This window comes from Obesumbacterium proteus, from assembly GCF_001586165.1.
Lineage (GTDB): Bacteria > Pseudomonadota > Gammaproteobacteria > Enterobacterales > Enterobacteriaceae > Hafnia > Hafnia protea.
The window spans coordinates 1,668,756-1,784,098 of the sequence record NZ_CP014608.1; the positions used below are offsets into that span (position 1 = coordinate 1,668,756).

A 115,343-nucleotide genomic window follows, 5' to 3' on the forward strand; every position below is an offset into this window, starting at 1 on the left:
TCACCAATTCTAGCGTTCGGGAATCCGTGACGCGCGTATGCTTGTGGTAGACAGGTTCATAGTGGTGTTCATTCAGATTGCTGTCGATCTGTGGGCGCGCACCATAAACGACAACCAGTCGGATGCCGAGGCTGTGCAGTAACCCAATATCATTGACGATATTGGCAAAGTTTTCATGCTCAATGGCCTCTCCGCCAAGCATCACGACGAATGTCTTGCCACGGTGAGTATTGATGTAGGGTACCGAGTGACGAAAACCCTGAACCAGTTCGGTGCTGCGCTCCTTCATGAAACCCTCTGAATTTTTATTCGCTAAAACTGTATTTTTATTCTTTATTGCGAATAAAGGCAAGTGTGAATTTTATGTAAATTCAAGTCATATCTGCTGTGGATAGGGATATCTGCAAAACTCCTTTAAGCATTTTCTAATGACAGCCCCGCCGCGATTCGATAAAGTTTTGCCCTAAAATTTGTGCTGGAGCGCTATTCTCCGCTGTGTTTGGCTTTTTATTTTGGGATTGCATGACAAATTCGAACCATAATCTGACCCGTCGTCGTTTGTTGCAGGGTGCCGCTGCTACTTGGTTTTTAAGTGTAAGCCGAGTGGGTTTTGCTGCGTCTTCACAGGTGATTGCCGTAAGGGTATGGCCGGCGTCGACCTATACTCGCGTGACGCTGGAATCGAAGGTGCCCCTGAAATATAAGCAGTTTGCGCTAACCAACCCGAATCGCATCGTCGTTGATATTGAGGGCGTTCATCTCAACAGCGTGCTTAAAGGGATCAGCAGTCAGGTTCAGTCGGGCGATCCGTATTTAAAAACCGCGCGCGTTGGGCAATTTGATAAAAATACCGTGCGGTTGGTGTTAGAACTTAAACAGGAAATCAGCCCGAAGCTGTTTACCTTGGCGCCGTTTGCCGAATTTAAAAACCGCTTGGTCGTCGATCTGTATCCGGCACAAGGCACTAGCGCGGCGGAAAACGATCCGCTGCTGGCTTTGCTGGAAGATTACAATAAAGGTGATTTAGGTAAGAGTCTGCCGCCGGAAGGGCCACAAAAAGGCAAAGCCGGGCGTGATAGACCGATTGTGATCATGCTCGATCCCGGGCACGGCGGTGAAGATCCCGGCGCAATTGGTAAAAATAAGACGCGTGAAAAAGACATTGTGCTGCAAATAGCCCGCCGCCTAAGCGCATTGATTAAAAAACAGCCCAATATGCGTGTGTATATGACGCGCAATGAAGATGTCTTCATCCCACTGAAAGTCAGGGTGGCAAAGGCGCGTAAACAGCGTGCTGACCTGTTCATTTCGATTCATGCCGATGCCTTTACCAGCCGCTCGGTGCGAGGCTCTTCGGTATTTGCACTATCGACCAAAGGCGCAACCAGCGCAGCAGCACGGTTTTTAGCCCAAACTCAGAACGAATCCGATGAAATCGGCGGGGTTAGCCGCAGCGGCGATCAATATCTCGACCACACCATTTTTGATCTCATGCAGACCGCGACGGTAAACGATAGCCTGAAGTTCGGCAAAGAAGTGCTGAAAAACATGGGCCGCGTGAACAAATTACATAAAAACAGCGTGGAGCAGGCCGGATTTGCGGTGCTGAAAGCGCCTGATATCCCATCTATTCTGGTTGAAACCGCATTTATCAGTAACGTTGAAGAAGAACGTAAACTGCGTACCAGCGCTTTCCAGCAGCAGGTTGCTCAATCTATTCTGGCCGGAATTAAAGCTTACTTTGCGAATGGCGGGGAGTTGGCGAGGCGGTAAGGAATGGGCGTTCATGTACTTGCTGTGTAGTATTCCGTCTGCCTTTCGTTTATCGCGCCGTGGTGTAAGGTTCCGCCCGCCTATCAATACCGAATTACCCTGTGCCATCATAAATGAAGGCGTACGGGCAGAGACCACCAGCGCGTGGTCTCTGCACTCTCGCGCTTTTATCCGAGATGCCATCTCCGCTCCGGTTTGGTATCGCCCATCCAGGGCGTCCCAAACTCCGTCGGTACATCCCTGTACCGACGGCTCTCCCTACCAAGATTTAAACAATTCAAACATAAATAATGCAATTTAGAGCCGCCAGCAGGGATGCTGGTGGCAGGTTGAGGGCGTACAGGATGTACGCTCCGAGACCGGTCGGCCAAACAACTCAGTAAAAAGCGCGCGAGTTGAGAGTCCCCGCGCAACGGGACTCTCATCGGACGCCTGCGTCAGTGGTTTCATAGAAGTGTATTTGTTGATTGGCGGACGAAACCTTTCACTAAATGGTGCATAGAAAGTGTTTGGAATTGATTTCAATGGATAAAGAGGGGAGGCAAATTTTAGACATAAAAAAACACCCGTTAAGGTGCTTATTTATTTCAGTATGAAAATTGGTTGCGGGGGCCAGATTTGAACTGACGACCTTCGGGTTATGAGCCCGACGAGCTACCGGGCTGCTCCACCCCGCGTCCGACATACTGCTTTTTCTTCGTTTTTTCTTTCTTCTTTCGTTCTTTTTTTTCTTTCTTAAATCAACTTTCTATGAAGTTGAAGTTGGTTGCGGGGGCCAGATTTGAACTGACGACCTTCGGGTTATGAGCCCGACGAGCTACCAGGCTGCTCCACCCCGCGTCCGGTTACTACTTTTTATATTTTTATGTACTGCTATTTACTTCTATTCATCGGATTGGTTGCGGGGGCCAGATTTGAACTGACGACCTTCGGGTTATGAGCCCGACGAGCTACCGGGCTGCTCCACCCCGCGTCCGATGAGGGCGAACTATACACTCGATAGAATTTGATGCAAGAATTTTTTGACAACCATCACTCATTTATCAATTTGATGCATGTTTTTTAATCATCAAGTGTTCTTTTTAATCGATATCTGCCTCTTATCGTTTTTTTAGTGAGGAGAATTCCTTTCAGGCTGTGGGTTTGTTATCGTGCCGCGGTGGTTATTTGGTTTCTAGAGAGCGTGAAATGAAAGGTCGTTGGGGACAATATGTAGTAGGTGGACTGTTGGTGGCATTGCTGGCGGGATGTTCGTCGCGTCCAACAGATAAAGGTCAGCAGTATAAGGACGGGAAGATTAACGATCCCTTAGAGCTCGTTAATAGACCGAATGCCAAAGGAAAACCGGTTAACGGAAAGGATTTCTCCGATCAGCTCACCGCGATCCAACGTGCATCGCCTTCTCTCTATAATAGAAACACCGATACTTTCCAAGCGGTGACCAACTGGTTACGAGCCGGGGCCGATACGCGCCAGCTATCTCAGTTTGGTTTGAACGCTTATCAGATGGAAGGGATGGATAATTTTGGTAACGTGCAGTTCACGGGGTATTACACGCCGGTGATTGAAGCGCGTTACACGCGTCAGGGGGAATTCCAGTACCCGCTGTATCGCATGCCGAGTAAAGGTAAGAACCGTCGCCTGCCGGAACGCTCGGCGATTTACTCTGGCGCGCTGGATAATCGCAATCTGGAAATCGGCTATAGCAACTCCATTATGGACAACTTCATGATGGAAGTGCAGGGCAGTGGCTATGTGGACTACGGCGATGGCCGTCCATTGACCTTCTTTGGCTACTCTGGCAAAAACGGCCATGCTTACCGAAGTATCGGTAAGGTGCTGATCGATCGCGGTGAAGTTGCGCGTGAAGAAATGTCGATGCAGGCGATTCGTAAGTGGGCGGATAATCATTCTGCCGCGGAAGTTCGCGAACTGCTGGAGCAAAATCCTTCCTTCGTATTCTTCAAACCTGAAATGTATGCGCCGGTGAAAGGGGCAAGCGGTGTGCCTTTAGTGGCAAAAGCGTCCGTTGCATCGGATCGTTCGTTGATCCCGGCCGGTTCTACGCTGTTGGCCGAAGTGCCATTGCTGGATAATCAGGGCAAATTTACCGGCAAATATGAGATGCGTTTGATGGTGGCTCTGGACGTGGGTGGAGCGATTAAAGGCCAACACTTCGATATCTATCAGGGCATTGGCCCAGAAGCAGGTCATGCGGCGGGTTTCTATAATCACTATGGCCGTGTCTGGGTGCTGAAAACCCCGCAAAGCGGTGGGCCGTTGTTCAGCGCTTATAATAGATAACCTATTTTATTGTTTTCCCTCGCCGACCGATGAGCCGTTTGCTGCTCATCGGTCGGCGAGAGGCCGTATCAAGAATTTCTAAGGTAATAAATCCAATGACAGCATCTTTTTCCGACGCTTATATGCAGCGTTTTAGCGGTATTGCTCGCTTGTATGGCCAGCAGGCGCTGGGCGTATTCTCTCAGGCTCATGTCTGCGTTATCGGTATTGGCGGCGTGGGATCGTGGGCGGCAGAGGCGTTAGCTCGCACGGGGATTGGTGCTATTACGTTGATCGATATGGATGATGTTTGCGTGACAAACACCAACCGACAGATTCATGCGCTGCGCAGCAACGTGGGGCAGGCGAAAACAGAAGTGGTTGCTGCCCGTATTCGCGAGATCAATCCAGAGTGTCAGGTTACCTGCATCGATGATTTTATTACGCCAGATAACGTAGATAAGCTGATTGATAACCGCTTTAGCTATGTTATCGATGCTATTGATAGCGTGCGGCCAAAGGCTGCGCTGTTAGCCTACTGCCGTCGCTTTAAGATCCCGATTGTGACTACCGGTGGCGCGGGCGGGCAAATTGATCCCACGCGTATTGAAGTCGCTGATTTGGCGAAAACCATTCAAGATCCGCTGGCGGCCAAGCTGCGTGAGCGTTTGAAGAATGATTTCAACGTGGTGAAAAATAGTAAAGGTAAGCTGGGCATCGACTGCGTGTTCTCGACCGAGCCGCTGGTTTACCCACAGCCCGATGGCAGCGTATGTGCTTCTCGTAGCACTGCGGAAGGGCCTAAACGTATGGATTGCGCCTCTGGATTTGGTTCGGTCACGATGGTGACGGCAACCTTTGGTTTTGTGGCCGTGGCGCATGCGATTAAGAAAATGCTGGCTAAGGCTGAGCGTTTGGCTGCTCAGCCTCAGTAATTACAGCCAGTGATTACAGATAGCTTTGCGCGATATTTTTGATCCCAGCGGCGAGCGAGTTTAAACCGCTGGCGCGTGAAGAGCTTAACTGTTCCAAAATATTGAGCTGTTGAAATAGCGCCAGCGGGTCGCTCGCCATAATCTGCTGCGGCGTTTTGCCTTCTGACGCCGTGAGCAAGATTGCCAAGAGGCCTTTGACGATGCGTCCGTCGCTGTCACCATAATAATGCATCGTCCCATCCTCAAGTCGTTCTCCGCCTAGCCAAACCTGATTCTCACAGCCTGCCAGCTCGGTTTTCTGCTGCTTTAGCTCTGGCGAAAGTGCGGGGAGTTCACGTGCCAGCAAAATGATTTGGCGATAGCGATCTTCCCAAAGCGTCAGCGATTCAAACCGTGCGGCTAAAATTTCAGGCGTTAATGTCCGGCCAAAAGGATGGGGGGCAATCATGCAAAATCCTCGTCGTTCAAGATTGATAGCGCATAGTTTACCGCTTTTACCAACGCGGTGACGTCTTCAGGGCAATTATAGGGCGCAAATGAAGCACGGAGCGAACCGGTAATGCCTAACGCCTGTATCAACGGCTGCGCACAGTGCTGGCCTGCGCGTAACGCCACGCCTTGCTCAGCCACTAAAGCGACTAGATCGCTGTGGTGAATACCCGCAATATTGAAAGCCAACAGCGCGGATTTAGGTGCGCGGTAACTGATAAACCCTTTAATCTGGCTAAGCTGTTGTTCTGCTTGTTCGGCCAGAGAAACGCAGTAAGCTTCGGCAGCGGCCAAATCGACGTGTTCTAACCACTCTAGTACCGCTGAAAATCCGATAACTCCGGCGATATTGGGCGTTCCCGCTTCGAAACGGTGGGGAATGGTTTGTTCGATAAAACCGTCAAATCCGGCTTTGGTAAGCATTTTCCCACCGCCCTGCCACGCATGCATCTGTTCGAGATATTCAGGCTTACCATACAACACGCCAAGCCCCGTTGGGCCATACATTTTGTGGGCAGAAAAAGCATAAAAATCAACGTTAAGCGCAGTGACGTCAAGCGGGTGATGCACCACGCCTTGCGCGCCATCAATCATCACTGGCGTGCCATTTTGATGCGCTAGCTCTAGCGCATAGCGTAGATCGGGGCAGCCACCGGTGACGTTCGACATTTGCCCCAAGGCCATCAGTTTGGTGCGCGAAGTGAGGAGGGCCGGTAGCTGTTCCAGATCCGGTAACCCGTGTTGATTGACCGGAATCTTCACGACGTTAGCGCCACATTGTTCAGCCACCATCAGCCACGGTATCAAGTTAGCGTGATGCTCGGCTTCACTCACCAGAATTTCATCACCGGCCTGCAAAATGGGGCGCAGATAGCTTTGCGCTACGAGGTTGATGGCTTCGGTAGTGCCTTTCGTCCAAACAATGCTGTCTGCGCTGTGTGCATGCAGAAGCTGGGCAACCTGCTGGCGCGCCGATTCATAGCGCTGAGTCAAGCGCAGAGCGGCTTGATGCTGGCTGCGGTGTACGGTAGCGGCGCTGCCAGCGTAATACGCTTGGGTGGCTTCAAGTAGTGCTTGAGGTTTTAGTGCGGTTGCTGCGCTGTCGAGGTAGACGGCATGTTGCTCGTTATCTGTTGCTGAAAGTGCAGGGAAGTGGCCGCGAAAGGCTGAATAATCAAAGGATGTCATGCGGAATAATTCCTCATTGCGGGCCGCTTGGTTGTCACGCCCAACGAACGGCATGACAGATTAATCTGAATAATCCGGCAGTTTTCTGGCAAAGCTGAAATAGCTTGTTATGCTTTTAACTACTGGCAAATGAATGTGCCGGAGATAAAAAGAGCGTTTAGTAGCGCATTTTAAACTGCAAGGAGTAAATCATGAAGAAATTAGGTGCTGTTTTATCCGCCGTGATGTTTACCTTCGTATTGGCTGGCTGTTCAAGCAACTACGTCATGCATACCAACGATGGTCGCACCATTGTGAGCGATGGTAAACCTCAGGTGGATAACGAAACCGGAATGATTAGCTACAAAGATGCTAACGGCAATCAGCAGCAGATTAACCGTAACGACGTTAAAGAAATGACTGAAAGTAATTAATTTGATTATTAAAATCAACGTCGTAAATCTAAAAGCGCTGACTTCGGTCGGCGTTTTTAGATAAAAAAAGCACCGCAAATTGCGGTGCTACTAATCACTATGGACAGACAGGGTAAATGTACAGGAAGTGAAAAAAAACAGTAGCCTAGCTACTATGTCTGAAATCGTCAGACAACTTGCAAACACAACATCACAACCACAAAGCCAAAAGTATTCAGGAACCAAATCCACAAACACTTTTTCGTTCCGGCTCGGGAAGTGGCGCCACTATAGGTATTTGCTGGCCTATCCTCAACGGACAATTTATAATGGCTCGGATAAAAAAAACTAATGGGTAAATAAACGGTTAATTATCTGCAACCGTTTGATAAAAAGTGTCCAGCCATGTCTAAACGATTACCACCCCTAAACTCACTGCGCGTGTTTGATGCGGCAGCCCGACATCTCAGCTTTACCAAGGCTGCAGAGGAGCTGTTTGTTACTCAGGCTGCGGTAAGTCATCAGATTAAATCATTGGAAGATTTCCTTGGGCTGAAGCTATTTCGCCGCCGTAACCGCTCTTTGTTACTGACGGAAGAAGGGCAAAGTTATTACCTCGATATCAAAGAAATTTTCTCATCCCTTAACGAGGCAACGCGTAAGCTACAGGCGCGTAGTGCCAAAGGCGCATTAACCGTCAGTCTGCCGCCAAGTTTTGCCATTCAATGGCTCGTTCCACGTCTTTCTGGTTTTAACTCTGCTTATCCGGGCATCGATGTGCGTATTCAGGCCGTCGATCGTGAGGAAGGCAAGCTGGCCGATGACGTTGACGTTGCCATTTTTTATGGGCGTGGACACTGGCCAGGACTGCGCGTAGAGCGTCTATATGCTGAGTATTTGCTCCCTGTTTGTTCACCGCAATTATTATTGGGCGAACATCCACTAAAAGATCCGGCCGATATGGCTTATCATACGCTGCTGCACGATACGTCGCGTCGAGACTGGTTAGCTTATACCCGCCAATTAGGGCTACAGCACATTAACGTTCAGCAAGGGCCTATTTTCAGCCACAGCGCCATGGTCGTTCAGGCGGCGGTGCATGGTCAGGGTATTGCGTTAGTGAATAACGTGATGGCACAAACCGAGATCGAGGCCGGTCGTCTGGTTTGTCCGTTTAACGATGTGCTCATCAGTAAGAATTCATTTTATCTGGTCTGTCAGGATAGCCAGGCGGAGCTGGGGAAAATCGCGGCATTTCGTCAGTGGATCCTTGCACGTGCGGCGAGCGAGCAGGAAAAATTCCGTTTTCGTTATGAGTCTTAATCATCGTTTGTCGATGGTAAGTCTTCATACACACGGCTTAATACAGGGTAATCGGAATGAGTAGTCGTTCAATGATGATTTTTGCCGCTATAAGCGGTTTCGTTTTTGTTGCACTGGGGGCGTTTGGCGCACATGTCTTGAGCCGAACCTTGGGTGCTGCTGAAATGGATTGGCTGCATACTGGTTTGCAGTATCAGGGGATCCATACGCTGGCAATTTTAGGGCTGGCAGCCTTAATGCAGCGTCGTAAAAATCTGTGGTTCTATTGGAGCAGTGCGTTACTGGCTCTGGGAACCGTGTTGTTTTGTGGAAGTCTTTATTGTCTGGCGCTGTCGCATCTTAAACTGTGGGTGTACATCACGCCTATCGGCGGCGTTTGCTTTTTAGTAGGTTGGGCTTTGATGTTAGTAGGTGCCTTACGCATGAGGAAAAGGGCGGAACGCCATGAATAAATTAGCTTTATATTGCCGCCCAGGATTCGAAAAAGAATGCGCAGCAGAAATTACCGAGAAAGCCGCGGCTCTTGAAGTCTTTGGCTTTCCAAGAGTCAAAGAAAACAGCGGCTATGTGACCTTTGAATGCTATCAGCATGAAGATGCCGATAAACTCGCCAAAAATCTGCCATTCCGCGAGCTGATTTTTGCTCGTCAGATGATTGTGGTGGGGGAGTTACTCAAAGATTTACCGACTGACGATCGCGTTTCGCCGATCGTCGGCATGTTGATGAACGTGATTGAAGGCGCCGGTGAGCTGCGTGTTGAAGTACCGGACACCAATGAAAGCAAAGAGCTGATGAAGTTCTGCCGCAAGTTCACGGTGCCGCTGCGCGCTGCGCTACGTGAGCAAAAGATCCTGCTGAAGAATGAAAATGCGCACCGCCCTGTGGTGCATGTGTTCTTTATTGCGCCGGGCTGTTGCTATGTGGGTTATTCCTACAGCAATAACAACTCACCGTTCTATATGGGGATCCCGCGTCTGAAATTCCCATCGGATGCGCCAAGCCGTTCAACGCTGAAGCTAGAAGAAGCGCTGCACGTGTTTATCCCGCACGATGAGTGGGATGAGCGTCTTGCTGGCGGTATGAAAGCGGTCGATTTGGGGGCATGCCCCGGTGGCTGGACTTACCAATTAGTGAAACGCAGCATGTGGGTGCATTCAGTCGATAACGGTCCAATGGCACCCAGCCTGATGGATACCGGACAGGTTACACACCATAAAGCTGATGGTTTCAAATTTGAGCCACCACACACCAACGGTGTTGATTGGTTGGTATGTGACATGGTTGAGAAGCCAGCGAAGGTTTCGAGCTTGGTCGCGCGTTGGCTCGTGAACGGTTGGTGTCGTGAGGCGATCTTCAACCTGAAGCTGCCGATGAAAAAGCGTTATGAAGAAGTGAGCCAAAACCTATCTATTTTGGCGCAAACGCTGAAAGACAACGGTATTAATGCTCAAATCGCAGCTAAACAGCTTTATCACGACCGTGAAGAAATCACGGTACACGTGCGTCGTATGTGGGGCGCGATCCCTGGCCGTCGCGATGAGCGTGAGCTTAACCGCCGTATGCAGTTGAAGAACAGTAATAATAGCTAAGTGATTGTTCCTCTCCTAGCCTCCCTTGTGAAAGGGAAGGTTAGGAGAGGGAAGTTTTAACTAGTGGTCAATTCTACGGTAAACGCAGCTGCTGCAGGTTACCGCTGATCGTCAGATTGGTTTGTAGCGTGGCGACTCTCTTACAGAGCTCCGCCTGTTCCCTGTGTTCTTCCAACTTCTTGCGCCATTTATCAGGCACAGTTTCTATTTGTTCAAAGATATTGGCCAGCGAGCCAAACTCGTTAAGCAACGTAGCCGCCGCTTTTGGCCCAATGCCGGGGATGCCGGATATCTTGCTGCTGCTGATCCCCGCTAGGCCCCAATAATCCGTGAGCTGCTGTGGCTCCACGCCGAACTCTTTTTTCACGAAAGGCAAATCTAGCCAGCGTTTTTGGAAGTAATCACGGATTTGAATCGTAGGGGCTAACAGCTGACAGTAGCCTTTATCCGTGGATACAATCGTCACGCGGTTTCCCGTTTGCGCAATTTTATATGCCAGCGTCGCGGCGAGATCGTCCGCTTCATTACCTGCCGAGTGCCAGCTTTGTACGCCTAATTTGTTGAACGCTTCACGGATGGCGGGCATTTCCGCGGCTAAGTTTTCAGGCATGGCGCTACGACCGGCTTTATAGTCCGGTAAGGCCTGATGACGCCAACTGTTATCGCGATCGTCCTCATCAAAAACGGCCACGGCGTGGGTTGGCTGGCTGTGCGCCAACAGCTGCTGTAGCGCATGCTGACAAGCAATAACGCAGGGCGAACCCTGAACGGCATGAATGCGGCGGATGAGGTTTAGAGCGTCAACGATCAGAAGGTGTATTTGCATGGTAGTTGTAATTATTCGGAAAAGAAAAAGGGCGGTAACTCGACCGCCCTGCATAAAGTAATGGTTAATTACTTAATGATTTCATAGCAAGGTTCGTAGGCGGTTCCCGGCAGTTTCATACGATGCTGCGCGACAAAGCCTTGCAGCAGATGATCCATGTGCTGCATCATTTTTGCATCGCCGTGGATCTTAAACCGACCATGTTTTTCAATCTCGGCAATACCCACTTCTTTCACGTTACCCGCCACAATGCCTGAGAATGCACGGCGTAGCGCTGCCGCTAATTGCTCAGGTGGTTGATCCGGATGCAGATTGAGCGCCGCCATATTGGCGTGTGTCGGCTCAAACGGCAGCTGTAAATCTGGGGCAATCTTGATCGACCAGTTAAAGCTGTAGAAGTCGCCGGTTTGGCGGCGGTTTTCTTTCACTTTCGGCATGGCGCGCTTCATCTGGCGAGCGACCTCAGCCGGATCGTCGATGATGATGGTGTAATGCTTACGCGCAGTTTCGCCCAGCGTACTCATGATGAATTCATCCAGCACGCGGAAATAGTCTTCGCTCTCTTTTGGTCCCGTTAGAATCAGCGGTAAAACCTGATCTTTGTTTTCTGGATTCATCAGAATGCCCAGCAGGTAGAGCAGCTCTTCTGCCGTTCCCACGCCGCCAGGGAAGATGATGATGCCATGACCAAAGCGAACGAACGCCTCCAGACGTTTTTCAATATCCGGCATGATCACCAACTCGTTCACCAGCGGGTTAGGCGGCTCGGCGGCGATGATGGAAGGCTCGGTCATGCCGATAAAGCGGCTTTCTCTGTAGCGTTGTTGGGCATGTCCAACGGCGGCACCTTTCATCGGTGCTTCCATTGCGCCTGGGCCGCAACCGGTGCAGATATTCAGCTCACGCAGTCCTAGCTGGTTACCCACTTTACGCGCGTACAGGTATTCGATCTCGTTAATGGAATGGCCACCCCAGCACACAATCATATTCGGCTCTTCGCCAACGTGTAGGGCGCGGGCGTTACGCAGAATCGAAAATACCATGTTGGTGATATGCACCGGATTTTTGGCATCCAGATGCGGGTAGCGGCCGGTGTTGGTCATCTGTCCGTTAACAAACAGAATATCGCGCAGCACCGCAAATAGGTTGGCCTGTAGAGCGCGAATGATCTGCCCATCGACAAAAGCGTCTTCAGGCGGATTAACCAGTTCCAATTTCACGCCGCGCTCGCGGCGCAGTACGTTGATGTCAAAACTTTCGAAGCGCGATAGTAGCTCGTTGCTGTTATCGGTTTGTGCGCCGGAGTTAAGTACGGCGAGGGAGCAGTTGCGGAATAGGCGGTACAAATCGCTGCTTGCCGTGCGCTTTAGCATGTCGACTTCAAGCTGCGACAACAAATCCATAGACCCAAGCGGGCTGATATGTGTAATCAAAGTCACTCCTATACATCTACCGATGCGGTTACCGCGATGGCATCAGGAATAACGTGTCCTGTCTATTGTTAGGCGGGCTCAATTCCGTTGTTCCTGATACGTTTTGCTACTGTATTAATGCACGCCTTTACCTGACAAATTTAGCATTCCGAGCTGACGGCCTATTTATGCTCAAGGCCTGATAGGTTGCTTGATTCATCAATAGCTTATTGTGAACTCGTGCATTTTACGTCCTGTAAACACCTTACCGTTGTCTTTTCACTTTTGCCAACACTCTTACGTAAGCGCACGTAATGATTTGCCATTTTTGCGAGGCTTATTGGCGAACCAGTCGGCCTTTTGGTGCAACGAACGGTGTATTTGTGCGCCAAGGATTAATATCCAAGCCACCGCGGCGCGTATAGCGAGCATAAACGCTGAGCGTTTCCGGCTGACAAAAGCGTTGGATATCACAGAAGATGCGTTCTACGCACTGTTCGTGGAACTCATTGTGATGACGGAAAGAAACCAGATAACGCAGCAGCGCTTCACGATCGATGGCCGGACCGCGGTATTGAATCATCACAGAACCCCAATCAGGCTGATGAGTGATTAAACAGTTGGATTTCAGCAAATGGCTCACCAACGTTTCTTCGACCACGTTCTGTTGATCGGCGGCGTTCTTGAGAAGTTCAGCGTCAAACTCGTAGTTATCGATTTCAATATCGAGATTATCGATGCATTCACCACTGAAGGCGGCGATCGGCTGGCCTTCAACGTCATCAAGCTTCATCAGCTGTACGCATACATCGCCCTGCGCACAGTGCGATAAGTCGCGCTGGAGCGTGGTTTGCACGTCATCCCAGTTAGCGAAGCGCGTTTGGTTGAAGCTGTTGAGATAGAGTTTAAAGCTTTTTGACTCAATCAAATTCTGGCTAAAGGCATCCAATTCCACATCGGCTATGGCAACCTGCGGCAGGCCTTTGGCGTTAAGCCATGAGAGCTCATAAAGCGTCCAAATATCGCCGCCGGTGAAAGGCAGTGAATCAGGATAAAGTCCCAGTAGTTCACGATTCATACTGCGAGGAACGGGCTGAAGCAGTGATGCGTCGTAGCTGTCGCGGTATTCAGTGGCTTTGCCGAGCGTTAAGCCAGCAAGGGCCTGATGATCTTGGTATGACATTATGTGGCCTATATTCGAATAAGAACGGTACAATCAGTGAATACCCTACAGTTTACCTTAGTGAGAGAAAACATGGTGCATGATGTTTCTGCCGCGCTAGCGGAGTTTACCCAGCGTTTTATTGATAACTGGCAGCGTGAAAGCGGTGATTTCCCCTATAGCGAAGCATTATATGGTGTCGCATCACCCTGCGTAGTGCATACCGACAACGAGAAAGTATATTGGAAACCGCAGCCAGCGACCGTTTCTGATGGCCTAAGCGGTATTTCCCGCGCTTTAGATATTCAGCTGCATGAGGATGTCGAACCCTTTTTCACCTCGCAGTATGCGGGTGATATGAGCGCGGTATTGGGGGATTTAGCACTAGATCTGGTGCAGGTTTGGAGCGAGGATGATCTACAGCGCCTACAAGAAAATCAGATCGGTCATTTAGTCACTCAAAGGCGGTTAAAGCTCTCTCCAACGCTCTTTCTCGCCACCACGGATTCCGAGCTACAGCTGATCTCGCTGTGTAATCTTACCGGCAATGTTCTGCTTGAACAGTTCGGCAGTAAACAGCGTGAAGTGTTGGCCGAATCGCTGTCAGAATTCCTGTCTCGCCTACAACCTGTCGTTATTAAGTAAATTTGGCTTACACGGCTGCCCGTCGCCGTGTAAGAGATCTCTCACAAGGTGTGTAGGATATATCGCTTATTGATGCAGATATTGTGTAAGCTGATTTTATTTTTTGTATAAAATTCAAAGAATAAAAATTTTATTTTGTACTCCTTCAGCGTGTAAGCCAACTGTGAGCCAATTAGGTTCATTGTTTTAAGCCTAAGAATAGGCGATATTAGCTTCACCGGAAGGGAAGACGGTTGGAGCAGGACACATCAGGATGATGTTGCTTCAGGATGAAGCGAAGGACACACTCAGGAAGAGTGATAAAGGATGTGCCACAGGATGTTGGCCAAGGATACTTCAGGATGAAGTCAGGGACACCTCCAGGACGGAGATTGAGAGCCAGTTAGGATAACAGGCGGGTCAGGAAGACTGAGGAACAGCATCAGGATGATGCAGGATGAAACGTCAGGATGAAAGTTGGACGATACGACGGATTGTCGGGAAATGGATAGCCATAAGGAAAAGTTTTCACGGATGAGCAGGGAGCACAATGAGTAGCTGGATTGCTATAAAACGAACCGGGCGTACTGTGTAAAAACAGTACGCCCTTTTTTTTTGCTCATAGACAACGCTTTTTATCCCCTATCAATGATTTAGCACCTTCTTACTGAATACACCGCGAAGCTAAAGCGATATGTGTCTTACTGCCCATAAAGCGCTTAACCACGTTAGGCTATTGGGACGTGCGCGCTTCGATGCTATCCTTTGCCCCCATTTTATATCCCGCCTGTAGACATAAGTGAGAAAAGCATGAGTGAATACGCTGAAGTCAGACAGCATTTGCTGAAAATAGAGCAACAGTTAGACAGCCTTGATTTGTCTCAAGAATGTGCGCCTGATGCTCAGGCTTTTGAGAGCCAAGAGCCTTTTTGCGTGGACACTATGAGCCCTGAGCAGTGGCTGCAATGGATCCTGTTACCGCGCATGTTTGCGCTGATTGATAACAGTGCGCCATTACCGCGCCGTTTCGCTATTGCCCCTTATTTCGAAGTGGCGTTCAAAGAGCGCTTGCTGGAAGTTCAGCCGCTGATCGTCCTGCTCCAAGAGCTGGACAATATGCTGAATCAAGAAGACGCCAATTAATGCTGAATATTATCTATCAGGATGAACATCTGGTTGCGGTGAATAAGCCGGCGGGCTGGCTGGTTCACCGTAGCTGGCTTGACCGTCATGAAACCGTGTTTGTCATGCAAACGCTGCGCGATCAGATTGGTCAGCATGTGTTTCCGGTACATCGCCTCGATCGCCCAACGTCTGGCGTGCTACTGATGGCGCTTTCCAGCGACGTTGCCCGCATGCTGTCGGAACAGTTTGAGCAGCGTGAGATGAATAAGACCTATCATGCGGTGGTACGCGGCTACCTTGAAGGGGAAGCGGTAATTGATTATGCGTTAACGCCAGAGCTGGACAAGATTGCTGATAAGTTTGCCGATCCTGATAAAGCGCCACAGACGGCGGTGAGTCATTACCGTTCGTTAGCAACGGTTGAAATGCCGGTTGCCGTTGGTAAGTACCAAACCGCACGTTACAGTCTGGTAGAGTTAAAGCCAGAAACCGGTCGTAAGCATCAGCTACGCCGTCATATGTCACATTTACGCCATCCGATTATTGGCGATACCAAACACGGCGACCTGCGCCAAAATCGCGCCATGGCGCAGCATTTCTCTTGCTCTGGTTTGATGCTGCATGCGAGCGAGTTGTGTCTCGGTCATCCGGTGACCGGAGAGCCGCTCTGTTTGCAGGCTGGGCTTGACGATCGCTGGCAACGCATGATGTCGCACTTTGGCTGGCAAAGTTATCTCCCTTATCTTGAAAGGGTTGAGTTTCCAGAGAGTTGCGTTCACGATAACCAAAATGACGTCAGCGTAAATTCTTAAGAAAAGGGAAAACATCATGGCTCAGGTTGGTATTTTCGTTGGAACGGTATACGGCAACGCATTGATGGCGGCGGAAGAGGCTGAAAACATCCTCAAAGCGCAAGGACATGAAGTCAAACTGTTTGAGGAAGGTACGCTCGAAGAGTGGCAGTTCTACCGTAATCATTATGCATTGATCGTAACATCCACCACCGGACAGGGCGATTTGCCAGACTCTATCGCTCCGCTGTTTCGTGCGGTGAAAGACGACGTCGGTTATCAGCCTGAACTGCGCTATGGCGTGATTGCATTAGGCGATAGCAGCTATACCCATTTTTGTGGTGCAGGTCATCAATTCGATGAACTGCTACAGGAGCAGAAAGCGACGCGCATTGGCGAGCTGCTGGAAGTGGACGCACAGGTTGATGCCGAACCCGAAGTGGTCACGGGGCCGTGGGTGGAGAAGTGGGGGCAGTTGATTAAGTAGGCTGCGTGTGTCGGTTGTTTATGAGGCCTTTGTGTAAGGTTTCGGTCACCAGTTTTCTGTGCGATATGGTGTAAGGTTTCGACCGCCTATCAATAGCTGCTTTCACATGTAGCCAAGTCGAAGGCGTCCGATGAGGGGCGCCAGCGCGCGCCCCTTCAATCCTCGCGCTTTTATCCGAGATGCCATCTCCGCGCCGGGTCGGCATGCGCCATCCTTGGCGCCTCCTCCCCTAACGCTAACATCCTGCTAGCGTTGCTCTTTCTCCCAAAACATAAATAAATAAAATCTTTTGAATTTGATTTTGACCTTTTCTGGCACGTTGTTTTTCAGCCGAATAGAGGAATGAAGGCTAGGATTCGCCGGCAGGGATGTCGGCGAAAGAACGGAGGAGCCAGGATGGCGATTGCCGTTCGTTCCGTTAAAGCCGGAATGACGAAATGAGGGAACCTGCGAAGCAGGCTGAAAAACGGTGCCAAGCCCGGATGCAAGGCGGCGGCGATTGAGCCGCCTTGCTTGACCGCTTTAATCCGTAGCTATATGGGAAAATATTGCCAATAAGCGGGCGAAATTTTCACAAAACAAACAGGGTATGAAGTGGACGAAATCTTTCACAGTTCTTACATATAAGATGCAAGACGGCGATTGATCCACCTTATTTCTGCGTCAACTTCTCCAGATCCGCCTCAATCTCGGCAATCTTATTCGCAACCACGCTTTCAAGGTGGCGCAGATCGTCCAAGATCTTGTGCTTCAGATCGACTTCAACCTGATCGCGTTTGCGGATCTGATCCAGTTCATCAATCACATAACGCAGGTTTGGGTTAATCTCGTGGATCTCTTTGTAACCTTGCCCCGCGTTATCTGCCACGATGGTTTTACGCTGGCGCGGATACTTAAACTTCACGCTTTTAGCAAAAAACTCGCCTTTATCTTTACGGAAATAGATCTTCAGAATGTCGTTGTTGGCCTCCTGACGAAGGCTGTAGCGGTCAATCTCTTCGGGTTGATTAATCCCCAGACTTTTCAGGTTGTCATACATAGCGGCACCTTTTGATATTTTTCATGAGAAGATGAAATATAGACTAAATGGCAGAACCGATTACATTATCGTCGACGTAAAGTGACGGATAAAAAAATAGCGGGCTCGTTGCCCGCTATGCTCACTCTCTTAGTCGATGCTGCGCAGCAGCTCGTTGATACCGACTTTACCGCGCGTCTTGGCGTCAACTTTCTTAACGATGACCGCACAGTACAGGCTGTATTTGCCATCTTTCGACGGCAGGTTGCCAGAAACAACCACGGAGCCAGCTGGTACGCGACCGTAATGCACTTCACCGGTTTCACGGTCGTAAATCTTGGTGCTTTGACCCAGATAAACGCCCATGGAAATGACTGAGCCTTCTTCAACGATAACGCCTTCAACCACTTCTGAACGTGCGCCGATGAAGCAGTTATCTTCGATGATGGTTGGATTCGCCTGCAACGGCTCTAAAACGCCACCGATGCCAACGCCGCCGGAGAGGTGTACGTTTTTACCAATCTGCGCACAAGAACCCACGGTAGCCCATGTATCGACCATGGAGCCTTCATCAACGTATGCGCCGATATTGACATAAGAAGGCATCAGCACGGTGTTACGTGCGATGAATGCGCCCTGACGAACGCTGGCAGGTGGCACTACGCGGAAGCCTTCACGCTGGAAACGTGCTTCGTCGTAGTCGGCAAATTTCATCGGCACTTTGTCGTAGAAGCGAGTTTCAGCGCCTTCCATCAGTTTGTTGTCATTGATGCGGAAGGAGAGCAGCACTGCCATTTTCAGCCACTGATGCGTGACCCATTCGCCGTTAATTTTTTCTGCGACGCGCAGTTCGCCTGAATCTAACAGAGCGATAACCTGATTAACTGCTTCACGCGTGATGCTGTCTACGTTAGCCGGAGTGATGTCTGCGCGGCGTTCAAAGGCGTTTTCAATAAGTGTTTGCAACTGCTGCATGCTGTTCTATTCCCGAAGTTTAATTGACATATCCCCCTCATATTTCGAGTTGCAGGTGCGTTGGCCGCAGCTCGAATTATTCTGGGTATAAATCTTAACAAATACATTACCCTTTATCGGTTGGATCGAGGGCTTCTGTCAACCGCTGAGCCAATTCTGTCTGCATTTTAATGCTTAATGCTTTACGTTCGCCGTCTGCCAGAATAAATAAGTCCTCAACCCGCTCGCCGATGGTGGTGATTCGGGCGCTGTGCAGTGACAGCCCCATCTCAGCGAATACTTCTCCTACCTGTGCTAATAGCCCCGGCTGATCGAGTGCCACCAGTTCCATATAGCTTCGACGTTCATTGTGCATCGGCAGGAAACTGACTTCTGTCGGCACGGTAAAATGACGCAGTTTGGGAGACGGGCGCCGTGTGCGTGGGTGGCGATAGTGTTGTTGCGTGAGCGCCTGTTCCAGCGAATGTTTGATGGTAGCATGGCGATCTTGTGCCAATGGGCTGCCATCGGGTTCGAGTACCACGAAGGTATCCATCGCAAAGTTATCGCGATTGGTGAAGATCTGTGCGTCATGCACGCTCAAATTGCGTCGATCTAATTCTCCTGCCACGGCGGCAAACAGATAAGGCCGGTCTGGGCTGTAGATGAAAATTTCAGTGCCGCCGCGAGTGGCGAGATGGCTCACTAATACCAGCGGTTTGCTGGCGTCATGTTTGAGCAGATGGCGAGCGTGCCATGCCAGCTGGTTAGGATTGTGGCGCAGGAAATAGTCGGCGCGGCAGCGGCTCCAAATGTAATGCAGTGCCTCCTCGTTGATATTATCCATGCGCAACAATGCCAAGGCCTGTAAACGGTGATGGCGCACGCGCTCGCGCATATCTGGGGTGTTTTGCATCCCACGTCGTAGCTGTTTTTCTGTCGCAAAATAGAGCTCGCGCAACAGGCTCTGTTTCCAGCTATTCCACAGCGTTTCATTGGTGGCACAGATATCTGCAACGGTTAGGCTGACCAGATAGCGCAAACGGGTTTCGCTCTGTACTTCGGCGCTGAATTGCTGAATAACGGCGGGATCTTGGATATCGCGCCGCTGTGCCGTGACTGACATCAACAGATGACAGCGCACTAACCATGAAACGAGCTGAGTTTCGCGTGAATTAAGCCCGTGTAACTGAGCAAACTCGATGACGTCTTGAGCGCCTAAAATTGAGTGGTCACCGCCGCGCCCTTTGGCAATATCGTGAAACAGAGCGGCGAGCAGCAGTAACTCAGGTTGAGGAAGGCGAGGGTAGAGCTCCACGCACAGCGGATGCCGCTGGCGGGTATTTTCATCCGCAAAGCTTTCCAGCTTCAGCAAGACGCGCATGGTGTGCTCATCGACGGTATAGGCGTGAAACAGGTCGAACTGCATTTGGCCGACGATTTTACCCCACTGCGGCATATAGGCCCATAAAACGCTATGGCGGTGCATCGGCAGCAGAGCGCGGTTCACCGCTCCAGGATGGCGTAATATCGCCATAAACAGCTTGCGGGCTTCGGGCAGATCGCACAGCGGCTGAGCCAGATGACGGCGAGCATAGCGTAGGTGGCGCAGCGTGGTGGAGTAAATTCCCTGTATTTCCTGATTTTTGGCCATCACATAAAACATTTGCAGGATGGTGACCGGATCGCGCATGAATGTTTCTGCGTCGCGCAAATCAATCAGGTTGCCGCGTAGCTGGAAATTTTCGTCCAGTGGCCGCGGTTTTTCGTTGGTTCCGAGCGCCAGAATCGCCTCGTCAAACAGCTGTAATAGCATTTGGTTGAGTTCACCCACACGACGAGTCATGCGGTAGAAATCTTTCATCATGCGTTGCTAAATTGGCGGTCGAACAGCAGGCGGTTATCGTAGCGGTTCAGGACTAAATGCAGCGCAAAACGGATACGCCACAGAAAACTTTGGCATTCGTTTAACTCATCGCGCTCGGCTTCGGTCAGAAAGCCGAAACCCACCATCTCATTCATGGATGTCGCGCCAAAATGACGATGGGCCACCCAAAGCAAAGTGTGGATATCCCGCAGTCCGCCCGGACTGGTTTTTATATCAGGCTCAAGGTTGTAGCTGGTGCCGTGGTAGCGGTGATGACGATCTTTTTGTTCTTGAATTTTTGCATCAAAGAACTGAGGGGATGGCCAGAATTCATCGCTGAAAATCTGTTTTTGCAGTTGAAGAAATAGCGCGACGTCGCCATAGATTAAGCGAGATTCAATCAGGTTAGTGGCGACCGTGAGGTCTGAAAGCCCTTCTTGAATGCATTCATCTAATGTACGGACGCTATGCCCGACTTCGAGTTTTAAATCCCACAGCAGGGTGATGAGTTCGCTGATACGCTGGGCATCTTGTTCGTTAAGCGGATCCTGACTCAAAATCAACAGGTCGATATCAGACAACGGATGGAGTTCGCCACGCCCATAGCCACCGACGGCGATTAACGACATGCCCTGACGCTCTTTGAATCCCAAATGAATCCATAGGCGCGTGAGCAACCGGTCGATGTAAAGCGTTCGGGCAGCAATCAGTGATTCAGCCGATTCACCAGCCTGAAATGCCGCGGCCATCCATTGTTGGAAGCGTTCAAGCGACAGCTTCAGCGGCGCACACTCAAGATCGGATGCGGCAAAATTGTCTGGAGAGGGCGGCTGGATCAGCGGCTCCGTGGGGGATTCGGACGTAGCTGAAGGTAAAATGGGCATGGGCATCTCCCGTTGTCGCCGAGTTAAGAACGCAGAACATAAAAAAAGCCGGCATATGCCGGCTTGAGATGATGACTCGCTCGTTAAGCGATGGGTTATACGTTCTCGTGAACGATAACGCGTGGGAGATCGGTCTCTTCCTCACGCAGTGTCAAAATCTCGCAACCGTTATCAGTCACCACAATAGTATGCTCATACTGTGCGGACAAGCTGCGATCTTTAGTTTTTACTGTCCAGCCATCTTTCATGGTGCGGATGCGGTAATCACCGGCGTTGACCATAGGTTCGATGGTGAAAGTCATGCCTTTTTGCAGTACTACACCGCCGTCGTCGGCGTTGTAATGTAGAACCTGAGGTTCTTCGTGGAACACTTCACCGATGCCGTGACCACAGTATTCGCGCACCACGGAGAAGCCGTGTGATTCGACGAATTTCTGAATTTCAGCACCGATAGTGCGCAGGCGGATACCAGGTTTAACCATTTTCAGCGCCAGATAAAGGCTTTCCAGCGTGATGCGACACAGACGCTCACCCAGAATAGTAGGCTCACCCACGATAAACATTTTTGAAGTATCGCCGTGCCAGCCATCTTTGATTACGGTCACGTCGATGTTGACGATATCGCCGTTCTTCAAGATTTTTTCGTCGCTAGGAATGCCGTGGCAAACCACTTCATTCACGGAGATGCAGACGGATTTTGGATAGCCGTGATAGCCCAAACAAGCGGAGATCGCATGCTGTTTTTGGGTAATGTAATCGTCGCAGATACGGTCAAGTTCACCGGTGCTGACACCAGGAACAACGTAAGGCTCGATGATTTCTAGGATTTCCGCGGCCAGTCGTCCAGCCACGCGCATTTTTTCGATTTGTTCAGGTGTTTTTATTGAAATTGCCATGAAGTATGTGTCCGCAGGTGTCGTGAAATCGACAATGAGAATCAATTGCTGAACATGGTAACAGTCCTCGGAACCGCTGCCAAATCCTACGATAGCCGTGGGCTCAAAATGCAACAAAAGGTGGAGTCTGTAGCTCGTTTATGGTATAAAGCGCGCCGCAGTTCCTATATCTTCTGTTTCTTTTGTTCAATAGAACGGGGCGTTGGTAAGGAAGCTGTAAATCTCAATTGTGTTATTTGTATTCTTTGCAAAGAAACGACAACAACACACACATATCGGCACGTGCGCCGGGGTGCCTTGCAGGATGAGTCTTCGGACAATGCCTTGCCGGGTCGGCTCATGGGATATGTGGAGGCTTAACCCCAAACTTTATATAGAGGTTTAATCATGGCAACTGTTTCCATGCGCGACATGCTCAAGGCTGGTGTTCACTTTGGTCACCAGACCCGTTACTGGAACCCGAAAATGAAGCCTTTCATCTTCGGTGCTCGTAACAAGGTTCACATCATCAACCTTGAAAAAACTGTTCCAATGTTCAACGAAGCTCTGGCTGAGTTGCAGAAGATTTCTGCTCGTAAAGGCAAAATCCTGTTCGTTGGTACTAAACGCGCTGCAAGCGAAGCGGTAAAAGAAGCTGCGAACAGCTGCGATCAGTTCTTCGTGAACCATCGCTGGTTGGGTGGCATGCTGACTAACTGGAAAACCGTTCGTCAGAGCATCAAGCGTCTGAAAGATCTGGAAGTTCAGTCTCAGGATGGCACTTTCGGTAAGCTGACCAAAAAAGAAGTTCTGATGCGCAATCGTGAACTGGCCAAGCTGGAAAACAGTCTGGGCGGTATCAAAGACATGGGCGGCTTGCCTGACGCTCTGTTCGTCGTTGATGCTGATCACGAACACATCGCGATTAAAGAAGCCAACAACCTGGGTATCCCGGTATTCTCTATCGTTGATACCAACTCCGATCCGGACGGCGTTGACTTCGTTATCCCTGGTAACGATGACGCAATCCGTGCAGTAAACCTGTACCTGAGCGCTGTAGCGGCAACTGTCCGTGAAGGCCGTTCTCAGGATCTGGTTTCCCAAGCGGAAGAAAGCTTCGTAGAAGCTGAATAATAAGGCAAGCTCAAAATTTGAGCCCTTATTAACCAGGTATTAAAATATGTTGGTTAGGGGGCCTTTATGGCCCCCCTTTCTTTGTAAAAATCGCCTTTCACATCACGGCGATATAAAGAACCAATCCCTAGACGAGAGAACCTGTCTCCGTGAGGTTCGCTCTTCACGACGAGACCACCGAGGAAAATACAATGGCTGATATTACCGCCGCCCTGGTAAAAGAACTGCGTGAACGTACTGGCGCAGGCATGATGGATTGTAAGAAAGCGCTGACCGAGGCCCAAGGCGACATCGAGCTGGCAATCGAAAACATGCGTAAATCTGGCGCGATCAAAGCGGCGAAAAAAGCAGGCAACGTTGCTGCTGATGGCGTGATCAAAACCAAGATTGAAGGCAACTACGGTGTGATTCTGGAAGTTAACTGCCAGACTGACTTCGTTGCTAAAGACGGTGGTTTCCAGGCATTCGCTGAGAAAGTGCTGGACGCTGCGTTTGCAGGCAAAATCACCGACGTTGAAGTACTGAAAGCACAGTTCGAAGAAGAGCGTGTTGCACTGGTTGCTAAAATCGGTGAAAACATCAACATCCGTCGCGTTTCTTCTCTGGAAGGCGATGTACTGGCTAGCTACCTGCACGGTGCTCGCATTGGTGTTCTGGTTGCCGCTACTGGCGCTGATGAAGAACTGGCTAAGCAACTGGCAATGCACGTTGCTGCAAGCAAGCCTGAATTCGTTAAACCAGAAGACGTTTCTGCTGAAGTTGTAGAAAAAGAGTACCAGGTTCAGCTGGACATCGCGATGCAGTCTGGTAAGCCGAAAGAAATCGCAGAGAAAATGGTTGAAGGCCGCATGAAGAAATTCACCGGCGAAGTTTCTCTGACTGGTCAAGCTTTCGTTATGGACCCAAGCAAAACTGTTGGTCAGCTGCTGAAAGAGCACAATGCTGACGTTACCAATTTCATCCGCTTCGAAGTGGGTGAAGGTATCGAAAAAGCGACCGTAGACTTTGCTGCAGAAGTTGCTTCAATGACTAAAGGCGCTTAATTGCCTTCAAATGGAACCGCCGCAGGGTGGTTCCATTGTTTTATCTGGAAACGTTAGGCACATAGCCCTTAGCTAACGTAGAAAGGTTTACACTATTAAGTATCCCAGCCAGCATTAGAATGTATCCCAATGATCGGTTACGACCGTGCATTGAAATACCTCCGACTATTTATTGACTGCTTCTTAGGACAGAACACCATGGCAACTAACTCCAAACCCGTATATCAGCGTATCTTGCTCAAGCTTAGCGGTGAAGCCCTGCAAGGTGCAGAAGGTTTTGGCATCGATGCAAGCGTACTGGATCGTATGGCTCAGGAAGTTAAAGAGCTGGTCGAATTAGGCATTCAAGTCGGTATTGTCATCGGCGGCGGAAACCTGTTCCGTGGCGCAGGCCTAGCGCAGGCGGGCATGAACCGCGTTGTGGGCGATCACATGGGTATGCTTGCTACCGTGATGAACGGCTTAGCAATGCGTGATGCGCTGCATCGTGCCTATGTGAATGCGCGTCTGATGTCTGCGATTCCACTTAACGGCGTGTGCGATAACTACAGCTGGGCAGAAGCGATTAGCTTGCTGCGTAACAACCGCGTAGTGATTTTCTCTGCTGGTACCGGTAATCCATTCTTCACCACCGATTCCGCAGCTTGCCTGCGTGGTATTGAAATCGAAGCTGACGTGGTGTTGAAGGCGACCAAAGTTGATGGCGTGTATTCAGCCGATCCGGTTACCAACCCAGATGCAACGCTGTTCGATCAAATGACCTATCAGGATGTTTTAGAAAAAGAACTGAAAGTCATGGATCTGGCCGCTTTCACCTTGGCTCGCGACCATAACCTGCCGATTCGTGTGTTTAACATGAACAAGCCAGGTGCTCTGCGTCGTGTCGTTATGGGTGAGAAAGAAGGCACGCTGATCTCCAAATAATTTGGAGCATAACGGCGCTCTACGAACGTGATAGCCTTACGCGTCATTTTTACTCGATGAATATTGCGTCAGGCTTTCTTGCCAGTTACGCTTGATTGAAAATATATCGGCGTTTCTCATGATGAAGCGCCAGTTTAATTAACCGTTTTCAAGGGTTCGCAACGTGATCAACGAAATCAAAAAAGATGCTGAAACGCGCATGGACAAATGCGTCGAAGTATTTAAGTCAAACATCAGCAAGATCCGTACAGGTCGTGCTCATCCGAACCTGCTGGATGGTATTTCTGTAGAATATTATGGATCTGCTACGCCTTTGCGTCAGGTTGCTAACGTGGTTGCTGAAGACTCTCGCACACTGGCTATCACCGTGTTCGATCGTTCTCTGTCTGCTGCGGTAGAAAAAGCGATCATGGCTTCTGATTTGGGCTTAAACCCAATGTCTGCGGGCGCGGTTATCCGTGTTCCATTGCCAGCGCTGACCGAAGAACGTCGTAAAGATCTGATCAAACTGGTTCGTGCTGAAGCTGAGCAGGGACGTGTTTCTGTTCGTAACGTGCGTCGTGATGCGAATGATAAAGTCAAAGTTTTGCTGAAAGATAAAGAGATCAGCGAAGACGAAGATCGTAAATCGCAAGACGAAGTGCAGAAGATGACAGACGTGATGATCAAAAAGATCGACGCTGCATTAGCTGACAAAGAAAAAGAGTTGATGGAAGTTTAATTCCTCACCGGCTTGAAAAAAGCGTCGCCCCGGCGGCGCTTTGTTTTTTGGGCTATCCGAGAAACCTCAGGCTATTGCTGAAGACGGGCTAATTCTCATAGACAATCTGCCGTCTTAGTTTCAGACTGATGCATCTCCTGTTCTAAACAGTTATTCAGAAGACCCCTCATGAAGCAACTGACTATTCTTGGTTCTACCGGCTCCATTGGCACCAGTACACTGGCTGTGGTGCGAGCAAATCCTGATAATTTTAAAGTTGCCGCGCTGGTGGCAGGTAAAAACGTCGAAGTCATGTTCCAGCAGTGCGTTGAGTTTGCTCCGCGCTACGTTTCTATGGCTGACGATCATGCTGCCCAGACGCTTCGTCAACGCTTACAAGACGCTGGACTCAGCGGCATTGAGGTGATGTCTGGAGAGCAGGCTGCTTGCGATTTAGCCGCGCTGGACGAGGTTGATCAGGTTATGGCTGCCATTGTTGGTGCCGCTGGCCTGCTGCCGACGCTGGCTGCGATTAAAGCTGATAAGCAGGTTTTGCTGGCCAATAAAGAAGCGTTAGTGACCTGTGGACGTCTGTTTATGGATGCGCTGAAGCAGAGCCGCGCTCAGCTGTTGCCCATTGATAGTGAACATAATGCTATTTTTCAGAGTTTGCCCGAGGCTGTACAAAAGAATCTTGGCTTTGCCTCACTGAATGAGAATGGCATATCGCGTATTGTTCTTACCGGCTCTGGGGGCCCATTCCGCCAATTGCCGATGGGGGATTTCGCGGCGGTCACGCCAGATCAGGCCTGTGCACATCCGAACTGGTCAATGGGGCGTAAGATTTCCGTTGATTCTGCCACCATGATGAATAAAGGGTTGGAGTATATCGAAGCTCGCTGGCTATTTAATGCCTCAGAGTCCGAGATGGAGGTGATTATTCATCCTCAATCCGTTATTCACTCTATGGTGCGTTACCGTGATGGTAGCGTGATTGCACAGCTAGGCTCGCCTGACATGCGCACGCCGATTGCCCATGCGATGGCTTATCCTGCTCGCGTGCCAACCGGTGTTGAACCTCTCGATTTCTGCAAAATTGGCTCATTTACGTTCGAGCAACCCGACATGGTGCGCTATCCTTGTTTGCAGTTGGCGATAGATGCGTCACGAGCAGGACAGGCCGCGACAACCGCGTTGAATGCGGCGAACGAGGTTTCCGTGGATGCATTCTTACGCGAGAAAATTCGTTTCGTTGATATTGCCGCGCTAAACCAGGATGTATTGTCGTCGTTATCCTGTTGTGAGCCGCAAAGTATTGCAGAAGTCTTGGATATTGATCGCCAAGCGCGTGAAGTCGCCACTCGTCTGAGTGCGAACTTCCTAATATAGATCAGTTATTCCCTGTGTAGGTAGTTTGTGGCTGTTCAGGTGAAATGATATAGTTTGCGACAACTTTTGGCAGGTCGAGATGTTTAGAGTGCTAAGTATTTTGATTTTGCTGCTGATTAATTGGTTAGCCGTGACTAGTACACGGCTTTTTTGCGCATTAAACACTTGGTTATTTAATACTCGGTTCAGTTTGTGCAATTGATGTCGCATGGGCAAGGTAAGCTTGATGTTGTTGTTTACTTTCGCACTATGCTTTTGAGGAATTGATTACACGTATGTCTTCCACTCAATCACCAATGACTGACGAGATGGTCTGTGGTCCACAGCACGTCGCTATCATTATGGACGGCAATGGCCGTTGGGCGAAGCGTCAGGGCAAAATGCGTGTATTTGGCCATAAGGCTGGGGTGAAATCGGTACGTCGTTCCGTCCGATTTGCCGTTAGCCATGGCATCAAGGCGTTAACGTTGTACGCGTTTAGTAGTGAGAACTGGAACCGTCCAGCACAGGAAGTCAGTGCGCTAATGGAGCTCTTCATTCGGGCATTAGACGGTGAAGTGAAAAGCTTGCATAAGCACAATGTACGTCTGAAAATCATCGGTGATATCGGCCGTTTTAGCTCGCGCTTACAAGAGCGTATTCGTCGTTCTGAGCAATTAACTGAAAATAATGATGGGCTAACGTTAAATATTGCCGCTAATTATGGTGGGCGATGGGATATCATGCAGGGCGTGAAAACGCTGGCCGAGCAGGTTAAGGCTGGAGTACTTCAACCTGAAGATATCACTGAGGACTTGCTGAGCCAGCAAGTTTGCTTACATGAACTGGCTCCGGTTGACCTTGTCATTCGGACCGGTGGAGAGCATCGGGTCAGCAACTTTTTGCTGTGGCAAATCGCATATTCCGAGTTTTATTTCACGGATGTGCTGTGGCCTGATTTTGATGAACTTACCTTTGAAGGTGCACTTAATGCATTTGCGCAACGCGAGCGCCGCTTCGGAGGCACTACACCTATCAACGCATCAGATGCGTCTTAGGGGGATCTCTTGCTGAAGTCTCGCATTATCACTGCTTTGATCTTAGTGCCTATTGTCATTGCGGCGCTGTTTTTATTACCTCCCGTTGGTTTTGCCATTGTGACCTTAGTCATATGCATGCTAGCCGCTTGGGAGTGGGGACAACTTGCTGGGTTTACATCTAACTCGCAGCGTATTTGGGGCGCAGTGATCTGTGGCCTCGTGCTGGCTGCGATGCTGCTGAGCCTGCCTGAATTTAATCGAAGCGTGCACCTGCCGTTAATTGCCGGTTCGCTGTGGGCATCCGTTGTTTGGTGGATTGTCGCGCTGTTTTTGGTGCTGTTTTATCCCAAGTCTGCGGGATGGTGGAAACACTCTCGTGTACTCAAAATTGTTTTTGGCGCAGCGACCATTATTCCATTCTTTTGGGGAATGATTGCACTACGCCAACACGGTTATGACGCCGACCATTATCAAGGGGCGTGGTGGCTGCTGTACGTGATGTTCCTAGTATGGGGCGCGGATTCTGGCGCTTACATGTTTGGTAAACTGTTTGGTAAAAACAAGCTGGCTCCAAAGGTTTCTCCGGGTAAAACGTGGGAAGGCTTCATCGGTGGTCTGATTACTTCTGCGCTAATTTCGTGGGGGTTTGGCTTGTACGCACCGCTTGCTGTAGTGCCAACTACGCTGCTGGTTTGTTCTATTGTGGCCGCACTGGTTTCCGTGCTGGGCGATTTAACCGAAAGCATGTTCAAACGTGAAGCTGGCATCAAAGACAGCGGGCATTTAATTCCCGGTCATGGCGGCATTCTGGATCGTATTGATAGTTTGACTGCGGCAGTACCGGTGTTTGCATGTCTTATGCTGTTAGTGTTTTACTAGTCCGCTTGAGACAGGGAGCTTACCAATGACCAATATACTCTGGAGCCTGATTGCGTTTTTAGTGGCGCTTGGGGTGTTGATCACGGTGCACGAGTTTGGCCACTTTTGGGTGGCTCGCCGCTGTGGCGTAAAGGTAGAACGCTTTTCTATCGGTTTTGGTAAGGCGCTGTGGCGTCGTGTAGACCGCAGCGGTACGGAATATGTGCTGGCTCTTATCCCGCTTGGTGGTTACGTCAAAATGCTGGATGAGCGGGTAGAGAGCGTTGCCCCTGAATTTCGTCATCAGGCGTTTAATAATAAAACGGTGTGGCAGCGAGCGGCCATTGTCAGCGCAGGGCCTATTGCTAACTTCTTGTTTGCTATAGTGGCCTACTGGTTTGTTTTCGTGATTGGCGTACCTAGCGTTCGTCCAGTTATTGGCGAAATTGTTCCTCAATCGGTAGCGGCTCAAGCAGATATTTCACCAGGATTGGAACTAAAGTCCGTTGCAGGTATCGAAACGCCTGACTGGGATTCTGTTCGTTTAGCGCTGGTCGGTAAAATTGGTGCGAAAGAGACGACCGTTGAAGTCGCGCCGTTTGGCAGTGACAATAAAACGCAGAAAACTCTGGATCTGACGCATTGGCAGTTTGAGCCAGATAAGCAAGATCCGGTGGTTTCTCTTGGCATTGTGCCGCGTGGCCCGCAGATTGAGCCGATCCTTGCCGAAGTGCAAAAGGATTCAGCGGCTCAGAAAGCAGGTTTGCAAGTCGGCGACAGGATCGTTAAAGTCGATGGTCAGCCGTTATTGAACTGGCAAGCTTTTGTTAAACAGGTTCGTGAAAGACCTAACGAAAGCATAGCACTTGATATTGAACGCAATGGAAATATTCAATCATTGCAGTTAACACCAGACAGCAAAGCTGTTGGTGCGGGTAAAACGGAAGGCTTTGCTGGCATCGCGCCGAAAGTGATTCCATTGCCTAACGAGTATAAGACGATTCGACAATATGGACCGTTTATGGCGTTCTATCAGGCCAGTGATAAAACATGGCAATTGATGAAGCTAACGGTCTCTATGGTAGGGAAACTAATTACTGGTGATGTGAAGCTGAATAACCTGAGTGGGCCGATTTCGATCGCGCAGGGCGCAGGAATGTCAGCGGAGTACGGTGTGGTGTATTACCTAATGTTCTTAGCGCTTATCAGCGTTAATTTAGGGATTATCAACCTGTTCCCACTCCCAGTACTTGATGGTGGTCACTTGCTCTTCTTAGCGATTGAAAAGCTAAAAGGAGGGCCGGTTTCCGAGCGAGTTCAAGACTTCAGTTATCGCATCGGTTCTATTTTACTGGTGTTGTTAATGGGGCTTGCACTTTTCAATGATTTCTCGCGCCTTTAAGGGACGGGATTTAGGTTAGGAAGAACGCATAACAACGATGGCGATGAAAAAGTTGCTCATAGCGTCGCTGCTGTTTGGCAGCGCAACCGTATACGGTGCAGATGGATTCGTAGTGAAAAATATTCATTTCGAAGGCCTGCAGCGGGTCGCCGTCGGTGCGGCGTTACTTAACATGCCGGTTCGCGTTGGCGATACCGTCAGCGATGAAGATCTCAGTAACACTATTCGCGCATTATATGCGACCGGCAACTTCGAAGATGTTCGGGTGCTGCGCGATGGTGAGAACTTGATCGTGCAGGTTAAGGAACGTCCTACGATCGCGAGTATTACCTTCTCCGGTAACAAGTCTGTAAAAGACGACATGCTGAAGCAGAACCTAGAGGCTTCTGGCGTGCGCGTAGGTGAAGCTCTGGACCGCACAATGCTTTCTAGCATTGAAAAAGGCCTGGAAGATTTCTACTACAGCGTCGGTAAATACAGTGCGACGGTGAAAGCGGTGGTAACACCTCTGCCTCGTAACCGTGTTGACTTGAAACTGGTATTTACTGAAGGTAAATCCGCTCAGATTCAGCAAATCAATATCGTAGGGAACCACGCGTTCACCTCCGAAGAGTTGATTGCTCGTTTCCAGCTGCGCGACGAAGTTCCTTGGTGGAACTTGGTTGGTGACCGTAAATATCAAAACAAAAACTGTCTGGTGACTTAGAAACCTTGAGAAGCTTCTATTTGGATCGTGGCTATGCCCGTTTCAACATTGATTCTACTCAGGTGAGCTTAACGCCGGATAAAAAAGGCATCTACATCACCGTCAATATCACTGAAGGCGACCAGTACAAACTCACTGGCGTTGAAGTGAACGGTAACATGGCGGGTTATAGCACCGAAATCAACCGTTTGACCACGATTGAACCGGGCGAACTGTATAACGGTGCCAAAGTGACTAAGATGGAGGATGACGTTAAGAAACTCCTCGGTCGCTACGGCTATGCTTATCCAAAAGTGCAGACCCAACCTGAAATCAACGATGCGGATAAAACCGTTAAGTTGCATATGAGCGTTGATGCGGGTAACCGTTACTATGTTCGTAACATCAAGTTTGCAGGCAATGACACCAGTAAAGACTCCGTTCTGCGTCGCGAAATGCGCCAGATGGAAGGTGCATGGCTGGGCAGCGACTTGGTCGATCAGGGTAAAGAGCGTCTGAACCGTACCGGTTATTTTGAAACCGTTGACGTTGATACTCAGCGTGTTCCAGGTACGCCGGATCAGGTCGATGTCACCTATAAGGTGAAAGAGCGTAACACCGGTACTTTTAACTTCGGTGTGGGCTTCGGTACTGAAAGTGGCGTTAGCTTCCAAGTCGGCGTTCAGCAGGAAAACTGGTTGGGTACAGGTAATACCGTCGGTATTAGCGGTACCAAAAACGATTACCAGACCTATGCTGAACTGTCTATGACAGACCCGTACTTCACCGTTGACGGTGTGAGCTTGGGTGGTCGTATTTTCTATAACGACTTTAAAGCTGATGATGCGGACCTGTCTGACTATACCAACAGCAGCTATGGACTTGATGGCACCTTAGGGTTCCCAATCAACGAAAATAACTCGTTGCGTACCGGTCTGGGTTACGTGCATAACTCCCTGTCTGATATGCAGCCACAGGTGGCTATGTGGCGTTATCTGGACTCTATGGGACAGCATCCGGATGATACGAAGAAAGCTGATTATACCGCCGATGACTTCACTTATACCTTAGGTTGGTCATATAACAACGTTGACCGTGGATTCTTCCCAACTCAGGGTACGAAAGCGTCTCTGAACGGTAAAGTGACCATCCCAGGTTCTGATAACGAATACTACAAAATCACGTTCGATAGCCAAAGCTATCTGCCGTTGGATGACGATCGCTCTTGGGTCGTGATGGGGCGTTCTCGTGTAGGCTACGGTGACGGTCTTGGCGGGAAAGAAATGCCGTTCTATGAAAACTTCTATGCCGGTGGTTCGAGCTCGGTACGTGGTTTCCAATCGAATAACATCGGTCCTAAAGCGGTTTATCTGAATTCGAACGGTAGCATTGATAGCAGCAAAACGGATGACAATGATGCGGTGGGCGGTAACGCCATGGCAGTTGCCAGCCTTGAGCTGATCACGCCAACGCCGTTCGTGGGTGAGAAATATTCCAACTCCCTGCGTACCTCCATCTTTATGGATGCGGGTACCGTTTGGGATACTAACTGGAATAACAACGGCTGTGGCGCGACCTCTTGTAGCTCTCAGGGCATCCCTGACTACAGCGATCCGAGCAACATTCGTGTCTCTGCGGGTCTAGCACTACAGTGGATGTCTCCACTGGGGCCGTTGGTGTTCTCCTACGCTCAGCCAGTTAAGAAATACGACGGTGATAAATCGGAACAGTTCCAATTTAACATCGGTAAGACTTGGTAATAAGCTACTCTATAAAAGCTACTGTATAAGGCATGGGGATACGTCCCCATGCCAGAATGCATAAGTTCCACTCAGAGCGTTCTTTTATAATGGACGTTGTGAGAGACACTATGGGTCGGTGCCTATGCGGTATACGTGTCGTCGACACATATGGGTGATGGTAAGGAGTCTAAATTGAAAAAGTGGTTATATGCGGCAGGTCTGGGCATGGCATTAGCAGTTTCTGCTAACGTACAAGCTGCTGATAAGATTGCAATTGTAAACGTATCCAGCATCTTCCAGCAGTTGCCACAGCGTGCAACCGTTGCTAAGCAACTGGAGAACGAGTTCAAGAGCCGCGCAACTGAGTTGCAGAGCCAAGAACGTGATCTGCAGTCAAAAATGCAAAAACTGCAACGTGATGGTTCTACCATGAAAGCAAGCGATCGTACCAAGATGGAAAAAGACATCATGGCACAGCGTGACGCTTTCTCTCAGAAAGCTCAGGCTTTTGAGCAGGATAACCGTCGTCGTCAGGGCGAAGAACGTAATAAGCTGTTGAGCCGCATTCAGGATGCCGTTCGTACCGTTGCTAAAGACAAAGGCTACGATCTGGTTATTGATGCAAATGCTGTTGCTTATGCTGATTCTTCCAACGACATCACTGCACAAGTGTTGAAACAGGTTAAATAAGGCATGGCTTCAATTCGACTCGCTGATCTCGCTCAGCAGTTGAATGCAGAGCTTCACGGTGATGGCGATATCGTCATCACCGGCGTTGCTTCAATGCATTCGGCAAAATCGCAGCAAATCACTTTTTTATCTAACAGTCGCTACCGTGAACAATTAGCTGCTTGTAATGCAAGCGCTGTGGTGTTGACTGAAGCGGATCTGCCTTTCTGTACATCGGCGGCGTTGGTAGTAAGAAACCCTTACTTAACCTATGCACTGATGGCGCAGATTATGGATACAACACCGGCTCCGGCAAAAGATATTGCGCCGAGTGCGGTGATTGATGCAACGGCTCAGCTTGGCAACAATGTTTCTGTTGGTGCTAATGCGGTCATTGAAGAGGGCGTCGTGCTAGGCGACAACGTCATCATTGGTGCTGGTTGCTTCGTAGGTAAGTTCACAAAAATTGGTTCAGGCACACGTCTGTGGGCCAACGTTAGCGTTTATCATCAGATCGAAATCGGTGAGAAATGTCTGATTCAGTCAGGAACCGTTATCGGCGCTGATGGTTTTGGTTATGCTAACGATCGCGGCAATTGGATTAAAATTCCACAACTCGGCACGGTACGCATCGGCGATCGCGTTGAAATTGGCGCATGTACCACCATCGACCGTGGCGCTTTGGATGACACCATTATTGGCAACGGCGTAATTATCGACAATCAATGCCAGATTGCACATAACGTTATGATTGGCGACAATACAGCAGTTGCTGGCGGTGTTATCATGGCGGGCAGTCTTAAGATTGGTCGTTACTGCCAGATTGGCGGTGCAAGTGTGATCAATGGTCACATGGAAATTTGCGACAAAGCCGTGGTAACGGGAATGGGTATGGTGATGCGTCCTATCACTGAACCGGGTATTTATTCCTCTGGTATTCCGCTGCAACCCAACAAGGCATGGCGTAAAACGGCAGCTCTGGTGATGAATATTGATGAAATCAATAAGCGTCTAAAAGCCGTTGAAAAGAAAGTCACTAATGACTAACGACTAAAGCCATACCTTTGTCAGTGAATACATATTCCTGGCATTTACCCTGTTTTACTGGGTATAAAACGATTTGCGGCCTGCATCATTGTCTTTATATGGACATGAGGCGGGCCGTGTTGTTGATGACAATTAGTTTTCCTACAGGAAGAGTATTTTGACTACTGACACTCATACTCTCAATATTTCCGAGATTTTAGAGTTACTGCCGCACCGTTTTCCGTTCCTTTTAGTGGATCGCGTTCTTGATTTTGAAGAAGGCAAATTCCTGCGTGCAGTGAAAAACGTTACTTTTAACGAGCCGTTTTTCCAGGGCCACTTCCCTGGCAAACCGATTTTCCCAGGCGTGTTGATTCTAGAAGCGATGGCTCAGGCTACCGGTATTCTGGCATTTAAAAGCGCGGGCAAACTGGAGCCAGGCAAGTTGTACTATTTTGCTGGTATTGACGATGCTCGCTTTAAGCGTCCCGTTCAGCCAGGCGACCAGATGATTCTGGAAGTTGAATTCCTTAAAGAGCGCCGCGGCGTAGCTCGCTTTAACGGTGTTGCCAAAGTAGACGGTAAGATTGTTTGCGAAGCTTCAATGATGTGTGCCCGTAGCCGGGAGGCCTAATACGTGATTGACCCAACCGCCTTTATCCATCCAAGTGCCATAGTCGAAGACGGCGCAGTCATTGGTGCCGGTGTGCATATCGGTCCTTTTTGCTACGTCGGCTCCCAAGTGGAAATCGGCGAAGGTACCGTGCTGAAGTCCCATGTCGTCGTCAATGGTATTACTAAAATTGGCCGTGATAACGAGATCTATCAGTTCTCTTCTATTGGTGAAGTGAATCAGGATCTGAAATATGCTGGCGAACCTACCCGCGTAGAAATCGGCGATCGTAACCGTATTCGCGAGAGTGTCACCATTCATCGTGGTACTGCACAGGGCGGTAACCTAACGAAAGTGGGTAGCGATAACTTGCTGATGATTAATGCGCACATCGCGCATGATTGTGTCATCGGTAACCGTTGTATTTTCGCTAATAACGCAACGTTAGGTGGTCATGTTACGGTTGATGATTTTGCGATCATCGGTGGAATGACAGCGGTTCACCAGTTCTGTGTGATTGGTGCGCATGTGATGGTCGGCGGCTGTTCTGGCGTCGCGCAAGACGTGCCTCCGTATGTTATTGCACAGGGTAACCATGCAACGCCGTTCGGCCTGAATATTGAAGGCCTGAAGCGCCGTGGTTTCGAAAAAGAGTCTCTGCATGCGATTCGTAATGCATACAAGATCCTTTATCGTAGCGGAAAAACGCTGGAAGAAGCCAAGCCAGAAATTGCCGAGTTAGCCAAACAGCAGCCCGCTGTTCAGCTGTTCGTTGATTTCTTTGAGCGTTCGACTCGCGGCATTATCCGCTAAGCCATGACGTTATCTCAGATAGCCTCTGACTCATTGTCGGTGGATCGCGCTTCGCGTCCGCTGACGATTGGTCTGGTCGCCGGGGAAACCTCCGGCGATATCCTCGGTGCGGGTTTGATCCGTGCTCTGAAAGCGCGCCATCCTAATGCGCGTTTTGTTGGCGTAGCCGGTCCTCTGATGCAGGCCGAAGGCTGTGAAGCCTGGTTTGAAATGGAAGAGCTGGCGGTGATGGGGATTGTTGAAGTCCTCGAACGCTTACCTCGTCTGCTTAAAATTCGCCGTGAACTAACCCAACGCTTTACCGAGCTTAAACCCGATGTTTTCGTCGGTATCGATGCGCCTGATTTTAATATCACGCTGGAAGGCCGCTTAAAGCAGAAGGGGATTCGAACCATTCATTATGTCAGCCCCTCAGTATGGGCGTGGCGACAGAAGCGTGTTTTCAAAATTGGCAAGGCAACCGATTTGGTTTTAGCCTTTCTGCCTTTTGAAAAAGCGTTTTATGACAGATTCAATGTTCCGTGTCGTTTCATTGGCCATACGATGGCAGATGCCATGCCGCTCAACCCGGATAAACAGGCTGCGCGTCAAGCATTGGGTATTGCTCCCGATGCTTTGTGCTTAGCTTTACTGCCGGGCAGCCGTAGCGCCGAAGTTGAGATGTTGAGCGCTGACTTCTTAAAAACTGCGATGATCTTGCGGGAAAAATATCCGGCATTAGAAATCGTTGTACCGTTGGTCAACGCTAAACGTCGCGAACAGTTTGAACGCATTAAAGCTGAAGTAGCACCCGAATTAACCGCTCATCTTCTGGATGGACAGGCGCGTAATGCGATGTATGCCAGCGATGCTGCGCTGTTAGCTTCTGGCACCGCGGCGCTGGAGTGTATGTTGGCGAAATGCCCAATGGTGGTTGGCTATCGCATGAAACCGTTCACCTTCTGGTTGGCTGAGCGTCTGGTGAAAACCGATTACGTTTCATTGCCGAATCTGTTGGCGCGCCGTGAGTTGGTGCAAGAACTACTACAGCACGATTGCCAGCCTGAAAAACTAGCCGCTGCTTTACTGCCGCTGTTAGAAGGTGGCGAAGCCACTAAAGTCTTGCAAAAGACCTTCCTCGAATTGCACCAAAGTATCCGCTGCGGCGCCGATGAACAAGCGGCCGATGCGGTACTGTCTTTAGTTAATCAATAAGTTAATCAATAGGCCGTAATTCAATGAGCACCAATTCAGTGAGTGACATTTTTGTCTATCCCATCGCGCAGCGAATTGCAGGCGTTGATGAAGTAGGACGCGGGCCTTTGGTTGGCGCGGTTGTCACTGCGGCAGTGATCCTCGATCCTGCGCGTCCGATTGTGGGCTTGGCCGATTCGAAGAAATTAAGCGAAAAGCGCCGTAACACGCTGTATGAAGAAATTATTGAGAAAGCGCTGAGCTGGAGCTTAGGCCGTGCAGAGCCGCACGAAATTGATGAGCTGAACATCCTGCATGCCACTATGCTTGCGATGCAAAGAGCTGTTGCAGGATTGTCGATCGAACCTGACTTTGTGCTGATCGATGGTAATCGTTGCCCGAAATTGCCGATGGCTTCGCAGGCCGTAGTGAAGGGCGATAGCCGCGTGGCTGAAATCAGCGCGGCCTCGATTTTGGCTAAAGTCACCCGCGACCGTGAAATGGAAGTTCTGGATGCCCAATTCCCAGACTATGGTTTTGCTCAGCATAAAGGCTACCCAACGGCTTTCCATCTAGAGCGCTTAGCGCAGTTGGGAGCAACAGAACACCACCGCCGCAGCTTTGGGCCAGTTAAGCGTGTTCTTGGTTTAATGTAATTAACCCCCATGTATGTACCACTTTAGTAACCGGTTTTTAGACGAGTAATTGACATATGGCAGAACCACGTTTCATACATTTGCGCGTTCACAGTGACTATTCCATGATTGATGGGCTGGCGAAAGTCGGCCCATTGGTCAAGAAAGTGGCTGCGCTAGGTATGCCTGCCTTTGCGATTACTGACCATACCAATATGTGCGGGTTGGTGAAGTTTTATGGCGCAGCGCACGGGGCCGGAATTAAGCCGATTATCGGTGCCGATGTATTGGTTAAGAGCGAAATGCTGGGCGATGAGCTTTCCCATTTGACCATACTGGCGGCAAATAACACCGGCTATCAAAATCTAACCCTGCTTATTTCTCACGCGTATCAGCGCGGATATGGTGCCGATGGTCCTGTTATCGACCGTGATTGGCTGATTGAATATCGTGAAGGGCTGATACTGCTGTCTGGCGCACGCCAAGGTGACGTAGGTAAAATGCTCCTGCGTGGTAACCAGCAGTTAGCGCATGAGTGCGTTGATTTTTATCAGCAATATTTTCCTGATAGCTACTATCTGGAGCTTATTCGCACGGGCCGCCCTGATGAAGAGAGCTATCTGCATTTTGCCGTGGCCTTGGCTGAAGAGCGCGATCTTCCGGTCGTGGCTACCAACGATGTGCGCTTTCTCGAAACCGGTGATTTCGATGCCCATGAAATTCGCGTTGCTATCCATGATGGTTTCACCTTAGACGATCCCAAACGGCCTAAAAACTACAGCGCTCAGCAGTACATGCGCAGCGAAGAAGAGATGTGTGAGCTGTTTGCCGACATCCCCGAAGCGCTTGAAAACAGCGTAGAGATTGCTAAGCGTTGTAACGTGACGATCCGGTTAGGTGAGTATTTCCTGCCACAGTTTCCGACCGGCGAGATGTCGACAGAAGACTTCTTGGTGGCAAAATCCAAGCAGGGTTTGGAAGAACGTCTCGAATTTTTATTCCCCGATCCTGAAGAGCGCGCCAAACGCCGTCCTGAATATGACGAGCGTTTAGAGGTTGAACTTAAAGTTATCAACCAGATGGGATTCCCTGGTTACTTCCTGATCGTGATGGAATTTATCCAATGGTCGAAAGATAACGGCGTACCGGTAGGGCCGGGGCGTGGTTCTGGTGCGGGGTCGTTAGTGGCCTATGCGCTGAAAATCACCGATCTGGATCCGCTGGAGTTCGATCTGCTGTTCGAACGATTCTTGAACCCAGAACGTGTTTCCATGCCTGACTTTGACGTCGACTTTTGTATGGAGAAACGCGATCGGGTTATCGATCACGTGGCTGAAATGTACGGTCGTGATGCGGTATCGCAGATTATTACCTTCGGTACCATGGCGGCGAAAGCGGTTATCCGCGACGTTGGCCGCGTGTTAGGGCATCCGTATGGTTTTGTCGATCGTATATCAAAATTAGTGCCGCCAGAGCCGGGCATGACGCTGGCCAAAGCCTTTGAAGCCGAACCGCAACTGCCAGAAATTTATGAGGCAGATGAAGAGGTTCGCGCGCTGATCGACATGGCGCGTAAGCTTGAAGGCGTCACGCGTAACGCCGGTAAGCACGCCGGTGGGGTGGTAATTTCACCAACCAAAATTACTGACTTTGCGCCGCTTTACTGTGACTCCGAAGGTAATCATCCCGTCACACAGTTTGATAAAAGCGACGTAGAGTATGCCGGTCTGGTTAAGTTTGACTTCTTGGGCCTGCGAACGCTAACGATCATCGACTGGGCGCTTGAGATGATCAACGCCCGCCGTGCGAAAGCGGGTGAAGAGCCTATCGATATTGCGGCCATTCCGCTCGACGATAAAAAAGCTTCGATATGCTGCAACGCTCGGAAACCACGGCGGTATTCCAGCTTGAATCGCGCGGCATGAAAGATTTGATCAAACGCCTGAAGCCTGACTGCTTCGAAGATATGATCGCACTGGTGGCACTTTTCCGCCCCGGTCCTTTGCAGTCAGGGATGGTTGATAACTTTATTGACCGTAAACACGGGCGTGAAGAAGTGTCTTACCCCGACGTTCAGTGGCAGCATGAGTCTTTGAAACCGGTGCTGGAGCCGACCTACGGCATTATCCTGTATCAAGAACAGGTTATGCAGATTGCTCAGGTGCTCGCTGGCTATACGCTAGGCGGCGCAGACATGCTTCGTCGTGCGATGGGTAAAAAGAATCCCGTTGAAATGGCTAAGCAGCGCGGTGGGTTTGAAGATGGAGCCAAAGCGCGCGGCGTTGATGGTGAGCTGGCGGTTAAAATCTTCGACTTGGTAGAGAAATTTGCTGGTTACGGGTTTAACAAATCTCACTCCGCTGCCTATGCGCTGGTTTCCTATCAAACGCTATGGTTAAAGGCGCACTATCCCGCTGAGTTTATGGCTGCGGTGATGACCGCCGATATGGACAACACCGAAAAAGTCGTTGGCTTGGTGGATGAATGTTGGCGCATGGGGCTAAAAGTTCTGCCGCCGGATATTAACAGCGGGCAGTATCACTTCCATGTGAATGACGATGGCGAAATTGTTTACGGCATCGGTGCGATTAAAGGCGTGGGTGAGGGGCCGATTGAGGCTATCATCGACGCACGTAATGAAGGCGGCCATTTCAAAGAGTTATTTGATCTGTGTGCTAGAACAGACACTAAAAAGCTAAACCGGCGTATGCTGGAGAAGCTCATTATGTCCGGCGCGTTTGACCGTTTAGGTCCGCATCGTGCCGCACTGATGAACTCGCTGAATGACGCATTGAAAGCCGCTGACCAACACGCCAAAGCAGAGGCTATTGGTCAGGTGGATATGTTTGGCGTGCTGGCCGAAGCACCTGAACAAGTTGAGAAATCCTATAGCAGCGTTGCTCCGTGGCCTGCTCAGGTGGTATTGGATGGCGAGCGTGAAACGTTAGGGTTATACCTAACAGGCCACCCCATCACCCAATACCTGAAGGAGATAGAGCGCTACGCCGGTGGCATGCGCCTAAAAGATATGCATCCGACGGATCGGGGCAAAATGACCACTGCGGTTGGACTCGTAGTTGCAGCGCGAGTGATGACCACCAAGCGGGGTAACCGCATCGGGGTTTGTACACTGGATGACCGTTCCGGCCGTCTCGAAGTGATGCTATTTACCGATGCGCTCGATAAATATCAACATTTGCTGGAAAAAGACCGTATCCTGATAGCCAGCGGACAGGTCAGCTTTGATGACTTTAGCGGTGGGCTTAAAATGATCGCCCGCGAGCTAATGGACATCAGTGAAGCACGCGAAAAATATGCGCGTGGGCTTGCTATCTCGCTGACTGACAGGCAAATTGATGACCAGCTTTTAAACCGTCTCCGTGACTCGTTGGAACCACATCGGTCGGGGACGATTCCAGTGCATTTATACTATCAACGTGATAATGCACGCGCTAAGTTAAGATTTGGCGCGGCCTGGCGGGTAACGCCGACAGATCGCCTGCTAGTTGACCTTCGTACTCTGGTGGGTAATGAACAGGTTGAACTGGAATTTGACTAATATAGGAATACTATGAGTCTGAATTTTCTGGATTTTGAACAGCCGATTGCAGAACTTGAAGCGAAAATTGACTCGCTAACTTCAGTCAGCCGTCAAGACGAAAAATTAGATATTAATATCGACGAAGAAGTACAGCGCCTGCGTGATAAGAGCGTTGAACTGACGCGTAAGATATTTTCTGATCTGGGTGCATGGCAGGTTGCGCAATTAGCGCGCCATCCGCGCCGTCCTTATACGCTGGATTATATCGAGCATATCTTTACTGACTTCGATGAGTTGGCGGGCGATCGTGCCTATGCTGATGATAAAGCGATTGTCGGCGGTATGGCTCGTTTGAATGGTCGCGCGGTGATGATTATTGGTCATCAGAAAGGACGTGAAACCAAAGAGAAAATCCGTCGCAACTTTGGTATGCCCGCGCCGGAAGGATACCGTAAGGCTTTGCGCCTGATGGAAATGGCCGAGCGCTTTAAACTGCCAATCATTACCTTCATCGACACCCCTGGGGCATATCCAGGCGTTGGCGCTGAAGAGCGTGGTCAGTCCGAAGCTATCGCTCGTAACCTGCGTGAAATGTCAGGTTTGACCGTGCCAGTTATCTGCACCGTCATTGGTGAAGGTGGTTCTGGTGGTGCGTTGGCTATCGGCGTTGGCGATAAAGTTAACATGCTGCAGTACAGCACCTACTCCGTTATTTCTCCGGAAGGTTGTGCCTCAATTCTGTGGAAGAGCGCCGATAAAGCACCATTGGCCGCCGATGCGATGGGCATTACTGCTCCGCGTCTGAAAGAACTGAAGCTGATTGACTCCGTTATCCCTGAACCTTTGGGCGGTGCACATCGCGATGTTCCTGCGATTGCAGCCTCTCTGAAAGCGCAGCTGTTAGCGGATTTGGGCGATCTGGATGTGTTAGAAACAGAAGAACTGTTGAATCGCCGCTACCAGCGCCTGATGAACTACGGTTACTGCTGATCTCCATCACGAGCGACCTTCATTTTAAAGCCCGGTTATGCCGGGCTTTGTTGTTTTTATCGTTCGTTCAGTTTCTTTTGTTTGGCTTACACTTTATGAACCGATTTTTGTCAGCGTAAAATTGCTTTCTGCCTTGTTAAGGGGTAATTTCCCCGAGAATCGTTTGCATTTGGAGGCTGTGTGAAACTCAATAAAATCCACCACATCGCAATTATTGCGTCAGATTATCAGCGCAGTAAGTCTTTCTACTGTGATGTTTTAGGTTTTACGCTACTGAGCGAGGTATATCGCGCAGAGCGTGATTCTTGGAAAGGGGATTTAGCACTGAACGGTGACTATACGATTGAGCTGTTTTCATTTCCAAAGCCTCCTGCCCGAGTGTCTCGGCCTGAAGCCTGCGGTTTACGTCATCTGGCATTCAGCGTAGATGATATTGATAGTGCGGTAAAACATCTGGAAAATCATGCGGTGCGTTGTGAAGAGGTACGCATTGACCCCTATACTGAACGTCGATTTACATTTTTCTCGGATCCTGATGGGCTGCCGCTTGAGCTCTATCAAATGGGTGATGACTTGAAAAATAGTACCAATTGCTGAAAATATAATACCAAAAGTGCATAGGGTGCTGCGGTTTACTGTGTAACAAGTCCCGCTGTGCTACTATTGCGCGCTTCTTTCCATTTCCCTCTGAGCCTTAGCACACCATGCAAGAGCAAACTTTCCGCGTTGGCGAATGGTTGGTTTTAGCCGCTGATAATAAGATCACCCGTGATGGTCGTTTATTAGTGCTAGAGCCTCGCCTCATCGATATGTTGAGCTATTTTGCTCACCATCCCGATACGGTACTAAGCAGGGATGAACTAATTGATAACGTATGGAAACGTAACATTGTCACCAATCATGTGGTGACTCAGTGTATCTCCGAGCTGAGGAAATATTTAAAAGACGGGCGACCTGACGCGCCTGAATACATTGTGACGGTGCCTAAACGCGGCTACAAATTGGTTGAACCGGTTATCTGGTGCGAAGAGGGCGGGGCTGATTTTACCCTGCCGCCTCAAACGCCGGTGAAAGTCGTGATTGAGCATGAACCGGAAGATGGCAGCGCGATCTCAAATACTGTCACTACACCTAATGTTCATCCTGAGCAATCATCGCTTAGTCATGCCCAAACGGCCAGCCCAGACGTTGCTCCGAAAGATACGGGTGATAAAAAACGCTCGTCTAAGCTGTGGCGCTCACGTTTTTGGGTCTGGGTTGCATTTTTATCCTCACTGGTGTTGTGCATCTCGTTGATTGGCCTAGCCGTTTTTAATCAGCGAGTGCCTGTTGCACCAGCGCCCATGCTGCTGAATCCGCGTGATATTGATATCCGTATTCAGGGCGGGAATAGCTGTACTAACTGGACGAATCAGCTTTCCTGCGTCGTCGGTCTGAGTGAAATGCTGGCGCAAGGCCTGAATACCCATTCAACGTTTTTAGTGCACGATCAAACTAACTATAACTACGGCGGGCCGAGCAGTTCAGGCAAGTCGATGTTTATTGAGTTTGTGAATCAGAGGCACTATCGCGCCCAGCAGTGTTTCTTGTCCGTGCGTCTGATCGATAACGCTGATAGCTCAGTGATGCTGGAGAAACGCTACTTTATTACGACGGATAATTTACTGACGGTGCAGAAAGACTTCATCGATAGCATGTTCCAAACGTTAAAAGTGGTTCAGCCTGCAAGCATGGTGCAGAGAATTGAAACGCTGGTGCCGCAGCATAGTCAGGTATTGCAGCTCTATTATCAGGCTCACCAGCTTTTGATTCAGGGCGATAGCGATTCATTGAATCAGGCCAGTACCTTACTTGCCCAAATTACAAAACAGTCGCCAGACTTTGTCTATGCGCGTGCAGAAAAAGCACTGGTAGATATATTGCTGAATTCATACCAGCCGTTTAATGCCTCAGATCTCGCTGCTCTGCGTAAAGAGATTACTGACGTTGAGGCGATTCCAATATTGCAAAATAGCGCAATTATTCAGCAGATATATGCGGTTGATTATTTAAGTCAGGGTAAAGTCGATGAAGCCTTTAAGGTGATTAATAAAGGCATAGATTTAGAGATGTCTTGGTTAAACTATGTCTTACTTGGCAAAGTCTACGAATTGAAAGGGCAAAATAACCTTGCTGCGGATGCTTATATTACCGCTTTCAATTTACGCCCAGGAAATAATACCTTGGATTGGATAAAAAATGGCGTCTTCCAAACCAATGTTATCCGCGTTGCACCTTACTTAGCGAATTACGACTTCTCCGATAACAATTAATTTGTATGATATTTAATCCAGCCTGTTCCCTTATAAAGGAGCAGGCTTTTTTTACCCCTAAAGAATTATAAACCTCCCTCGGATTCTTTACTGACAATGAAAAATATATGCATTAATTGTGTTGTTTTTTTGTGTCTCGGTATGTGTTAATTTTGTTTCATTAAACCTTTTTTACCTTAAAAAATTATCGGTAATTTTTATGTCAACATGCTGTTTTTATTGGTGTAATTTTACATTTCTTGATGTTTTTTTATTATCTAGATAAAAAGGTCAAGATGTCATTTCTTGGGACACGCTGATAATTTAACTTTACCTTTAGGACTTTTATTTTGCTGGTCAGTAACATGCATCCCATCAAGTCGAACACCTAACTGCGGTAATGAGTGAATACGACTTTTCTGAAAATTAATCAGGAGCAACTGACCATGTCATCAAGCAAGAAAATCGGGCTAATTGCCTGCACCGGCGTAGTAGCTGGTAATATGATGGGGAGCGGTATTGCACTATTACCTGCGAACCTGGCGAGTCTCGGTTCCATCGCAATATTTGGTTGGATCATTTCATTAATCGGTGCAATGTCTCTAGCGTATGTATATGCACGTTTGGCTACTAAGAATCCTCAAGAAGGTGGCCCAATTGCTTATGCTGGTGAAATTGGTCCGGCATTCGGTTTCCAAACCGGTGTTCTTTATTACCATGCAAACTGGATTGGTAATTTAGCAATCGGTATTACCGCAGTTTCTTATCTATCTACTTTCTTCCCAGTATTGAATAGCCCAATTGCAGCTGGCGCAGCATGTATCGCCATCGTATGGGTCTTCACTTTCGTGAATATGCTGGGTGGTACTTGGGTAAGCCGTTTAACCACGATTGGTCTGGTTCTGGTGTTAATCCCAGTAATCGGTACTGCTATCGCGGGTTGGGCTTGGTTTGACCCTGCTACTTATCACGCTAACTGGAACACTTCTGGCGGTACCGATAGCCACGCGGTTATCAAAAGTATCCTGCTGTGCCTGTGGGCGTTCGTGGGTGTTGAATCCGCAGCGGTAAGTACTGGTATGGTGAAAAACCCATCTCGTACCGTTCCACTGGCTACCATGTTGGGTACTGCTCTGGCAGGTATCGTTTATATCGCAGCAACTCAAGTTATCGCGGGTATTTACCCAGCAAGCCAAATGGCGGCTTCTGGTGCACCGTTCGCAATGAGTGCTTCAACTATGGTTGGCGGCTGGGCTGCTCCAGTAGTGTCTGCTTTCACCGCATTCGCATGTTTAACCTCTTTAGGTTCTTGGATGATGCTGGTGGGTCAAGCCGGTGTGCGTGCTGCTAAAGACGGTAACTTCCCTAAAGTATACGGCGAGCTGGACAAAAACGGCATTCCTAAGAAAGGCCTGTTGTTAGCCGCAGTGAAAATGACCGTACTGATGGTTCTGATTACTGTAATGAGCGCTAGCGGCGGTAAAGCGTCTGACCTGTTCGGTGAACTGACTGGTATCGCGGTTCTGCTGACTATGCTGCCTTACTTCTACTCTTGCGTTGACCTGATTCGTTTCGAAGGCGCCAACGTGAAAAACCTGCTGAGCCTGGTTGCATCGGTTCTGGGTTGTTGCTTCTGCTTTATCGCTCTGATGGGTGCGGGTTCATTCGAACTGTCCGGTACCTTCATCGTGAGCCTGGTTATCCTGATGTTCTATGCACGTAAAATGAACTCTCGCAAACCACAAGCTAGCGCAGACAGCAACGCATAAGTGACTTGGCTAAGGCCACGTACACAACGAATTTAGTAATCCTCGCGATTACACACAGCAAGACAATTAATTTATCCAGCCTCTCTCTGTTTGAAGTACTTCTACTGAAAAGTAGAGAGGGGCCAGCTTTTTGCCTGGAGAATTAGAGTATGAATATTATTGCCATCTTGAATCACATGGGCGTCTACTTCAAAGAAGAGCCTATCCGTGAACTGCACAAGGCACTGGAAGCACTCGATTTTCAGATTGTTTATCCAAACGACCGTGAAGACCTGCTGAAACTCATCGACAACAACGCACGTCTGTGCGGCGTTATCTTCGACTGGGATACTTACAATCTCGACCTGTGCGAAGAAATCAGCGCGATGAACGAACATCTGCCTGTTTATGCGTTCGCCAACACCCACTCTACTCTGGATGTTAGCTTGAACGATCTGCGTTTGAACGTTGAGTTCTTCGAATACGCACTGGGCGCTGCTCAGGATATCGCACAGAAAATCCGTCAGAGCACTGACGCATACATCGACGAAATTCTGCCTCCGTTGACCAAAGCACTGTTCAACTACGTTAAAGAAGGTAAATACACCTTCTGTACTCCGGGTCACATGGGCGGTACTGCGTTCCAGAAATCCCCAGTGGGCAGCATCTTCTATGATTTCTTCGGCGCTAACGCGATGAAATCTGATATCTCCATCTCTGTGGGTGAACTGGGTTCTCTGCTTGACCACTCAGGTCCACACAAAGAAGCTGAAGAATACATTGCGCGTACTTTCAACGCAGAACGCAGCTACATGGTGACTAACGGTACTTCTACCGCGAACAAAATCGTTGGTATGTACTCCGCACCTGCTGGCAGCACCGTTCTGATTGACCGTAACTGCCATAAGTCTCTGACTCACTTGATGATGATGAGCGATATCACTCCTATCTACTTCCGTCCAACCCGTAACGCTTACGGTATCTTGGGTGGTATTCCTAAGAGTGAATTCCAGCACGACACCATCGCTGAACGCGTTGCACAGACTCCAAATGCAACCTGGCCAGTTCACGCCGTAGTGACCAACTCTACCTACGACGGTCTGCTGTATAACACTGATTACATCAAAGAAGCGCTGGACGTTAAATCCATCCACTTTGACTCTGCATGGGTTCCTTACACCAACTTCAGCCCTATCTACAAAGGTCTGTGTGGTATGAGCGGTGGCCGTGTAGAAGGCAAAGTTATTTATGAAACTCAGTCTACTCACAAACTGCTGGCAGCATTCTCTCAGGCTTCAATGATTCACGTTAAAGGTGACATCAACGAAGAAACCTTCAACGAAGCCTACATGATGCACACCTCTACTTCTCCTCACTACGGCATCGTGGCTTCTACCGAAACCGCTGCTGCAATGATGAAAGGTAATGCCGGTAAACGTCTGATCAACGGTTCTATCGAACGTGCGATTCGTTTCCGTAAAGAAATCAAACGTCTGAACTCCGAGTCTGAAGGCTGGTTCTTCGACGTATGGCAGCCAGAAGGTATCGACGAAGCGAAATGCTGGCCTTTGGATTCCAAAGACAGCTGGCATGGCTTTAAAGATATCGACAACGACCACATGTATCTGGACCCAATCAAAGTCACTCTGTTGACCCCAGGGATGCAGAAAGATGGCTCAATGGCTAATACCGGTATCCCAGCGTCTATCGTTTCTAAATACTTAGACGAACACGGCATCATCGTTGAGAAAACGGGTCCATACAACTTGTTGTTCCTGTTCAGCATCGGTATCGACAAAACTAAAGCACTGAGCCTGCTGCGTGCGCTGACTGAGTTCAAACGTTCATACGACTTGAACCTGCGCGTTAAGAACATGCTGCCTTCACTGTATCGTGAAGATCCAGAGTTCTATGAAAACATGCGTATTCAGGACTTGGCACAGGGCATCCATGCGCTGATCCAACACCACAACCTGCCGGACCTGATGTACCGTGCATTTGAAGTGTTGCCAACCATGGTAATGAACCCACATGCAGCGTTCCAAAAAGAACTGCGTGGCCAGACTGAAGAAGTCTATCTGGAAGAGATGATCGGCAAAGTTAATGCCAACATGATCCTGCCGTATCCTCCAGGAGTTCCTTTGGTAATGCCAGGTGAAATGCTGACCGAAGAAAGCCGCCCAGTTCTGGAATTCTTGCAGATGCTGTGCGAAATCGGTGCACATTACCCAGGCTTTGAAACTGATATCCACGGTGCATATCGTCAGGCTGACGGTCGCTACACTGTTAAAGTTATCAAAGACCAGAAGTAATTGACTGACTGAGGGGCGTCCTGCTAAAGGACGCCCCCTTTTATTATGCAACCCCCCTAAATGGGAGATGACATGAAAACACCCTCACAACCGCGCGCTATCTACTATGTCGTAGCATTGCAAATCTGGGAATATTTCAGCTTTTACGGCATGCGTGCGTTATTGATCCTTTATCTCACCCATCAGCTTGGGTATAACGACACCCACGCTTTCAGTCTCTATAGTGCTTACGCTTCATTGGTTTACGCCACCCCAATTATCGGTGGGATCCTTGCAGATAAACTGCTGGGCAATCGAATGGCGGTGATAGCCGGAGCTATCCTGATGACGTTAGGCCATGTGGTTCTCGGCGTCAGTGCAGTTTCACCTTCATCTCTCTATTTAGCCTTAGCCATCATCGTGTGTGGTTACGGGCTGTTCAAATCCAATATCAGCTGCCTGCTGGGCGAGCTCTATGCTCCTGAAGATCCGCGCCGTGACGGCGGTTTCTCCTTGCTGTATGCCGCTGGAAACATTGGTTCGATCGTTGCCCCCATTGCCTGCGGCCTGGCTGCCGAGCAGTATGGCTGGCACGTCGGCTTCGCATTAGCCGGGATCGGCATGTTTGCCGGTTTGATTATCTTCTTATGCGGACACAAACATTTCCGCCATACCGTTGGTGTGAACCATCAGGGTATGAAAATAAAACGCTGCGCATTCCTAATTGGGGATGGTTGCTGGCGGCGGTGGTTCTTTCTCCGCTCTTCGTCGCGGTTCTTTTCTGGCGTGACTGGTCAAGCTACGCGCTGGCGCTGGTGTGCGCCGCGGCCATTATTATTATGGTGAGCATTTATCGTCGAGCAGAGCCGGATCAGCGTAAAGGCCTGCTGCAAATTGTGATTTTGATGCTGCTCGGCACGCTGTTCTGGGCGTTTGCCCAACAGGGCGGTAGCTCAATCAGCTTGTTCATCGACCGCTTTGTGAATCGCCAATGGTTCTCTTTCACCATTCCTACGGCGGTGTTCCAATCGGTTAACGGTTTTGCCGTTATGCTGAGCGGCGTGGTTCTGGCTTGGCTGGTTCGCGAAAACAGCAACGGCAATCGTATATTGCGCATTTGGGGTAAGTTTGCTCTTGGGCTGGCGCTGATCAGCGCGGGCTTCGGCATTCTTACCTTCAACGCTCGCTGGGCGGCGGTTCATGGCCAAGGCTCAATGGCATTAACCGTTTTAGGTCTAGCGGTGATGGGATGCGCAGAACTCTTTATCGATCCAGTGGCGATGGCACAGATTACTCGGCTGAAAATTCCGGGAGTGACGGGCGTCCTTACCGGGATCTACATGTTGGCGACTGGATCGATAGCCAACTATCTTGCGGGTATTATCGCTAATCAAACCGCCGAAGTTTCATTTGAACAAGGTGGCGAAGCGACGGCACACTCCGTCATGGCGTATGTCAGCGTGTTTAGCGATATCGCATGGGGCGCGCTTGGCTGCGTTGGACTGGTTGCGGTGATTTGGCTGTGTCATATGTTTATGGTGCGCCGCAACGCAGTTGCCGCCGAGTCGTGCGAATAAGGACTTGCTTCCAACAGAGCGGATGGTTAACGTTCTGATATTCAATCGTTCAGGGCGGTGACCGCGCCGTAAAGTGTCATGAATAGCTCAGAAATCCAGATGCGAATTGCCAGCAAACTTCAGGGGCGTTCGCATCTGATGGTTGCTTTCAGCGGTGGGCTTGATTCCACCGTTTTACTGCATGCGCTTGTTCAGTTGCGCATGCAGAATTTTCCTCATCTCCAGCTACGGGCTGCTCATGTACACCATGGGCTCAGCCGTTATGCTGATTTATGGGTCGACCACTGCAAGTCAGTTTGCCAGCAATGGCAGGTGCCGCTACATGTTCTACGGGTTAAAGTGGATGCCCAGCGCAGCGGGGTTGAAGCCGCCGCGCGTGATGCCCGCTACCATGCGATAGCCGGACTTATCGGTAATCACGAAACCCTGCTGACCGCGCAGCATCTTGACGATCAGTGTGAAACCTTTTTGTTGGCGCTTAAACGCGGCAGTGGCCCGACCGGACTTTCCGCCATGGCCAGCCATATGCCGTTTTTCAGCACCGAACAGATACGTCCGTTGCTCGACATCAGCCGTGCCCAGCTAGAAGAATATGCCGCCAGCTACGATCTCAAATGGGTCGAAGATGACAGTAATCAAGACGATCGCTTCGATCGCAACTTTCTTCGCCTGCGCGTGATCCCAAATCTACGCGACCGTTGGCCACACTTTCCTGAAGCCGTTGCCCGCAGCGCCAGCCTATGTGCCGAGCAGGAACAGTTGCTCGATGAGCTCTTGTTAGACTCGCTACAGTCTCTGATGAGCGAAGATGACTCGCTGAATATCGAAGGCCTGTTGCCAATGTCTGAGGCCAAGCGCTATGCGCTACTGCGCCGCTGGATCGCCTGTTTTGGCGTCATGATGCCGACTCGTGAACAGCTGCAACGCCTCTGGAACGAAGTCGCAACCGCACGTGAAGACGCAGAGCCACAGCTTCAACTCGGTAAAAATCAGGTTCGCCGTTATCGTCAGCATCTCTACCTGTTGCCTCCGCTGCGTTCGCTCAAAACAGAAGTCATCGCATGGGATCCGCGAGAATCCTTGCCGCTGCCAGATGGTCTCGGTGAATTACAGCTCGGTGAGCGCGGAATATGCGTGCGCGCCCCAAGATCGGATGAAGCCGTCTCGATTCGCTTCGTTGCTCATGGCACACTACGCATCGTCGGACGCCGTCATTCACGCCCAATAAAAAAAATCTGGCAGGAACATAACATTCCACCATGGGAACGTGAACGAACGCCTATGCTCTACTATGGTGAAACGCTAATCGCAGCGCTCGGCGTTTTCATTACTCAGGAAGGGCAGGGGATGGCGGATCGGCCAGTGTGGAATATACACTGGACCAAAGACTGGATGTAAATCCTCTTCGTACTTGAAACCGTCTCGGCGTTAGCTGCACTTGCTTACCCGAATCACTTACTTATGTAAGCTCATCGGGATGCGCTCGCTTGCTGCCTTGATACGGTTCCAATTACGTTGAGGATAAATCTCCGTCATACTTCAAGCTACAGATGCATTGGTTACAGTGATGGCAATGTCGAGGAAGATAATAATGATGAAAAAATTAATGGCTGCGGTAGTGCTGACGGCGGTGGTTTCTCTGCCTGCATTGGCGGCAGGTGATGCGGCGGCGGGCAAGAGCAAAGCGATGAGCTGTGTGGCTTGCCACGGGATGGAAGGCAAAGTTACGGTGCCGATGTATCCTAATTTAGCAGGACAGAACGCGATGTATCTGGAGCAGGCGCTGAAGGATTACAAAAGCGGCGGGCGTTCAGGTGGACAAGCTGAAGTGATGAAAGCCTATGTTGGCAATCTTTCCGAGCAGGATATCAGCGATTTAGCCGCTTATTACGCGAGTCTGAAACCATAATGAAAAGGGCGATGAAATCATCGCCCTTCGTCTATCTGTTTCGTCAATCTATCTTGATGGAGAGGTGTGCCGAAAGGGGCTAAGACATGCTTACGTTGACGGTGCCAATTTCAGGATGGCTGAAGCTGGCAATGTGGTCTAAACGTAACTCCCGTGGCTCGCCGTCTTGCTCAATAACCAGATATTCTACGTGTTTACGTGAAATCAGATCGTTGGCTTTGGCTTGCAACTTCTCTCCGTTGCGCAGTTCTAGCGCCAGTATCAGATGATGCTGGCAGGCGAGTTCCAAATTGTCGTAATCGTCACAGTTGATTGGCTGATACTCTTCAATTTTCGACATAATCACTCACCAATAAGTTAGCGGCGGCATAGGCCGCCTGTTCCCTAACGGCAGAGGGCAGCGCTTCGTTGGCTGCAACCTCATCCAGAGCTTTTAAAACACAACCTAACGCATCAGGTATATATCCCAAATCTCCACTACCGATCTGGGCGTACATACGGCGTACTAACTCAGAATATTGCTGCAAATTTATCCTCCTCTAAAGCTTATCCCTGTGACGGTTAGTCTGAAAAAACCGGCACGAGGATAAGCTCTGCTTATCTCATCGACTATAGCACAGCCGCCCTCACTAGAAAGCAGGCTGAGTTGCTGCGCGATGTAATAAATCTGTTCTTTACACGTGACAGTCCCACTCTGACTAGTTGCCAGAAGGGGGATACGGTACACTGTTAACAATTATACGAGAGGATTTTATGGCATTAAAGGCAACGATTTACAAAGCTAACGTCAATATTGCAGATATGGATCGTCATTTTTATCATGACGCTTCCCTGACGCTGGCACAGCATCCATCAGAAACTGAACAACGCATGATGCTGCGGCTTTTAGCCTGGATTTGCCATGCAAACGAGCGCCTGACTTTTACCAAAGGATTGTGCGCCGACGATGAGCCAGAGTTATGGCTGCGTAATGATTACAACGGTATCGATCTGTGGATTGAACTCGGCTTGCCCGATGAGAAACGTCTTAAAAAAGCCTGTTCGTTATCGCAGGAAGTGGTGCTCTACGCTTATAGTGAACGCGCTGGCCGCGTGTGGTGGCAGCAGAATCAGGCCAAACTGAGCGGGCTTAAAGCTCTGTCTATCCGTTTTGTTAGCGATGAAATTATGGCGTTACTGCCTAAGTTTGCTAATCGCACCATGGACTTACAGGCAACCATACAGGAAGGCGCAATCTGGCTATCTGACGCGCAAAACAACGTCGAGATCCAGTTTGATCACTGGAAGCCTGCGGGAGTCTGAGATGTTGCAGATAACCAACACCGTATCCGTAAGCGATGACGAAATTGAAATCACCGCGATCCGTGCGCAGGGGAACGGTGGCCAAAATGTGAATAAGTCTTCAACGGCGATTCACCTACGCTTTGATATTCGCAGTTCCAGTTTACCGACTTTGTACCAAGAGCGTTTACTGGCGATGAGTCATCATCTGATTACCCCCGACGGCGTCATTATCATCAAGGCGCAGGAATATCGGAGTCAGGAGATGAATCGCGAAGCGGCGCTGGCAAGATTGACTGAATTAATTAAATCGGCAGGCGTGGTGGAGAAAGTTCGCCGCCCAACGAAGCCGAGTCGAAATGCAAAACGTAAGCGGGTAGAAAGCAAAACCCGACGCGGGGTGACGAAATCTTTACGTGGCAAGGTGAGTGCGGATTAGCGTTTGTGCTTGGTGTGTCACCGAAGATTAAAATGATAGGGACCCACAGTAGGAGAATAACTGTGAAAAAATTGGCTATTTCGCTGTTTTTGGCAGCGGGTGCGATGGCACTGTTCGGGTGTAACGCTCGTTCCCAATATGTAGAACAACCTCTCAAGCCGATGGCGCAAAGTTTTCAGGGCGTATTGCCTTGTGCTGACTGCGAGGGCATGGATACGTCGCTGTTCTTGGAAAAAGACGGCACCTTTGTACTGAAAGAGATCTATCGTGGTTCACGCGATGGCGATCAAACCTTTGCGGAGTATGGCAGCTGGCAGCGCACCGCGGATAAGTTAGTGCTGACCGGCACCGATGGCAACAAGCGCTATTTTCGTCCGAAAGGCAACAACTTGACGATGTTGGATGCCAGCGGTAACGACATCGATTCCACATTGAATTACACCTTGAAGGCCACAGACGCGACTTTACCTGTCACGCCAATGACGTTTAAAGGTATGTACGTTTACATGGCGGACGCGGCGATTTTCCGTGATTGTGCGACCGGCAAGCAGTTCCCAGTCAGCAATAATATTGCGTTGGAGCAAGGCTATAGCCATGCGCAGCCTGAGCCGGGGCAGCCTGTATTCTTAGAAATCCAAGGTCACTTTGCAGTAACGCCTTCGATGGAAGAAGGGCAGGTGGAAAAAGCGTTAGTTCCTGACGGTCAGCCTCGTTTTGATGCCAAAGGCAGCTGTGCGAACTGAGTCTAAACGAATGCACTTCAGGGCTTGGCCCTGAAGTGTTTAAATTTTATCGGCGTGATGCAGTACAACGAACTTATCCCACAGCTGTTCATTACTTTCTAGATGAGCTGGGTCGCGAATAATCGTGTTGTCGATAGGGCAGACCTTCATACAGGTCGGTTCATCGTAGTGGCCTACGCATTCGGTGCAGCGCTCTGCATCAATCTCGTAAATATCCATTCCCATGGAAATCGCGTGGTTCGGGCACTCCGGCTCGCACATATCACAGTTGATACATTTTTTTGTGATCAGTAGGGCCATAACTCTCTCATAACGTTGCAGGGCGGTTTCAAATAAACCACTCAATGTGGGGCGGATAAATACTCGCGTGGGCGCGCGATTATACCCCCTGATGTGCCATACACCAATTTTTTCACTCAGCTTATCCCTCTCACGTTAGCGTTAGTTTAGCTACGTGGTTGTATCTTTGTAGGATGCTGGGTACCGTTAACACTATTGATTCAATTTTAACGAACTAACCTGATTTAAACGACAGGATGGGATTTTGCTTTCCCAAGGAGCTATTTTGACCGACAGTCAGTCAGCGACAAAAGCACAGCGCGTGGTCTTCTTTGACCTTGATGGTACTTTGCATCAGCAAGATATGTTCGGCAGCTTTTTACGCTTTATGCTTTGGCGTATGCCACAAAACCTGTTGTTAGTGATCCCTTTATTGCCGGTGATTGCCTTCGGTTTAATCGTTCAAGGGAGAGCAACGCGCTGGCCAATAAGCCTGCTGCTTTGGGCCATCACGTTTGGTCATCGGGAATCGAGGTTGAATGTGCTTGAGCGCCAGTTTGTGCAGGTATTTAAGCGTGACGTGGTGCCTTTCCCGGTTGTCATGGGGCGTTTAAAGCAGTACTTAAGCAGCCAAACGGCAGAAGTGTGGCTGATTACCGGTTCCCCGCAGCGCTTGGTGGAGCAAGCCTATGCTGATCAACCTTTTATTCATCAGGTGCGCATGATCGGCAGTCGTATGGTGCGTCGCCATGGTGGCTGGGTGCTGACGCTGCGCTGTTTAGGGCAGGAAAAAGTGGTGCAGTTAGAAAAGGAACTGGGTAAACCGCTTAAACTTTACAGTGGGTATAGTGATAGCCAGCAAGATAACCCGCTATTGTCGTTTTGCGAGCACCGCTTCCGTGTGAGTCCTACGGGAGAGTTACAGCAGTTAGAGTGAATAAAGAAGCCTCCCCTGAAAGAGGAGGCTTGATAGCGTTATTACATTGCGGCTTTAAAGATAGCGACGATCTCTTCGTGCGTAGCCTGAATTGGGTTAGTGAAACCACAGGCATCTTTCAAGGCATTGGTTGCCAGCGTTGGCAGATCTTCTTCTTTCACGTTCAGTTCGGTCAAACCGGCAGGAATGTTGACGTCTTTTGCCAGTTTACGGATTTCTGCGATACACGCATCCGCACCTTGCTGGTCATTCATCTTGCTCACATCAACGCCCATCGCCGCGGCGATATCTTTCAGGCGAGCAGCAGACACTTTCGCGTTAAAGATCTGCACGTGTGGCAGCAGAACCGCATTACACACGCCGTGTGGCAAATCGTAGAAACCACCCAACTGGTGCGCCATGGCGTGCACATAGCCCAGTGATGCGTTGTTAAATGCCATACCGGCCAAGAACTGTGCATAAGCCATGGTTTCACGCGCTTCCATGTTGTTGCCGTTTTCCACCGCATGACGCAGCGATTGGCTGATCATGGTGACGGCTTTCAGCGCGCAGGCATCTGTGATTGGGTTAGCGGCGATAGACACGTAGGCTTCTACGGCATGGGTCAGCGCATCCATACCGGTCGCTGCGGTCAGGCCTTTAGGCATACCGGCCATCAGCTCAGGATCGTTCACTGACAGAATTGGCGTGACGTGTTTATCCACGATGGCCATTTTGATGTGGCGATCAACGTCGGTAATGATGCAGAAACGGGTCATTTCAGACGCTGTACCCGCAGTGGTATTGATAGAAATCAGCGGTAACTGTGGTTTAGCAGATTGATCAACACCTTCGTAATCACGGATGTCACCTCCGTTGGCAGCGACCAGTGCAATGCCTTTTGCGCAATCGTGTGGAGAACCACCGCCAAGGGAAATAACACAGTCACTTTGATGCTGGCGCAGAATTTCTAAGCCTTCAGCGACGTTGATCGTCGTTGGGTTTGGATGGGTACCATCATACACCGCGCTCTTAATACTCATATCAGATAGCAAAGCCTGAACTTTGGCGACAACACCGATTTTGTTCAATACGTTGTCGGTAACAATCAGCGCATGCTTGTAGCCATAGCCTTTCATGGTGGTTGCCGCTTCGGCTAAGCAGCCAGCGCCGATCATATTGACTGAAGGGATAAAGAAGGTTGAAGTTGTCATCGGGTCATTCCTTAATGTGAGAAAATTAACAATCACGATACTACCCAAGGGGTAGATGAAATCTGATCTTCCTCAAAATTTGGCAGGAATAAAATAATAGCAAAATTAATATATTGATGATTTATATATTTGTGACTTGTGTGATGTATGGCATCTATAGACACACGGATGTAATTAAATGTGTTAGCGCCGCTAACCGATCTTTACACAGGTGTAAACGATGCTTTAGAAAAGGGGGAGTGAATGATAACCCCTGAGACGTTGTTATCTGGCATCAGGGGATAGGGTGTGATTATTTTACCAAGGTTTGCGTTTTTTCAACGTCTTTCAAGCCGCCTTCGTTAACGGCATTTTTGTAGCCCATTTTTTGCAGCATTTTCTCTGCTTTACCTGACTGATTGCCGGTATTGCAATAAAGATGCAGGGTGTCGTTCTTATCCTGTGATACCTCGCTAATACGCTGATCCAGCTGTTTTAACGGAATATTCACCGCGCCTTTCACATGGGTTTCTTGATACTGATCCGGAGTACGCACGTCAATCCAATGCTCTGCGGCCCACAGTGACGTTGAGGCCATCAGCAGCGCACTGGCCATCAGTGCTTTTTTTACCATTCGAGTTTGACCAAACATCGTGATACATCTCCTTTGTGATTATCAAATAACGGCTTTCGCCCTACGCATAGTACGCCAACGGAGTGCGTAAAACTTTGCGTACTCCCTACTATATTGAGAAAACGTTCTCTCAAGGGAGTAATAGAAAGAAACTGAGGGATTGCCCGCTATGATTAAAGTCCAAGATGCAACTTCAGATAAGAAGGGTATAATGCGCGCCCTGAATTAATGGAGGTGAGCACGTGAGCGAACTAAATGATGCTTACTGGATGAAGCAGGCGTTAGCCTTAGCGCAAAAAGCGTGGGATCAGGGCGAAGTGCCCGTCGGTGCGATTTTGGTGCTGGATGATAAGGTGATTGGACAGGGCTGGAACCGTCCTATAACCCGTCACGATCCGACCGCACATGCCGAAATCATGGCGTTGCAACAGGGCGGGCAAATTGTACAAAACTATCGGCTGCTAAACGCAACGCTGTATGTGACGCTTGAGCCTTGTGTCATGTGCGCAGGAGCCATGGTGCACAGCCGTATCAAACGTTTGGTCTATGGTGCGAGTGATTTAAAAACCGGTGCGGCAGGTTCCTTGTTGGATATTCTGCGCCATCCGGGTATGAATCATCAGATAGAGATCGTTTCGGGCGTGTTGGCGACCGAGTGCTCGGACATGCTGAGTCAGTTTTTCCAGCAGCGCCGCGAACAGAAAAAAGCCGAGCGCGAGGCTCGGCGTCAAAATCTCTCAGGTTCTACTGATTAGAACGGAAGCAGTCCGCGTGGGCTGCGCCTTGTTCGTCCTTCCAGCGCCTGTTCAGGTGGCACAGCCGGATAACCTTGACCTAATAATGCTTGGCGAGTTTGTTCGGCGGCAATTTGCTTCTCTTTTTCTAACAAATAACCTTCTAGGCTCACCAGATAACGGCGGATGTTTTCCACATACTGATAAGCCTCATGCCCGCGAGCATAGCCGTAGGTCAGGTTCTGGTTATATTTCTTCTGGCTTAACATTGGCAAACGCTGTTTCACATCGACCCAGCTATTCGGATTCCCACCCTGTTTTTGCGTCAGTTGGCGCACGTCTAACATGTGTCCGTAGCCCATGTTGTAAGCCGCTAACGCAAACCAGATTTTCTCATCCTCAGGGATGGTATCTGGCAGCTTGTCCATTAAGCGCTCAAGATAAAGTGCGCCACCCGCGATGCTTTGCTCGGGATCAAGACGATCTTTTACCCCTAACCCATCTGCCGTGGCGCGGGTAAGCATCATCAAGCCTCGGACGCCGGTAGGTGATGTAGCCTGAGGGTTCCAATGTGATTCTTGATAGGCAATGGCCGCCAGCAGTTTCCAATCGATTTTCTTAGCGTATTTTTAAAGATCTCGCTCAGATCGGGCAGCACATTATCAATTGCGGCTAAGAATGTTTTGATATCGACATAATCAAATCCACCCACATGGCCCAAATATTTTTCTTCTAAGCGAGCCAGTGACCCGTCATCCACGATATTGCTGAAATAATCCAAGACGGCGGCATACAGGCTGTCATCATCGTCGCGATTGAGATACCACATTACCGGCTCTTCATCGCTGATATCAAAAGCAACGGCTAACTGTGGGTGTATGCGCTGGAAAAGCGCCACGCTCACGGAGTCGGCGATGGTGTAGTCCAAAGTGCCTTTTACCACGCGTTGCATAAGATCGGTTGAGGACAAATCGGTAGACGACTCCCAGGTCAGGTTGGGATATTTGGTCTGTTTGTATTGGCTTAGCGTGGTGACATGCGCAGAGCCTGACTGCACGGCTAGAACGCCACTCAAATCTTTGAGCGATTTTGGCCGTGGTTTACCCTGACGATAAACCAACTGCTGTGATACTGAATAATAAGAAGGGCCGGTACGAAAACGGCTGAGGCGTTCGGTATTATAAAGCAGGCCTGCAGCAACCAGATCGCTTTTACCGCTGTCCAAATCATCAAATAATTCAGGCAATGTACCGCGCACGCGAACTTTTAGCTTCACGCCCAGATAATCTGCAAAGCGTTTTGCTAGCTCATAATCAAGGCCGCTGATGTTCTTCCCATCGGTTTGATAGGTGAGGGGGGGAATTAATGGTGCTGACACGCAGCTCACCGCGGTCGAGAATCTGCTGTAGCTGGCTCTCATTTCCGCTACGCCACGGAATATTCGGCCATAGCGCAAGCGCCAGCAGGGCAGAGACGATACCGATAAGATAATAATTATATTTTATACGTTTCAAATAGTTATCTCATGAATGTGTATCGAATTGAGGTGCTGTGTTCGCAGGATAGTATATGGCTAAATCAACAGGAAGGCGGCATTTTGCGCAACAAAGCGTCAGCGCGCAACTCAAAAAGCACATAAAGTTGATCGGGCAGATAAATCGGTAATACGAAATAAAGGCTACGCAAACGGTTTCGTATGGCGCAGAGATTCTCTATAATGGCCTCCGCTTTCCCCCTGTTTCGCCCACTGAGGCGGTTGTAGACAAGGTTTTTTTGACCTCTCACAGCCATCTCGAAGACGAGAGAACCTAGATGACGGACTCATTTCCTATGGAAATCATGCGTGGCTCACCCGCTTTGTCGGCTTTTCGTGTTACCCAACTGCTGTCTGCTTGTCGGGACGCTAATCTTCCAGTCAACGATATCTACGCTGAATACGTGCATTTTGCCGATGTTAGCGCGCCTCTTTCTTCTGAGGAAAAGGCAACGCTTCAGCGTCTGTTGAAATATGGCCCTTCATTGGCTGAACACGAACCGAAAGGTCGCTTGCTGTTAGTGACGCCGCGTCCCGGTACTATTTCTCCGTGGTCGTCTAAAGCGACTGATATTGCCCATAACTGTAATCTTCCGCAGGTCATTCGTTTAGAGCGTGGTCTGGCTTACTATATAACCATAGACGCCACCGGCGCTGTTGATGCGCCACAGCTCAGTGATGCCCAATGGCAAAAACTGCAAGATCTGCTGCATGACCGCATGATGGAACGCGTGTTCAGCGAGCTACAGGATGCGCAGAAGCTGTTTACGCACCAGTCTCCGGCGCCGGTACAAAGCGTGGATATGTTGGGCGAAGGCCGTGACGCACTGGTTAATGCCAACGTTCGCTTAGGTCTGGCGTTGGCAGATGATGAAATTGACTACCTGCTAGAGTCCTTCACGCGCTTAGGGCGCAATCCTAACGATATCGAACTCTACATGTTTGCTCAGGCAAACTCTGAGCACTGTCGCCACAAAATTTTTAATGCCGATTGGGTTATCGATGGGCAGGAACAGCCAAAGTCGCTGTTCAAAATGATTAAAAATACCTATGAGCAGACGCCTGACTATGTTTTGTCTGCTTATAAAGATAACGCCGCCGTTATGGAAGGCTCGTCGGTTGGCCGTTTCTTTGCGAATCCAGAATCGGGTGTGTATGACTTCCATCAGGAAGAAACGCACATCTTGATGAAGGTGGAAACTCACAACCATCCAACCGCGATTTCTCCATGGCCGGGCGCAGCAACGGGCTCCGGCGGTGAAATCCGTGACGAAGGAGCAACCGGTCGAGGTTCGAAACCTAAAGCTGGGCTGGTCGGCTTCTCCGTTTCCAACCTGCGAATTCCGGGCTTTGAACAGCCGTGGGAACAGGATTTTGGTAAGCCAGACCGCATCGTCAATGCGCTGAGCATTATGACGGAAGGGCCGCTGGGCGGCGCTGCGTTTAACAATGAATTTGGTCGTCCAGCACTGCTGGGGTATTTCCGCACCTATGAAGAGCAGGTGAAGAGCCACAACGGCGTTGAGCTACGTGGCTACCACAAACCGATTATGCTGGCGGGCGGTATTGGTAATATCCGTGCAGACCACGTGCAAAAAGGCGAGATCACCGTAGGTGCCAAGCTTATTGTGCTGGGTGGACCGGCTATGAATATCGGCCTAGGTGGCGGGGCCGCATCTTCGATGGCTTCAGGTCAGTCTGATGCCGATCTGGATTTCGCTTCGGTACAGCGCGACAACCCAGAAATGGAGCGTCGTTGCCAAGAAGTGATCGACAGCTGCTGGCAGTTGGGTGATGAGAACCCGATTCAGTTTATTCACGACGTTGGCGCGGGTGGACTGTCTAACGCGATGCCTGAACTGGTGAGCGATGGTGGTCGCGGCGGTCGTTTCGAACTGCGTGACATTCTCAACGATGAGCCGGGAATGAGCCCGCTGGAAGTTTGGTGTAACGAGTCGCAGGAACGCTATGTGATGTCCGTGGCACCAGAGAAACTGGCACAGTTTGACGCGATTTGCCGCCGCGAGCGTGCGCCTTACGCCGTTATCGGTGAAGCGACAGAAGAACTGCATTTAACGCTGAATGACCGTCACTTCGACAATCAGCCCATCGATATGCCGCTGGACGTATTGCTAGGTAAAACGCCAAAAATGACGCGCGATGTCACCACGCTCAAGGCGCTGGGCGATTCGCTGAACCGTGGCACTATCAGCATTGCTGACGCGGTAAAACGCGTGATGCATCTTCCAGCCGTGGCGGAAAAAACGTTCCTGATCACCATCGGTGACCGTAGCGTTACCGGCATGGTGGCGCGCGATCAGATGGTTGGCCCTTGGCAAATCCCGGTTGCCGACTGCGCGGTGACCACGGCCAGTTTAGATAGCTATTATGGTGAAGCTATGTCGCTGGGCGAGCGTGCTCCGGTGGCGTTGCTCGACTTCGCCGCCTCGGCACGCTTGGCCGTGGGTGAAGCGCTGACCAACTTAGCCTGCACTCAGGTGGGTGAACTTAAACGCGTTAAGCTTTCGGCTAACTGGATGTCTGCGGCCGGTCACCCGGGCGAAGATGCTGGCTTATATGAAGCGGTGAAAGCCGTGGGCGAAGAGCTGTGTCCGGCGCTGGGGCTGACCATTCCAGTGGGTAAAGACTCGATGTCGATGAAAACGCGTTGGCAGGAAGGTAATCAACCGCGTGAAATGACGTCGCCATTGTCGCTGGTAATCACCGCGTTTGCTCGTGTGGAAGACGTTCGTCGCACCGTGACACCTCAGCTACATGTCGATCAGGGCGAAAATACGCTGTTGCTGATCGATCTGGGCGAAGGGCATAACGCCTTAGGCGCAACGGCATTAGCACAGGTTTACCGCCAACTGGGAGATAAACCTGCTGATGTTCGTAATACGCCGAAGCTGGCGGGCTTCTTTAACGCCATGCAGGCGCTGGTGGCGGAAGGCAAACTGCTGGCCTACCACGACCGTTCTGACGGCGGCCTGTTGGTAACGCTGGCTGAGATGGCGTTTGCGGGCCATTGTGCCTTGGATATTGATATCAGTACGCTGGGGCAAGATCACCTAGCTGCGCTGTTCAATGAAGAGCTTGGCGCCGTGATTCAGGTACGTAACGCCGATCTGGACGTGGTGAAAGCCGTATTGGCAGATCAAGGCATTGCCGATATCACGCACCAGATTGGTCATGCTTCTAGCGGAAACCACATTGCGATTCAGTCTCATGGCAAAGAGGTTTACCACGAACAGCGCTCGACGCTGCGTTTGTGGTGGGCTGAAACCACGTGGCAGATGCAGCGCCTGCGCGATAACCCTGAGTGTGCCGATCAAGAACATCAGGCCAAACAGGTTGAATCCGATCCGGGTCTGAATGTGAAACTCACCTTCAATCCTCAGGATGATATTGCAGCACCTTACATTGCTACAGGTAGCCGACCTAAACTGGCGGTGCTGCGTGAGCAGGGTGTGAACTCTCACGTAGAAATGGCTGCCGCCTTCCATCGTGCGGGGTTCGAAGCGGTGGATGTTCATATGAGCGACATTCTGGCTGGGCGTATTACGCTTGATGAATTCCATACGCTTGTCGCCTGTGGGGGCTTCTCGTATGGCGACGTGTTGGGGGCCGGTGAGGGCTGGGCGAAGTCTATTCTGTTCAACGAGCGTGCTCGCGATCAGTTTGAGTCCTTCTTCCACCGTCCACAAACCTTGGCACTGGGCGTGTGTAACGGCTGCCAGATGATGTCTAACCTGCGTGAGCTGATCCCCGGCGCTGAACTTTGGCCGCGCTTTGTGCGCAATACGTCTGAGCGTTTCGAAGCTCGCTTTAGTCTGGTTGAAGTGGCGAGCAGCCCTTCTCTGCTGTTGCAGGGCATGGAGGGCTCGCGTATGCCGATTGCGGTATCACATGGCGAAGGGCATGTTGAAGTGCGTGACGATGCGCATTTGGCCGCGATTGAGCACCATGGTCTGGTGGCGCTGCGCTTTGTCGATAACTTCGGTAAAGTGACAGAAACCTATCCGGCTAACCCGAACGGCTCTGTGAACGGTATTACCGCACTGACCAGTTCAAACGGTCGCGCCACCGTGATGATGCCTCATCCAGAGCGCGTGTTCCGCACGGTTAGCAACTCTTGGCATCCAGCCGAGTGGGGTGAAGACAGCCCGTGGATGCGCATGTTCCGTAATGCGCGTAAGCAGTTGGGATAGTTAATCTGACTTAACCTCTTTCTTTTAAAGGGAGGAGGTTATTGAGGAAGGCGGCCAATGGCCGCCTTTTTTCATTTTTAGCAATAGGCTAACATTCCGTTGTCGCAAAAAGACAACAAACCACCATTAGCGCTGTCGCTAATAGGTGACATGTAACACATTGATTTATATAAGCGGCATCGCTGTTGCGTATGGCTGTCTACTTTTAGCGACGCATTGATGGAAAAAGAAGCAGGTTTATGCCGTTTGCTATCATCTAAAGTGATGTTTATTTGATGTAGGTATGAGGTTTTTATTTTAAGCTGTTTTAATTCAGTGTCTTATGCTTTAACTTTCAATGTTGGCACGGCTTGTGCATTATCAATATCAGTTGCTCATTCACTCTTTTATGTCAGCGACCGCAATAGCGAGTCAGGCTACATAAGCCATCGAATGACGCCAAAGTAAGGTGCCTACCGTCCAATTATCGATAACAGTCGCTTATGCGCTTTATCAAACTCAGGGCGACACGTTGAGTGAGGCACCACCTATTTAATGTCCGACTGTGATGATTGGTTCATCAGCCTGGGACATAAAATGAATGACATTCGTCTTATCCGCCGTTGTACGGCACCGATGATGGCTCGACCTCATCAAACTGAAGACGAGAATTGCATTAGCGATATCATTCACATAACAGAGCCCGAAGCCAGCTATCTGACTTCGGGTTTTTGTTTATCTGCGATCTGAAAATTGCTCCCCTCGCCGGACTCAGTTAGCATCTGAGCAAACCTTTGGGTAATGAGATGATTTCCTTGAAGAGATGGCGTTTATTTCCTCGCTCCCTGCGTCAGCTGGTTCTGCTGGCGTTCTTATTAGTCCTGCTTCCTTTGCTGGTGCTGGCGTATCAAGCCTATCAGGGGCTCAATAATTTGAGCTCGCAGGCTGCGGATATCAACCGCACCACGCTTTCTGACGCCCGCCGCAGCGAGGCGATGGCGAGCCTTGCGGTAGAGATGGAGCGCAGCTACAGGCAGTTTTGCGTTTTAGGCGATGAGTCGCTCTCTAAGCTGTATCAAAAACAGCGCGGCCAATATTCCCAAATGCTGGAGCGGCAGGCTTCTGTACTTCCCGATCCGCGTTACTACCAAAAATTGAATGGGCTGATTGACCAACTGGCGGTGTTTAACTGCCAAAATAATGCCCCGGTGACGCAGGCATCGGCTTTATTGGCCGGTTTCTCCGTGGCGAACGGGCAGATGGTTCAAGCCACTCGAGACGTGATTTTTACCCGGGGACAGCAACTTCAGCAGGCGATTGCCGAGCGTGGCCAGTTCTTTGGCTGGCAGTCACTGGTGCTGTTTTTAGTTAGCGTGCTGCTGGTGTTCCTGTTTACACGCATGATCATCGGGCCGGTGAAAGGAGTTGAACGTATGATCAACCGGCTAGGCGAAGGAAAAAGCGTCGGTAATATGGTGGCATTTCGCGGGCCGCGTGAGATTCGTTCGCTGGCTCAGCGGATCGTCTGGTTAAGCGAGCGCCTATCATGGCTGGAGTCGCAACGGCATGAGTTCCTGCGCCATATTTCGCATGAGTTAAAGACGCCGCTTGCTAGCATGCGTGAAGGCACTGAACTGCTGGCAGATGAGGTTGCGGGGCCGTTGACGCAGGATCAAAAAGAGGTGGTGGGCATTCTCGATTCCAGCAGCCGTCACCTTCAGCAGCTTATTGAACAGCTCTTGGATTACAACCGCAAATTGGCCGATGCGCCGATGGAAAAAGAGAATGTACATTTGGGTGAGATGATCGAGCTGGTGGTTTCTGCTCATAGCTTGCCCGCGCGTGCCAAATCTATTCGTACACTTACTGAGCTAGACGTTGACCTTTGCTGGGCAGAACCTACGCTATTAGAACGCGTTATTGATAATCTCTATTCCAATGCGGTGCACTACGGGGCGGAATCCGGTAACATCTGGATCCGCAGTCGTTTGGCTGGAGATAAAATACAGATCGACGTGGCAAACACCGGGGCGGGTATCCCGCGCGCGGAACAGGCCATGATCTTCGAGCCTTTTTATCAGGGAAGTCTTCAACGTAAAGGCGCTGTCAAAGGAAGTGGTTTAGGGCTGAGTATCGCCCGTGATTGCATCCGCCGTATGCAGGGCGATTTACATCTGGTGGCCGTAGACGGAGCCGACGTCTGTTTTCGCATTGAATTACCATTAACCGCAGAGATCTCATAACTAATGAATAAGTGGTCTGTTCGCGCCCTATTCAACGAACATCTGTTTGACGCTGACGGCGCATGCCGTAAGGCGTCTGCTTTGCGTCCATTAAGCCTTTTGGGCGCTGTGTTGTTGGTTCCTTTCTTATTGACCGGATGCGCCAAGAACGGTGCGGGAAATCCCGTCGCTCATGCCGTACAGGCAATAATTCCTGATAGCAAAGTGGTTGATTACCAAACGGCGTCCTGTGACACCATCTGGCTCAACGACGACAAAGACGCCGTCGATAATGGGCTTTATTGGCTGCGTGCGATGGACTGCGCCGATCGCCTCAGCGGTCAAGATGCGCGTCTACAAGCGCGCTCGCTGGGCAGCGAGAACTGGCAGCGTGTGTTTAAACAAAGCTTACTGGTTGGCAGCGCTGAACCTACGGTTGCCGAACGTCGGCAGATTATCGACCGCTTAAACAGCTATCGTTCTGAATTCCCTGCATCGGTTCGTCCGCTTATTCAAATTTGGCGCGAAAAACAGATGCTGACGATTAATTTGTTTGATGAAAAAGCGCGCTATCAAAAGCTCCAAGCCAGCAGTGATTCTCAGCTAGATGCCCTGCGGGAAACACAAGGGCGTCTGCAGTTCCAGCTGGATGACACCACGCGCAAGCTTGAAAATTTAACCGATATTGAGCGCCAGCTATCGTCACGCAAACAGATATCCGGTGAAATGCCCGATCCTGCCGCAAAAGACGATACACCTGACGCGGGAAAAACTGATAACAAAGCTCCGGCAGATACCACCGCTAAGCCCGTGACTGAACCAGAAAAAACGGAAGCCCATTAAGGAGCAACACCGCATGGCACAACGTAAACCTGCTAACTTACTTCTCGTGGATGATGACCCAAGCCTACTCAAACTGCTCGGGATGCGTTTAAGCAGCGAAGGATTTCGCGTGACGACGGCGGAGAGTGGGCATGATGCGTTGCGTGTGTTAGGACGTGAGCAGATTGATCTGGTGATCAGCGATTTGCGCATGGACGAGATGGATGGCATGGCGCTGTTTGCGGAAATCCAAAAGCGTCAGCCGGGAATGCCGGTGATCATACTGACGGCTCATGGTTCTATCCCTGATGCCGTTGCGGCGACGCAGCAAGGAGTATTTGGTTTCTTAACCAAACCCGTCGATCGTGATGCGCTGTACAAAGCTATTGATGAAGCCTTGGCTCAGTCCATGCCTGCGGCCGGTGATGATACCTGGCGTGAAGGCATTGTGACCCGCAGCCCAACTATGCTGCGTTTGCTCGAACAGGCAAACATGGTGGCACAATCAGACGTCAGCGTGCTGATTAACGGGCAAAGCGGGACCGGTAAAGAGGTTCTGGCGCAGGCGATTCATGCTGCTAGCCCGCGAGCAGGGAAGGCGTTTATTGCCATCAACTGTGGTGCACTTCCTGAACAACTGCTTGAGTCTGAACTCTTTGGACATGCCAAAGGTGCCTTTACCGGCGCGGTCAGCAGCCGAGAAGGGCTATTCCAAGCGGCCGAAGGTGGCACGTTATTTCTCGATGAAATCGGTGATATGCCGCTGGCGTTACAGGTTAAACTGCTGCGCGTTTTACAAGAGCGTAAGGTTCGCCCGCTGGGTAGCAACCGCGATATTGATATTAATGTGCGGATTATTTCAGCGACTCACCGCGATCTGCCGAAAGCCATGGCCAAAGGTGAGTTCCGCGAGGACTTATTCTACCGCCTGAACGTCGTTAGTTTAAAAATCCCTGCACTGAATGAACGCGCTGAAGATATTCCATTATTAGCCAATCACTTACTGCGTGAATCGGCTCAACGACATAAGCCTTTCGTGCGCAGTTTCTCAACCGATGCGATGCGTCGCCTTATGGCCGCCAGTTGGCCTGGTAACGTGCGCCAGCTAGTTAACGTTATCGAACAGTGCGTTGCGTTAACCAGCGCCCCCGTGATCAGTGAAGCCTTAGTTGAGCAGGCGCTGGAAGGCGAAAACACGGTATTGCCGACGTTTGCCGATGCACGTAATCAGTTTGAGCTCAATTATTTGCGCAAACTCCTGCAAATAACCAAAGGTAACGTAACCAACGCCGCACGTTTGGCGGGTCGTAACCGTACCGAGTTTTATAAGCTACTGGCGCGGCATGAGTTAGATGCGGCAGATTTCAAAGAATAATTTTCTCAGAAGCCCCACCCCAGCCCTCCCCTTTGCAGGGGAGGGGGCATAACAGCGTTAGATTAGAGCACTCGGATACAAAATTGCGCTGAACGGTCCCTCCCCCTGTGAAGGGGGAGGCTAGGAGGGGGATTCAGGTACCTTGTTCGTTTAGGGCGCTAAACAAAGCGTTGAGAATGTTTTACACTTGGCGAATTCAACCAGCCTCTTTTTATATCCAAAGTAGTTGAAGTGGCAACAAGGCAGCTAACGTTGTCGCGGCTTCAAATACGAAGGAAGTGAGTAATTATGAGTCGATCTCTTTCTATTGCGTTAGCCCAGCTCAACTGGCTGGTGGGTGATATTGAAGGCAACACCGAACGCATGCTGAACACGTTACACGAGCAGCGCAATGCCGGTGCCGATCTGGTCATGTTTTCTGAACTGGCGCTTTCGGGCTATCCTCCTGAAGATTTGCTGTATCGCGATGATTTCTATCAGCGCTGCCAGCAGCAATTGGATCGTTTGCAGCAGGCATCTGCTGATATCGCCGTTTTAGTTGGGCATCCGTGGCGTGAAGGTGGGCACTTATATAATGCGCTGTCTCTGTTCTCTGAAGGTCAGCTAGTTGCCCGCTATTTCAAACAGCAACTGCCCAACTACGGCGTGTTTGACGAGAAACGTTATTTCTCCCCAGGCCATGAAAGCTGTGTGGTTGAGCTGAAAGGCTACCGTTTAGGCTTACTGATTTGTGAAGATCTGTGGTTTGACGGCCCGGTTGATGCGGTTGCCGCCGCCGGTGCCGAAGTATTGCTGTCGATCAATGCTTCGCCGTACAACCGTGAAAAGCCGTATATTCGCAAAACGCTATTGACCAGCCACTGCCAGCGCACCGGTTTGCCATTGGTTTATCTGAATCAAATTGGTGGTCAGGACGAGCTGATTTTTGATGGTTGCTCAAAAGCCTTTGATGCAGTAGGCAATATGACTCACTGTCTGGCGGGCTTTGCTGAACAGACCGCGTTGTTTAACCTCAATGAGTTGCAGGTTGAGCCCATGCTGGCACCAGCGGCAAGCCTGCCAGATTTGGCTCAGGTTTATGAAGCGCTGGTTCTCGCGGTTCGCGACTATGTAACCAAAAATGGTTTTCAAGGCGCGGTGCTTGGCTTATCTGGCGGTATCGACTCGGCGTTAACGCTGGCGATTGCCGTGGATGCGCTGGGTAAAGACAAAGTGCAGGCGATGATGATGCCGTTCCGCTATACCGCGGATATCAGTATCGCGGATGCGAAAGAAGAAGCTGAAATTCTTGGCGTTGAATTTGATATTGTCTCGATCGAACCGATGTTTGATGCGTTCATGGGACAGTTGGCGCCGATGTTTGCGGGCACCGAACGCGACACCACGGAAGAAAACCTACAGGCACGCTGCCGTGGCGTGGTGCTGATGGCGCTGTCTAACAAACGCCGCCGTCTGGTGCTGACCACGGGTAACAAGAGTGAAATGGCCGTCGGTTACGCCACGCTTTATGGCGATATGGCTGGTGGTTTTGATGTGCTGAAAGATGTGCCAAAAACGCTGGTATTTAAGCTTTCAGAATATCGAAATACGGTATCCTACGTGATCCCACAGCGCGTTATCGATCGTCCACCGTCAGCGGAACTGGCTCCCGATCAGCTCGATCAAGACAGCTTACCGCCGTATGACATTCTGGATGCGATTCTGGAAGGTTACGTCGAGCAAGATAAATCCGTGGCCGATCTGGTTGCCGCTGGATTTGACGAAGCGGTGGTGCGAAAAGTGATCCGCTTGGTTGATATCAACGAATATAAGCGCCGTCAGGCTGCGGTTGGCCCGCGTATTACCGCGCGCAACTTTGGCAAAGATCGTCGCTATCCGATTACATCTGGCTTTGGCCGCAAAAACTGGTAAAGGGATTAGCAATGAAGAAGATTGACGCAATTATTAAGCCATTCAAGCTGGATGACGTTCGTGAAGCGCTGGCTGAAGTGGGCATTACTGGCATGACCGTAACCGAAGTAAAAGGTTTTGGTCGCCAGAAAGGCCATACCGAGCTCTATCGCGGTGCAGAATACATGGTCGATTTTTTACCGAAGGTAAAAATTGAAATTGTGGTTGCCGATGATATCGTCGACACCTGCGTAGATACTATTATGCAGACCGCTCAAACCGGCAAAATTGGCGATGGTAAAATCTTTGTCTTTGATGTGGCGCGCGTAGTGCGTATTCGTACCGGTGAGCAAGACGAAGAAGCGATCTAATTTGCGTCAGGCTGACGTTACGATCACCTTATGCTAGTCAAAAAGCCTCTGATGAAAATCAGAGGCTTTTTTGTTGCCGATTAAAGAACCCCGAGCACGTCTTCGGGTTGACTAAACAATTCCGACATTAACGACAGAACGTGAAGCACGGTGGGCTGATTCTTTTGTGCCGGATCCCATAACGCCACCAGCGGATGGGATAAACCGGCGTCGCCAAATTCGGCCTCGAGTTTTTCAACATCAGGCCATCGTTCGGCATGCAGATGGGTTGGTAAGAATCCCCAGCCGTAGCCCGCGGTGAGCAATGCTTTTAGCATGCTAATTTCCGTCACGCATTGAATTCTGTCGGCGATTTGTAGGCGTTGAGCCATGTGGGGCGGCAAATCCTTAAACGGCATGAGCTGTACGCCGGAGGCTAAGCTCAGCAGCGAAACCGGCTTAACGTGGAAGTATCCCACCTTGGCATAAACGGCGAGTGAAATGCCGCCGATGGCTTTCCATTGAAAACGTTCATTGATCGAACGGTTCATGGCTTGGAATAGGCCAATATCTGCCTCGCCCTTTTCGAGCATCTGTTCGGCGTTGGCGCGCTCGGTGGCAATTAAATTGAGATGGATCTGCTGGCCGTGCAATTTATCAGCCAAGCGAAGTAAAAAATCACGTGGTGTAAAGGCATCGTAGCAAAGGGTAATCTGGGTGCTGAGCTGTTGTGGAATATGCTCTGCAATCTGCCCAAAGGCCTGAGCCTCATGTAAAAACAGCCGCGCTTGGCGATATAAGAGTTTGCCTGCATCGGTAAGGCTGAGCGGGCGGGTGCTGCGGTCAAAAAGGGCATAGCCCAGATCCAGTTCCAGATAATCCACGAGCTCGCTGATGGTGGTGCGATCCTTTTTTAGCTTTTTGGCGGCGTGCGTCAGGGTGCCGCATTCACAGACGCTGGCAAACGCTTCGATTTGCGCCAATGAAAAGCGTATTGGTTTCATTCATGATTTCCATAACGAGTGAGCTTGAGCATTTACCCACCCTAACCGAACGCCAATGATAAAGTAAACGTATTGGCCTAGCTGCGATGTCAATCGAAACAAAAAAACGGCCCCCGAAGGAGCCGCTGGCACAGGTAATTTATTGAATTAAATTACGCTTGTTCGGTTATGCGGCCTCCGTTTTTGGCAGGCCATTGTGCTTTTCCGGCAGGCTTTTCTCCGCTTGTTCAGTCGCGACCTGATTTTTTTCAGGGACCACCGCGGCGGCTAAAGCTTCAGGTTCAAACTCATCTACGTTAATGGTACGCAGGCGGCTTTCTTCGGCTTTGACCAAAATGGCCTGCTCTTCAGCGTTGATTAATCCCTTATCCAGCGCGGTTTTAGCCAACTGATCTAGACGGGTGAATGGCAGGTTCTTACCCAACGCTTTGCAAATACGCTGATGGATAGGGTCTGCGGCAATCACGTCTGCCAGCGCGGCTTCAATCAGACCGTGCGGATTATATTCGCTTGGTGTGAGATACATACCACGCCCGATACGGCTACGCGTTGCTGATGGAACCTGCAAAATCTTGGCGACTTTATGATCCAGATAATCAGACGGTGCAGAGTGCGCACGACCTAATGGGAAGATCACTGCACGCATCACACCGGCAACCAAACCATTCGGGAAGTTGCGCAGCAGATCGTCGATAGCCTGCTCTGCTTGATGCAGCGCGTCCTGTACGCCCCAGTGAACCAGTGGCAGGTCGGCTTCGTTACGTCCTTCATCTTCATAGCGTTTCAGCACGGCGGTAGCTAAGAACAGCTGGCTGAGTAAATCCCCCAGACGCGCAGAGATGCGTTCACGGCGTTTCAGGGAACCGCCCAGCACGCCCATAGAAACGTCGGACAGCAGCGCCAAGTTTGAGCTCATGCGGTTAATCTGCTGATAGTAACGGCGTGTGGCGTCTTTGGTTGGCGTGGCGCTGGTGCGACCATCGGTCAAGCCCAGCCAGAAACTACGCACCTTATGACTGCCTACATGCCCCAAGTGGCTAAACAGCAGCTTGTCGAAGCGTGGAACGCTGTTGTCTTGCGCCGCGGCCATTTCATCCAAAACATATGGATGGCAGCGGATGGCGCCTTGGCCGAAGATCATCATGCTACGGGTCAGGATGTTCGCACCTTCAACGGTAATCGCGATTGGCGCACCTTGGTAAGCACGGGCGATGAAGTTAGATTCGCCGAGCATAATGCCTTTACCACCGGCAATATCCATTGCATCAATGATTGAGCGTTGGCCTCTGTGGGTACAGTGATATTTGATAATCGCTGACAGCACCGCAGGCTTCTCGCCCTGCATGATGCCGTAGGTGACTAAGGTCGCCGCAGCGTCCATCACATAGGCGTTACCCGCAATGCGTGCTAACGGCTCTTCAATCCCTTCCATTTTACCGATGGAGATTTTGAACTGGCGGCGGATATTGGCGTAGGCACCGATGGCCAGCGCCACGCTTTTCAGGCTGCCGGTGGCGTTAGACGGCAGGGTAATACCGCGACCAACCGACAGGCATTCAACCAGCATACGCCAGCCTTGGCCTGCCATAGTTTGTCCACCGATGATGAAATCAATAGGTACGAACACGTCTTGACCGCGCGTTGGGCCGTTCTGGAACGGAACGTTCAGCGGGAAGTGACGAGTGCCGATTTCAACGCCGTCGGTATCGGTTGGGATTAGCGCACAGGTAATACCCAAATGTTCTTCACCGCCGAGTAAACGTTCAGGGTCAGAAAGTTTGAAGGCTAGGCCAAGCACGGTGGCGATAGGCGCAAGAGTGATGTAGCGCTTGTTCCACGTTAGGCGCATCCCCAGCGTTTGCTTGCCTTGCCATTCGCCCATACAGACGATGCCGACGTCGGGGATTGCACCCGCATCCGAGCCTGCTTCAGGACTGGTTAATGCAAAACACGGGATCTCCTGACCACGCGCTAAACGTGGCAGATAATGATCTTTCTGCGCCTCAGTGCCGTAGTGTTGCAGCAGTTCGCCGGGGCCGAGGGAGTTAGGAACGCCCACGGTAATCGCCAGAATACCGGATACGCCAGACAGCTTTTGCAGCACGCGAGACTGTGCGTAGGCAGAGAATTCTAAACCGCCGTACTGTTTTTTGATGATCATCGCAAAGAAGCGATGTTCTTTCAGATAGGCCCACAGCTCAGGAGGCAAATCCGCCAGTTCATGGGTGATTTGGAAGTCGTTTGCCATACGGCAAGCTTCTTCTACAGGGCCATCCAAAAACGCCTGTTCTTCTTCCGTTAACTTAGGCTGCGGATAGTCGTGCAGTTTTTTCCAATCGGGCGTGCCACGGAAAATATCGCCTTCCCACCAGGTTGTGCCTGCGTCGATGGCTTCTTTCTCCGTGCGCGACATCGGCGGCATCACCTTTTGGAATGCCTTTAGCGCCGGGCCTGAAATCAGCGAGCGACGGACTGAAACCAGCACCAGCGGCAGCAATACCACGGCAACGGGGACTAAAGCCCAGAATGACCAAAGGCCAATGGCACCCATTGCCGCTGTGTATGCCAGCAAAATGGCGCTGCTTAGATAGAGGTTAACTTGGTGATAGAACAGCACACCAATCGCTATCAAAAAAACCACAAGACTAAGAACCATCATGTTAATGCTCCTGCGTGTTCAGAGGTCGGGTTAGGGGACCAAGTTGTAGGAGGTCTGACCTGTTGTAGATAATATAGGTTGTAGTTGAGTTAATTTTATTTAGCAATGTGTTTACATATTAATTACAACGCAGTTCACAATTTAGCCCTCAAATCGCATTTCAAGCTAAATCCGTTCGTCGATGAGCGTTAGTGAGCGAAAAAGAAAGTAGAGAATCATGGAAAACGCGGTGTGCAGTGCTTCTCGGGGGGGAGCTATCCGTTACACTTCTTACAATATTTCCTATGCCATTTTCTATGTAATAAAGAGGCTGCTATGTACCACGATCTTATTCGTAGTGAACTGAACGAAGCGGCGACAACGCTGCAAAATTTCATCAGCGATGACGCTAACATTGAGGCAATCCAACGTGCAGCGGTGTTGTTGGCAGACTCTTTCAAAGCGGGTGGCAAAGTGCTTTCCTGCGGCAACGGCGGCTCACACTGTGACGCTATGCACTTCGCCGAAGAGTTAACCGGTCGTTATCGTGAAAACCGCCCAGGTTATGCTGCGATTGCGATTTCCGATCCAAGCCACCTGTCCTGCGTGAGCAATGATTTTGGCTACGAATATGTGTTTTCTCGTTATGTAGAAGCCGTGGGTCGTGAAGGTGATGTGCTGTTAGGTATTTCCACTTCAGGCAACTCTGGCAACATCATGAAAGCGATCGAAGCTGCACGCGCCAAGGGAATGAAAGTGATTACCCTGACCGGCAAAGACGGCGGCAAAATGGCCGGCAGCGCAGACGTTGAGATTCGCGTACCGCACTTTGGCTACGCAGACCGTATTCAGGAAATCCATATTAAAGCGATACACATCCTGATTCAGCTGATCGAAAAAGAGATGGTTAAATAAGCTATCTTACTTGCCACTTTGAGCTTGAGCAGTGCTCACCATCCTCACGTACTATGTGTACGCTCCGGTGGTTGCGCGCTGTCTGCACTCAAATTGTCTGCGCCGATAACGCTTATTTCGGTGTTGAAGTTTTGGTAGGTCGAGCCTGCGTGACAGGACGTCACGCAGGAGTTTGGGGCGCCCTGGATGGGCGATACCAAACCGGAGCGGAAATGCCATCTCGGATAAAAGCGCGCGGGTGTTGGGTGCGCGCGCTAGCGCACCCGACTCGTTCGCCTTAATCAGAGTTACAGAGAAACACATTGGCTGGCTGGCGAGCGAAACCCTTTTCAGCGGTAACATAAAGAAGGCAGACGGTGCCTGATGTATATCCGTCGACGTTTGGAACAGGAGGTCGGTATGTGTGAACTACTCGGTATGAGCGCTAATGTCCCAACGGATATCTGCTTTAGCTTTACCGGCTTGGTACAGCGTGGCGGAAGAACGGGGCCGCACAAGGATGGATGGGGAATTACCTTTTATGAAGGTAATGGCTGTCGCACATTTAAAGATCCGCACCCGAGTTTTAACTCGCCGATTGCCCGTTTAGTACAAGATTATCCGATCAAATCCTGTGCGGTGATTTCGCATATTCGTCAGGCAAATCGTGGCACCGTGTCGCTGGAAAATACGCATCCGTTTACCCGTGAACTTTGGGGACGGAATTGGACGTTTGCACATAACGGACAATTGACTGGATATAAAAGCCTAGAGACGGGGCATTTCCGGCCGGTGGGGCAAACTGACAGCGAATATGCATTTTGCTGGCTGCTGAATAAAATGGCGACGCGCTATCCAAGAACGCCGGGTAATTGGCCAGCGGTATTTCGCTTTATTGCGCAGTGCGCCGATGAGCTTCGCGCCAAAGGCGTGTTCAATATGCTGCTGTCTGATGGGCGTTTTGTGATGGCGTATTGCTCAACCAATCTGTATTGGATCACGCGCCGAGCGCCTTTCGGTAAGGCGACGCTGTTGGATGAGGATGTCGAAATTGATTTTCAATCACAGACGACGCCAAACGACGTCGTCACCGTGATTGCAACTCAGCCTCTAACCAGCAATGAGATGTGGAATCGCATTGAGCCGGGAGAGTTTGCCTTATTTTGCTTGGGTGAACGCCAGCTGTGAGGAAGACAGTCCATTGCTTTGCGATGGACGGTTAACCACATATTGGCCACCGATGACATTCACCTGCGGTGCTTGGTGATACTCATTGAAATAAGCATAGGCCGGCTGCAACTGTTTCCAGAACGGCAAATAGTCGGAGTTGCGATGGCGCTGCATATTTTGTTCGGTCATACGGAATGGATAAATATTGATATCGACCAAAGTTTGTCCATTACGGAATGCGCTTTGCACATAGCTAAAGATCTGCGAAATACCTTCATTGGTCATGGCATAACAACCAATGGAAACACAGTCACCGTGAATCATCAGATATTTGCCTGAATAACCGTGCGCCTGATCGTAAGCGTTCGGATATCCAATATTAATCGCTTGGTAATATTTGCTGTTCGGTTTTAGGTGACGGGCATCAATCTGATAGAACCCTTCAGGGCTTTTAAAATCCCCTTCGGTACGTTTTGGTCCCAATCCGCCAGAAAACTTGCAAATATTAAAGCTCTGCACCAGCTGATATTTGTCTTGAACCTTGGCAAACAGTTCGAGCTTTCTTTCTTCTTTGAATATCTGAATATAAACCGGTGCGCCCATTAATTGCTGTTTTGTCAGCGGCGTATTTTGCGTCTGCTCACTGGCAGAAGAACTACATGAAGTCAGTGGCAGTACAAAAAATACGGCCAACAAGGCGATGATTTTGCCCATTGATAACCCTGTTAATAAATCATAGAAAGAAGATCTTCAGATTAAGTCTGTTGACAGCCCCCAAAACAGCATCAGTTTAATCCAGAGAGCGGATCTGTAGTGAGTGTTTTTTAACTCATTTGGGATGAAATCTACATGTAGTAAAAATTAATTTTAAGAATTAGTGAGCGATAGTTATATAAAAACCGAATTGTTAGCCTACTAAAAATGAATGGTTCGTCGCTATGTTTAATTAGCTTGATGTAGGTCACGGCAATGTTGCTGATGCAGGCGGCGTAAAATGGTAAAATCGCACAGTTATCGGTAACATCGTTTTTAATCCATGTAATACCTCGGGTTAATATTCTCCGGTACTTATGAGCGATCTCTTATCTGCATGCAACGATGTGCTTTTTTCTTAACGGGAAGGCCATCATACCCAACATCATTGGAGTGACATCCAGTATGGAGGGTAGAGGAACGCCTGCAGGGTTCACATCATTAATGTCATGACGATATATATAGTGCAACCACATGATTAAAATTAAAAAAGGGCTTAATTTGCCTATCGAGGGCGCGCCCGCCCCGATCATTGAACAAGGCCCGACCATACGAAACGTTGCTATTTTAGGCGGCGACTATGTCGGTATGCGACCGTCAATGGCGGTGCAAGAAGGTGATAAGGTCAAAAAAGGTCAGGTGCTTTTTGAAGATAAAAAGAATCCTGGCGTCTTGTTCACCGCACCCGCCGCAGGGCAGGTTATTGCGATTAACCGCGGTGAAAAACGTGTTCTAGAGTCAGTTGTTATTGCCGTCGATGGCGATGAGCAAGTGCCATTTGCCCACTACGATGCTTCTGAGCTGGTGAATCTGACCCGCGCTCAGGTTGAAAGCAATCTGCTAGCATCTGGGCTGTGGACGGCTCTGCGCACGCGTCCATTTAGCCATGCGCCAAAACCGGGTTCTAACGCCGCGGCGATTTTCGTGAGCGTTATGGATACTCAGCCGTTAGCCGCCGATCCGTTGCTGATCCTGCGTGAGAACATGGCTGATTTCGAGCATGGTCTGACCGTGCTCAGCCGTTTAACCGAAGGCAAAGTTTACGTTTGCCAACAGGCTGGGGCAGGGCTGCAAACCAAGTCTGCACCAAATATCACCCATAACGAATTTACCGGCCCACACCCAGCAGGATTGGTGGGGACGCATATTCATTTCCTTGAACCCGTTAGCTTAACCAAAACCGTTTGGCATATGGGCTATCAGGACGTTATCGCCGTCGGCAAACTTTTCACCACCGGTGAGCTAAATACCGATCGCGTGATTGCATTGGCAGGGCCACAGGTAGAAAAACCGCTGTTGCTGCGTACCCGATTAGGCGCTAGCACGGATGAAATTACCGCCGGTCGTTTGAAGTCAGGCGATAACCGCGTGATTAGCGGTTCGGTGCTGAGTGGCACGCAGGCCAGCGGCACCAAAGCTTTCCTAGGTCGCTTCCACCATCAAATCTCGGTAGTGAAAGAAGGGCGTGAGAAAGAGCTGCTGGGCTGGATGATGCCTGGCGCGAATAAATTCTCGATTACCCGTACCACGCTGGGGCATTTCTTTAAGCGCAAACTGTTCGCATTTTCAACCGACATGAACGGCGGTGAACGCGCCATGGTGCCAATCGGCAACTATGAACGCGTGATGCCATTAGACATTTTGCCAACGATGCTGCTGCGCGATCTGCTCTCTGGCGACTGTGAAAGCGCTCAGGCTCTGGGATGTTTAGAGCTGGATGAGGAAGATCTTGCGCTCTGTACCTTCGTGTGTCCGGGCAAGTATGAATATGGCCCGGTGCTGCGCGACGTGCTGACGACCATTGAGCAGGAAGGATAATTCATGGGTCTGAAGAGTTTTATCGAGAATATGGAGCACCACTTCGAACCGGGTGGCAAGCTGCAAAAGTATTATCCGCTGTATGAAGCGGCCGCAACACTGATGTATACGTCAGGCAAAGTGACGCACGGTGCATCGCACGTTCGTGACGCCATCGACCTAAAACGCATGATGATTTTAGTGTGGCTGGCGGTATTCCCTACCATGTTCTGGGGAATGTACAACGTGGGCCATGAGGCCATTGGGGCGCTCAATCAGCTGTATCAGGGAGAGCAACTGACTCAGGTCATTGCCTCGGATTGGCATTATTGGCTCGCTGAAATGTTGGGCGCTAGCCTACAGGCCAACGCCGGTTGGGTCAGTATGATGACGCTGGGCGCGGTCTATTTCCTGCCTATTTACGCCGTGGTGTTCTTGGTGGGCGGCTTCTGGGAAGTGCTGTTTTCTATCATCCGCAAACATGAAATCAACGAAGGCTTTTTCGTTACTTCAATTCTGTTTGCGCTGATTGTTCCTCCAACGCTGCCGTTGTGGCAGGCCGCGCTGGGTATCTCCTTCGGCGTGGTCATTGCCAAAGAGATCTTCGGCGGCACCGGACGTAACTTCCTAAACCCTGCATTGGCGGGGCGTGCATTCCTGTTCTTTGCCTATCCAGCACAGATTTCCGGTGATTTGGTGTGGAACGCCGCAGATGGCTATTCAGGTGCGACACCGCTGTCACAGTGGAGTGCAACTGGACAGAGCGGTTTGATGAATACCATCACCGGCCAGCACGTGACGTGGATGGATGCTTTCATTGGTAACATTCCCGGCTCGATTGGTGAAGTCTCCACGCTGATGATCCTTTTCGGCGGCCTGATCATTATGTTTGGCCGCGTGGCTTCATGGCGCATCGTTGCGGGCGTGATGGTGGGAATGGTGGCTATGTCAGCGCTGTTTAACTTCATCGGTTCAGACACTAACCCAATGTTTGCTATGCCGTGGTATTGGCACTTGGTTCTGGGTGGCTTTGCATTCGGTATGATTTTTATGGCAACCGATCCGGTATCGGCTTCCTTTACCAACAAAGGTAAATGGTGGTACGGCGGGTTGATTGGCGTGATGTGCGTTCTGGTGCGCGTGATTAACCCCGCCTATCCAGAAGGCATGATGTTGGCGATCCTATTCGCAAACCTGTTTGCTCCATTGTTCGACTACATGGTGGTGCGCGCCAACATCAAAAGGAGAAAAGCACGTGGCTAAGGATTCAGTAAATAAAGCGGGCGTAGGTAAAAACGACAGCATCGGCCGAACGCTGATGGTGGTCGTGGTGTTGTGCTTGGTGTGTTCAGTGATTGTTGCTGGTGCTGCGGTGGGCTTGAAGCCGATGCAGGAAGAGCAAAAGCAGCTGGATAAACAGCGCAACATTCTGGCCGTCGCAGGGCTGATGCAGGGCGATAAGCTCGATGGCGAGCAGGTGAAAACATTGTTCGGTCAGCGTATCGAACCGCGTTTGCTTGACTTGAAAACCGGCGAGTTCACCTCCGGCGATCCATATACCTTCGATATGGGCAAAGCGTTAAAAGATCCGGCTACCAGCATGGTCTTGGATGCTGCGCAGGATCCGGCGGGTATTAAGCGCCGCAGCAACATCGTTGAAGTGTATCTGGTGAAAAACGAGCAGGGCAACATCGGCCAAGTGGTATTGCCTGTCTACGGCACCGGTCTGTGGTCGGTGATGTATGCCTTCGTGGCTATCGACACCGACGGTAATACGGTGAAAGGGCTGACGTTCTACGAGCACGGAGAAACTCCGGGTCTGGGCGGTGAAATCGAAAACCCGTCATGGCGTGAAAAATGGGTGGGTAAGCAGCTGTTTGATGACGGCGGCCATCCGGCGATCCGTATCGTCAAAGGAGGCGCAAATCCTCAGGACCCACACGGTGTTGACGGACTTTCAGGCGCGACGCTGACCGCTAACGGCGTGCAGCATACCTTCGATTTCTGGATGGGCGACAATGGTTATGGTCCGTTCCTAAAACGCGTTCGTGAAGGAGCATTGAATCGTGGCTGATACTAAAGAGATTAAAAAAGTCCTGTTAGGGCCTTTGCTCGACAACAACCCTATCGCCTTACAAATCCTCGGGGTTTGCTCGGCGTTGGCGGTGACCACCAAGTTAGAAACTGCCTTCGTGATGACGATTGCGGTAACGCTGGTGACGGCATTCTCTAACTTCTTTATTTCACTGATCCGTCATCAGATCCCAAACAGCGTGCGCATTATCGTGCAGATGGCGATTATCGCCTCGCTGGTTATCGTGGTTGACCAGATCTTGCGCGCCTATGCCTATGAAATCTCCAAGCAGCTTTCGGTATTTGTCGGCTTGATCATCACCAACTGTATCGTGATGGGGCGTGCTGAAGCCTATGCCATGAAGTCGCCGCCGATTGAAAGCTTTATGGATGGTATCGGCAACGGCTTGGGCTACGGCGTTATTCTGATTCTGGTGGGCTTCCTGCGTGAACTGTTTGGTTCAGGCAAGCTGTTTGGCATTACCGTGTTAGAAAGCGTGCAAAATGGCGGTTGGTATCAGCCAAACGGCCTGTTCCTGTTAGCGCCGAGTGCATTCTTCATTATCGGTCTGCTGATTTGGGCGCTGCGCACGCTGAAACCTGAACAGATGGAAAAGGAGTAAGGGCAGATGGAACATTATATCAGCCTGTTTGTACGCGCCGTTTTCATTGAAAACATGGCACTCGCGTTCTTCTTGGGGATGTGTACGTTTTTGGCCGTCTCCAAGAAAGTCACCACGGCTTTCGGTTTAGGCGTTGCGGTGACGGTGGTGTTAGGGATCTCTGTTCCCGCCAATAATCTGGTCTATAACTACGTGCTCCGCGACGGTGCGCTGGTGGATGGCGTTGATCTCAGCTTCTTAAGCTTTATCACCTTCATCGGCGTTATCGCGGCACTGGTGCAGATCCTCGAGATGATCCTCGACCGCTTTTTCCCATCGCTTTATAACGCGCTGGGGATTTTCCTGCCGTTGATTACCGTTAACTGCGCCATCTTTGGTGGGGTGTCATTCATGGTTCAGCGTGACTACAACTTCACCGAATCCGTGGTTTATGGTTTCGGTTCAGGGATCGGCTGGTTGTTGGCTATCGTGGCGATGGCGGGTCTGCGCGAAAAAATGAAATATGCCAATGTGCCTGCGGGGCTACGTGGGCTGGGCATCACTTTTGTGACCACGGGCCTGATGGCGTTGGGCTTTATGTCCTTCTCCGGCGTACACCTCTGATAGGACAGGAAGGAACCTATGCAAGAAATTATTCTGGGTGTGGCGATGTTCACCCTGATCGTGGTGGCGCTGACCGTCCTGATCTTGTTCGCCAAATCTAAGCTGGTAAATACCGGCGACATTCACGTGGAAGTTAACCACGATCCGGAGAAAAGCTTTGATGCTCCGGCCGGTGACAAACTGCTGAACATGCTTTCAAGTCAGGGCATTTTCGTTTCGTCTGCCTGTGGCGGCGGTGGCTCGTGTGGCCAGTGTCGTGTACACGTTAAAGAAGGCGGCGGCGATATTTTACCTACTGAGCTGGCACATATCTCTAAGCGCGAAGCCAAAGAGGGCTGCCGTTTAGCCTGTCAGGTGAGCGTGAAACAAGATCTCAAAATTGAGCTGCCGGAAGAGATTTTCGGCGTGAAAAAATGGGAGTGCGAAGTTATCTCTAACGATAACGTGGCAACTTTCATCAAAGAGCTCAAGCTGCGCATCCCTGACGGTGAAGCGGTGCCGTTCCGCGCCGGTGGCTATATTCAAATCGAATGTGAACCGCACCATGTGCGCTACGCTGATTTTGATGTACCAGAGGAATACCGTGGCGACTGGGACAAATTCAATCTGTTCCGCTTTGAGTCCAAGGTTACCGAGCCAACGATCCGCGCTTACTCCATGGCAAACTATCCCGATGAGAAAGGCCTGATCATGCTGAACGTGCGTATCGCCACGCCGCCTCCGGGTGTGCCAGATGCGCCTCCAGGGATTATGTCTTCGTATATCTGGTCGTTAAAACCGGGTGATAAAGTCACCATTTCCGGGCCATTTGGTGAGTTCTTTGCCAAAGAAACCGAGGCTGAGATGGTCTTTATCGGCGGCGGTGCGGGTATGGCACCAATGCGTTCGCACATTTTCGACCAGCTCAAGCGCCTGCACTCCAAGCGTAAAATGAGTTTTTGGTACGGTGCACGTTCAACCCGTGAAATGTTCTACGTTGAAGATTTCGACAAACTTGCGGCAGAGAATCCAAACTTTACGTGGAACATCGCATTGTCCGATCCTCAACCTGAAGATAACTGGACGGGTTACACCGGCTTTATCCATAATGTGTTGCTTGAAAACTATCTGCGTGCGCATCCTGCGCCGGAAGATTGTGAGTTCTACATGTGTGGGCCGCCGATGATGAATGCCGCGGTCATTAAGATGCTGAAAGATCTCGGGGTAGAAGACGAGAATATCATGCTAGATGACTTCGGCGGCTGATAGCCACCGTCTTTCAAGTTGCAGGTGTGTTGGCTTCCTTCGCTAACCCTAGTCACTTACTATTGTAAGCTCCTAGGGATTCGTTCCGTTGCCGCCTTCCTGCAATTTGAAATCCATGGGCTATCCAATAACGGGTTGAAAATGATGACAAATAATACTGCGCGGGCGACCGCGTTTTTTATTCGCAATACGCGTTGGCTAGCTTTTTGCGGGCTGGCTTTTTTGCTGACGGGATGTGGGCCGGAGCAGGTCAATATTGAAGGCAAAACGATGGGGACCTATTACTCCATCAAGTATGTCAGTGACTCAGGAATGCCCGCACCGGAAACAATTAAAGCCGAATTAGATAAGCGCTTGGAGCAGGTTAACGACCAGATGTCGACCTACCGTTCCAACTCAGAGCTGAGCCGTTTTAACCAAAGCACCGAGGTGAATACCCCATTCCCTGTTTCGGCTGCGACCGCGAAAGTGGTTGAAGAGGCAATTCGGATTAATAAAGTCACCGATGGCGCACTGGATATCACGGTTGGACCATTGGTTAATCTGTGGGGATTTGGGCCAGAAGGGCGTCCCGATCGAATCCCGACTAATGAAGAAATTAACCAGCGTCGTGCATGGATCGGCATTGAGCATTTATCTGTTCAGGGCAATGCGCTGGTGAAAAATATTCCTCAGCTTTATCTCGATCTGTCGTCTATTGCGAAAGGGTACGGCGTGGACGTTGTGGCTGAGTATCTTGCTTCGTTAAAGATCACTAATTATATGGTGGATATTGGCGGTGAAGTGAGAACGCGTGGCATCAACGGAGACGGCGCGCCGTGGCGCATCGCCATTGAAAAACCGCAGGCGGGATTACAGCAGAGCGCTCAGGTTATTATTCAGCCGGGCGAGATGGCTATCGCGACCTCCGGTGATTATCGCAACTATTTTGAGCAGAACGGCCAGCGCTTCTCGCATGAAATTGACCCTAAAACAGGGCGTCCGGTTACGCATCATCTGGTTTCGATTACCGTGCTTGCGCCGAGCTGTATGACGGCTGATGGCCTGTCGACGGGATTAGACGTGATGGGACCCGAGCGCGGAATGGCGCTGGCAAACCTGCTGGGCATTCCGGTATTTATGATTGTGAAAACTGAAAACGGTTTTGAGGATCGTTATTCGGATGCCTTTAAGCCTTATTTGGTGCAGGCAAAAAAAGGTAAATAATATGGCGACGGTATTTATTGCGACCTTTGTGGTGTTTTTAGCGGTGATCGCCGGAATGTCTATCGGCTATATCATCAAGCGCAAAAGCATCCACGGCAGCTGCGGCGGCATCGCCAATCTAGGTCTTGAAAAAGTCTGCGATTGCCCAGAGCCCTGCGACGCACGCAAAAAGCGTATGGCGCGTGAAGAAGCTCGGCGTGAGATGCTGGAGAAGCATAGGATTATATGAAGGGGAAGTGCCAGTTGAATGGGGATAGCTCGCGAGCGTAATAGTTTCGTACGCCTAACGCACCGAAATATACATATACACTGTGCAGGCGTCCGAGCAAGGCGGCTCAATCGCCGCCGCCTTGCATCCCGGCTTGGCACCACCTTCCAGCCCACTTTGTGGGTTCCCTCGCTTCATCATTCCGGTCTTAACGGAACGAACGACAATCGGCATCCATGCCTCCGTCGTTCTTTCGCCGATATCAATCGGCGAATCCTAACCTCCATGATTCACTCGGCTGTTCGGTAATGTGCCGAAAAAAGCAACCCTCAATATCTCGTGCTTTTGTCTTGGTTGGGAGAGCCATCGGTACATGGATGTACCGGTGGAGTTTGGGGCGCCCTGGATGGGCGATACCAAACCGGAGCGGAGATGGCGTCTCGGATAAAAGCGCGCGAGTGCAGAGACCACGCGCTGGTGGTCTCTGCCCGTACGCCTTCATTTCTGGCACATGATAATTCGGTATTGACCGGCGGGCGGAATATTACACAGTAGCCCCACAAACGAAAGGCGGACGAACTCCCTCCACTTCCCTTTCCCCATAATTAACCTGTATACTTATACAGTCATTAACTCCACATTCTCTCTATGCGCAAAATCATACATGTCGATATGGACTGCTTTTATGCCGCAGTCGAAATGCGTGATTTCCCTGAGTTACGCGATGTACCGCTGGCGATTGGCGGGAGTCGCGATCGCCGCGGGGTGATCAGCACAGCAAACTACGCCGCGCGTAAATTCGGGGTGCGTAGTGCTATGCCGACAGGACAAGCGCTTAAGCTGTGCCCGCATCTCACGTTGCGTCCGGGGAGAATGGAGGTCTACAAAGATGTCTCGCGCCATATACGTGAGATTTTCCAGCGTTATACGTCTCTGATAGAGCCGCTGTCGCTCGATGAGGCTTATCTTGATGTTACCGACTGCACCCAGTGCTACGGCTCCGCCACGTTGATTGCAGAGCAGATCCGCAAGCAAATCGCCGAGGAGCTTAATCTTACTGCGTCGGCTGGCATTGCTCCGATCAAATTTCTGGCAAAAATTGCCTCCGATCTGAATAAACCTAACGGGCAGTATGTGATTACGCCCGCGCAGGTTGATGATTTTATTCTCACGTTGCCGCTGAAAAAGATCCCCGGCGTTGGCAAGGTGACCGCCGCCAAACTGAGTGAGCTGGGGCTGAATACCTGCGCCGATGTGCGACACTATAATTTGGCCGAGCTACTACGCCGTTTTGGTAAGTTTGGGCGCGTGCTTTGGGAACGCTGCCACGGTCAGGATGAGCGAGAGGTGATGCCCGATCGGCTGCGTAAGTCCGTTGGCGTGGAAAGAACGCTGTCAGAAGATATTCATAGCTGGGCAGAGTGTGAGGTGTTGTTGGAAAAGCTGTATGAAGAACTGGAACGGCGCTTGACGAAAGTGCAGCCGGATCTGCATATCGCACGGCAGGGCGTAAAACTCAAATTCCATGATTTTCAGCAGACAACGCAGGAGCATGTGTGGCCGATTCTGGATAAGCGTGATTTATTTCAGGTGGCGCAGCAGGCTTGGGATGAACGCCGAAATGGCAGAGGGGTGCGGCTGGTTGGGCTACACGTCACGCTGCTCGATCCACAGCTAGAAAAGCAGCTTTCGCTGGATATTGATGGCTAGGCTTTGAGGGCGTGAAGGGATAAAAAAAGCCAACCCGAGGGCTGGCTTCTGTAACACAAAGACTTAGCGCTTAGGCTTTCTCTGGGATCGCCTTCAGCAGAGCGGTCAGCAACTGCCAGTATTGACCTACGCTGGCAATGTGAACTTGCTCATCCGGCGAATGTGGGCCTGTGATGGTTGGGCCGATAGACACCATATCCATTTCTGGGTAAGGCTTTTTGAACAGACCACATTCCAGACCTGCATGGATAACCATGATGTTTGGCGTGGTATCAAACAGCTTCTGGTAAGTCTCACGCACCAAATGCATCACCGGAGAATTGGCATCCGGTTTCCAGCCTGGGTAGCTGCCTTTGGCTTCCACATGCGCACCAGCCAGTTCACCAATAGAGTTCAATTGGCTAACCACGGCGTCTTTACCGCTGTCGATAAGCGAGCGGATCAGACAGATAATTTGCGCTTCTTTCGCGTCGGTGGTCACTACACCCACGTTCAGAGACGTTTCTACTACGCCTTTCACTTCGTCGCTCATGCGGATCACGCCGTTTGGCGTAGCGTTCAGCAGGGCAATAAAGCGCTGTTGGCTGTCGGCGGTCAGTGCCTGAGAATCGCTCTGTGCGGTTTCAACCTGAACGCTCAGGTTTTTTTCTACCGCAGCCAGCTCAACTTTCAGAATGTTTTGGAAAGCTTCGGCCAGCGTTTTTAGCTTAGCCAGATTCGCTGTAGGAACCGCCAGAACCGCGATGGCTTCGCGTGGGATGGCGTTGCGCAGCGTACCGCCGTTCAGATCCAATACGCGCAGGCCCAATTCGGTCGCGTGACCAGACAGGAAACGCGCCAGCAGTTTGTTAGCGTTGCCTAAGCCTAAATGGATATCACCACCGGAGTGGCCGCCTTTCAGGCCTTTCAGCGTCAGCTTAACCACGTCGTGTCCGGCAGGAACGGCTTCGCGCTGTAATGGCAGCGTAGTGATGAAATCAATACCGCCTGCGCAGCCCATGTAGATCTCACCTTCTTCTTCAGAGTCGGTGTTGATCAAAATATCTGCCTGCAACCAGCCCGCTTTCAGGCCGAATGCGCCTTCCATGCCGGCTTCTTCGGTCATGGTCAGCAGCACTTCGATTGGGCCATGAGAAACGCTGTCATCGGCTAAAACAGCCAATGCAGAAGCCATACCGATGCCGTTATCTGCGCCCAAAGTGGTGCCGCGTGCTTTTACCCAATCACCGTCAATGTATGGCTGGATAGGATCTTTGGTGAAGTCGTGTGCGGTATCGTTATTTTTTTGTGGAACCATGTCCAGATGCGCTTGCAGCACAACCGGCTTACGGTTTTCCATGCCGCGAGAAGCAGGCTTACGCAGCAGGACGTTACCGACTTCGTCACGTTCAACGTGGATGCCTTTTTCTTTAGCCCATGCAACGATGTGCGCGGCTAACGCTTCTTCATGATACGAAGGGTGAGGAATAGAGCAGATATCCGCAAAAATTTGCCACAGTGGCTGTGGAGATAGCTGAGACAGTTCAGACACGTTAAGTCTCCTGATAATCAGTTGTGCTGCCGATAACAGTGGCACAATAGGGGGTTAAGAGATAAAGCCATTTTTTCAGAGAATACCACTATATTTACTTATGTGGACAGACTAAGGCACTAAATCCGCAATCGGGGTGCCGGCTTTCTGCGAAAGAGACTGGTTTTTATTGCTCTGGCTCTCTATAATCTCGCGCAACCTTTTTTCCCCCCGACCAATCTTTAAGCCATGAATATTATGGCTGGGACACTATTAATGAGCGAAAAATACGTTGTAACTTGGGACGTGCTGCAAATGCACGCACGTAAGCTGGCTGCACGCCTGATGCCTTCTGAACAGTGGACTGGAATTATTGCGGTAAGCCGCGGTGGTTTGGTTCCTGCCGCATTACTGGCACGTGAACTGGGTATCCGTCACGTTGATACCGTTTGTATCTCCAGCTACGACCATGATAACCAGCGTGAGCTCAAAGTTGTTAAGCGTGCTGAAGGTGATGGCGAAGGCTTCATCGTGATTGACGATTTAGTGGATACCGGCGGCACCGCTCAGGCGATCCGCGAAATGTACCCTAAAGCGCATTTCGTGACTATTTTCGCTAAGCCAGCAGGTCGCCCTCTGGTTGATGATTACGTTATCGATATTCCACAGAATACGTGGATCGAACAGCCATGGGATATGGGTGTTTGCTTCGTCGAGCCAATCAGCGGCCGCTAATTTGCCTTCTGGCAATGCAATAAAAGCGCAATAAGATGTAAACAAACGTCCGGCCTTGTCCGGACGTTTGTTTTTTAGCGTCCGAGTTCGTTACACTACTCCGAGCGCTCGCTGGGCGAGATTTAGCTCTGCCGCTTTTTGTCTGCGGCTGAAAAGACAGTACTCGGAGGCTGCCGTCTATCATGTCCCAACCAAACCTTTCTGAAACCTTATTCAAACCTCGATTTAAGCATCGTGAAACGTCCACGCTGGTTAAGCGTCATGGGCACGTTCCGCAGGCTTCGATTGCCTCTGCGCTGGATGGAACCTCGCAGGCTAATTGGTATCGCATCATCAATCGCCTGATGTGGGTTTGGCGCGGCGTCTCACCTATCGAAATCGAGCATGTGCTATCGCATATTGCTGCTTCAACGGCCGAACGTAGCGATGAGCGCTTGCTCGACACCGTGGTGGGTTATCGGAGCGACAACTGGATATACGAGTGGTCGCATCAAGCGATGTCCTGGCAGCAACGGGCTCAGGAAGAAAAAGATCCTGCGTTGGCCGGTGAATACTGGCTGCAAGCAGCGAATCTTTATAGCATCGCCGCTTATCCTCATCTCAAAGGTGATGATTTGGCTGAGCAGGCCGAAGCATTGGCCAATCGCGCTTATGCAGAATCGGCTAAGCTGCTGTCATACGAACTGAAAGAAGTCGAGTTTGCGATTGACGGTGGGAAAAAGATCACCGGTTTTCTGCATATGCCGGATAACAGCAAAGGGCCATTCCCAACGGTGCTGATTTGCGGTGGGTTGGATATGATGCAGAGCGACAGCTATCGGCTGTTCCGCGACCATCTGGCTCCTGCTGGCATGGCGATGCTCACGATTGATATGCCATCCGTGGGGATGTCTTCGCATTTCTGCCTGACGCAGGACTCGAGCCGTTTGCATCAGCAAGTGTTGCAGGCGTTACCGAATGTGCCGTGGGTCGATCACACCCGAGTTTCGGTATTTGGTTTCCGCTTTGGTGCAAACGTGGCGGTTCGTTTAGCTTATTTGGAACCTCGCCGTTTGCGAGCGGTTGCCACATTAGGCCCCGTAGTGCACAGCCTGCTGTGCGATAAATGCATTCAGGAACGTGTGCCTGAAATGTATATCGATGTGCTGGCCAGTCGTTTGGGAATGAATAGCGTATCCGATGCCGCATTGCGTACCGAACTGAGCTGTTATTCATTGAAGACTCAAGGGCTGCTTGGTCGCCGCTGCCATACGCCGATGCTGGCCGGATATTGGGAACGCGATCCGTTTTGCCCTAAATCCGAAGCCAAACTTATCGCGGACTCTTCGCTGGATGGCAAGTTATTGATGGTGCCATCTTCCCCATTATTTGAAGGGTTTAATCAGGCTTTGCATCAGGTTTGTGACTGGATTGGCGAACATTCGCGTTAATTTGATTGCTAAAGTTTGTAAATTTGTTAAAAAAGAGTAACCACAACAGGAGGATGTAGCATGACATTACCAGGTGGTTACTCTAAAAGCCGCTTAATCAAAAAATTCACCGCGCTTGGCCCCTATATTCGTTCGGGGCAGTGTCAGGATGAGCATTTCTTTTTGACTGTTTAGCCGTGTGTGTCAACGTCAAACCTAATCCAGAAAAACGTGAGTTTTGGGGATGGTGGCTCGATCTTGCCGCCGAGGAAACGCATTTTACCTATCGCTATTCGTTTGGATTGTTTGATAAGAACGGTGTTTGGCAGGAGCAGGTGATTAAAGATCCTGAAGTGACTGACAAATTAGAACAAACCTCACTTAATTTTCATAACCGCCTCAAAGAGCTTTTAACTACGCTCGAGATTAAAATTCAGCCAGCCGACGACTTTTCTGAAGAGTTAGTTCGCCTTCGAGCCTGATCGGGCGCAGTAATAAGTGTGCTTTTGCGTTATGCCTGTTGGCATAACGCGCCTCTCCTGATACTTTTTCTCTTTCTCCCCATTTTTCCAACACCAATAAACGGCAAAAAGATTATGAGTGGCAGCCAAACCCTAGTTGTAAAGCTAGGTACCAGCGTATTGACCGGCGGTTCGCGCCGTCTAAACCGTGCCCATATCGTGGAACTCGTTCGCCAGTGTGCGCAACAGCACGCGGCGGGGCATCGTATTGTGATTGTAACCTCCGGTGCGATTGCCGCTGGACGTGAGCATTTGGGCTACCCCGAACTCCCCGCAACCATAGCTTCTAAGCAGTTATTGGCCGCCGTTGGGCAGAGCCGTTTGATTCAGCTTTGGGAACAACTGTTCTCGATTTACGGCATCCATATTGGGCAGATGCTGCTCACGCGTGCTGATTTAGAAGATCGCGAACGTTTCTTGAATGCGCGCGATACCCTGCATGCCCTGATGGACAACCGTATTGTTCCCGTAATTAATGAAAACGATGCGGTGGCGACGGCGGAAATTAAAGTTGGCGATAACGATAATCTTTCTGCGCTGGCCGCTATTTTGGCGGGAGCTGACAAGCTGCTGCTGCTGACCGATCAGGCTGGATTATTTACCGCCGATCCTCGTCATAACCCAACCGCAGAGCTTATCCGCGAAGTAAATAGCATTGATGACGCGCTGCGCGGCATTGCGGGCGATAGCGTATCGGGTTTAGGCACTGGCGGCATGACCACCAAACTGCAGGCTGCCGACGTTGCCTGCCGCGCCGGTATCGACGTGATTATCGCCGCGGGCAGCAAGCCGGGCGTTGTGGGTGACGTTATTGAAGGTGTATCCGTTGGAACTCGCTTCCATGCGCTGGAAACGCCGCTGGAAAACCGTAAGCGCTGGATTTTTGGTGCTCCACCTGCGGGTGAAATTACCGTGGATGATGGTGCCGTGGCTGCAATTCTTGAGCGCGGAAGCTCATTGTTGCCGAAGGGGATTCGTGATGTTAGCGGTGATTTCTCACGCGGTGAAGTTATCCGCATTCGCAATCTGGAAGGGCGTGATTTGGCCCACGGCGTGAGCCGCTACAACAGCGATGCGCTGCGTATGATCGCCGGCCACCATTCACGGCAAATCAGCGGTGTTTTGGGCTATGAATACGGCCCAGTTGCCGTTCACCGCGACGATATGATCGTAAGCTAAGGGGTTAACATGTTAGAAGAAATGGGTAAGGCGGCCAAACGGGCATCCTATCACTTAGCCGTCCTTAGCTCGGCGCAGAAGAATCAGGCGCTTGCGCTGATTGCCGATTATTTAGAGCAGGATAGCGAATCTATTCTGCAAGCGAACCAGATGGACGTTCAGCAGGCGCGTGAGAACGGCTTGAGCAAAGCGATGCTCGATCGCTTACAGCTCACGCAGAGCCGTTTAGAAGGCATCGCTAACGACGTGCGTCAGGTATGTAACCTCACCGATCCGGTGGGCAAAGTGATTGATGGCAGCGTTCTAGACAGCGGGTTAAATCTCGAACGCCGCCGTGTGCCGTTAGGCGTGGTGGGGGTGATTTATGAAGCACGCCCGAACGTGACCGTGGATACCGCAGCGCTGTGCCTGAAAACGGGTAACGCGGTGATCCTACGCGGCGGCAAAGAGACACACCGCACCAATCAGGCCACGGTAAAAGTGATTCAGCGTGCGCTGGAGAAAGCGGGTCTGCCAGCCGATGCGGTGCAGGCGATTGAAAGTCCTGACCGTGCGCTGGTCACCGAGCTGCTTAAACTGGATCGCTACGTTGATATGCTGATCCCACGTGGTGGGGCGGGTTTACATAAACTGTGCCGCGAGCAGTCAACGATCCCGGTGATCACCGGCGGTATCGGCGTTTGTCATATCTATGTCGATCAGGGCATGGATGTTGAACAGGCCCTGAAGATTATTGTAAACGCGAAAACTCAGCGCCCGAGCACCTGCAATACGGTAGAAACGCTGTTGGTGAACGCACAGGACGCCACGCAGTTCTTACCACAGCTAAGCCAGCGTATGCACGAAGTCGGGGTTTCATTACACGCCTGCCCACGTGCATTGCCGTTGCTAAGCCAAGGGCCAGCACCTGTTACGCCGGTACAAGAGTCGGAATTAGATGACGAATGGTTGTCGCTGGATCTGAACGTGGTGGTGGTTGAAGGGCTGGATGGCGCGATTGAGCACATCCGTGAGCACGGCACTCAGCACTCTGATGCGATTTTGACGCGCAATATGCACCATGCCGATCGTTTTGTTCGTGAAGTGGACTCTTCCGCAGTTTACGTTAACGCCAGCACGCGCTTCACCGACGGCGGTCAGTTTGGCTTAGGCGCTGAAGTTGCGGTGAGTACCCAGAAGCTACACGCCCGAGGCCCGATGGGGCTGGAAGCGTTAACCACCTATAAATGGATTGGTTACGGTGACGATTTAGTTCGCCGCTAACGGTTTCACTCGCAAAATGAAAACGGCGCATTGAGCGCCGTTTTTTCTATTTACGCATTCTACAAAATATCTCCCGTTCAACAGGGCGATATTCTTGGCTATTCCGCGACTTTGATGATCAGCTTACCAAAGTTTTTACCGCTCAATAGCCCTTGGAAGGCGCTAATGCTGTTCTCAAGCCCTTCCACAATATCTTCTTTAAACGCGATTTTTCCTTGCGCCAGCCACGTGCTCATCTGGGCATAAAATTCAGGATAACGATCGCCATAGTCCTGCGAAATAATAAAGCCTTCAACGCGCATGCGTTTTTTCAAGATGGTCGACATCAGCAGCGGCAAACGGTCTTGCTGGTGGTCGCTATGATGGCCGTTGTATTGGCTTATCATGCCACACACGGGGATTCGCGCTTTGGTATTCAGCAGGGGGAGAACCGCGTCAAAAACGGCACCGCCGACGTTTTCATAATAGACGTCGATGCCTTTGCTACAGGCGCGTTTTAGCTGCACGGCAAAATCAGGTGCTTTGTGGTCAAGGCAAATATCAAACCCCAAGGTTTCAACCGCATAGCGGCATTTCTCAGCACCACCTGCAATGCCGACCGCGTGGCAGCCGCGTAGTTTCGCGACCTGACCCACAACGGAGCCCACGGCACCGGTTGCGGCGGCCACAACCACGGTTTCACCCGGCTGTGGATTGCTGATATCGGTGAGGCCCATATAGCCCGTAAAACCAGGCATACCCAATAGGCCCAAGGCGTAGGAAGGGTGATCCATATTGGCGTCTAGCTTTTGCAGCCCTTCACCGTCTGATAATGCATAGTCTTGCCAACCTGTGTAGGCCAAAACCAAATCACCAACCTGATATTTCTCATTCAGCGAATGCTCCACGCGGCACACCGTACCGCCGCAGATCACTTCACCGATAGCCAACGGAGGAGAATAAGACGGCGTATCGTCCATGCGGCCACGGACATAGGGATCTAACGAAAGATAAAGCGTGCGCAGCAAAACCTGCCCTTGTACCGGTTCTGGCTGAGCTATTTCCTCTAAACGAATATCTTGGTCGGAAGGCATCCCCTGAGGGCGCTGCGCCAGCACGTACCGGCGATTGAAGCGAGATGAGATAGACATAACAGACTCCGTGATAGGTTAACGGCAACTCCAATTATCCATCGAATAATGGGATACGTGTTCCAGCCTAACTAAAAAACGCTCGGCCTGATGTCGTATGTGTGCGGCATGATAGGATTTGTGGATATAAATAATTCCCCTAAGGAAAATCTCCTTAAGAACAAAATGGCCTTTTGTGTTGATTTAATAGTCATACGAATCCCTAGCACCTTGACGCTACTGATGAATTTAACTATCGTAATTCCCGCACTTCAGGCGTTTCCTCAGCAATATTTCCCTCAGTGCCGATATAGCTCAGTTGGTAGAGCAGCGCATTCGTAATGCGAAGGTCGGAGGTTCGACTCCTCTTATCGGCACCATTTCAAATAAGCAGTTACCTCATAAAATTCGACGTCTCAGTTAATAAAATTTTTTTATAACTTCATATCGTGATGATATGTTTGATCCTCGTTCTATTGCCTAAGATCGAGACCTGATAGCAAGGAATGTTCGCTTGGAGAGGTCAGCGGATTTGAATGTTATGGTGCTAATTTGGTTGGCTTTCGTATTGGTAAATGTTTTCAGCAGAAGAGAAGGAATTATGCTGCTTACCATAGTAAATTAAACAACTCACTAGAATAGAAAAAAGTATAATTGTGTAACAGGTAAAATATAAAAATAATAATCAAAGTTATATTTAAACTTGTTAAATGTACTCTGTGGAATAATAAACTAGCTCTGTTTTTGATTGGTTTTGTTATTTATTAACTTTAATATTGCTTCAGGTAATTACCTGTAATTTAATTTCATTAATATTATTGAAAATAAAAAAATAAGCCTAAAGCACTAATTTTTATTCATTGTGAAAAATTAACTCGTCATAAAATTCTATATATCTATTCTATAATGTCGGAAGGATTCTTATAAATACCCCCACCCAGTAAATTATTAAAATAACATATTTGTATCATTTTATTAACAATTTCAGCCGTGCAAACCAAATTCTAAGATTATATTTAGGATTATTCCTACCATTGTTCAGGTAAATCATAACCATTTGTTTTGTATTGATATTAAAGATATTTGAATGAAATTACATTTAGCATATAGAGGTTATTTCACACCTCCAAATTTTATAAATTACGAATAATTCAATTTAATTAGCGTGCTAATTGAGCGGTTGTGTGAAAAATAAAATAGCTATTGTTTATCAATAATATATGTGAGTTTTTTTTAGACATATATGGCATTTTTTTGCCTAAAAACTGAAAAATAACAATTGACATAGATCAGGAAAATCGATCAAAGACAATAAAAATGATAGGCATTGACTATCAATATTATGATTCTGATCGTTTGAATCGATCTAATGGGGTTTTTCATGCTAAATTTATTGACGAAGATTATAGGTTGAAGTGCTGACACAAAAGATGAACGCATCCCGTCCTATAAGAATTTGGTTGCACTCGCAACCAACGTTGATAGTCGAGACACCAGATAAAAGCAATCTCTTATCACTGTAAGTTAGCAAGTTTTTGAGCACAGACTACTGATATTAAATGATTGTTTTTTATATTAATAAATACAATAAAGAGTTCGGTTATGAATAAAATTTTTAAAGTACTATGGAATGCGCAAACGCAAATGTTTGTCGTCACCTCTGAACTAGCTAAAGGGCATAATTGCTCAAATTCACGATCTTGCTCCAGCAATACCACTAATACTGGAGCACACGGTTTTAAGTTAGCGCCTATATCTTTCGCTCTATCCATCTTTTGCTTCAGTGCGAATGCTGCTGATATACAAGTACATGATTTCACGCCTCAAGACCCATTTGAGGAGGTTATTTCTGGCTCAAATAATCTCATTGGAAGCTTCGCTGGCATTCAACAGGGTGAAAGTGGAATTAAGTGGACTACATTAGGGCAGGCTAAAGCAGATGGTCTGATCACCGGTGATAGTGCTCAATGGGTCGATCATGATATTTTTAGAATCGGCTCACAAACAAAGTCCATCAATTATATAGATCCTGTCACGGGTAATACGGTGACTATGAAGGTCTACGATAACAATGATATTCAGACAGAACCTGCTGCAGATTTTCGCGTAACAATTTCAACCCCAGTGGGAAAAAATGGCCAATATGTTGACAGAAACTTTTATCAGATTGGTTCTGGTGCATCTCTTGATGTCAATGTAGGGCAAACGACAGGTAATTGGGTTGGTGCGGCAGATAATCAATTCAATGCTATTTTGAAAAGTTCGTCTAAAACTAAGAATAATGCTTCCGTATTCCACGTGACAGATGGTGGCAATCTTAATTATCATTCTAAGACGGTCGTTCAACTTGGAAATAATAATAATAACATCCGAGACTCCAGCAACCCAGTTGCTTGGATGACGGCTGCAGACTTTGTCGGTAATTTTGATAGTGTAATTGGGCATCAAAATATTACTAATATCGATGAGTTTAAAGCTTATAACGAGGCTTTAATCAAAGCCTTGCAAGATGGGAAAATACAGCTAACTGAGGCTGAGTATTCAGCAGAGTTAAATAAAGCCAGAGATCAAACGCTACATGGTATTGTCGTTAATACGGATAATATCGCATCTGACGATGCAGTAAGGGCGACAGTCAATCGCGATGTCGTATCTTATATTCATGCTGAAGGCGCAAGCTCTAATGTTAATATTGATGCTGGTGCGAATATTCAGTTGGTTGGCTCAGATGCTACCGTTGTTAACCTCGAGAGTGGGGCAACATTAACCAACAATGGTACTCTAGGAACTGCGGGTAATACTTTCCGAGGATCCTATGTTGTAGCCGCTCATTCCTCCTTTGTAGAAAACAATGGTGTAATAGATGCGGGCACAAACCCTGAAATGGCAGACTTCTTTCAGGGGGGCGCAGCGGGAGTAGCCAATGGTACTCATACCGCAATCTTAGCGAACGGCACATCGGTAGTTAACAATAATAACACAGGCGTAATCAATGTAGCCGCCCGAGGAAACTACTATGGTAATACCGGAGTATTACTCAGCTCTTCTGCTACATTAAATAACTATGGCGCAATTAATATTGCAGCTAGCAATGAAGCAAGTAGTATTTTGGGCGACGGTTCTAATATTGGTGTGGTTACACAGCAAAATACTACGTTTAATAATGAAGGTACATTATATATAGGCCGGATGGCACAGCGAACACCATCTGATAGCACCGATGATTTATCTATTAAACAATCATCAATAGGGGTGCAGCTCTATGGTAATGGCATTTATAACGGGAAAAATAATTCAGAAATTATTATTGGTTCTAAAGTCCAAAATGCCACTGCTATTGATGTCGGTGGCGCAGCTACATTAGCACAGCAAGGAACTATCCAACTGAACGGCGCTGTGTCTGGAGACTCAGTCTCTAGTAATACGGGAATTATGGTTCGCGCAGGTACTGACGCCAATAAAGTTATCAATAGTGGCACTATTGATATGAATGGATTGAATAGTACTGGGATTAAAGTATTAGCTAATGGACAAATTACCAATTCAGGGACGATAAATGTTAACGGAGGTCTAGATCCGGTAACGCATTACGCTAACTACGGTATTTATGCCCAAGGTGAAAAAGCCCTAGCGATTTTATCCGGTAATGTAAATCTTGCTGGCAATGGTGCCATTGGTGTTCATGCCAGAGATAAAGGTGAAATTGATGTTACCAAAAATGGCGTGGTAACGTTCAACGGCGGTACTAATCAAACTGGATACTATATTTTTGGTGCTGGCTCTAAAATAAAAAATGACGCTAGCAGTGTGCAAGATGTATCCACACAGGATTCTACGCTTTACCGAGTTGACGGAGGTGCTTCCTTTGATGGTTCCAGCAATAGCGCAGCTCAACTTAATGCCTCAGGTGATAATACAACTATTATCCGTACTACTGGCTCGGGTAGCCAATTCAGCTCAGGAAAATTGGCACTTAGCGTTACAGGGGAAGGCGCAACAGGGATCAGGGTTGAAGGTGGTGCTACAGGAGAGATTACTGCAGATGCCGTTATCGTTAAGGTGGCGGGCAAAGACACCACTGCTGGCATTGTAGATGGTAATTACTATGAATTAGATGGTTCAGTGAATAGCGCTAAAAAAGGCAACTCTATTCTAACTAGCTATGCCAATCTGGAAACAGCGAATACTGCCGATGGTGCGTTTGGCTATATTGCACGTAATGGCGGCAAGTTGATCCATGAAGGGAGCATCGACTTTACCGAGGCGAATAGCACCGGTGTGTTGGTCGACGGCGGTATTTTGGATAATCGCTCTACCATTTCGGTTAATGGTGTCGCTGTAAATATTCAAGGTGCCAGCTCTGAAGTCACAAATACTGGAACGGTTACTGCAACTGATGGTACGGCTGCCTATTTGGTAGGTAAAGACGCTACATTGTCGCTAAACGGTAATGGTATTACGCAGGCTGCTGGTTCGGCTCACGGTATTTTGCTAGATACTGGCGCGAAAGGTTTAACGGTAGACGGCACCACTATAACCATGAGCGATACAGGAAGTGGTAGTGCTATCGAAAACAAAGCCAACATTGTTGGCATTCAGCTTAAAGATACGACGATCAACGTGGGTAACGGTATTGGCGTCCACACCGGAGCCTCTATGGCTCAAACTAACTCTGGCACAATTAATGTCACTGGCAGTGGCACCGGTATTCTGTTTGAAAATATTGATGGCTCGCAGACCGATCAAGTGCTGGATATGTCTGACTCAAAAGATTTGGTGATTAATGTCCAGAAGGTTGGTGGAAAAGGGATTGTGACGAATGCCTCTTCTGATCTAAAAACCGGTGTGAGCGTTAATGTACTCGATTCTGCGGGAGGCGCAGCCCTGATAGTTAAAGGATCAACTCAAAAAGTTGAACAGTCAGGAAAACTCACCTCTAAGTCGACGACAGATGCTGTGGTTGATATTAACAACGGTAGCGTAAGCGAATTTGTAAACCGTGGCGATATTTTGGCTCTTAATGCCTCACAGATAGCTATCGAAACGACCAGCGGCTCAGGTGTGCGGCTCACCAATGCCCATGGTGGGAACATCATCGGGCAGGTAAACCTTCTTACTGGTAATAACGTTGTGACGTTGGAGTCCGGCAGTACGGGGACTGATTTCACTACCGGTAGCGGCAGCGATCTGTTCTTACTTAAGGATGTTCAAGAGAGCGAAACTAACCTGTTTACATCTCTTAATGGTGGGCAAGGTGACGATACATTGAAACTGGATAATTCCGGCTATGTACTAAATCGCGCCGATGCCATTACTGGAATGGAGCATATCGATCTCACTAACGGTTCGACTCTCACCTTAGATAATGTGCTGCTGGCGCTGGGCGATAGCCAAGATGATAGTGCAGCAACGGGTTATTCCATTGATTCTACGAGTACTTTAGCTGTTAAAAATAGCACAAACGTTGCATTTAACAGCCACTTATCTGGCAATGGATTGATGACGGTTGATACGGCAGGTAGCCAGTTTGAATTCACGTCCAATAATGCTGCAGATGGTTTTGCTGGAACAGCTGCCATGGGGAATACACGTTTTGAGCTGGATGGGCTTAATACTCAGGCTTTAACCAATGCGACGATGCGGGCTGACAACGGTAGCATTATCCATGTTGGCACGGGGCAGCAAACGATTGGTGGACTGGCGTTTAATGGCGGTACAGTGAAATTTGATGGTGTGACGCCTGGTGTGACTGAGGCGGCAGGTACCATTCATACCACAGATAATATGGATCTACTGGGCAAAGGTGTTGTTCAAGTCGACGCTGGCAGCGTGAGCAACGATCGCCCATTACCAAATACACACGTTTCTCTTCTCGAGCAAGATGATACTGGAAGCCTGATTAAACTGGCTGACTCTGATGCAACGGTTCAAGGCAGCGGCGGTAATTTAGAGTTGCATGACGCCAGTGGTAACGTAATTTCAGACGGTGTGACGTTGGATATCGTTCAGGGGGGAACCACTGCCGCTAAAGGTACTTATGACTATCGTCTTACTAGCGGTGAAAATAACGATGGCCTCTATGTGAACTACGGTCTCACCCAGGTTGAACTGTTGGGAAGTGGTAATGATGCATTAGTGCTCGATGCGAATGGCAAAACGGGCAATGCCGCTGATCTGAGCGCCAAAATTACGGGAAGCGGCGATCTGGCACTAGATAGCCAAAAAGGTGAAACGGTTTCTTTATCTAACATGGATAACGACTATACCGGCGTCACTGATGTTCGCAGCGGCAATCTCTTGATGCTGAATGACAACGTTCTGGGACTAACCAGTGAGCTTAAATTGGCACTGGATACCGTATTGGATATGAATGGCCATAGTCAAACTATAGGCAAGCTTGTTTCAGAATCAGGCTCTTTACTGAATATCAACGGCGGTAAATTAACGTTAAATCACGGTGGTGTTTTTTCGGGCGAGTTAGCTGGTAGCGGAGAATTGGTTGTTGCCGCTGATACGTTAACAGTGAATGGCGCCAATGCTAATCTCTCTGCGACGACCACGATTGAGCAAGGGGCTTTAGCCGAGCTGAATAACACTCTGGGTCTGGGAATCGGCGATATCGTAGATAAAGGTGAACTGTTGCTGAATAAGGCGGATGGCGTTCTCTATAACAATATCAGCGATAACGGCGCTGTAGCTTTGAAAGATAGCCACGTGGTTCTTGCTGGTGACAACAGTAAATTCGCGGGCACATTCACTATTGATTCCACGTCTCAATTGACTGCGGGTTCTGCCCAGCATTTGGGGACGGCTGATATAAAAGATGAAGGCGAATTGGTACTGAATACTCAGTCCGATTGGGAATTGGCTAACAACGTTACTGGCAGTGGTTCGTTTACCAAACAAGGTAGCGGCAGCGTGACTTTTAATAAAAACGTCGCCTATACCGGAACGACTGACATCCAGCAAGGTAGTTTGATTCTTGGTAATGAGAATGCACCAATGACGCTTGCCAGCCAGCAGGTCAATATTCATGAGGGAGCGAAGCTCTCTGGATTTGGTGGTGTCGCTGGGAATATAGATAACCAAGGCTTGCTACAGATTGGTTCAGACACCCAAACTGACGGGAAGACTCAAACTTTCACTATTGGCAAAGATTTGGTAAACAGCGGAACCGTTATGGTCGGTAATAATACCGCACACGCAACCGCGGGTAATCAGTTGTTGGTGAAAGGTGACTACACCGGTAACGATGGACACATTCACTTTAACACAGCACTTGGCGACGATAATTCGGTTACGGATAAGATGGTCGTTACTGGAGATACCTCAGGAAAAACGGGAGTCAGCGTCAGCAATGCCGGTGGCACAGGTGCTCAGACCCTAAACGGTATTGAACTTATCCACGTAGATGGCGCATCTAATGGTGAGTTTAATCAGGAGGGGCGCATCGTTGCAGGCGCTTATGACTACACGTTGGCGCGAGGTAAAGATGGTAACAGCGGAAACTGGTACCTAACCAGTAAGCAAAATGGTGAAAATCCAGACCCAGATCCAAAGCCAGGTGAAAATACTGAGCGCCCTGAAGGTGGAAGCTATATCGCTAACCTTGCGGCGGCAAATAATCTATTTGTCACACGCTTACATGACCGCCTAGGTGAAACTCAGTATATCGATGCATTAACGGGTGAGCAGAAAGTCACTAGTATGTGGATGCGTCAGGTCGGGGGGCACAACAACTGGCGTGACGCCGCGGGCCAGTTAAAAACTCAGAGTAATCGCTATGTTATGCAGATGGGAGGCGATGTTGCTCAGTGGAGTACCGACGGCTTAGATCGCTGGCACTTAGGCCTGATGGCTGGGTACGGTAATAACCACAGCAGCACGAAATCCAATATTAGTGGTTATAGCTCGAAAGGTTCGGTCGATGGCTACAGTACCGGTATTTATGGGACTTGGTATGCTAATGATGCAGAAAAAACAGGTACCTACCTCGATAGTTGGTTGCAATATAGCTGGTTTAATAATCATGTTAATGGTGAGCAGATTGCCTCCGAATCTTATAAATCGCGCGGTATTACGGCGTCGGTAGAAGTGGGGAAAACGATAAAACTTAGCGAGTTTAAAGGCAGTCTGGGCAGCACTAATACATGGTATGTACAACCGCAGGCACAAGCTGTTTGGATGGGCGTCAAAGCTAAAAATCATACCGAAGCTAATGGTACAAGCGTGAGTAGTGACGGTGACGGTAACCTGATGACTCGACTGGGTGTGAGAACTTACCTTAAAGGGCATCATGCATCTGATGAGGGAAAAACACGTGAATTCCAGCCATTTATTGAGGCTAACTGGATCCACAACACTAAAGATTTTACGGCCACGATGAACGGTGTTGCTGTTAAGCAAGACGGCGCACGTAATCTGGGGGAAGTAAAAGTTGGCGTTGAAGGGCAGTTAAATCCACGCTTAAACCTTTGGGGCAATATCGGTGTTCAGGTTGGTGATAAAGGTTACAACGATGGCGCGGCAATGGTTGGCGTAAAAGTTAACTTTTAACTGATGGAAGAGGCAAGAGTATATTAACACTTGCCTCTTACTCTCTTATTGAATTTTTATGGCTTATTATTAGCGTAATTCTCTAAGATGTTTTTTCTGTTAATTATTTAAATTATCTCACTTAATAGTGAACTTTGTATGAATCAATATAATATTTAAGTGCTGATTGCTAATTTCAGCAACATAGTTCTATTCATTGTGATGTTATCAAAGCATTTATATCTAATGTTTCAAAAAATATGACCGCTATTAAAGTGGTGGGAATTAATGAATAATGATTTTATAGCAAATGGTGAGTGTTTTTTGCTCTGTAGAAAAATCCAAACAAGATAAATATTCTTCTACGAAGAATAGAAAAACATGGTGGTTAGCACCAGGAAAATGAGCAACCATAGGAGGGAGACAATGGAAAAGTTAGGTGTAAGAACGACAAGTGAGCTCATACCAATACATAAAATTATAGATGAGGTAATTAGGCCCGGTGAGCTTACATTTAATGAAAAAGTATACGGGGCAAATATAACTGACATTACTATAAAGATATTTTCATCGAATAAGTATTTTACGCTGGGTTTTAAAAGCGCACTACCATGTGGGAAAATTATAGATGAAGAGTTCACTGGTAATCCAAAATTACAATATGAAGATAAGTGGATGCACACTGTAATAGTTTTATCTGAACTTTTACCTGATGTTGTATATCAAACATTGCTATATTTACGCTCAGTGTCAATTTGGGTCGAACATCCTATTCTTGTTATTGCAGATAAAATTACCCCTATAATTAGCAAACTGGTTTCTGGTACAAATATAGTAATGGTTACTGGAAGGATTGATTTCACTAGATTAAATGGCGAACTATTCTACTGGATAAACAGTGTTGTATCAGAATGTCATGAGTCCCCTGTGAATGAATATAAATTAACATGTTCTGAACAAGCTGCGTTGCTGCAATATATGCGATGCCATAATATGAAGAAAGTTGCTTTGGAGCTCGGTATTTCATTAAAAACAGCGTATGCCAACAGAATTTCTGCATTAAATAAGCTTGGCTCACGAAATATTCAGGATTTTATTCTTCAAAGAGAATGTATATTTCATGATTGCCAATTGAATAATGATGATTTTCCGCCAGCATCGGGTCAATGAGGAAGGTGGTACCGGCGTATTCGATAAAAAGAGTAGCGTTTCTTACTTGTGTTAGTTTCATGGCTATCCTGTTTGGCGTTGATAGGCACCGGAGTGCCTGAATATTGCCAGTATAAAAAGATGGCCTGAGCGTCGTGACAGGGCTGAGGGACAATGATCGATGTAATCGGGCCAATGTAGTTTGCTAACATTTTTTCGGTGATATCAGACATGAGCTTAATTTTGTTGAACGGGTAAAAATGCTTTTATCAAACTTTGATGTATATGCTTTACCGAATGCATCATTGATTTTATCAACCCGCAGAGTATCCTGTTGCCAAATATCTAGGAGGAACGATGCCGCTAGCTTGTCTGCAACTTTTCAAAAATCTATCTGATGAAACTCGTCTGGGCATCGTGTTATTGCTCAGGGAAATGGGAGAATTGTGCGTGTGCGATTTGTGTACCGCACTGGAACAGTCACAGCCGAAAATCTCTCGTCATTTGGCGATGTTACGTGAAAGCGGACTGTTATTGGATCGCAAGCAGGGGAAGTGGGTTTACTATCGTTTATCCCCGCATATGCCTTCTTGGGCGGCTCAGGTTATTGAGCAGGCTTGGTTAAGTCAGCAAGATGACATTAAAGTTCTCGCCCGTAAGTTGTCCGTGGCTAACTGTTCTAGCAGCGGCAAAGCTGTTTGTATCTAAAAAATTCACCTAAACATATATGTTTTTGTATATATGAAATCATGATGAGGGAAATGTTATGTTACTGGCAGGCGCTATTTTTGTCCTGACCATCGTTTTGGTTATCTGGCAGCCGAAGGGATTAGGGATCGGTTGGAGTGCGACGTTGGGCGCAGTACTGGCTTTGATCTCTGGCGTTGTACATTTAGGCGATATTCCCGTGGTGTGGAATATCGTTTGGAACGCGACAGCAACGTTTATTGCCGTGATCATCATCAGCCTGCTTCTGGATGAATCCGGCTTTTTCGAATGGGCGGCGCTGCACGTTTCTCGTTGGGGAAATGGTCGAGGGCGCCTGCTGTTCACTTATATCGTTTTGCTCGGTGCAGCAGTAGCGGCACTGTTCGCCAACGATGGAGCTGCGCTTATTTTAACGCCGATTGTTATCGCCATGCTGTTGGCGCTTGGCTTTAGTAAAAGCACCACGCTGGCATTCGTGATGGCTGCTGGGTTTATTGCCGACACCGCCAGCTTGCCGCTTATTGTCTCGAACTTGGTGAATATCGTCTCTGCCGATTTCTTCCATCTGGGATTCACCGAATATGCGTCGGTGATGGTGCCAGTGGATATTGCCGCAATTATTGCCACGTTGGCGATGCTGCATTGGTTCTTTCGCAAAGACATTCCGCCAACCTATGACCTTGAACGTCTCAAAGAACCTGTAAAAGCAATCAAAGATCCAGCAACGTTCAGGACTGGCTGGATCGTTTTGATTCTTCTGCTGGTTGGCTTTTTCGTTTTGGAGCCGCTCGGTATTCCCGTTAGCGCGATTGCGGCGGTGGGGGCTGTTATCCTGTTTGCGGTGGCGAAACGAGGTCATGCCATTAACACCGGTAAAGTGCTGCGCGGTGCGCCTTGGCAGATTGTGATTTTTTCGCTCGGGATGTATCTGGTGGTCTATGGTTTACGCAATGCGGGATTAACCGAATACCTCTCTGGCGTGCTGAACGTGTTGGCAGATAAAGGCCTTTGGGCCGCGACGTTTGGCACTGGATTCCTGACAGCTTTCCTGTCTTCCATCATGAACAACATGCCTACCGTGCTGGTTGGCGCTCTCTCTATCGATGGCAGCACCGCAACAGGCGTTATTAAAGAAGCGATGATTTATGCCAACGTGATTGGCTGCGATTTAGGGCCAAAAATCACCCCGATTGGCAGTTTAGCGACGCTGCTTTGGCTGCATGTGCTTTCGCAGAAGAACATGACTATCACATGGGGGTATTATTTCCGCACTGGGATTATCATGACTCTGCCTGTGCTGTTTGTAACGCTGGCCGCGCTGGCGCTACGTCTCTCTTTCACTTCGTAATGAGATACTAACATGAGCAATATTACGATTTATCACAACCCAGCCTGCGGCACGTCGCGTAACACTCTGGAGATGATCCGCAATAGCGGTACTGAGCCGACCGTTATTCTTTACCTCGAGACTCCACCTTCACGCGATGAGCTGGTCAAACTCATTGCAGATATGGGTATTTCAGTACGGGCGCTGCTGCGTAAAAACGTCGAGCCGTATGATGAACTGGGTCTAGCCGAAGATAAATTTACTGACGAGCAGCTCATCGACGTTATGTTGCAGCATCCGATCCTGATTAACCGTCCGATTGTGGTGACGCCACTGGGAACTAAACTGTGCCGTCCGTCCGAGGTAGTTCTGGATATCCTTCCTGATGTGCAGCAAGGTGCTTTCACCAAAGAAGACGGTGAGAAGGTGGTTGATGATGCAGGTAAACGAATAGCGTAAACATCAAGGGGGCAAACGCCCCTATGCCAATGACTTCTAGTGACTTCACCAAAACCTTCAGCAGGTCTGCCTCAATCACTTTTGAATTTCTATTAGTCGAGCAGGCCATCTTCTGCCGCTTTAACCAAGGTATCCACAACGTAGCGGATTTTTGGTAGTAGCTGGCGGCTTTTCGGCCATAGGGCGCTAATCGACATTTCGCCTCTGGAATAGCGAGGAAGGACCTCGCGCAGTTCACCGCTTGCGAGATATTTTCCCACCAGCCACAGCGGCAGTTGTGAGAGCCCACTTCCCGCCAATGTGGCGGCAAGCATGGCATCGCCATCGCCAAACTCATGTGTTGGAGGGGGAGTAAAGCGGCTGGTTTGGCCATCATCTCCTTTCAACAACCATGAAATAGGCTGATTGCGACGAAGCCCAACAATACACCGATGCTGGTGCAGCTCATCGGGGCTGGCGGGTTCTCCACGGTAAAGAAGGTAATCCGGCGATGCACAGATAACTAGCTTCTGAGTCGTCAATTTCCTCGCGACCAAACTACTGCTATCCGTTAGTTCACCAATGCGGATCACAAGATCAATGCCTTCTTCGATCAGGTCTACAAACCTCTCACTGAACGTGACGGTGAGTGTCAGCTCAGGATAGCGCTGGGTGATGTCTAACAGGATAGGAAGTATGCGCTGTCGTCCGAACGCGGCGGGTAAATCAACGCGAAGCTGTCCTGATGGCTGGCTGGTATGAGAGGTTAGTTCGGCCTCGGCCTGTTCCAGTATCTCTATGGCGCTCTGGCAACTGGTAAGAAATCGCTCGCCATCTGGGGTTAGGCTAAGACTTCGGGTCGAGCGTTGAAACAGCTTCAGCCCGAGGCGATCTTCAAGACGGCTGACGCTTTTCCCAACGGCCGATTTGGTGAGCCCCAATTTTTCCGCCGCCGCAGTGAAACTCCCCAGTTGGGCGGTGCTGACAAAGGCTGTAATACTGCCAAGATGATCGGTTTTTCGCATAAATTTTCGTCAGACGTATTCGGCTAGGATGCTAATTGTAGAATCTATGTCTACATAGTAGCGAATGAAAGCCTGTTTATCATGCAATAAAAAACAATCATAGTGGTTGGCACAGTAACAGGCTCACCCTGTGCATTACAGGGCGCATCTCGCATACTCGGCACAGTTAGTTTTGAGGAGAACGGTATGTCATCAGTTAAGGGTTTCAAACATGTGGGCTTTCTTACGCGTAAAAAAGGCCAAAGTTTTGAAGATTTTGTTCAGCACTGGGAGCATGTACACACGGCGATTACGCTTAAACTTCCAGGCCTAAAAGGGTATGTGCTCAATCCTATTGACCGAGAAAAATACCCTGATTCTCCCGTTGATGGTTTCTCGGAGCTCTGGTTTGACTCCATTGAAGCCGCAATTGCGGCTTTTGATTCACCCATTGGTCAGAAAGCTTACGAAGATGTTCCAAACTTCGTGGAACAGGCAGCGATTACCTATGTTACTGAAATCAGAAAGCTGTAAATCACAGCGTAGTGTAATGGCTTATTTCTGACTGGAATCGCTTTCGCCATTAGGCCTGTTTATCTGCATGAATAATACGAAACCCATTCCCCACAGCCACTGCGCCCGCGGATAAATCTTTAGTGACCACGGTGCCTGCGCCGATTGTTGCACCGTCGCCGATATGAATGTCACCAATGACTATCGCATTAGCACCAAACTCAATATCGTTGCCCAATACTGGGCTGTTGCTGATGCGACCGTCGCGGTGTGTGACGTTGCCGATGGTGACGCCCTGACGCAGGATGCAGTTCTCGCCTATGATCACATCGCGACCAATAACCACGCTGTGCGGGTGGTAGATTTTAAGTCCGTAACCAATACGTGCGTGGTGTGGGATCTCAACGCAAAACAGGCATTCGCTGACCAGTTTGTTGAGGATAACAAAGGGGAGTCCGAGTAGTTTAAGCAGTGGATTGCGGCTGCGCCACAGCGTCGCCATCCGGTAAAACAAGATCACCAGTTTTGCTTTTAGTGCGCCAGCGCTGGCGATCTCTCGCCAAGCGCGTTGCAGGTTATTTGCCATGAGCAGTCTCACTTATTGCAACGTAATTATTGCAAGGTAATGGTTGAGAGGCGATACCAACCGTCGTTTTGTTGGCCTTCGTTTGCCAGCTGTATGCGTGCTTTACCTGATTTGTCGATGAGTGCGACATCCACAAAGTAGCGCCCAGATTTCAGATTGCTCGGTACGGCGAGAGTAGAGTGGAGGGCGTGCTGGCCCGGAAGCCACTGGCGGATGTCAGCGTCTGTCACGGCTTGTGTAACGGTGTTCCCCTGTTCATCCTGTAAACGCCACGCTAAACGATAAGGCAAATAGATAGGCGCCACGCCGTCGTTTGACCATTGGCTATCCAAAATAATTGGCTGCCCAAGGGGGCTTGTTTTGTCATGGGTGAGTGATACAACGCGGAAACGATAGCCTATTTTTTCTAGGGCTTTGTCGACAATATCACGGTACTTTTCCGGAACCTCACGCGACTTCAGGTTGAGCGTGCTGGCATGGTGCGCTAGCGCCCAGTCAAAACTGGCTTGCACTTGCTCACGGGTATAATGCTGAACGGAAAGCCATTCGGCCATGTAGCCACAGATCTCAAGGCTGATGGGTGCTTTCTTCCATGCTGTATTAAAGCCAGACCAACTGGCCTGAGCGGCGGCAAGCCGTTGCGGATAGTCATCGCGCATATGGCTCCAATCTTGGGTAAAGTTATGCCAGTCACCCCAGCAGTCTGCACGCCAGCCTGCGCCTTTCTTCGCGGCATACGCCAGAGTTTCACCGCCGCTGATAAGCATAATTTTTGGCGTGTGAGGGAAGGCGGTGAAATGCATATCGACGTAGCGATTGAGTTGCTCGGTGCTATAGCGTTCTAGCAGTGGTTTGACGGTTGGAAAATTGCTGTTGTGCCATTCTCCCCATGACCCAACCATGCCAATGTCGAGAAAGGCTAATTCTGGATTGCCGTCATAGCGTTTGCCAAAGGCGTTTAACAGGCGTTGGGCGTATTGGATAAAGACAGGATCATCAAGATCGGGAACGAAGGTTTTTCCGTTCGCTGTCCACGTGCCTTTGATGCCTTTTTTAATTAGCCAATCGGGAATGCGTGAACCTGAGTCGGGTTCTTCGAGTGTCATAAACCGCAAACCTACGTTCATGGCCGGTTTATGGCGGGCGGCGACGGCAAAAGCACCATCGACCAGTGTGTAGTTAAATTTACCTTCAACAGGCTCTAAATCGCTCCAGTAGAAGCGCTGATATTCAATACCGGTATTGGGATATTTTGACTCAGACAGGCGCTCGCCGTAGCCGTCGTGGAAACTGGCCACGCCGTTGCCCGGATTGGTCAAGGGGCCGCTGATGGCGTGGGGAGTGACGGTGATTTTATTTTCACTGGCGCTCGCCGATAAAGCAGAGAGCGCGATACCACACACGGCAATCATCAGTGTGACTATGTTCGTGAACCCGAGGCGTTTAGGCCACATGGTGTATTCCTTATTCATACAAATTTACTCGCGATGCTGCATCAGCCAGTCCCAAAGACCGAGATGGTAGTTTGGGAAGATATCGATGCCGAGGGCTGACTTGATCAGATAAAGCGAGATAAATACCGAGCCAGCGGCGGCAATAGCGGCCAAAATAACTAAGATTGAAACAATGAAACGCCGCAAAGGAGATTCTTGGCGTGGTCGGCGGCGTAGATCGCGGCCAAACAAAAACACCAAATAAAAGCGTTTGGTGAACAGTGGAAAACTGCGGCGAATATCGATCTGATGACGTGTCACTAGCGTAATGTCGAGAACGGCTTTCTCCACTGCCTGCTTTTGCTCGTCAGTCAGCGAGTCGATCGTTTTCTCATCGAGCGCACGGTAGAAACGCTCTAGAACGAGCGGTCGTTTGTCAGATTTTTCCACGTTTAACCTGTTGATTTGTTTGATGTGTTTTTATATATCTGCATCGTTTGTTCAGCAATGGTATCCCAGTTATAGCGAGCCAAATAATGCTGATAATCTGTGGTTGGCAGGTTGCTGCGGCTGGCAATTTTTTCTGCGAGAGCTGCCACGTTCCCAACAGGAAAATAGGCATCTGGCTCCAAGCCAACCTCTAGATTAGCCGGAATGTCACTGATAACGGCGGGCAGAGAGTAGGACATCGCCTCCAGCAGCGCAATCGGCAATCCTTCGTGATAGGACGGCATAACAAACAGCCGCGCCTGAGCAAATAGCGCCTGTAATACGGCACCGCGCTGAAAACCGGTGAGGATCACGCCCGGAGTATTGCGCGCCAGTTGTTTCAGTTTTTCACTGTAGGGCGTTGGGTGATCGGCATCGCCAACCAGCACCAGTGGGAATGAGACGCCAGATTGTTTCCACGCTTCAATCAAATCATGCAGACCTTTTTCTTCCACGAAACGACCGACTGCAACGATATATTCCCCTGCCTGTAATGAAAACTGCGTCATCGTTTGGCTGGCGATAGCCGGATCTAGCGGCGCAGGGAGATTAACACCGTTGGGGATCAGATGAGCATCATTACGACCGTAGGTGTTTTTAACTAGCGTATTAATTACTTCAGAAATGACGATGACTTCGTTGGCATATTTCACCGCCCAACGCTCGCCCAGCATGAGCGCCATTCGGGCGAAGCGTCCCCATTTTTGGCGTGCATAGTCGGGACCGTGATGGGTGAACACAACCTTTTTGCCGAGTAAGCGCAGCAGCGGAACCACCAGCCCGGGGCCAATAGCGTGCACATGTACGATATCTGAACCATCAAAGCGGGTCGCAAGCGCCGCCAGCGTGGAGTGAATGATCGCTTCCAGTGATTTTTTCTTCGGTGCCCAGATTGAGCGAGTTTTCACGCCGCGATAAACCGAACGCTGATAATTGACATAGGGTGAACGGGCAATGACGCAGATATCAACCTCATTTTGATAGCGCGCTTTAATAGCCGGATAGAGGTTCTGGCAGTGCGTTTCTACGCCGCCTAAAACGTCGGGAATACCCCGCGTACCCAGTACTGTAATTCGCTTAGTCATGCGGCATCCCACTTAGCAATTTATGATAGAGCGCAATAAGTGCGTCCATGTGCACGCGCAGAGAGTATTTATTCTCTAAACGTTGGCGAGCACGTTCGCCGAGCGCGCGAGCGTCATCAGGATTTTGTGCCAGTTCATCAAGAATACCGGCAAGTTGCTCGGCGTTACCGGGTTCGAAAAGCCGTCCTTCTTGACGGTCGCGGATTTGCTCCGGAATACCGCCGATGTTGCCGCCAACCACCGGCTTGGCAAATGACATGGCTTCTAGCACTGACATTGAGCAATTCTCATAATACTCAGAAGGCACAATAACGGCTCTGGCATGGCGAATGAGATTGTTGAGTCCTTCCCCCTGCTGCTGATAGCCAAGGAATTCCGCTTCAGGAAAACGCGCGCGTAAATCCTGAAGCAGCGGGCCATCGCCCGCGATTTTTAGCGGCAGCGGATGCTGCATTAAGCGGTGAGCCTGAGCGAGAGTCGCCACGCCTTTTTCACGGCTTAAACGGCCGATAAATAGGAAATAGCCGTCGTCGCGGATATCGCCCATAGGCTGAGTATCATCAATACCGTTGACGATAACCTCAACCGGCACATCGGTTATTTTGCGGATCACTTTTTCGCGTAAAAAAGCGCTGGGAGAGATGATGGCATCCAGTTTGTGATAGTTGCGCGCCAGATCTTGCCACATCGCCTCGAGAGATAAGAGCAGACTTTTTCCCGCCGATCCCTCCTGACAACGGTAGCGAAACGCGTTGAAGACGGAACCCTCCAAACACGCCTCGCAAACATGTCCGTCGCGCAGCATGGTGTAGGACGGGCAGACAATTTTATAGTCGTGCGCCGTCAGCACGGTTTTGCAGCCGAAGCGCTGTGCAATGGCGATAATAGAAGGCGTTAGCTGGTGGTAGATATTGTGAAAATGGACAATATCTGGCTTTTCCTGTAGCAACAGATCGTTAAATTTACGGCAGGCTTCAGCGTTGTGAATAAAGTTAATGGCGGTTTTAATTTTCCCGACAATACCGCTGTTACCGTGATAATCGACATTGCTGACGAACCATTTGGCGTAGTCGGAAGGAGCGTTTTTCTCGTGCTGCATTGAGAAATCCACCACGGTGACTCCGGCCGCTTTCAGCCGATCGCTTTCCTGAAAATAGACGGTTTCAGCGCCGCCTTTAATAAAAAAGTATTTATTAACGAGCAGGACTTTCATTGTTTTGCATCCTGATGACTAACAATATCATTTTCTGGTGGCTGCATCGGGTCGGGAAGTGGGGTGAGCAGTCCGCGGATCAGCCCAGCAGAAAATGCGGTGAGATTGAGAACGCTGTGCAGTCCTGCAAATAGCGAGCGGTTTTTGACCGTTTTTAAACCGATAAACAGAATGAGCGGTAGCAAAGACAGGCCGAATAACGTGCCGTTGCCGCTTAGCAGCATGGCGAATACCAGAAGCCAATAAAGGGTAAAAATCGCTTCGTTACGGGTAATTTTCAGCGTGTCTCGAAACCAAGGTTTGCCCCAAGCGCTGCGTAGCAGTTCGCCTGGGCCACTTAAAAAGCGGCTTTTCCAGCGGTAGCGCAGCATGGTTAGCGTCGACATAACATGCGAGGTATGGCTGAAATAGGGCACATCGAGGCGATGCAGTTTGTAACCTGCCTGATGTAGACGAATACCTAACTCAGCTTCTTCATAACCATGCAGCCCACGGTGGGTCAGATAGCCTATTTTTTCGATCGCGCTGCGGCGATACAAGCCGCCGCCGCCGAGGTGATCGCAGTCGCCGAGAGGGTAGATTTTGTTGATTCGCTGTTTGCGAGATTTAAATTCGTAGTTGCTGCCTTCATCCATCGCCACTCTTCCAGCGACGCCCGCATAGTTTGGGTTAGCCTGCATAAACGCCAGCGCAGATTCGATAAACTCATCCTCCAGCGTCATATCACCATCCATCAACAGCAAAAATTCGCCCTGACTGTGCAGATAGCTAAGCTGATGGCCGACACCACAACAGCGATCTTCCGGATGACGTAATGAAACCACCGTTACCCCTTTCGCGCAGGCCAGTTCGCGGGTGTTATCGGTCGACAGACTGTCTGCAACGATGATCTCGTGAGGATAGGCTGCCAGTTGGCGGCGAATGCTGTCGATAGTTTTCTCTATCCCCTGCGACTCATTGAAGGTCTTAATGCTGGCGGTGATAAAAGGTGAGTTACTCATACTCTCTCCGAATCGAACGATGAACGGTGCGGCGAATAACCAGTGCCGAACCACTCACCAAATAAAACAGAAACTGCAATAACGGAATAATCATCAGCGTTTGGCTGTAGGGCAAACTGAGCAGGCAGCCGATAATAAAAACGGTAAAGGCGGGGCCATAGCAAAGAAGCTGTATGTCGTCCTTATCTAGATCGTTGACGTCCAGCAGAGGCCGTGGCCACGTGATGCGTACAATCCACAGCAGCAGGCCAATAAATAGCGTGGTGCCAACGAGGCCAACTTCCCACAGCAGCATGCTGAGCGAGGTGGAATCGAGCACGAGGCGGAAAATAATATTGAGGTAGCCCGCAGAGACTGCGCTGCCGCTGTTGGTGGCATTCAGCCCATAGCCAAACAGCATGCTGGAAATCCCCCACATATCACTATGTTTGGCCCAGAAGAAAATGGTGGTTAGACGCCCTAACTCGCCGGTGGCCGCCATGATGTAGTTGGTATCAAAAATATAGTCGAGAGAATCGAGAAAAATGCTCAGTGAGCTTTTTCCTGTTTCACCGCCGAACGCAGAAGAGTAACCGGCGGAAAGCACCATAATGGCGATGGTAATGAGCCCGCCCATGACGGCGAAAATAATCAGCAGGGTTTTCAGCGTCACTTTGCTCACGCCTTTTACCCACGACGGCATGCTCCAAACCAACGCCATCAGGAACGGAGAGAGCAAAATAATAAACTTCACTTCACCCAACACGCAGAGCACGAAGGCCAAACCAATATGCACGGCGGCTGAACGCCACGTGGTGACGCCATGTTTTAGCTCGGAGAGTTTCATCAGCATAATCAGCAGACAAAACATGCCCATCACCGCCGTGTTACCGCCGCCCATCGGATCGCCGCCGAATGTGCCCACCACCGAGTCCCACTTCTCATCTTCACCCCGCATCGCGACGCGCTGCGGCAGCACGATCAGAACCTGATAGATAACCAAGGGGAATTGAGCATAGAAAATCCAGTACAGCAGACGGCTGATACGGAAAATCTGCGATTCGCGACAAAAGCCAAGCAGCAGGCAGAACAGCACCAGTGACATGCCAACTTCGTTTTTAATCCCGATGATGGTGACAGTGATCCCGCCTTGCAGCACGGTGCTAATGAGCGCCAAAACCACAAAGCAGAGATAAATAACCAACACCATCATTTCTGATAAATCCAGCTCCAGCGGGGTGCGGCGCGTTTGCATCAGCAGAAAACCGGTGGTCACGAACGCCATGACGACGGGCAGCCACAGGACGGCGAGAATACCGGTGAAGTACTGCACTACCCCGCAAAAAACGAGGGTGACGACGGTATAGATTTGCAGCCAGAGGGCGCTGTTTATACTCATGGATGCGCCATCTGTTGGCTGAGCTTCGCCGCGCGTTTATTCATCTGTTGCCAAATGAACAG

Annotated in this window: 93 protein-coding genes, 4 tRNA genes and 7 pseudogenes (2 of these 104 cut by a window edge); 69 read left to right on the forward strand and 35 right to left on the reverse strand. The window is 49.7% G+C overall.

Going from position 1 to position 115,343, the window contains the following annotated elements; genetic code table 11:
• Positions 1-289, reverse strand: the 5' portion of a protein-coding gene (argA, locus tag DSM2777_RS07655) for an amino-acid N-acetyltransferase (RefSeq protein WP_046458943.1). Its footprint begins 1,040 nt before the window's first position; 289 of the gene's 1,329 nt are visible here — the first part of the coding sequence; the start codon lies at positions 287-289; its stop codon lies off the left edge, out of view.
• 233 nt (positions 290-522) lie between these two features.
• On the opposite strand from argA, the gene amiC reads away from it, so the two are divergent.
• Entirely contained in the window at positions 523-1,773 is a 1,251-nt protein-coding gene (amiC, locus tag DSM2777_RS07660) for an N-acetylmuramoyl-L-alanine amidase AmiC (RefSeq protein ID WP_025800245.1), read from the forward strand.
• Between the two features lie 600 nt (positions 1,774-2,373).
• On the opposite strand, the gene DSM2777_RS07665 is transcribed toward amiC, so the two are convergent.
• The 3 genes from DSM2777_RS07665 to DSM2777_RS07675 form a co-directional block, all read right to left on the reverse strand.
• Positions 2,374-2,450, reverse strand: a tRNA-Met gene (locus DSM2777_RS07665).
• A gap of 86 nt (positions 2,451-2,536) precedes the next feature.
• A tRNA-Met gene (locus DSM2777_RS07670) sits at positions 2,537-2,613 on the reverse strand.
• 56 nt (positions 2,614-2,669) lie between these two features.
• A tRNA-Met gene (locus DSM2777_RS07675) sits at positions 2,670-2,746 on the reverse strand.
• Positions 2,747-2,961: 215 nt separating this feature from the next.
• On the opposite strand from DSM2777_RS07675, the gene mltA reads away from it, so the two are divergent.
• Both mltA and tcdA read left to right on the forward strand, forming a co-directional pair.
• On the forward strand, positions 2,962-4,077 hold the full coding sequence (gene mltA / locus DSM2777_RS07680) for a murein transglycosylase A (RefSeq protein ID WP_025800244.1): 1,116 nt from the start codon (positions 2,962-2,964) through the stop codon (positions 4,075-4,077).
• Between the two features lie 95 nt (positions 4,078-4,172).
• Positions 4,173-4,991 (forward strand): tRNA cyclic N6-threonylcarbamoyladenosine(37) synthase TcdA, encoded by an 819-nt coding sequence (tcdA, locus tag DSM2777_RS07685; RefSeq protein WP_046359639.1) that lies wholly within the window; start codon positions 4,173-4,175, stop codon positions 4,989-4,991.
• A 13-nt stretch (positions 4,992-5,004) separates the two neighbouring features.
• On the opposite strand, the gene csdE is transcribed toward tcdA, so the two are convergent.
• Positions 5,005-5,439, reverse strand: coding sequence for a cysteine desulfurase sulfur acceptor subunit CsdE (csdE, locus tag DSM2777_RS07690; RefSeq protein ID WP_061553598.1), 435 nt, complete (start codon positions 5,437-5,439; stop codon positions 5,005-5,007).
• Entirely contained in the window at positions 5,436-6,668 is a 1,233-nt protein-coding gene (csdA, locus tag DSM2777_RS07695) for a cysteine desulfurase CsdA (RefSeq protein WP_061555352.1), read from the reverse strand. Before csdA ends, csdE begins: the two co-directional genes overlap by 4 nt.
• A 191-nt stretch (positions 6,669-6,859) precedes the next feature.
• Between csdA and DSM2777_RS07700 the strand changes: the two genes are divergently transcribed.
• The 4 genes from DSM2777_RS07700 (at position 6,860) to rlmM (ending at position 9,973) form a co-directional block, all read left to right on the forward strand.
• Positions 6,860-7,081, forward strand: a complete 222-nt coding sequence (locus DSM2777_RS07700; protein ID WP_004094379.1) for a YgdI/YgdR family lipoprotein — start codon at positions 6,860-6,862, stop codon at positions 7,079-7,081.
• A 384-nt stretch (positions 7,082-7,465) separates the two neighbouring features.
• Positions 7,466-8,383, forward strand: coding sequence for a transcriptional regulator GcvA (locus tag DSM2777_RS07705; RefSeq protein ID WP_040045320.1), 918 nt, complete (start codon positions 7,466-7,468; stop codon positions 8,381-8,383).
• Positions 8,384-8,439: 56 nt separating this feature from the next.
• Positions 8,440-8,835 carry a DUF423 domain-containing protein gene (locus DSM2777_RS07710; protein ID WP_172625155.1) on the forward strand — a complete coding sequence of 132 codons (396 nt, stop codon included), beginning with the start codon at positions 8,440-8,442 and terminating at the stop codon, positions 8,833-8,835.
• The gene (gene rlmM, locus DSM2777_RS07715; RefSeq protein WP_043495279.1) at positions 8,828-9,973 is read left to right on the forward strand and encodes a 23S rRNA (cytidine(2498)-2'-O)-methyltransferase RlmM; all 1,146 of its coding nucleotides are present in this window, start codon (positions 8,828-8,830) and stop codon (positions 9,971-9,973) included. The genes DSM2777_RS07710 and rlmM overlap by 8 nt, the downstream gene beginning before the upstream one ends.
• 73 nt (positions 9,974-10,046) lie before the next feature.
• On the opposite strand, the gene xni is transcribed toward rlmM, so the two are convergent.
• The 3 genes from xni to queF all read right to left on the reverse strand — a co-directional run bounded on the left by xni (position 10,047) and on the right by queF (position 13,397).
• Positions 10,047-10,799: a flap endonuclease Xni gene (gene xni, locus DSM2777_RS07720; protein ID WP_061553599.1), complete on the reverse strand. Its 753-nt coding sequence runs from the start codon at positions 10,797-10,799 to the stop codon at positions 10,047-10,049.
• Positions 10,800-10,867: 68 nt separating this feature from the next.
• Positions 10,868-12,232, reverse strand: a complete 1,365-nt coding sequence (gene ppnN, locus DSM2777_RS07725; RefSeq protein WP_046458945.1) for a nucleotide 5'-monophosphate nucleosidase PpnN — start codon at positions 12,230-12,232, stop codon at positions 10,868-10,870.
• A gap of 316 nt (positions 12,233-12,548) precedes the next feature.
• Positions 12,549-13,397 carry an NADPH-dependent 7-cyano-7-deazaguanine reductase QueF gene (gene queF / locus DSM2777_RS07730; RefSeq protein WP_156088279.1) on the reverse strand — a complete coding sequence of 283 codons (849 nt, stop codon included), beginning with the start codon at positions 13,395-13,397 and terminating at the stop codon, positions 12,549-12,551.
• A gap of 69 nt (positions 13,398-13,466) precedes the next feature.
• On the opposite strand from queF, the gene syd reads away from it, so the two are divergent.
• From syd to DSM2777_RS07750, 4 genes are all read left to right on the forward strand, one after another.
• A complete protein-coding gene (gene syd / locus DSM2777_RS07735) occupies positions 13,467-14,018 on the forward strand; it encodes a SecY-interacting protein (RefSeq protein WP_061553601.1) in 552 nt (183 codons plus the stop codon).
• Positions 14,019-14,807: 789 nt separating this feature from the next.
• The gene (locus DSM2777_RS07740; RefSeq protein ID WP_061553602.1) at positions 14,808-15,140 is read left to right on the forward strand and encodes a YqcC family protein; all 333 of its coding nucleotides are present in this window, start codon (positions 14,808-14,810) and stop codon (positions 15,138-15,140) included.
• Positions 15,140-15,934, forward strand: coding sequence for a tRNA pseudouridine(65) synthase TruC (gene truC, locus DSM2777_RS07745; RefSeq protein WP_061553603.1), 795 nt, complete (start codon positions 15,140-15,142; stop codon positions 15,932-15,934). Before DSM2777_RS07740 ends, truC begins: the two co-directional genes overlap by 1 nt.
• Before the next feature lie 16 nt (positions 15,935-15,950).
• Positions 15,951-16,400 carry a flavodoxin gene (locus tag DSM2777_RS07750; RefSeq protein WP_046458950.1) on the forward strand — a complete coding sequence of 150 codons (450 nt, stop codon included), beginning with the start codon at positions 15,951-15,953 and terminating at the stop codon, positions 16,398-16,400.
• A 652-nt stretch (positions 16,401-17,052) separates the two neighbouring features.
• Here the strand turns inward: DSM2777_RS07750 and DSM2777_RS07755 are convergent.
• From DSM2777_RS07755 to map, 4 genes and pseudogenes are all read right to left on the reverse strand, one after another.
• A complete protein-coding gene (locus tag DSM2777_RS07755) occupies positions 17,053-17,439 on the reverse strand; it encodes a DUF3461 family protein (protein WP_061553604.1) in 387 nt (128 codons plus the stop codon).
• A 129-nt stretch (positions 17,440-17,568) separates the two neighbouring features.
• Positions 17,569-18,393 carry a 2,3,4,5-tetrahydropyridine-2,6-dicarboxylate N-succinyltransferase gene (gene dapD / locus DSM2777_RS07760; RefSeq protein WP_025800229.1) on the reverse strand — a complete coding sequence of 275 codons (825 nt, stop codon included), beginning with the start codon at positions 18,391-18,393 and terminating at the stop codon, positions 17,569-17,571.
• Positions 18,394-18,499: 106 nt separating this feature from the next.
• Positions 18,500-21,129 (reverse strand): annotated as a pseudogene (gene glnD / locus DSM2777_RS07765) (bifunctional uridylyltransferase/uridylyl-removing protein GlnD).
• Positions 21,130-21,218: 89 nt separating this feature from the next.
• Positions 21,219-22,019, reverse strand: coding sequence for a type I methionyl aminopeptidase (gene map / locus DSM2777_RS07770; protein WP_025800227.1), 801 nt, complete (start codon positions 22,017-22,019; stop codon positions 21,219-21,221).
• Positions 22,020-22,406: 387 nt separating this feature from the next.
• Between map and rpsB the strand changes: the two genes are divergently transcribed.
• From rpsB to DSM2777_RS07890, 24 genes and pseudogenes are all read left to right on the forward strand, one after another.
• Positions 22,407-23,132 carry a 30S ribosomal protein S2 gene (gene rpsB, locus DSM2777_RS07775; protein WP_061553605.1) on the forward strand — a complete coding sequence of 242 codons (726 nt, stop codon included), beginning with the start codon at positions 22,407-22,409 and terminating at the stop codon, positions 23,130-23,132.
• Positions 23,133-23,323: 191 nt separating this feature from the next.
• On the forward strand, positions 23,324-24,175 hold the full coding sequence (gene tsf / locus DSM2777_RS07780) for a translation elongation factor Ts (protein ID WP_025800225.1): 852 nt from the start codon (positions 23,324-23,326) through the stop codon (positions 24,173-24,175).
• A gap of 198 nt (positions 24,176-24,373) precedes the next feature.
• Complete coding sequence (gene pyrH / locus DSM2777_RS07785; RefSeq protein WP_061555353.1) at positions 24,374-25,099, forward strand: UMP kinase; 726 nt, start codon at positions 24,374-24,376, stop codon at positions 25,097-25,099.
• Between the two features lie 163 nt (positions 25,100-25,262).
• Entirely contained in the window at positions 25,263-25,820 is a 558-nt protein-coding gene (gene frr / locus DSM2777_RS07790; protein ID WP_046458953.1) for a ribosome recycling factor, read from the forward strand.
• Between the two features lie 168 nt (positions 25,821-25,988).
• Positions 25,989-27,188: a 1-deoxy-D-xylulose-5-phosphate reductoisomerase gene (gene ispC, locus DSM2777_RS07795; protein WP_061553606.1), complete on the forward strand. Its 1,200-nt coding sequence runs from the start codon at positions 25,989-25,991 to the stop codon at positions 27,186-27,188.
• A gap of 275 nt (positions 27,189-27,463) precedes the next feature.
• On the forward strand, positions 27,464-28,225 hold the full coding sequence (gene ispU, locus DSM2777_RS07800; protein WP_025800222.1) for a (2E,6E)-farnesyl-diphosphate-specific ditrans,polycis-undecaprenyl-diphosphate synthase: 762 nt from the start codon (positions 27,464-27,466) through the stop codon (positions 28,223-28,225).
• Positions 28,226-28,234: 9 nt separating this feature from the next.
• Positions 28,235-29,086 (forward strand): phosphatidate cytidylyltransferase, encoded by an 852-nt coding sequence (cdsA, locus tag DSM2777_RS07805; RefSeq protein WP_046359633.1) that lies wholly within the window; start codon positions 28,235-28,237, stop codon positions 29,084-29,086.
• Positions 29,087-29,111: 25 nt separating this feature from the next.
• Positions 29,112-30,467 (forward strand): sigma E protease regulator RseP, encoded by a 1,356-nt coding sequence (gene rseP, locus DSM2777_RS07810; protein WP_046458955.1) that lies wholly within the window; start codon positions 29,112-29,114, stop codon positions 30,465-30,467.
• A 37-nt stretch (positions 30,468-30,504) separates the two neighbouring features.
• Positions 30,505-32,912 (forward strand): annotated as a pseudogene (bamA, locus tag DSM2777_RS07815) (outer membrane protein assembly factor BamA).
• 174 nt (positions 32,913-33,086) lie between these two features.
• A complete protein-coding gene (gene skp, locus DSM2777_RS07820; protein WP_046458957.1) occupies positions 33,087-33,584 on the forward strand; it encodes a molecular chaperone Skp in 498 nt (165 codons plus the stop codon).
• A gap of 3 nt (positions 33,585-33,587) precedes the next feature.
• Positions 33,588-34,610, forward strand: coding sequence for a UDP-3-O-(3-hydroxymyristoyl)glucosamine N-acyltransferase (lpxD, locus tag DSM2777_RS07825; protein WP_025800217.1), 1,023 nt, complete (start codon positions 33,588-33,590; stop codon positions 34,608-34,610).
• A gap of 157 nt (positions 34,611-34,767) precedes the next feature.
• Positions 34,768-35,223, forward strand: a complete 456-nt coding sequence (gene fabZ, locus DSM2777_RS07830; protein ID WP_061553607.1) for a 3-hydroxyacyl-ACP dehydratase FabZ — start codon at positions 34,768-34,770, stop codon at positions 35,221-35,223.
• A 3-nt stretch (positions 35,224-35,226) separates the two neighbouring features.
• A complete protein-coding gene (gene lpxA / locus DSM2777_RS07835; protein WP_061553608.1) occupies positions 35,227-36,015 on the forward strand; it encodes an acyl-ACP--UDP-N-acetylglucosamine O-acyltransferase in 789 nt (262 codons plus the stop codon).
• A 3-nt stretch (positions 36,016-36,018) separates the two neighbouring features.
• A complete protein-coding gene (gene lpxB, locus DSM2777_RS07840) occupies positions 36,019-37,209 on the forward strand; it encodes a lipid-A-disaccharide synthase (RefSeq protein WP_061553609.1) in 1,191 nt (396 codons plus the stop codon).
• Between the two features lie 38 nt (positions 37,210-37,247).
• On the forward strand, positions 37,248-37,844 hold the full coding sequence (gene rnhB, locus DSM2777_RS07845) for a ribonuclease HII (protein WP_061553610.1): 597 nt from the start codon (positions 37,248-37,250) through the stop codon (positions 37,842-37,844).
• 56 nt (positions 37,845-37,900) lie between these two features.
• Positions 37,901-41,382, forward strand: a pseudogene (dnaE, locus tag DSM2777_RS07850) (DNA polymerase III subunit alpha).
• Between the two features lie 12 nt (positions 41,383-41,394).
• Positions 41,395-42,354, forward strand: a complete 960-nt coding sequence (gene accA, locus DSM2777_RS07855; protein WP_025800211.1) for an acetyl-CoA carboxylase carboxyl transferase subunit alpha — start codon at positions 41,395-41,397, stop codon at positions 42,352-42,354.
• Positions 42,355-42,534: 180 nt separating this feature from the next.
• Complete coding sequence (locus DSM2777_RS07860) at positions 42,535-42,951, forward strand: VOC family protein (RefSeq protein ID WP_046458961.1); 417 nt, start codon at positions 42,535-42,537, stop codon at positions 42,949-42,951.
• A gap of 107 nt (positions 42,952-43,058) precedes the next feature.
• On the forward strand, positions 43,059-44,666 hold the full coding sequence (gene cadC / locus DSM2777_RS07865) for a lysine decarboxylation/transport transcriptional activator CadC (RefSeq protein ID WP_061553611.1): 1,608 nt from the start codon (positions 43,059-43,061) through the stop codon (positions 44,664-44,666).
• A gap of 425 nt (positions 44,667-45,091) precedes the next feature.
• Positions 45,092-46,414, forward strand: coding sequence for a cadaverine/lysine antiporter (cadB, locus tag DSM2777_RS07870; RefSeq protein WP_046458963.1), 1,323 nt, complete (start codon positions 45,092-45,094; stop codon positions 46,412-46,414).
• 149 nt (positions 46,415-46,563) lie between these two features.
• Positions 46,564-48,705 carry a lysine decarboxylase CadA gene (locus DSM2777_RS07875; protein WP_061553612.1) on the forward strand — a complete coding sequence of 714 codons (2,142 nt, stop codon included), beginning with the start codon at positions 46,564-46,566 and terminating at the stop codon, positions 48,703-48,705.
• Between the two features lie 72 nt (positions 48,706-48,777).
• Positions 48,778-50,261 (forward strand): annotated as a pseudogene (dtpD, locus tag DSM2777_RS07880) (dipeptide permease DtpD).
• 78 nt (positions 50,262-50,339) lie between these two features.
• Positions 50,340-51,659 carry a tRNA lysidine(34) synthetase TilS gene (gene tilS / locus DSM2777_RS07885; protein WP_046458965.1) on the forward strand — a complete coding sequence of 440 codons (1,320 nt, stop codon included), beginning with the start codon at positions 50,340-50,342 and terminating at the stop codon, positions 51,657-51,659.
• A 193-nt stretch (positions 51,660-51,852) separates the two neighbouring features.
• A complete protein-coding gene (locus DSM2777_RS07890; RefSeq protein ID WP_080950912.1) occupies positions 51,853-52,170 on the forward strand; it encodes a c-type cytochrome in 318 nt (105 codons plus the stop codon).
• A gap of 79 nt (positions 52,171-52,249) precedes the next feature.
• On the opposite strand, the gene rof is transcribed toward DSM2777_RS07890, so the two are convergent.
• Entirely contained in the window at positions 52,250-52,510 is a 261-nt protein-coding gene (gene rof / locus DSM2777_RS07895; protein WP_025800203.1) for a Rho-binding antiterminator, read from the reverse strand.
• Entirely contained in the window at positions 52,497-52,697 is a 201-nt protein-coding gene (locus tag DSM2777_RS07900) for a YaeP family protein (protein ID WP_008814496.1), read from the reverse strand. Before DSM2777_RS07900 ends, rof begins: the two co-directional genes overlap by 14 nt.
• 226 nt (positions 52,698-52,923) lie before the next feature.
• Between DSM2777_RS07900 and DSM2777_RS07905 the strand changes: the two genes are divergently transcribed.
• The 3 genes from DSM2777_RS07905 to nlpE all read left to right on the forward strand — a co-directional run bounded on the left by DSM2777_RS07905 (position 52,924) and on the right by nlpE (position 54,633).
• The gene (locus DSM2777_RS07905) at positions 52,924-53,472 is read left to right on the forward strand and encodes a YaeQ family protein (protein ID WP_040047107.1); all 549 of its coding nucleotides are present in this window, start codon (positions 52,924-52,926) and stop codon (positions 53,470-53,472) included.
• A gap of 1 nt (position 53,473) precedes the next feature.
• Complete coding sequence (arfB, locus tag DSM2777_RS07910; RefSeq protein ID WP_046458966.1) at positions 53,474-53,890, forward strand: alternative ribosome rescue aminoacyl-tRNA hydrolase ArfB; 417 nt, start codon at positions 53,474-53,476, stop codon at positions 53,888-53,890.
• 62 nt (positions 53,891-53,952) lie between these two features.
• Positions 53,953-54,633 (forward strand): envelope stress response activation lipoprotein NlpE, encoded by a 681-nt coding sequence (nlpE, locus tag DSM2777_RS07915; RefSeq protein ID WP_061553613.1) that lies wholly within the window; start codon positions 53,953-53,955, stop codon positions 54,631-54,633.
• A gap of 39 nt (positions 54,634-54,672) precedes the next feature.
• On the opposite strand, the gene DSM2777_RS07920 is transcribed toward nlpE, so the two are convergent.
• A complete protein-coding gene (locus DSM2777_RS07920; protein WP_061553614.1) occupies positions 54,673-54,933 on the reverse strand; it encodes a YfhL family 4Fe-4S dicluster ferredoxin in 261 nt (86 codons plus the stop codon).
• A gap of 265 nt (positions 54,934-55,198) precedes the next feature.
• Between DSM2777_RS07920 and yfhb the strand changes: the two genes are divergently transcribed.
• Positions 55,199-55,849 carry a phosphatidylglycerophosphatase C gene (gene yfhb, locus DSM2777_RS07925; protein ID WP_061553615.1) on the forward strand — a complete coding sequence of 217 codons (651 nt, stop codon included), beginning with the start codon at positions 55,199-55,201 and terminating at the stop codon, positions 55,847-55,849.
• A gap of 41 nt (positions 55,850-55,890) precedes the next feature.
• On the opposite strand, the gene yiaY is transcribed toward yfhb, so the two are convergent.
• The gene (yiaY, locus tag DSM2777_RS07930; RefSeq protein ID WP_061553616.1) at positions 55,891-57,042 is read right to left on the reverse strand and encodes an L-threonine dehydrogenase; all 1,152 of its coding nucleotides are present in this window, start codon (positions 57,040-57,042) and stop codon (positions 55,891-55,893) included.
• A 292-nt stretch (positions 57,043-57,334) separates the two neighbouring features.
• Positions 57,335-57,655, reverse strand: coding sequence for a thiosulfate sulfurtransferase PspE (gene pspE / locus DSM2777_RS07935; protein ID WP_227719149.1), 321 nt, complete (start codon positions 57,653-57,655; stop codon positions 57,335-57,337).
• A 242-nt stretch (positions 57,656-57,897) separates the two neighbouring features.
• Between pspE and tadA the strand changes: the two genes are divergently transcribed.
• Entirely contained in the window at positions 57,898-58,410 is a 513-nt protein-coding gene (gene tadA / locus DSM2777_RS07940) for a tRNA adenosine(34) deaminase TadA (protein ID WP_046458971.1), read from the forward strand.
• Here the strand turns inward: tadA and mltF are convergent.
• A pseudogene (gene mltF / locus DSM2777_RS07945) lies at positions 58,407-59,903 on the reverse strand (membrane-bound lytic murein transglycosylase MltF). The gene tadA and the pseudogene mltF sit on opposite strands and share 4 nt — an antisense overlap.
• 316 nt (positions 59,904-60,219) lie before the next feature.
• Between mltF and purL the strand changes: the two are divergent.
• The 6 genes from purL to glnB all read left to right on the forward strand — a co-directional run bounded on the left by purL (position 60,220) and on the right by glnB (position 70,793).
• Positions 60,220-64,134, forward strand: a complete 3,915-nt coding sequence (gene purL / locus DSM2777_RS07950) for a phosphoribosylformylglycinamidine synthase (protein WP_061553617.1) — start codon at positions 60,220-60,222, stop codon at positions 64,132-64,134.
• A 785-nt stretch (positions 64,135-64,919) separates the two neighbouring features.
• Entirely contained in the window at positions 64,920-66,356 is a 1,437-nt protein-coding gene (locus DSM2777_RS07960) for a sensor histidine kinase (RefSeq protein ID WP_061553618.1), read from the forward strand.
• A gap of 3 nt (positions 66,357-66,359) precedes the next feature.
• Positions 66,360-67,178, forward strand: a complete 819-nt coding sequence (gene qseG, locus DSM2777_RS07965; RefSeq protein ID WP_052958455.1) for a two-component system QseEF-associated lipoprotein QseG — start codon at positions 66,360-66,362, stop codon at positions 67,176-67,178.
• Between the two features lie 13 nt (positions 67,179-67,191).
• Positions 67,192-68,532, forward strand: a complete 1,341-nt coding sequence (gene glrR, locus DSM2777_RS07970; protein WP_061553619.1) for a two-component system response regulator GlrR — start codon at positions 67,192-67,194, stop codon at positions 68,530-68,532.
• Between the two features lie 288 nt (positions 68,533-68,820).
• Positions 68,821-70,443, forward strand: coding sequence for an NAD+ synthase (locus tag DSM2777_RS07975; RefSeq protein ID WP_061553620.1), 1,623 nt, complete (start codon positions 68,821-68,823; stop codon positions 70,441-70,443).
• Positions 70,444-70,454: 11 nt separating this feature from the next.
• A complete protein-coding gene (gene glnB / locus DSM2777_RS07980; protein ID WP_025800186.1) occupies positions 70,455-70,793 on the forward strand; it encodes a nitrogen regulatory protein P-II in 339 nt (112 codons plus the stop codon).
• An 80-nt stretch (positions 70,794-70,873) separates the two neighbouring features.
• Here glnB and DSM2777_RS07985 read toward each other — a convergent pair whose 3' ends face one another.
• The gene (locus DSM2777_RS07985; RefSeq protein ID WP_061553621.1) at positions 70,874-71,776 is read right to left on the reverse strand and encodes a LysR family transcriptional regulator; all 903 of its coding nucleotides are present in this window, start codon (positions 71,774-71,776) and stop codon (positions 70,874-70,876) included.
• 166 nt (positions 71,777-71,942) lie between these two features.
• Positions 71,943-74,435 carry an acyl-CoA dehydrogenase FadE gene (gene fadE, locus DSM2777_RS07990; RefSeq protein ID WP_061553622.1) on the reverse strand — a complete coding sequence of 831 codons (2,493 nt, stop codon included), beginning with the start codon at positions 74,433-74,435 and terminating at the stop codon, positions 71,943-71,945.
• A gap of 315 nt (positions 74,436-74,750) precedes the next feature.
• Here fadE and lpcA point away from each other — a divergent pair, with 315 nt between their 5' ends.
• Together lpcA and DSM2777_RS08000 are read left to right on the forward strand one after the other, a co-directional pair.
• Positions 74,751-75,329, forward strand: coding sequence for a D-sedoheptulose 7-phosphate isomerase (gene lpcA / locus DSM2777_RS07995; protein WP_046459419.1), 579 nt, complete (start codon positions 74,751-74,753; stop codon positions 75,327-75,329).
• A gap of 399 nt (positions 75,330-75,728) precedes the next feature.
• Positions 75,729-76,496, forward strand: a complete 768-nt coding sequence (locus tag DSM2777_RS08000) for a class II glutamine amidotransferase (RefSeq protein WP_043495233.1) — start codon at positions 75,729-75,731, stop codon at positions 76,494-76,496.
• Here the strand turns inward: DSM2777_RS08000 and dpaA are convergent.
• Complete coding sequence (gene dpaA, locus DSM2777_RS08005; RefSeq protein WP_046459420.1) at positions 76,467-77,192, reverse strand: peptidoglycan meso-diaminopimelic acid protein amidase; 726 nt, start codon at positions 77,190-77,192, stop codon at positions 76,467-76,469. The two genes, DSM2777_RS08000 and dpaA, sit on opposite strands and share 30 nt — an antisense overlap.
• A gap of 513 nt (positions 77,193-77,705) precedes the next feature.
• On the opposite strand from dpaA, the gene DSM2777_RS08010 reads away from it, so the two are divergent.
• The 8 genes from DSM2777_RS08010 to nqrM all read left to right on the forward strand — a co-directional run bounded on the left by DSM2777_RS08010 (position 77,706) and on the right by nqrM (position 85,007).
• Positions 77,706-79,049 carry a Na(+)-translocating NADH-quinone reductase subunit A gene (locus tag DSM2777_RS08010; protein WP_046459421.1) on the forward strand — a complete coding sequence of 448 codons (1,344 nt, stop codon included), beginning with the start codon at positions 77,706-77,708 and terminating at the stop codon, positions 79,047-79,049.
• Between the two features lie 3 nt (positions 79,050-79,052).
• Positions 79,053-80,291 (forward strand): NADH:ubiquinone reductase (Na(+)-transporting) subunit B, encoded by a 1,239-nt coding sequence (locus DSM2777_RS08015; protein WP_061553623.1) that lies wholly within the window; start codon positions 79,053-79,055, stop codon positions 80,289-80,291.
• A 55-nt stretch (positions 80,292-80,346) separates the two neighbouring features.
• Positions 80,347-81,102, forward strand: coding sequence for a Na(+)-translocating NADH-quinone reductase subunit C (locus DSM2777_RS08020; protein WP_234556396.1), 756 nt, complete (start codon positions 80,347-80,349; stop codon positions 81,100-81,102).
• A complete protein-coding gene (locus tag DSM2777_RS08025) occupies positions 81,095-81,724 on the forward strand; it encodes an NADH:ubiquinone reductase (Na(+)-transporting) subunit D (protein WP_025800172.1) in 630 nt (209 codons plus the stop codon). Before DSM2777_RS08020 ends, DSM2777_RS08025 begins: the two co-directional genes overlap by 8 nt.
• Positions 81,725-81,730: 6 nt before the next feature.
• A complete protein-coding gene (gene nqrE, locus DSM2777_RS08030; protein WP_043495226.1) occupies positions 81,731-82,327 on the forward strand; it encodes an NADH:ubiquinone reductase (Na(+)-transporting) subunit E in 597 nt (198 codons plus the stop codon).
• Between the two features lie 18 nt (positions 82,328-82,345).
• Positions 82,346-83,572, forward strand: coding sequence for an NADH:ubiquinone reductase (Na(+)-transporting) subunit F (gene nqrF / locus DSM2777_RS08035; RefSeq protein ID WP_025800169.1), 1,227 nt, complete (start codon positions 82,346-82,348; stop codon positions 83,570-83,572).
• A 141-nt stretch (positions 83,573-83,713) separates the two neighbouring features.
• Positions 83,714-84,778: an FAD:protein FMN transferase gene (locus tag DSM2777_RS08040; protein ID WP_061553625.1), complete on the forward strand. Its 1,065-nt coding sequence runs from the start codon at positions 83,714-83,716 to the stop codon at positions 84,776-84,778.
• Between the two features lies 1 nt (position 84,779).
• Positions 84,780-85,007 carry a (Na+)-NQR maturation NqrM gene (gene nqrM / locus DSM2777_RS08045; protein ID WP_043495224.1) on the forward strand — a complete coding sequence of 76 codons (228 nt, stop codon included), beginning with the start codon at positions 84,780-84,782 and terminating at the stop codon, positions 85,005-85,007.
• Positions 85,008-85,061: 54 nt separating this feature from the next.
• Here nqrM and DSM2777_RS24650 read toward each other — a convergent pair whose 3' ends face one another.
• The gene (locus DSM2777_RS24650; protein ID WP_167669503.1) at positions 85,062-85,220 is read right to left on the reverse strand and encodes a hypothetical protein; all 159 of its coding nucleotides are present in this window, start codon (positions 85,218-85,220) and stop codon (positions 85,062-85,064) included.
• A 414-nt stretch (positions 85,221-85,634) separates the two neighbouring features.
• Between DSM2777_RS24650 and dinB the strand changes: the two genes are divergently transcribed.
• A complete protein-coding gene (gene dinB, locus DSM2777_RS08050; protein WP_061553626.1) occupies positions 85,635-86,696 on the forward strand; it encodes a DNA polymerase IV in 1,062 nt (353 codons plus the stop codon).
• Between the two features lie 70 nt (positions 86,697-86,766).
• Here dinB and pepD read toward each other — a convergent pair whose 3' ends face one another.
• The gene (gene pepD, locus DSM2777_RS08055) at positions 86,767-88,227 is read right to left on the reverse strand and encodes a beta-Ala-His dipeptidase (protein WP_046459426.1); all 1,461 of its coding nucleotides are present in this window, start codon (positions 88,225-88,227) and stop codon (positions 86,767-86,769) included.
• A 255-nt stretch (positions 88,228-88,482) separates the two neighbouring features.
• On the opposite strand from pepD, the gene gpt reads away from it, so the two are divergent.
• The 5 genes and pseudogenes from gpt to proA all read left to right on the forward strand — a co-directional run bounded on the left by gpt (position 88,483) and on the right by proA (position 93,313).
• Positions 88,483-88,941 carry a xanthine phosphoribosyltransferase gene (gene gpt / locus DSM2777_RS08060; RefSeq protein WP_020303596.1) on the forward strand — a complete coding sequence of 153 codons (459 nt, stop codon included), beginning with the start codon at positions 88,483-88,485 and terminating at the stop codon, positions 88,939-88,941.
• 182 nt (positions 88,942-89,123) lie between these two features.
• The gene (gene frsA, locus DSM2777_RS08065) at positions 89,124-90,371 is read left to right on the forward strand and encodes an esterase FrsA (protein ID WP_061553627.1); all 1,248 of its coding nucleotides are present in this window, start codon (positions 89,124-89,126) and stop codon (positions 90,369-90,371) included.
• A gap of 60 nt (positions 90,372-90,431) precedes the next feature.
• Positions 90,432-90,832: pseudogene (crl, locus tag DSM2777_RS08070) on the forward strand (sigma factor-binding protein Crl).
• A 114-nt stretch (positions 90,833-90,946) separates the two neighbouring features.
• On the forward strand, positions 90,947-92,050 hold the full coding sequence (gene proB, locus DSM2777_RS08075) for a glutamate 5-kinase (protein ID WP_061553628.1): 1,104 nt from the start codon (positions 90,947-90,949) through the stop codon (positions 92,048-92,050).
• Positions 92,051-92,059: 9 nt separating this feature from the next.
• The gene (gene proA, locus DSM2777_RS08080; RefSeq protein ID WP_061553629.1) at positions 92,060-93,313 is read left to right on the forward strand and encodes a glutamate-5-semialdehyde dehydrogenase; all 1,254 of its coding nucleotides are present in this window, start codon (positions 92,060-92,062) and stop codon (positions 93,311-93,313) included.
• Positions 93,314-93,411: 98 nt separating this feature from the next.
• On the opposite strand, the gene DSM2777_RS08085 is transcribed toward proA, so the two are convergent.
• Positions 93,412-94,443, reverse strand: a complete 1,032-nt coding sequence (locus DSM2777_RS08085; RefSeq protein ID WP_061553630.1) for an NADP-dependent oxidoreductase — start codon at positions 94,441-94,443, stop codon at positions 93,412-93,414.
• A 283-nt stretch (positions 94,444-94,726) separates the two neighbouring features.
• On the opposite strand from DSM2777_RS08085, the gene DSM2777_RS08090 reads away from it, so the two are divergent.
• The 3 genes from DSM2777_RS08090 (at position 94,727) to DSM2777_RS24415 (ending at position 104,127) form a co-directional block, all read left to right on the forward strand.
• Positions 94,727-94,802 (forward strand) — tRNA-Thr (locus DSM2777_RS08090).
• 1,222 nt (positions 94,803-96,024) lie between these two features.
• Positions 96,025-102,978 carry an autotransporter outer membrane beta-barrel domain-containing protein gene (locus DSM2777_RS08095; RefSeq protein ID WP_061553631.1) on the forward strand — a complete coding sequence of 2,318 codons (6,954 nt, stop codon included), beginning with the start codon at positions 96,025-96,027 and terminating at the stop codon, positions 102,976-102,978.
• 405 nt (positions 102,979-103,383) lie between these two features.
• Entirely contained in the window at positions 103,384-104,127 is a 744-nt protein-coding gene (locus DSM2777_RS24415; RefSeq protein ID WP_061553632.1) for a helix-turn-helix transcriptional regulator, read from the forward strand.
• Here DSM2777_RS24415 and DSM2777_RS24885 read toward each other — a convergent pair.
• Positions 104,105-104,188, reverse strand: a pseudogene (locus DSM2777_RS24885) (MBL fold metallo-hydrolase); the annotation flags it as partial. The gene DSM2777_RS24415 and the pseudogene DSM2777_RS24885 sit on opposite strands and share 23 nt — an antisense overlap.
• Positions 104,189-104,463: 275 nt before the next feature.
• On the opposite strand from DSM2777_RS24885, the gene DSM2777_RS08105 reads away from it, so the two are divergent.
• Genes DSM2777_RS08105 through arsC form a run of 3 tightly spaced genes read left to right on the forward strand, consistent with a single transcriptional unit; the run spans position 104,464 to position 106,600 of the window.
• The gene (locus DSM2777_RS08105) at positions 104,464-104,814 is read left to right on the forward strand and encodes a transcriptional regulator (RefSeq protein WP_061553633.1); all 351 of its coding nucleotides are present in this window, start codon (positions 104,464-104,466) and stop codon (positions 104,812-104,814) included.
• A 58-nt stretch (positions 104,815-104,872) separates the two neighbouring features.
• The gene (gene arsB, locus DSM2777_RS08110) at positions 104,873-106,162 is read left to right on the forward strand and encodes an arsenite efflux transporter membrane subunit ArsB (protein WP_061553634.1); all 1,290 of its coding nucleotides are present in this window, start codon (positions 104,873-104,875) and stop codon (positions 106,160-106,162) included.
• Positions 106,163-106,174: 12 nt separating this feature from the next.
• Positions 106,175-106,600 (forward strand): glutaredoxin-dependent arsenate reductase, encoded by a 426-nt coding sequence (gene arsC, locus DSM2777_RS08115; protein ID WP_061553635.1) that lies wholly within the window; start codon positions 106,175-106,177, stop codon positions 106,598-106,600.
• Between the two features lie 92 nt (positions 106,601-106,692).
• Here the strand turns inward: arsC and DSM2777_RS08120 are convergent, their stop codons facing one another.
• Complete coding sequence (locus DSM2777_RS08120) at positions 106,693-107,604, reverse strand: LysR family transcriptional regulator (protein WP_061553636.1); 912 nt, start codon at positions 107,602-107,604, stop codon at positions 106,693-106,695.
• A 186-nt stretch (positions 107,605-107,790) separates the two neighbouring features.
• Between DSM2777_RS08120 and DSM2777_RS08125 the strand changes: the two genes are divergently transcribed.
• The gene (locus DSM2777_RS08125) at positions 107,791-108,117 is read left to right on the forward strand and encodes an EthD family reductase (protein ID WP_061553637.1); all 327 of its coding nucleotides are present in this window, start codon (positions 107,791-107,793) and stop codon (positions 108,115-108,117) included.
• A gap of 49 nt (positions 108,118-108,166) precedes the next feature.
• Here DSM2777_RS08125 and DSM2777_RS08130 read toward each other — a convergent pair whose 3' ends face one another.
• The 8 genes from DSM2777_RS08130 to DSM2777_RS08165 form a co-directional block, all read right to left on the reverse strand.
• Positions 108,167-108,682 (reverse strand): serine acetyltransferase, encoded by a 516-nt coding sequence (locus DSM2777_RS08130; RefSeq protein ID WP_061553638.1) that lies wholly within the window; start codon positions 108,680-108,682, stop codon positions 108,167-108,169.
• A gap of 26 nt (positions 108,683-108,708) precedes the next feature.
• Positions 108,709-110,094: a DUF4832 domain-containing protein gene (locus DSM2777_RS08135; RefSeq protein WP_061555354.1), complete on the reverse strand. Its 1,386-nt coding sequence runs from the start codon at positions 110,092-110,094 to the stop codon at positions 108,709-108,711.
• 66 nt (positions 110,095-110,160) lie between these two features.
• The gene (locus tag DSM2777_RS08140; RefSeq protein WP_046458334.1) at positions 110,161-110,565 is read right to left on the reverse strand and encodes a hypothetical protein; all 405 of its coding nucleotides are present in this window, start codon (positions 110,563-110,565) and stop codon (positions 110,161-110,163) included.
• 2 nt (positions 110,566-110,567) lie between these two features.
• Positions 110,568-111,689 carry a glycosyltransferase family 4 protein gene (locus DSM2777_RS08145; RefSeq protein ID WP_061553639.1) on the reverse strand — a complete coding sequence of 374 codons (1,122 nt, stop codon included), beginning with the start codon at positions 111,687-111,689 and terminating at the stop codon, positions 110,568-110,570.
• The gene (locus DSM2777_RS08150; protein WP_046458332.1) at positions 111,682-112,902 is read right to left on the reverse strand and encodes a glycosyltransferase family 4 protein; all 1,221 of its coding nucleotides are present in this window, start codon (positions 112,900-112,902) and stop codon (positions 111,682-111,684) included. Before DSM2777_RS08150 ends, DSM2777_RS08145 begins: the two co-directional genes overlap by 8 nt.
• Positions 112,899-113,903, reverse strand: a complete 1,005-nt coding sequence (locus DSM2777_RS08155; RefSeq protein ID WP_061553640.1) for a glycosyltransferase family 2 protein — start codon at positions 113,901-113,903, stop codon at positions 112,899-112,901. The genes DSM2777_RS08150 and DSM2777_RS08155 overlap by 4 nt, the downstream gene beginning before the upstream one ends.
• The gene (locus DSM2777_RS08160; protein WP_046458330.1) at positions 113,896-115,281 is read right to left on the reverse strand and encodes a hypothetical protein; all 1,386 of its coding nucleotides are present in this window, start codon (positions 115,279-115,281) and stop codon (positions 113,896-113,898) included. Before DSM2777_RS08160 ends, DSM2777_RS08155 begins: the two co-directional genes overlap by 8 nt.
• A protein-coding gene (locus DSM2777_RS08165) for a lipopolysaccharide biosynthesis protein (RefSeq protein ID WP_046458329.1) crosses the window boundary here: on the reverse strand, positions 115,278-115,343 show its 3' portion. It continues 1,149 nt past the right edge of the window; only the last 66 of its 1,215 coding nucleotides appear in the window; the start codon falls outside the window, past its right edge; it ends in the stop codon at positions 115,278-115,280. The genes DSM2777_RS08160 and DSM2777_RS08165 overlap by 4 nt, the downstream gene beginning before the upstream one ends.

Bases quoted from the DNA above. Each gene is read 5' to 3' on its own strand.
- amiC (WP_025800245.1), top strand. From the start codon at position 523: ATGACAAATTCGAACCATAATCTGACCCGTCGTCGTTTGTTGCAGGGT.
- mltA (WP_025800244.1), top strand. From the start codon at position 2,962: ATGAAAGGTCGTTGGGGACAATATGTAGTAGGTGGACTGTTGGTGGCA.
- tcdA (WP_046359639.1), top strand. From the start codon at position 4,173: ATGACAGCATCTTTTTCCGACGCTTATATGCAGCGTTTTAGCGGTATT.
- csdE (WP_061553598.1), bottom strand. From the start codon at position 5,439: ATGATTGCCCCCCATCCTTTTGGCCGGACATTAACGCCTGAAATTTTA.
- csdA (WP_061555352.1), bottom strand. From the start codon at position 6,668: ATGACATCCTTTGATTATTCAGCCTTTCGCGGCCACTTCCCTGCACTT.
- DSM2777_RS07700 (WP_004094379.1), top strand. From the start codon at position 6,860: ATGAAGAAATTAGGTGCTGTTTTATCCGCCGTGATGTTTACCTTCGTA.
- DSM2777_RS07705 (WP_040045320.1), top strand. From the start codon at position 7,466: ATGTCTAAACGATTACCACCCCTAAACTCACTGCGCGTGTTTGATGCG.
- DSM2777_RS07710 (WP_172625155.1), top strand. From the start codon at position 8,440: ATGAGTAGTCGTTCAATGATGATTTTTGCCGCTATAAGCGGTTTCGTT.
- rlmM (WP_043495279.1), top strand. From the start codon at position 8,828: ATGAATAAATTAGCTTTATATTGCCGCCCAGGATTCGAAAAAGAATGC.
- xni (WP_061553599.1), bottom strand. From the start codon at position 10,799: ATGCAAATACACCTTCTGATCGTTGACGCTCTAAACCTCATCCGCCGC.
- syd (WP_061553601.1), top strand. From the start codon at position 13,467: ATGGTGCATGATGTTTCTGCCGCGCTAGCGGAGTTTACCCAGCGTTTT.
- DSM2777_RS07740 (WP_061553602.1), top strand. From the start codon at position 14,808: ATGAGTGAATACGCTGAAGTCAGACAGCATTTGCTGAAAATAGAGCAA.
- truC (WP_061553603.1), top strand. From the start codon at position 15,140: ATGCTGAATATTATCTATCAGGATGAACATCTGGTTGCGGTGAATAAG.
- DSM2777_RS07750 (WP_046458950.1), top strand. From the start codon at position 15,951: ATGGCTCAGGTTGGTATTTTCGTTGGAACGGTATACGGCAACGCATTG.
- DSM2777_RS07755 (WP_061553604.1), bottom strand. From the start codon at position 17,439: ATGTATGACAACCTGAAAAGTCTGGGGATTAATCAACCCGAAGAGATT.
- dapD (WP_025800229.1), bottom strand. From the start codon at position 18,393: ATGCAGCAGTTGCAAACACTTATTGAAAACGCCTTTGAACGCCGCGCA.
- map (WP_025800227.1), bottom strand. From the start codon at position 22,019: ATGGCAATTTCAATAAAAACACCTGAACAAATCGAAAAAATGCGCGTG.
- rpsB (WP_061553605.1), top strand. From the start codon at position 22,407: ATGGCAACTGTTTCCATGCGCGACATGCTCAAGGCTGGTGTTCACTTT.
- tsf (WP_025800225.1), top strand. From the start codon at position 23,324: ATGGCTGATATTACCGCCGCCCTGGTAAAAGAACTGCGTGAACGTACT.
- pyrH (WP_061555353.1), top strand. From the start codon at position 24,374: ATGGCAACTAACTCCAAACCCGTATATCAGCGTATCTTGCTCAAGCTT.
- ispC (WP_061553606.1), top strand. From the start codon at position 25,989: ATGAAGCAACTGACTATTCTTGGTTCTACCGGCTCCATTGGCACCAGT.
- ispU (WP_025800222.1), top strand. From the start codon at position 27,464: ATGTCTTCCACTCAATCACCAATGACTGACGAGATGGTCTGTGGTCCA.
- rseP (WP_046458955.1), top strand. From the start codon at position 29,112: ATGACCAATATACTCTGGAGCCTGATTGCGTTTTTAGTGGCGCTTGGG.
- lpxD (WP_025800217.1), top strand. From the start codon at position 33,588: ATGGCTTCAATTCGACTCGCTGATCTCGCTCAGCAGTTGAATGCAGAG.
- lpxB (WP_061553609.1), top strand. From the start codon at position 36,019: ATGACGTTATCTCAGATAGCCTCTGACTCATTGTCGGTGGATCGCGCT.
- accA (WP_025800211.1), top strand. From the start codon at position 41,395: ATGAGTCTGAATTTTCTGGATTTTGAACAGCCGATTGCAGAACTTGAA.
- cadC (WP_061553611.1), top strand. From the start codon at position 43,059: ATGCAAGAGCAAACTTTCCGCGTTGGCGAATGGTTGGTTTTAGCCGCT.
- cadB (WP_046458963.1), top strand. From the start codon at position 45,092: ATGTCATCAAGCAAGAAAATCGGGCTAATTGCCTGCACCGGCGTAGTA.
- DSM2777_RS07875 (WP_061553612.1), top strand. From the start codon at position 46,564: ATGAATATTATTGCCATCTTGAATCACATGGGCGTCTACTTCAAAGAA.
- tilS (WP_046458965.1), top strand. From the start codon at position 50,340: ATGAATAGCTCAGAAATCCAGATGCGAATTGCCAGCAAACTTCAGGGG.
- DSM2777_RS07890 (WP_080950912.1), top strand. From the start codon at position 51,853: ATGATGAAAAAATTAATGGCTGCGGTAGTGCTGACGGCGGTGGTTTCT.
- rof (WP_025800203.1), bottom strand. From the start codon at position 52,510: ATGTCGAAAATTGAAGAGTATCAGCCAATCAACTGTGACGATTACGAC.
- DSM2777_RS07905 (WP_040047107.1), top strand. From the start codon at position 52,924: ATGGCATTAAAGGCAACGATTTACAAAGCTAACGTCAATATTGCAGAT.
- arfB (WP_046458966.1), top strand. From the start codon at position 53,474: ATGTTGCAGATAACCAACACCGTATCCGTAAGCGATGACGAAATTGAA.
- DSM2777_RS07920 (WP_061553614.1), bottom strand. From the start codon at position 54,933: ATGGCCCTACTGATCACAAAAAAATGTATCAACTGTGATATGTGCGAG.
- yiaY (WP_061553616.1), bottom strand. From the start codon at position 57,042: ATGACAACTTCAACCTTCTTTATCCCTTCAGTCAATATGATCGGCGCT.
- pspE (WP_227719149.1), bottom strand. From the start codon at position 57,655: ATGGTAAAAAAAGCACTGATGGCCAGTGCGCTGCTGATGGCCTCAACG.
- purL (WP_061553617.1), top strand. From the start codon at position 60,220: ATGGAAATCATGCGTGGCTCACCCGCTTTGTCGGCTTTTCGTGTTACC.
- DSM2777_RS07960 (WP_061553618.1), top strand. From the start codon at position 64,920: ATGATTTCCTTGAAGAGATGGCGTTTATTTCCTCGCTCCCTGCGTCAG.
- qseG (WP_052958455.1), top strand. From the start codon at position 66,360: ATGAATAAGTGGTCTGTTCGCGCCCTATTCAACGAACATCTGTTTGAC.
- glrR (WP_061553619.1), top strand. From the start codon at position 67,192: ATGGCACAACGTAAACCTGCTAACTTACTTCTCGTGGATGATGACCCA.
- DSM2777_RS07975 (WP_061553620.1), top strand. From the start codon at position 68,821: ATGAGTCGATCTCTTTCTATTGCGTTAGCCCAGCTCAACTGGCTGGTG.
- glnB (WP_025800186.1), top strand. From the start codon at position 70,455: ATGAAGAAGATTGACGCAATTATTAAGCCATTCAAGCTGGATGACGTT.
- DSM2777_RS07985 (WP_061553621.1), bottom strand. From the start codon at position 71,776: ATGAAACCAATACGCTTTTCATTGGCGCAAATCGAAGCGTTTGCCAGC.
- fadE (WP_061553622.1), bottom strand. From the start codon at position 74,435: ATGATGGTTCTTAGTCTTGTGGTTTTTTTGATAGCGATTGGTGTGCTG.
- lpcA (WP_046459419.1), top strand. From the start codon at position 74,751: ATGTACCACGATCTTATTCGTAGTGAACTGAACGAAGCGGCGACAACG.
- DSM2777_RS08000 (WP_043495233.1), top strand. From the start codon at position 75,729: ATGTGTGAACTACTCGGTATGAGCGCTAATGTCCCAACGGATATCTGC.
- dpaA (WP_046459420.1), bottom strand. From the start codon at position 77,192: ATGGGCAAAATCATCGCCTTGTTGGCCGTATTTTTTGTACTGCCACTG.
- DSM2777_RS08010 (WP_046459421.1), top strand. From the start codon at position 77,706: ATGATTAAAATTAAAAAAGGGCTTAATTTGCCTATCGAGGGCGCGCCC.
- DSM2777_RS08015 (WP_061553623.1), top strand. From the start codon at position 79,053: ATGGGTCTGAAGAGTTTTATCGAGAATATGGAGCACCACTTCGAACCG.
- DSM2777_RS08020 (WP_234556396.1), top strand. From the start codon at position 80,347: ATGGTGGTCGTGGTGTTGTGCTTGGTGTGTTCAGTGATTGTTGCTGGT.
- nqrE (WP_043495226.1), top strand. From the start codon at position 81,731: ATGGAACATTATATCAGCCTGTTTGTACGCGCCGTTTTCATTGAAAAC.
- nqrF (WP_025800169.1), top strand. From the start codon at position 82,346: ATGCAAGAAATTATTCTGGGTGTGGCGATGTTCACCCTGATCGTGGTG.
- DSM2777_RS08040 (WP_061553625.1), top strand. From the start codon at position 83,714: ATGATGACAAATAATACTGCGCGGGCGACCGCGTTTTTTATTCGCAAT.
- nqrM (WP_043495224.1), top strand. From the start codon at position 84,780: ATGGCGACGGTATTTATTGCGACCTTTGTGGTGTTTTTAGCGGTGATC.
- DSM2777_RS24650 (WP_167669503.1), bottom strand. From the start codon at position 85,220: ATGCCGATTGTCGTTCGTTCCGTTAAGACCGGAATGATGAAGCGAGGG.
- dinB (WP_061553626.1), top strand. From the start codon at position 85,635: ATGCGCAAAATCATACATGTCGATATGGACTGCTTTTATGCCGCAGTC.
- gpt (WP_020303596.1), top strand. From the start codon at position 88,483: ATGAGCGAAAAATACGTTGTAACTTGGGACGTGCTGCAAATGCACGCA.
- frsA (WP_061553627.1), top strand. From the start codon at position 89,124: ATGTCCCAACCAAACCTTTCTGAAACCTTATTCAAACCTCGATTTAAG.
- proB (WP_061553628.1), top strand. From the start codon at position 90,947: ATGAGTGGCAGCCAAACCCTAGTTGTAAAGCTAGGTACCAGCGTATTG.
- proA (WP_061553629.1), top strand. From the start codon at position 92,060: ATGTTAGAAGAAATGGGTAAGGCGGCCAAACGGGCATCCTATCACTTA.
- DSM2777_RS08085 (WP_061553630.1), bottom strand. From the start codon at position 94,443: ATGTCTATCTCATCTCGCTTCAATCGCCGGTACGTGCTGGCGCAGCGC.
- DSM2777_RS08095 (WP_061553631.1), top strand. From the start codon at position 96,025: ATGAATAAAATTTTTAAAGTACTATGGAATGCGCAAACGCAAATGTTT.
- DSM2777_RS24415 (WP_061553632.1), top strand. From the start codon at position 103,384: ATGGAAAAGTTAGGTGTAAGAACGACAAGTGAGCTCATACCAATACAT.
- DSM2777_RS08105 (WP_061553633.1), top strand. From the start codon at position 104,464: ATGCCGCTAGCTTGTCTGCAACTTTTCAAAAATCTATCTGATGAAACT.
- arsB (WP_061553634.1), top strand. From the start codon at position 104,873: ATGTTACTGGCAGGCGCTATTTTTGTCCTGACCATCGTTTTGGTTATC.
- arsC (WP_061553635.1), top strand. From the start codon at position 106,175: ATGAGCAATATTACGATTTATCACAACCCAGCCTGCGGCACGTCGCGT.
- DSM2777_RS08120 (WP_061553636.1), bottom strand. From the start codon at position 107,604: ATGCGAAAAACCGATCATCTTGGCAGTATTACAGCCTTTGTCAGCACC.
- DSM2777_RS08125 (WP_061553637.1), top strand. From the start codon at position 107,791: ATGTCATCAGTTAAGGGTTTCAAACATGTGGGCTTTCTTACGCGTAAA.
- DSM2777_RS08130 (WP_061553638.1), bottom strand. From the start codon at position 108,682: ATGGCAAATAACCTGCAACGCGCTTGGCGAGAGATCGCCAGCGCTGGC.
- DSM2777_RS08135 (WP_061555354.1), bottom strand. From the start codon at position 110,094: ATGATTGCCGTGTGTGGTATCGCGCTCTCTGCTTTATCGGCGAGCGCC.
- DSM2777_RS08145 (WP_061553639.1), bottom strand. From the start codon at position 111,689: ATGACTAAGCGAATTACAGTACTGGGTACGCGGGGTATTCCCGACGTT.
- DSM2777_RS08150 (WP_046458332.1), bottom strand. From the start codon at position 112,902: ATGAAAGTCCTGCTCGTTAATAAATACTTTTTTATTAAAGGCGGCGCT.
- DSM2777_RS08155 (WP_061553640.1), bottom strand. From the start codon at position 113,903: ATGAGTAACTCACCTTTTATCACCGCCAGCATTAAGACCTTCAATGAG.
- DSM2777_RS08160 (WP_046458330.1), bottom strand. From the start codon at position 115,281: ATGAGTATAAACAGCGCCCTCTGGCTGCAAATCTATACCGTCGTCACC.